The following is a 115,343-nucleotide window of genomic DNA, read 5'->3' as shown; positions in this document are numbered from 1 at the left end:
CGGCGCATCAATTTGGTCGTTTCTTTACTGGCCAAATTACCGCTGCCGGTAAAGTTCCGCCCGCGAAAGTGCTAGTGATTGGTGCCGGTGTTGCCGGTCTTGCCGCCATTGGTACTGCGGGTTCACTTGGCGCCATAGTGCGAGCCTTCGATACCCGCTTAGAAGTAGCAGAGCAAATTGAGTCTATGGGCGGCCAGTTCCTAAAACTGGACTTCACCAACGAAGATGGCAGCTCATCGGACGGTTACGCTAAAACCATGTCGGATGAATTTATCGCCGCCGAAATGGCACTATTTGCCGAGCAAGCCAAGGAAGTCGATATCATCATCACCACGGCGCTGATCCCAGGTCGTCCCGCACCTAAGCTCATCACCAAAGAAATGGTCGATAGCATGAAGAGCGGCTCTGTGATCGTCGACTTAGCCGCAGCAACGGGCGGTAACTGTGAATACACCCAATCGGGCGAGCTATTTGTTACTCCGAACGGCGTCAAAGTGATTGGTTATACTGACCTTCCCGGCCGCTTGCCCGCGCAATCGTCACAGCTTTATGGCACTAACTTAGTCAACCTGATGAAGTTAATGTGTAAAGAAAAGGACGGCACAGCTAGCATCAACTTCGATGATGTGGTCATGCGCAATATGACGGTGATCAAAGAAGGCGAAGTGACCTTCCCGCCACCACCGATTTCGGTTTCTGCGGCGCCAGCAAAACCAGCGGCGAAAATCGCGCCTAAAGACACAACCCCGAAGGCACCATCTAAGCTCAAATACGTGCTAGCCGCCTTAGGCGTCGCCGGATTTGCCGCCGTGGCATCGGTTGCACCGCCAGAGTTTCTGTCCCATTTCACCGTCTTCTTGTTGTCCTGCGTCGTCGGCTATTACGTGGTGTGGAACGTATCCCACTCACTGCATACGCCTTTGATGTCAGTCACTAACGCGATTTCGGGCATTATCGTGGTCGGCGCGCTACTGCAAATCGGTCAGGGTTCAACTTTGGTCACTGTACTGGCGTTTATCGCCGTGCTGATCGCCAGTATTAACATCTTCGGTGGCTTTACCGTCACTCAGCGCATGCTGAAGATGTTCCGTAAGGATTAAGGGGGTTTAACGTGTCTCAAGGACTGGTAACAGCAGCTTATATCGTTGCCGCCATTCTCTTCATCTTCAGTCTCGCGGGACTGTCGAAGCAAGAGACGGCAAAACACGGCAATATTTTCGGTATCACAGGTATGGCGATAGCCCTACTGGCAACCATTTTTAATCCGGACACTAGCGGTGTCGCCTGGATTTTAGTCGCCATGGTGATCGGGGGTGCCATAGGTGTCCGTTTAGCATTAAAAGTTGAAATGACTGAAATGCCCGAACTGGTCGCGGTGCTTCACAGTTTTGTGGGCTTGGCCGCAGTATTGGTGGGTTTCAACAGCTTTATCGACTTACATCCAGAGCAAGTGTCGCAAGTGGTGGTGGCCGTCGGTGGGGATATTAATTCGACCCTAGCCGCAGTGCAGGATGCCTTAAGTGAAGCGGCTAAGTCTGCAGACAAAGCCCATCTCACTGGCGCTATGCTTAATATTCACTTGGTCGAAGTCTTCCTCGGGATCTTCATCGGTGCGGTGACCTTTACGGGTTCTATCGTGGCCTTTGGTAAGTTACGCGGGCTGATCTCATCTAAGCCTTTGATGTTGCCACATCGCCATAAACTCAACCTAGTTGCGGTATTAGTGTCTTTTGCCCTGTTGGTGTACTTCGTACAAACGGGTGGTACTATGCCGGCGCTGCTGCTGATGACCTTAATTGCCTTCGCCTTTGGCTGGCATTTAGTGGCATCCATTGGCGGCGCGGATATGCCAGTGGTCGTGTCTATGCTGAACTCCTACTCGGGTTGGGCAGCGGCGGCAGCGGGCTTTATGCTGTCGAACGACCTGTTAATTGTGGTCGGCGCATTAGTGGGTTCATCGGGTGCGATTCTGTCTTACATTATGTGTAAAGCAATGAATCGCTCGTTTATTTCAGTTATCGCGGGCGGCTTTGGCACAGATGGTGTGGCCTCTAGCGGCGATGAAGAAATGGGCGAATACCGCGAGACCAACGCCGAAGATGTGGCGGATATGCTGAAAAACGCGACGTCTGTCATCATCACCCCAGGCTACGGTATGGCAGTGGCACAGGCGCAATATCCTGTGGCTGAAATCACCCAAAAACTGCGCGATCGCGGCGTAAAAGTGCGTTTTGGTATCCACCCTGTGGCGGGCCGTTTACCCGGCCATATGAACGTACTGCTGGCGGAAGCGAAAGTCCCCTACGATATCGTGCTGGAAATGGACGAAATCAACGAAGACTTTAATGACACAGATGTAGTGCTGGTCATTGGCGCCAACGACACGGTTAACCCTGCGGCGATGGAAGATCCGGGTAGCCCAATTGCAGGTATGCCAGTGCTGGAAGTGTGGAAAGCGCAAAACGTGATTGGCTTTAAACGTTCGATGAACACAGGTTATGCCGGCGTGCAAAACCCGCTGTTCTTCAAAGAAAATACCCAAATGCTGTTTGGGGATGCTAAGGCCAGCGTCGAAGCGATTTTAAAAGCGCTGTAATGCGTTTGTTAGCTTAATTGCTACATCAAATCACAAAGGGAGCCATTGGCTTCCTTTGTTTTTAGCGGCTTTATTGCGCTATGTTTTCACATATTTTTAAGCCGGTTCAGCTAGTCTCTGCGCAATTTATCGCTTCAGGTAAAACTGAATCAATCAAAAGGATACTTTGATGCTGCTTGGATTATTTATTCTGTCGGCAATATTAATCAAAACGTCGCTATTAGGGCTGGGGTTGGATATCAATTGGCATCGGTCTTGGCGGTTATCTTTTTTGCCGCTTTTACCACATTAATCTTGCGGATCTACTGATCAAAAAGTTTAAACAGCTTTTTATCACTGGTGCGATATTACATCTGCTGCTGTATCTCGGCCTTATCGTTAAACTATTCCTTATCGATAGCATAGAGGATATTCCTGCCTTTTTAATCAACCATTTGGTATACCATCACGCACTCAGTGCACTCATTGCTGCTGCTCTCACCTTTATGACTATCGGCGTATATCTAACCCAGCAAAAGCTAAAGCAAGCAGATATCACTTCCCCTTCGCTCCTTAATTAATACCCTAAAAAGCCAAAAGGAGCCCATAGGCTCCTTTTTTATATCAATCTGCTGTTAAGCTGCTTTAGCCACATCAAAATTTGATAATAACATCACCGCAGTGCGGCCTAATAAGTGATTGACCGTACGATCGCCCACTAGACCTAACTCAGCAATTGCTTGCTGACGTGCCGTACTCACCGCTCTGAAGAGCGTAATCTCATTATTTGCACCACCGCAAAGACTAAAAAACAGTCTCAATACTGCACGGTAATGTTCTTCTTGCATCGCCTGCATCCACGAGGTTTCTAATGCCTCTTGGCTCGAAAAATCGAGTGCTGCAACAAATAGATTGCCAATACGGCTATCTAAACGAACCAGAAAATCACTCTTGCGTGGAAAATGATGACTAATACCTGTACGGCTAATACCCGTTGCTTCAGACAGCGTGGTATAAGACATAGTCTCAAAGCCAATAGTCAAAATTTGTCTTAACGCTTCATCCATAATCTGATTTATGGTTTGCTCAGTTTGTACTCGCGAGCGCTTAGCCATAGTAAAGTCTCCCATTCTTCTTTTTCTGGGGAAAGAGCTTACCAAAGCATCTCAGGGATTACTGCTGTTGAAGCCTGCCAAACAAGTGTATTTCGCTTTTGTTCAGCTAGGGTTCAGTTTTAAACAGGGAACTTTGTCCGTTTTATTTACATGCCTATAACATTGCATTTTGAAGCAGCCAGTCACGGGCTTTTTCTCGTCCCATTAACAAATCAAAGGTGGGCTTTAAATAATATCCAAGTTCTGTTTTTCGCCAAAAGAGATATTCAGGAAGGGGTTGTAAGACACTCTGACCAAAGGTGCGCTGCATTAAACTCGAGTATTCACCTAAGGTGCGAGGATCTATTTGTGTTACTATTGGGTAAAAATTAGCCACAAAGTCACGATATTGGCTGTAATGCGCGACTTGCAACACTTGATAACCATTTAACACTTGTATCATCATGGGCGCACTCCAGTGAGACATGTATTGCGCATTTGTTAGCGCCGCAAGATTTCGCCTATGGTATTGCTGCCATGCAAGATGATAACTGCCCTTTTCCCTCGCTATACGCCAAATCAAGTAGATATCGGCTAACCATTCATGTTGGTAAGTGGTTAAGTTCTCAGGCAATAAACTGCCTTGCAGGGCAAGGTTCTCAAGATGCCCTAGCTCATGCCAGAGGGTCAGTTGGGACTGTTCTTGCAAATCTAATTGATAGGTCACCCGATCAATATTGGCGAATTGAACCTCTGGTGTTTCTCGCTCATTAATCAGTATTAAACCGGATAAATGACTATCTGCTACCGGCATAACCATAGCGCTGCGAAGGCCCAACTCATGTTTAAATTGTGCAGGCGTGCTAGGCAATTGGAGCCGTACTGATGCGGGGAGTGTTTCGAGGCATTCCTTTAATTCGGCTAAAGGACAGATTAAAGCCTGCTTATCGGCGATAGGCACCCAAGACAGGCTAGTCATCAAGGTCAGTGCAATAAGGCTCACTGATTCGCCATGATATTTTGAATAATCGCCGTGGTTGAAATACCGTCTTCAAAGCCCAGCACTTGCACTTGACCGCCTGCGGCCATCACTTCAGCGCCACCGGCAATATCCTCAAGCTTGTAATCGCCACCTTTTACCAAGAGATCCGGCAGCAATCTGGCAATGATCCGCTGTGGGGTATCTTCACTAAAAGGCACCACCCAATCGACCGAAGCTAAACCAGCCAATACTGCCATGCGTCTATCAACTTGATTCACAGGGCGCCCCTCGCCCTTAAGGCGTTTTACTGAGGCATCATCGTTTACCGCCACAATCAAACGATCCCCCAAAGCTTTCGCCTGTTTAAGGTAGCTCACGTGGCCCGCATGCAAAATATCGAAGCAACCATTGGTCATCACCACACGCTCACCACGCAGTTTGGCTTGCTCTAATGCATAGGCGAGCTGATCTTCACTCACCACACCAAAACCGGACTCTCCATGGTGCAATGCTAAGGCTTCAATCAGCTCAATGCGGCTCACTGTTGAAGTGCCGAGTTTACCAACGACTACACCAGCGGCGGTGTTCGCAATAGCACAAGCTTGCGGTAAATCGGCGCCCGCGGCTAATGAGGTTGCTAAGGCCGAAATCACAGTATCACCGGCGCCGGTTACGTCATAGACTTCACGGGCAACGGTGGGGATATGCAATTCAGGCGCATTGGCGGTCACTAAGGTCATGCCCTTTTCAGAACGGGTGACTAAGATGGCATCAAAATGATGTTGCTTGAGTAAGCCGCGGGCTTTTTCCAGCAGATCCGCTTCAGAGGTCACTGTGCCCACAACCGCCTCAAACTCGCTCATATTCGGGGTAATTAATGATGCGCCATGGTAACGACCAAAATCACTGCCCTTAGGATCGACTAGCACCATCACACCTTTTGCGCGGGCAAGCGCAATGAAATCTCGTGGTTGATCGATAGCGCCCTTAGCATAGTCAGATAACACCACCACATCGACGGAATCGAGTAAGGCCTCAGATTGGTTGAGCAAACGCACGCTGTCGGCCTTGTCGAAAGCTTCTTCAAAGTCGAGTCGAATAAGCTGCTGATTACGCGATAACACCCGCAACTTAGTGATGGTTGGTTTATCGGCAATGGTTAACCATTGGGGTTCAACCCCTAAGGCTTGCACGCCAAGCGTTAGGGCGTTGGCGGTATCGTCTTCACCGACCAACCCAGCAAGTTGGACTTGACCACCTAAGGTCGCGATATTGAGCGCCACGTTGGCCGCGCCGCCGGGTCTGTCTTCGACTTGATTAATCTTCACCACAGGCACTGGCGCTTCGGGGGAAATGCGTCCCGTCGGGCCAACCCAATAGCGGTCTAACATCACATCGCCGACGACTAACACTTTGGCTTTTTCAAATGCTGGCAGAGAAACCTTCATAGTGCTCTTATCTTTTGCAGAAATTAAACCGTGATTGTACCTAATTTTCAGCAAAAATTGAGTTAGAATAAGCAGTAATTTTCAAAAGTAGTGAGTATTTTCGTGGTCGAGAAAGCCGAGTTTTCATCTTCGTTATACCATCCTAAACATTGGCCCATGTGGTTTGGCGTATTATTAATGCGGTTAACCCAACTCTTGCCCCTGTCTTGGCAGATGAAATTAGGTAAGTGGATAGGCCGTTTAGTCATGACGGTTGCGGGGAGTCGCACCCATACCGCCCGCCGCAATTTAACGCTATGTTTTCCTGACATGCCAGAGAGTGAGCGAGAACAACTGCTTACTCGTAACTTTGAAGAAACGGGCAAAGCCATTTTTGATACCATCAATGCTTGGTGGTGGTCCGATGCAAAAGTGCATCAGCATATGCAGATCACAGGCAAAGAATACGTTCAAGATACTTTAAATGCTGGCCATGGGGTGATTCTGTTTGCCGTGCATTGTTTGCCGTTGGAAATGGGTGCCCGTATCTTCGGCCAATTCCAGCCCGGCGTTGGCGTTTACCGCCCACACAATAATCCCGTGATGGAATACCTACAGGTGCAGGGACGCTTACGTTCCAACAAAGGTTTAGTCTCTAAACGTGACTTGCGCCAAATGGTGCGCTGCCTGCGTAATCCCGATGTGATTTGGTACACCGCCGATCAAGACTTTGGCCGCTCTAGCGCGGTATTTATCCCCTTTTATGCTATGCCAGATGCGGCAACGATTACGGGCGCGACGACCTTAGCCAAACTCGGTAAAGCCAAAGTGCTGCCCTTTTTTGTGGAGCGTACTGAAGGTGATGAGGGATATCGAATTGAAATCATGCCACCACTGGAGAACTTCCCAGGGGAAGATGAATTAGCCGATGCCATTCGCGGTAACAAAATCATTGAGAGCATCATAGATAAAAACCGCGCCCAATATATGTGGTTACATCGCCGCTTTAAAACCCGTCCAGACCCTACGGACAAATCTTTATATCAATAAGCTCAATCAGATTTTGAAGACAAAAATGCCAGCAAATACGCTGGCATTTTTTATGATGACTTTCGATTGCCCAAGCAAGCTAACATCAAGCAATCAGAGCGAATTCTAGGTCGGTAAACGAATACCCACGTTAGTGACTTTACCTTCATACAACCCAGCCACGACCCAATGCAGCGACTGCCATTGGAACTGATCGCCCAGCACTGGATTAGCGCCAAGCTGTGACACTACAAGATCGGCGACCGTCATATCGTCGGCGAGATTATCTAAACTCAAGCCATAAATGGGCGCGAGATCCGCAAGCTTAACGTCGGTTTCAATAAAAAAGTCACCAAAGAAACGTGGTATATCTTTAGTTTCAGGCGCTTGACTAAAGAGGTTACTCAAGGCTTCTAAACTGCGCTCCTGACCTAGCACGCAGAGTATATCCCCCGCCTCCAATTTAGTGCTCCCAGAGGGATGCAATAACGTGTTATCCCTAAATACCGCCGCAATCCGTGTTCCATCGGGCATAGCTAAGCGTTTTAGCGGCTCACCAATACACCACTTATTCTCACTTAAACGATAAACAAATACTTCCCACTCACTGCTCGGGTAAATTTCAACTCCCGAACGCGAAATGGGCAACGGCTTTGGGGGCAGTTCCACCTTAGCTAAGCGGGCTGCGGTGGTCAAAGACGCACCTTGAACCAGTAACGAGACTAATACAACGAAAAAGGCCAAGTTGAAGTACAGCTGCGCCCCCGGCAGGCCCGCCATCATAGGGAATACTGCTAAGATGATAGGTACAGCACCGCGTAGCCCCACCCAAGAAATAAACCAACGGTCGCGACTGCTAAAGCTCTTAAAGGGCAGAAGACTCAGCCACACGGCCAGCGGTCTTGCAAAGAGGATCATCCCAAATGCTAAGGCAAAACCTGGGAGTAAAATATCAAACAAATCAGAGGGAGTGAGTAACAGCCCTAACACGAGGAACATGCCGATTTGACTGACCCAGGTCATGCCATCCAATACGTTCAAAATCGCATGACGGCCACGGGTCGGTTTATTACCCAGAAACAAACCAACGAGATAAATAGATAAAATGCCACTCCCGCCCAGTTTGTTAGAAGCCGCATAAATAATCAGTCCACCACTTAAGACTAAAATCGAATACAGCCCCTCGGCGAGCTTACTTAAATTGACCAGCTTCCACAGCATCCAGCCGCCACCGAGGCCCAAACAAATCCCCAAGCCAAACTGCTTAATAAAGCTGATAAGCATAAAGCTAACCGACAATTCGGCATCCACATTGGCGAGAATCGCAATCAGAGTGACAGTTAGGAACACCGCCATGGGATCGTTACTACCGGATTCGATTTCCAGTGTCGCACCAACCCGCTCGTTGAGACTGCGCCCCTTAAGTAAAGAGAATACCGCTGCGGCATCGGTTGAGCCGACAATGGCCCCCACCAGCAAACCTTGCAACCAGTGTAAATCGAACAGCCATGCGGCCATGATGCCAGTGATACTGGTGGTAATAGCAACACCAAAGGTCGCCAGGGATAATGCGGGCCACAGGGCCACCCTAAAGCTGGCAACCCGTGTACGCATACCACCGTCGAGTAAAATAATCGCTAACGCTAAGTTACTGACAAGATAGGCGGTCGAATAATCATCGAACAGGATCCCACCCGGGCCATCTTCACCGGCCAAAATACCTACCGCGAGGAAAATCAATAAAATAGGGATGCCGAGGCGGGAAGACATAGGGCTGAGCAAAACACTCACTGCAGTAAGTAAGGCACCGATCAGAAAAAAACTATTGATGGAATCTGCATCCACACATGCCTCCTTAAATACCGCTTATTTAGCTATACGATAGACAAATCACCGAGGTTAAAAATGACTCAACTGACAATTTTTGTGATTTTATATTAGCACAAACAATACAAAATATTGGAGCGTTAAATATTAAATTTCAATCATCTACGCTTAAACACTATCAATCACAACTTTGGATTAACTTTCGCATAAAAAACCATAAAAAACCATAAAAAACTTAAAAGTCATCAAGCCTATCAACTTGTGACATTATCAATGAAAACTATAAAATTATCATTTACTTATAAAAAATCACCCCACGTAAACCCAGCGCTTTTAACTGAAATGACAATAGTAACCATCTAAAAATGCGCTTTATGGCTTAAATGCTATCTTTAAGCCTGTTATACCCCGCAATATTTTGAAAGTGCTGGGTCAACTGGCTAGATTGATTGTTTTATCGACATTTATTTATTCAGCATTGTCATAAAAACAATCAATGTCATTTAAACAATGAATAACAGTATCAAAAAGACAATTAAATTCGACATCAAATAAAAATATTCCTTTATTTTCAACGACAAAAAACTTGGCACGTTTTGCGCAATAACCAACAAAAGGTATCAAAATGACGTTGCATTAAGGGGACTTATGAGCAAACAAAAACTCACCGCCATCGCACTATTATTAGTGTTGATAGCTTCATTTACTGTACTACTGAGCATAGGCAGTGAAATTTATCGGGAAAAACCACCCATACCCACAGCCTTTATCGATGTGAATGGCCAAGTTATTTTTAGCGAAAATGATATAGAACAGGGCCAATTAGTATGGCGCTCAATGGGTGGCCATCAACTCGGCTCAGTTTGGGGGCACGGCTCCTATGTTGCGCCCGATTGGACAGCAGACTGGTTACACAGGGAAGCCGAGGCTTGGCTCGATCTGCGCGCCGAGCAGCAATACCAGACGCCATTTGCCCAATTAAACTCCCAAGAAAAAGCAGGCCTTGAGCAAGCATTAAGGGATGATTTACGCCATAACAGCGTCGAACAACAGGCCGATGGCACTAGCCTGATTAAACTATCCTCCATACGGGTAGAAGCGATCAACAGGGTTACTCAACATTATTTATCCTTGTTTGGTGATGACCCGAAACTCAGTTCACTGCGCGAACAATACGCCATGAAAGAGGGCACAGTGCCCGATCTTGCCCGCCGTGAACAACTTAATGCTTTCCTCTTTTGGGGTGCTTGGGCTGCAATCACTGAACGCCCTGATGCCTCCTACACTTACACCAATAATTGGCCCTTCGATCCCCAACTGGGCAATACTCCCACCTCGGATAATATTGTCTGGTCGATCCTCAGTATCGTGACCCTGATAGCGGGTATTGGCGGATTGCTCTGGCACCATGCCAGCGGTAAGCATGAAAGTCTGCCGAAACCATCGGAACAAGATCCGCTGTTTTTTACTAAACCTACCGCCTCACAAAAGGCCGTCGGGAAATACTTCATCACAGCGATAGGTCTCTTTTTACTGCAAATTTTACTCGGGGGCATTACCGCTCACTATGCTGTGGAAGGCCAAGAGTTTTACGGTTTCCCCCTTGCTGAGATACTTCCCTACTCAGTGACTCGTACCTGGCACACCCAATTAGCAGTATTTTGGATTGCCACGGCTTGGTTAGGCACAGGTCTATATATTGCCCCCGCGTTATCGGGCTATGAACCTAAATACCAACGTCTAGGCGTTAACGTACTTTGGGTTGCCTTAGTGGTCGTAGTGCTAGGTTCAATGGCCGGCGAATGGATTGGGGTGCAGCAGTATTTTGACCTCGATATGAACTTCCTCTTTGGTCATCAAGGGTATGAATACATAGACCTAGGCCGAGTATGGCAAATCCTGCTCCTCGCTGGCCTACTGATCTGGCTCGCTTTAGTCACTGCAGCCATTAAACCCGCCCTCAAGGTGCAAGGCGAAATGCGCCCTGTTATTTGGGTACTCTATGCCTCCTGTGTTGCCATTGGTTTGTTCTATGGTGCTGGCCTCTTTATGGGCAAACACTCCAATTTAGCCATCGCCGAATACTGGCGTTGGTGGGTTGTACACTTATGGGTTGAAGGCTTCTTCGAAACCTTTGCAACCGCAGTCATTGCACTGATGTTAGTTCGCTTAGGCTTGATCCGCGGCCGCAGCGCCAACGGTGCGGTGTTGTTTACAACAGTGATCTTCTTAACGGGTGGCTTAATCGGCACCTTACACCACCTCTATTTTACCGGCACTCCAACCTCGGTTATCGCCTGGGGCGCAATTTTCTCGGCCTTAGAAGTCGTGCCTTTAGCCATCATAGGTTTTGAGGCAATGGAAACCTATCGCTTGCGTAAAGCCAGTCCATGGATGCAAAGATACCACTGGGCCATTATGTTCTTTGTGGCCACCGCATTTTGGAACTTAATCGGTGCTGGCGTACTAGGATTCCTTATTAATCCACCTATCGCCCTTTATTACATACAAGGCTTAAACACCACAGCAACCCACGCTCATGCAGCATTTATGGGAGTATATGGAATGCTAGGCATAGGCCTAATGCTCTTCTGCCTACGCGGCCTCACGGGCAATATGCAGTGGAACAATAAAATGCTTAAAGGAGCCTTCTGGAGTCTGAATATTGGACTGGCTGCCATGGTGTTTATGTCATTGTTCCCCGTTGGTATTACACAATTTTTTGCCGTCATCGACCATGGTTATTGGTATGCCCGTTCGCCTGAGGTCATTCATAGCCCACTGGTTGAACGACTGGTATGGATGCGTATGTTTGGGGATGTGATCTTCAGTGTTGGTGGTCTATTGATGGGAGCCTTCTTGGTCGATTTGATCAAAAAGGCCCTAAATAAATCACCCAAGCTTCAGGAAGAAGTATTGCAACCCAATAACTAAATACGTTCGACTAAAACCATTCTAGCCCTTCCAAGGTGTCGTCACTGGCACCTTGGATTTCTAATATAGGACTGGGAGTTATGAATAATCGGTCAGTGTTGCCCATACCTGTGTACATTTTTACTGTTAACAGTGTCTAAACTACATGTGTCAATATAACAATTAATGGTATAAATCAGGGTAGCTTAGCCGTTGTTGGAGTTTTTATGACCCTTAGTCAAACCGATCTTACCCGTATCGCCCTCGATATCACCTCTGGTTTAGCCCATAGGGATCGCTTTTCACGTTTACTCAATACTGTGAGGCAAAACCTACACTGTGATGCAGCAGCCCTACTCACCTTCCACGGTCAATATTTTACGCCGCTTGCCATCGATGGCTTAAATGATGATGTGCTCGGCAGACGTTTTATCCTCAACGAGCACCCAAGGCTTGAAGCCATTGCCAGAGCCGGGGATATAGTGCGTTTCCCCGCCGACAGCGAGCTTGCCGATCCCTACGATGGTTTGATCCCCAATCAAACTGGGGCGCTAAAAGTTCATGCCTGTATCGGGCTACCGTTATTTGCCGATGAACGTCTTATCGGCGCTGTGACTATCGATGCCCTTAATCCCCTGCAATTCGATCAATTCAGCAATGCCGAACTGCGTAGCTTAAGTGCCATCGCCGCCGCATCCTTAAGCAATGCCCTGCTCGTTGAAAAACTCGAGCGTATGGCGCTAAACAGCCACTCGACCAATGTGCAGGAAAATAGCCCTAACCTGAGCCACGATGCCGAAATTATCGGCCATTCACCCTTAATGCAAAGCTTAAATCGAGAGATTGAAGTCGTTGCCCATAGCGATCTTAACGTGCTGATCTTAGGCGAGACAGGCACAGGCAAAGAGTTAGTGGCGCAGGCTATACATCAAAAATCCGCGAGATCAAACAAAGCGTTAGTCTATCTAAATTGCGCAGCACTGCCAGAGTCGGTTGCCGAGAGTGAACTCTTTGGCCATATCAAAGGCGCTTTTACCGGGGCAATCAGCCATCGCAGTGGCAAGTTTGAAATGGCCGATAAGGGGACACTCTTTCTAGACGAGATTGGCGAATTGCCCCTCACGCTACAGGCCAAATTGCTGCGGGTATTACAATATGGGGACCTACAAAAAGTAGGCGATGACCGCAGCCTAAAAGTCGATGTACGCATCATTGCCGCAACCAATAAAGAGCTTAAAACAGAAGTGCTCGCCGGCCGCTTTAGGGCGGATCTCTACCATAGGTTAAGTGTGTTTCCCCTGCTGGTACCGCCACTGCGGGAGCGTGAACAGGATATCACCCTATTGAGCGGGTTCTTTGCCGAACGCTATCGGCAAAAACTCGGTATGAAACAACTTAACTTCAGCCCCAGCAGCTTAATGTTGCTCAATCAATATACTTGGCCAGGCAATGTGCGCGAGTTAGAGCACGCTATCCATAGGGCAACAGTCCTCGCCCGCGTATCCGCAGAGGACGGCTGTTGCACCATAGAGCCACAACATTTTGATTTGCCCCTTAAACTCAGTCCCTTAGAAATGGGCCAATCGGCCATTTATTCAGCGGGCGATGGCGCAGGCACCGAGCGGGAGTTTGTCAACCTAACCCTAGCCACTGATACATTTCAGAGTGACTACATCAAGCAGGTATTTAAGGCACAAAATAGCAATTGGGCCGCCACGGCCAGAGCCCTAGGGCTCGACCCTGGCAATCTTCATCGCCTAGCGAAACGCTTAAAGCTAAAATAAGGCATAAATACGCTTTATAAACCATATTTCAGTTGAAATAATGTTCAAAATAAGGAAGGATGCGAGCTTCGCGCGCCAGTGCATTTTGTCCGTCAAATTGCCGCTCTATTTTCGGTAGAGAAAGCTGCGCTAAACACGCTTTTTTATTAACAGGAATCGTAGTATCCGCTTATGAGTATGCTTCGCACCACAGCTTTATTACTGACTTTGGCTTTCCCAAGTCTTTCCGCTTTAGCAACGGAATATCCCCTGCCGTCTCCAAAGAGTCGGTTAGTTGGCGAAAACCAGTATTACACAGTACCAGAGGGCAAACACACCCTCGAAGATATCGCCGCCAAATTCCAACTCGGCCTGAGTAACTTGCTGGAAGCAAACCCTGGTGTCGATCCTTTTCTGCCTACACCAGGCAGTAAACTATTAATTCCTCAGCAGTTAATTCTGCCAAATGCGCCGCGTGAAGGTATAGTGATCAACGTCGCTGAGATGCGCTTATACTACTATCCCAAGGGCAAGAAAACCGTTGAAGTCTTACCTATTGGCATAGGCCAAATCGGTAAAGACACACCCGAAAATTGGGTGACCAGCGTACAACGTAAACGTGCCAACCCAACTTGGACACCCACACCACGTATCCGCAAAGAATACGCCGCTAAGGGCGAAATTCTGCCAGCGGTATGGCCAGCTGGTCCAGATAACCCAATGGGGCTCTATGCACTCTACATTGGTAACTTGTATGCCATCCATGGAACCAACGCTAGCTTCGGTATTGGTTTACGTGTTAGCCAAGGCTGCGTGCGTTTACGTCACGATGATATCGAGCATTTATTCAAGAATGTACCAGTAGGAACCCGCGTACAATTTGTGAACCAGCCGATTAAAATAACCGAAGAACCTGACGGCAAGCGTTACTTAGCCGTGCATCAACCACTTTCACGCACTGTGGCTGAGTTTGAATCTACTGAGCCAGTCTCAATATCCTTACCCAAGGATGTGGCTAAATTTATCGCTAAGGCGGATACCGACTCTTCAGTGATCAAAAAGCTGCTTGATGAGCGCACTGGCGTGCCAACGGTTATCAATCAGTAATACGACGCAGATAAAAAAATACCCGCGAATAGGCGGGTATTTTTTTATCTATAAACCGGCTTTTCAATCACATAATGGCGCACAAAGGGCCAAAAAGTGCGTCATCGCCGCACTATTAGCCAACACCCTTTGGTCGAAATTTTGCTGTGCTGGCGTTTCAGTACAGGCACCGACACGGGCGCCACTACGCACTAAACATGCCTCGAAGGATGTGTCGAAGTGATTGAAGATCAAGCCATCCTTCACCGGGCATCCGTCAATTTCACCATCTACGGCAATCGGGAAGTATCCGCCTAAGGTGTCCCGTAAATCTAGGCTAAAACGCCCGGGGACTTGGCTTGGCTCGAATGAATACACATAGGCCTCACGACTCAAGACATCTTCATGGCAGGTTAAAATGCCATCGCGGCTCGCGGCAATCAACAACTGGGCATGTTCTAACAACAACTTGCCCTCAACCGAGGTGGTTTCATTCGCCTTAGGTTTACCATTTTCAAACACAAACCCACGGTTAGGGTTTTCACCAAACTTATTGAATCTATGGCCACGGCTAAATCCCGTGGGATTGACTAGGGGCAATAAGCTTAAATTCACTCGCTCGAATAATTCGGGGGAAGCTTCGCTTAAAAAGTGCAGCAATCCCCAAGGACCAGCAGACTCTTCGCCATGGAAACCTGCGCTGATCAGTAATGACGGTAAGCCTGACTTAGCGGCGGGAGATTGATACAAACTGACGCTGTATTTACTCACTTCACCCAATTTCTTCTCAACCATGCCCAAACGGGACATTTCCTGTTCAAGCAACAGATAAAAATTGTCAATATCAGTGCTTTCACAGTTAAAAATATCACTTTTCCACTGAAAGGATTCGAACGGGGATCTGCTAACCATATCTTGTACTTATGCCAGAAAAAGAACTGTGCCATCATAGCAGTTCTTTTCAAAAACTGAATGCTATTCAACTGATTTAGATAAAATCCGATGAGCCACAAATGCTGTCGTCAAAAACACAGCCCCATAGGATAACGGTCGCTACACCATTGAGACGGGATATGAAATGAAAACCCAAGTCAGCTTCTATATTGCCTTTATGGCGAGTATTTTCAGCCCCGCACTTAAGGCCCAATGCCATATCCTTGGTGCACAACCCCTGTACCAACTAGAGTCACGCATCGAAACCTATACCTTAGCTAATGGGCTAAGAGTCCGTTTATTGCCATTAGAAGATAAACAAACCCTGACCATCGCCAGCCAATTCAATGTTGGCGCCAGAAACGAAGCCAAGGGCCAAAGCGGTTACGCCCACTTATTCGAACATATGCTATTCAAGGGCAGCGAAAACGCCCCCGGCGACACCTATGCCCAGCAATTTAGCGCCCTTGGTGCACGTTTTAATGCCAGCACCCATTTTGATTACACGAATTATTTTGTGACTCTGCCTAGCCAAGCGTTAGAACTGGGGTTGTATCTCGAAGCGGACCGCTTTTTTCGCCCAAGCTTGAATGCGACCACAGTGCAAAATCAGCAGGAAACCGTACTGCAGGAAATGGCCCAGACCATAGATAATCAGCCCTATGTCCGCAGTGCGATGGAATTTTTGCTCGCGCAGGTCGAAGGCACCGCCTATGGCCACGGCGTCATTGGTAGCCGCGAAGATATCACCCAATCCACGCCAGAGAGTTTAACCGCCTTTCACCGTGACTATTATCGCCCCGATGCCATGCAACTCTCCCTTGTGGGCAAACTAAACCCTGAGGTCAAAGCCCTTATTGCGCAAAACTTTGGCGCTTGGTCACAACCGATTGAACCCATAAAAGCATTTAGCGAGCTGAAGGTGGATCCTCAGCCCGTACATGCAGAACTAGTCGATGAACGTGGCCCTTGGCCTGGATTATTGCTCGCTTGGCATACCGTAGGCAAAGACCACCCAGATGCTGCGGCGATTCGTTTACTTGAGACCCATTTATTCCAAAATACCGCCAGTGCAATCGCTAAAATAAGCCAACATAATCCAGCGCAAATGCTCAGTTATTCCCTGCCCTTTGAATTAGAAAATCATGGGATTGCCAATATTGTCTTGGTTCCTCGCGCTCGCACTTCACTCGATACCTTAGTGGAAAAAGTGCTGGGGCTTATCGCACAAACACAGCAACAGGCTCTAGATGAAACTCGCCTGTGCACACTTAAACAAGTGTGGTTAAACAATCGATTACAACAACTCAGTGATACTCAAACTTTAGCCACACAGCTTTCGGCGACCTCAGGGCAAGATAAAGACCACCCCTTTACCGCGCAGTGGCAGCGGATCAATGCTGTCACGGCCGATGATATCCAAAGAGTTGCAAAACAGTATTTTAATCAAGACTATGTGCGGGTCGACCTGTTACCCCCTTGGTATATTCGCTGGGGAAAAACGCTGTTGGAATGGCTGCCTAGTGATATGAGCGACAGCCTAGAGGATGCCGTATTATGATGACTCTGACCTTGAGCTCTCACACACAGCTAACGCGGCTACTAGGCTTAATGTGCTGCGCTGCGGCGTTATTACTGAGCGCCTGCCAGCAAACGCACATCGTCTTTACCCCGAGCAAGCCGCCAAGTTTAGCGAGTTTTGATACGCCAGCTTCCCCTGCGTTACCTAAGACTGGGGTTATCATCCCCGCTAGGGAGCAGGCTTTTACAGATGAAGTCCCTGCATCATTGAATTTGCCTTATCAATTACATAGAGAAGTCGCAACTCAAGCCGATAGCAATCTGAACCACAGAGTCAGTTTGGCCGCAATAAGTCCGCATATTCCCTTTGATAATCCGGATATTTTGCAGATTGCCTTTCAGGAAAAAGCCCGTGCACTGGCCATTCACCTCGCAGATCCCTGCCTCGAAACCTTCAATATTCGCGTCACTTTGCACAGCATTAATTTAAGCCTCGCCTGCCCAGGCGAGGTCAACCATCTCTACGACTCGCTACTGCTATTTTGGCAGCCAGATACCTTCGATGGTGCGACAACCGCCGCCGTGGACATTGATAATATTCGCCGCCAACTCAAGCTTAATAAGCACTTAAATGCTTTTAGTGGCGCCGAGATAGACAAAGTGTGGCGCGATAAACTGCTCGGGCCCGAGCATCCCTACAATCGAGTGCTTAATAATGATGTCCTGTTCAATTCCCTCAGCCTAAAACAACTGCAACAGATCCAGCAACAGGCGGCAACGCAGGCGCAGTGGCATCTGTTTCTCCCCAGCGCACAGGCAAAAAATGCCGAATTTGACCTACAAGCCAGCATAAATCAATGGCCAACATTGGATAAATCGTTGCCACAGTCAGATAAACCCGAGATGGCAAAACCTAAACAAAGCAAGAGGATTTACCTTATCGATGCGCCTGGCAGCGTGCAAACCCAAGTCCGCATTGGCTATGCACTCAATGATGCCCTAAGCCCTAACTTAAATGAGATCCAGAACGATGCAGCTAAGTCGCCAAAACTCAGCCCACAGGACATTGCCTTAAGTTGCCGCAGTTTGGCCGCACTAATGGGTCGCAGCTTTTCGGGCCGGCTCTACTATGATTTACGGGAAAAACGCGGTCTCACCTACGGCATCTACGGCCAATGTGCTAACGCCCCGCTGTCCAGCAGCATCAAATTTTATGGCAGTACAGCCATAGAACATACGGGCGCCTTTGTGGTGGGCATACTCGATCACCTCGCGCTCGTTAAAACTCAAAGTGCCAGCCAAGGCGAAATCGATGCACTTAAAACCTATTTGATGGGTGAGGATTTACTCAGCCAAGACAACAGCATTCAACGTGAAAACCAATATATCCAACAAGTTGCCACAGGATTAACTCAAGTTGATGTGCAAAAGCTGAACACAGAGTTGCAGGCGCTAACGCCCGAAAAGCTGCAGCAATTAGCCAACGGGGCGTTTAGCGGTGAACCGTTAATTATTTTACGGGGGGATATCGACAGCATTATCCCCGACTTAACCGCTAAACTGCCGGAATGGCAGTTGGAAAAGATCAAGGTAAATTAGGTCAAGCTATATGGCTAACACTATGCTTTTTAATCAGTTAATCGATCAAAACACGCCCATATCGCCACTGGCTATTTATCAAGCCAAAGTGGGGATGGATTTGATGGAAGATCCCGCTCAGCAACAGGCCGTTTTAGCCCTAGAGGAACTGTTCCATCAACTGAGTTCTAGCCCTAAACAAACCAGCCTAAGACGGGCCACTCAGCTCAAAGGTCTGTACCTGTGGGGCGATGTCGGTCGGGGTAAAACCTTTCTGATGGATTTATTCTTCGATTGTTTGCCGAGTGAAGATAAGTTAAGGCTGCATTTTCATCGTTTTATGGCGCGTATCCACCAGGCATTGCGGCAACATTCTGGGCAACGAGATCCCTTAAAACTGATCGCCAACAATCTCGCCAAAGAATGTAAAGTGCTGTGTTTCGATGAGTTTTTTGTATCGGACATTGGTGATGCCATGATACTTGCTGGCCTATTTGAACAACTATTTGAGCAAGGCGTGATACTCGTCGCCACCTCTAATATTCCCATCGACCGCCTATACGAAAATGGGCTGGCTAGACACAAATTTTTGCCCTGTATCGCACTGCTACAAAAGCACACCCAAATGCTGCATCTCAATGGTAGTCAAGATCATAGAATGCACGCTTTAGCCGATGAGGTATCAGAGGAGGCATTGGCCTCAACGTCCCAAAACATAGCCCCCATAGGCGTGCTTGATTTCGATAGTATATTCAATAAATTAACCAAAAATGCTCCCTGCATAGACCAGACCCACATTCGTATCTGTCAGCGTCACATTCCCATTATCCGCGCAACCCTTAGCAGTGAGCAGCCATCGGTCGCTTGGTTTGATTTTAATGCCCTGTGTGATGGCCCCAGATCCCAATTGGACTATATTGAAATTGCCAGTAAATTTAATATCTTAATGCTAAGTAATGTACCCAGACTCGGCGGTGAAGTGAAAGGTTGGATCCGCGCCCGCGGCACCGAGGATGGCACAGGTGACAACCAAGCTGTAACCACAGGTGAGCGCAAACTCTCCTATGCCGCCAATGATGATCCTGCACGGCGTTTTATCAGCCTTATCGATGAGTTATACGATCAGAACGTAATCCTATATTTAAGTTGTGAGGTGCCACTTAAGGAACTCTATCAAGGCGGCGCCCTTAGCTTTGAATTTCGCCGTACCTATAGCCGTTTAATAGAAATGAGTCGCAGCTCTTAATATTTTTATCGTTAACGACCTGACAATAACGTGATCAAATTTAGCAAGCGGAATAGAAAACCTTAATTGCTTTGGGGCAAAGCCCCTTAACGACTATGCCCTAAATAATCTGGATTACCTGCTAGAAAGCTCAGATCATTAAATTCTGGCAATTCGCATTGAACCGTATTTTCAAGCTTAATGACATGCTGAAATTCAAGAGTTAAAAAGACGCGGATATAACAATGAAGCCCATTTGACTCGTGTCGATAATAGGCGGCAAAAGAATTTGGCTGTCCATGCAGATGATATAAATCAACTAGTTTTTTTTTGCAATTCTATTAGCTGATAATCCGTTAGTAACGCATCGCCAAGATTGATTGAAACCCAATTTTTCATTTTCATCATCCTTATCTATCAGGACCAAATTAAGGCACACCGAACAACGCGGCTGCGGCAATGGTAATAGGGAGCAATTTTAAAAAGAGAGTTTAAGGCTAATTTGAGTCCTGCGAGGACGCAGCATAAACACCTCCGTGCTTAATGCTTAACCAAAGCATAGTCAGTAACTGTTACACCATTTTAGCTTGGGTATCAAAGCTAGTTTTTATAATAAAATCAGTTACAAAAAAACAAATTACAGCAGTATTAAGGCCGAGTTTGGGACACATGATTAAAGTGCATTGCCAGTGCACTAATATCGGCGGCAACCCATTCTGGCTCAATGCACTCGGCCAAATGCGCCGCCATAAAGTCCACCAGCTGCATGGCAGCATAGGGCAAGCGACGATCTTTTCGGCCAACCAGATACCAGTTACTTTCGAGCGGAAAACCCGTTACCGGCAAAATAGCTGGTTTTTCACGGCCTTCTTGCAGCGTGTGCGCCGAAATCACCGATAATCCTAAGCCCGATGCGACGCTTAGGCGTATCGCCTCATTACTCTCAATTTGCATAGTGTCACCGAGCGTAATGCCTTGACCGCTGCACCAAGATTCGAACATCAAGCGGGTAGCCGATCCCGGTTCGCGCACGATAAAACGCTCATTTTTAAGTTCGTTAAAATTCACTTGCTCGCGGTCCACCGCCCAATGATCCTTAGGCGCAATCAGTTGCAGCGGGTTTTTAATGATCCGCGCAGATAGCACGTTATCGCCGCTAGGTGGATGACTAAACAGATATAAATCATCTTCTTGGCGCTCAAATCGGCCCAACACATGGGCACGGTTACCGATATTTAAGGTCACTTTAACCTGCGGAAACTGCCGATAAAAAGCCCCTAAAATCCGTGGTAACACGTACTTCGCGGTAGTGACGATACCGATATTAATGTGACCAACACTGCCACCTTTAGCCTGCTGTATAAAGGCATCGAAATCCTCAAAACGACTCAGAGTATCGCAGGCAGCTTGGTAGAGTTCATTGCCAATCAAGGTCGGCAATATACGACCATCACGACTCTCGAGTAGCGGCTCACCCAACACATCGGCCAGCTTTTTAAGCTGTAATGACACTGTAGGTTGGGTTAAATGCAACACCCTCGCCGCGGCGGAAATATTGCCCAACCGCACAACTTGAACATACACCTGCAGTAACCGAAAACTCAAATGCCGCAATTTAAGCTGAGTCGATGATGAGCGCTTATCCATAGATAATTATCTATACCTAAGTGGCAAACAATTTATTTTTCAATATAACCAATTAGGCCCAAAATCACCAGCCATCAGGATCATCCGACAATTAAGCCTGTTCTACACTGCTTAAAAATCAAACTTAATGAGATACTTATGCCCGATATTGTGATTGCCTTTTTCGCCTTAGGCTTGTTAGCTGGCCTTGTGAAGTCAGATCTTAAAGTTCCACCCGCGATCTATGAAACCCTATCCATACTGTTAATGCTCACTTTGGGCTTAAAGGGTGGTATGGCGCTCCATGGTCACACCCAAAACTTAGTAATCACTGAGCTGTTAGCGGTTGTTGCTTTAGGCTTTATTATCCCCTTGGCCTTGTACCCAATGTTAACCCGGCTGGTTCGCGTTGGTCACACAGATGCCATAAGTATTGCCGCCCATTACGGCTCCGTCAGCGCAGGAACCTTTGCGGTGGTGATGGCCATGGTGGAAAAATCGGGATTGATCCTAAGGCCAGAAACCACCCTGTACCTCGTGCTGCTAGAACTGCCGGCGATAGTCGTGATGCTCTGGCTACACAGATACTTAAGCGCTAAAAAAGCAATTGAAACATCATCCAAGAATCAAACTCAATCGAGCGTGTTGCACGAAGCCTTAACCAGCCGTGGCGTTGTATTACTCCTTGGTGGTGTGGTGATAGGTTGGCTTTACGGCCCAACGGGGCTTGCGCCGCTCACACCCGTGTTACTGGGTGGGTTCAAAACTTTACTGGCATTATTTTTACTGGAAATGGGCTTAGTGACGGCTAAAGTGTGTTTGCCGCTACCACTGAAGCAATGGCGCTTATTGATGTTCGCCGCCGTGATGCCCTTTGTATTGGCTTGGTGCGGTATTGCCGTTGGATTATGGCTAGACTTGCCCTCTGGCAGCATTTTAGTGCTGGCGGCATTAAGTGCCAGTGCGTCTTATATCGCAGCGCCAGCGGCCATTCGTGCCGCAATACCCGAGGCCAATATTGGGCTAGCTATGCTGGCCTCTCTCGGGATCACGTTTCCGGTTAACGTGTTAATTGGCTTACCTTTATATCAACACTGGGTCATACTCATTACGGCTTAATGGGCACGGCTTAGTGCTTCTTCGCCGAATAAAGTCCAATGACAAGGGAGACATTATTGTCTCCCTTGTCATCTAACTTAAACACACATTATTTAAGACGCATCGCCGTGGTGGGTCGCTTTATCCTGGTACATAGCTTTATCGGCGGAGTCGAACAGATCCTCTAAGCTCACTGCAGAATCCGGTGTCCAGTGGGCAACGCCAATACTGGTGGCAATTTTATGATCTAGCGGATGTTGTTGATTATATTGTTCAAGTAATGATTTAAAACGATTTATAGCGAGGTTAATCGTCTCCCTGTGTACAAAACTTAACAACACGACAAATTCATCACCACCAAGCCTTGCTATCACATCCGACTCCCTAAAGGCCGACATCAAAATATGGGCAAAATCATATAGCACTTGATCCCCCCTAAGGTGGCCAAAGTTGTCATTCACTTCCTTAAAAAAGTCTAGATCGAAGAATACCAAGGCCGCTTCGGCATGGGTGCGACGACAACTCGCTAGAGCTTGATGCGCCAACAATTCAAAACCACGACGATTAGAAATCGTCGTAAGTGGATCTAAGGTATTTTGGGCAATGGAGAGTAACTCAGCCTCCACCATTTGGCCTAAATCCGTTAAGGTTTCCATCTCTTCGCCACTAAACGTTCGTGGCTCAGTCCCAATCAAACATAGGGTTCCCACCCGAAATTGACCGTGAAGAGTTAAAGGATACCCAGCATAAAACCGCATATAGGGTAGCTGTACAACCAGCGGATTATCACTAAAGCGTGCGTCCTTTAGGGTGTCATTAATAATAAAAATTTCTTCATGGTTAATGGCATGGGCGCAGAAAGAAACATCCCTTGGGGTTTCAGTGATTTCCAATCCTTGGCGGGATTTAAACCATTGACGATGTGCATCGACAAGGGTAATGACACAATAGGGTAGGGAAAAAATTCGTCGAGTGAGCCGAGTAATACGGTCGAAGCGTTCTTCGGCATCGGTATCTAACACATTGAGTGAACGTAATGTGGCTAAACGTTGTAGCTCATTATCAGGGATTGGCGGTAATTGCATGGCGCTCTCTGCTGGCTGCTCTTATTAAACTTTAGACCAAGTTAATCGGAACGTCTTACAGAATAGCGCCAACCTTCAATGACTGCATTGGGTGGATAACATTCAACGGCAATGATATTGGCCCAAGCGGGTTAGGGAAACAGGGACGATACTAATCGAGCACAGTGCGATAAATGCTAAGTACCCGCTCGGCATGTTCAGCCACCTCTGTATAAGGCAGTTGCCCCGATTTTTGCTGCAATGTAAGCCGATGATTTTCATCCCTTAACCAACAATAGCTTTGGGTTAAGTGCTGGGCACTCATTATAGGTAAAAGCTCAAGCTCGGCCAATACACCAAAAATGCGTACATTGTCGGACCAAATCGACAGCTCGGGATACTCATGGGCATTGGCCAGCACCAGATACTGGGCAATAAATTCAATATCGGCGATGCCACCTGGGCTCTGTTTTAAATCGAATATCCCCTCACTGGCCTTAAGCAAGTGATCACGCATCTTTTGGCGCATCTCGCGCACCGCTTTTTTAAGCTCATCTTTATCCCGCGGTTTTTCCAGTACCGAGGCTCGGATACGGCTGAATTTCACCGCCAAGCTATTATCACCAAACACAAAACGTGAACGTACTAAGGCTTGATGCTCCCAAGTCCAAGCTTCATCGGCTTGGTATTCACCAAAACGGGTGATTTCACTCACCATCAAACCCGATGCCCCCGATGGACGCAAGCGCATGTCCACCTCATACAACTCGCCCGACGTAGTGCGAGTCGAAAACAAATGCAAAATCCGCTGCGCTAATTTCAGATAAAAATGCCCGACCTCAATGGGCCTGTCGCCATTCGTCAGGCTATTGGCCATGCTGGCATGTGCCTCATACAGGAATACCAGATCCAAATCCGATCCATAGCCCAGTTCAATTCCCCCTAACTTGCCGTAACCAATAACCGCAAAACCAGTATCATTTCCCTCAAGATAAGTCGGAACACCGTGACGCTGAGCGATCTGCTGCCATGCCTGCATCACCACTTGCTCGATAATGGCCTCGGCTAAAAAGGTTAAGTGATCGCTCACCTGCATTACAGGTAAAACCCCGGTCACATCGGCGGCGGCGATTTTAAGTTGTTGGGATAATTTAAATTGGCGCAGCGCTTCCATCTGCTGCTCCATATCATCCTCAGGCACCCGCAGCAGATACTGGCGCAGCTCGCTGGGGTAATCATCGAGCGAGGTCGTATCATATAAATGCGCGGGATCGATAAGTTCATCGAGCAACATCGGAAACTTAGCCAATTGGGCGGCAATCCAAGGGCTGGCGCAGCATAGACTGACCAACTGCTGGCGCGCACCGGGGTTTTCACACAGCAATTCAAGGTAAGTTGTGCGCGTTAAAATCTGCTCCAATACCTTAGACACGGGTTCAAAGGCCGCCGACGGACTCGGTTGATTGAGCAATTCTTCTAGCAATCTTGGCATTAACTTATCGAGGGTTTCTCGGCCACGGGGGCCGATGGAGCGTTTAGTCACAGTTTCACGCCAACGACTGAGTAAAGGCCATAACTGTGGATCTTCGATATTTTGCTCCGCTAACAGGGCAATGGCATGGTCATCCTGCTGCACATTCCACAGCTGCGCCGTCCAGTGCTCAGCTTTTTCTTCACCTTCTTCCCCGCCTACGGTAGCTTTAAAGTGGCGATGAATTTTCGCCATCGCGGCCTCAATATGGGTTCTAAGGTCGGTTTCATTAGCCATATCGAGCACATAACACAATCGCGCCCAATCGAGTGGGTTATTCGGCAGTGTTTGCGTCTGTTTATCATCGATGGCTTGCAGTAGGTTTTCGACCCGGCGCAGCAGCAAATAGCTGTGTTTCAGCTCATCAACCGCCATATATTCAAATTGCCCAAGACTGTAGAGGGTGTCCATAGCGCCAAATAAACTCTGCTGGCGCAGGGCGGGTTCGCGACCACCACGGATGAGTTGAAAACTCTGCACCACGAACTCGACCTCACGTATTCCCCCGGCACCGAGTTTTATATTGTCGGTCAGTTGGCGGCGACGCACTTCTTGGGCGATAAGTTGTTTCATTTTTCGCAGGGATTCGATCGCCGAAAAATCGATATAACGGCGATACACAAAGGGCCTGAGCATAGAATGCAATTCATCACTGAAGTGGGTCCAAGGCCCAAGGGCGCGGGCCTTGACCATGGCATAACGCTCCCAATCGCGTCCCTGTTCCTGGTAATAATCCTCAAGACCGCTAAAACTCACCACCAGCGGACCACTCTCACCGTAGGGGCGCAGACGCATATCCACCCGAAAGACAAAGCCATCGACACTAATTTGATCGAGCAGATTAACCAGCCTCTGCCCCATACGGATAAAAAACTGTTGATTATCAAGACTACGGCGGCCACCGACGGTTTCACCATGCTCTGGGAAGGTAAAAATCAAATCGATATCGGAGGAGAAATTAAGCTCGCGGCCGCCTAACTTGCCCATGCCTAAAATCAGCAATGGCTGTGGTGTGCCAGCCTTATCCATTGGCGTGCCGTACTGAGTGCACATCTCTTTATAGAGCCAGTCGCGGGCGCAGATCACTAAGGCTTCGGCGAGTGCAGACAGATCGAGTAAGGATTCTTCTAAACTGGCATAGTCTAAAAAATCACGCCAAGCCAAACGCACCATTTGATAATTGCGAAAGCGTCGCAGCACAGCTTTTGCCATATCTTCAGATGTGGCACTGGCAAGCTTGGCATGCAATTCAGTATCAAAGCTTTGGCGTTCAATCAGCTGCAAGTCACCGGCAAACAGTGACCTTATCCATTCGGGATGACGGCTCAACTGCGTCGCCACATAATCACTGAGCCCAAGCACAGTTTTCAACTCTTGCTGCTGGCTGGGCGTCAGTTGCAAGAGCCCTTCAGACCACACTTCCTCTAACCGCTGCCAATGGCGCTCGGCCGTTTGAGTGATCAGAATAGACAATGACTTATTACTGTCTTTTTGCATGGTCATAATAATCCCTAACAAATTTAACTATCGACATATTATGTCGCAAATGATATATACCCAAACAACCTGAAGATGCAGGATGACAAAAGACGAAAAGACTTCCTTTCTTCCGTGGCATTTAAGGGTACTATAACCTGCACGGCAGGCATATTGGGTAAGTGGATTATTATTGTCTGCAAGTATTTGAGTTTTATTTCAACACTTTTGGAGAAAACATGGCAGGAATGCTAATGCGTGTTCTCGCATCGATACTCTGTTTAGCCGTCATGCTATCGCTCACGGGATGTGGCGATGATAGGCCGGAAAAAATCGAAAAGTATCAACAACTCACAGAGCAACGCCTCACTACATTGAGTACCATGCTCGATGATGGCCAACTACGTAACGCTAATCTATTAAAACAGTACAGCACACTGTTAAAACAGCAAAAACCCGATTTTGCGCCCCTTCTCGATGAATTAGCTAAGGATTCAGGCACCCAAGGGCCTATGTATTCCTCCCTAAAACGTCGTTTAGAAGAGTCTAAAAATCCAGCAAACTTTGCCGATTTGGATCAACAGTTAGCCGAAGCCGAGAACCTCTATCAGGCAGCAGACCCCAGTTTATACAACGATATGTTGTCAGATCCCGTGAACGTGGTGGCCGATATGTCCGAGGGTAAGCTTGCCAGAGTTAATGCGATTAGCCGCGAAGCCGCCGCACTCGCCAATAGTGCCGAAGATTTTGGCCCCGGCAGTCAATTGGTCGGCAATCCGTCCTATGGTAGTTGGCAAACCGACTCGAGCGGCATGTCATTTTGGGCCTGGTATGGCATGTATTCGATGTTTTCGAATGCCTTCAATCGGCCAATTTATTACGACAGATGGTCAGGCAATCGTGGCTATAGCTATTACAATGACGTTGGCCGCTATCGCTATACGTCGCCTAAGCAAGCCAATGCTCAAGCTAAAACCTTCGAGCAAACTAAAAAACGTTTCGACGCCCAGGGTAAACGCTTCGATAGCCCCTATGCTAAGCCGCGCACCGGAGCTACGGCACTATCCCGTGAAAGCACCAGTGCCCCCAAAGCCAATACCACCAGTGCCAGTAAAAGTTCGAGCAGCAAGTTTCGTTCAAACTATTCTAAAGACAGCAGCTTTCGCAATTCCAGCAATCGCACGACCCGCAGTGTGCGCCGGGGCAAGTAACTAAGGATTTCCAATGACACTATTTCAGGATTTCGGTATCACACCAGAGCTAGTCACCATACTGGCAATCGACCTCACTATTGCGGTTATCTTGCTGACATTAATGCGTTATTTGCAAGGCTGGAGCGTAAGAGTTAACAGCAGTAGAGAATTAGCCGAGCGGGATAACTTTGCCTTTGGCATCAGTACCGCTGGCGCCGTTGCCGCACTGGGCATAGTGCTGACAGGGGCCATTACTGGCGCCGCCGCGCCCTCTTATTTAACCGAAGCCATTGGCATGAGCGCCTATGGTTTATTCGGTTTAGTGCTGATTAAATTAGGCCGTTTCTTCCACGATAAAATTGCCTTAAACGAGTTCAATAAGAACGAGCAAATCATTAAAGGGAATGTGTCCGTCGCCATTGTCGATGCCAGCGTTGCCATAGCGACTGCCATTATCATCCGCTCCGTGCTGTTATGGGCAGAAGATTTAACCCTAGATACTTTTATCGCTATCTTCAGCGCCTTTGCGATTTCGCAGTTGATGTTAGTTTTACTGACTCGCTGGCGTGAAAATCGCTTCGCCAGTCGTAATCAAGACTCCACAATGCAACAGGCTTTAGTGCAGGGGCACACGGCTGTGGCTATACGCCACGCGGGTTATATGATTGCGATGGCGCTCAGTTTCAATGCCGCCAGTCACTTTATCATTTATAACCCAACGGCCTATGTCACGAACGTGATCGGCTGGCTAGTGTTCTCAGTGATCATGTTGTTCGTGCTGACCTTGCTGCTGTTTATGGTGAAAAAACTGGTACTCGCCAGCATCAATTTAGCTGAAGAGGTCGAAAGACAACACAATATCGGTATCGCTGCGGTAGAAATGGCGATCAGTATCGCTATCGCGCTTATCCTCTCGGCACTGATGGCGTAATCGAATGCAAGACACCAGCTTAACCCCCTTAGCGGCTAAACCTAGCCGCCTAGGTTGGTTCGATGATGCCCTATTGCTGGGCATCATGGCCGTATTAGCAGGTTGCGGCCTGATTTACGAATATCTGTTATCCCACTATGCGGGGCGCATTTTAGGGGCGTTAGAAGCCGCCATCTACACTATGATCGGCTTGATGATAGTCTCCATGGGCTTAGGTGCCTTTGCCGCCCGAAAGATCCGCGATGCCTTTACCGGTTTTGTCGTTTTAGAACTCACGGTCGCACTCTGTGGCTCATTAGCCATTCTTATCACCGCCGCCGTGATTGGTTTTGGCCAGCAGCTGCCCATGCTGATCGCCAACACCTTAGGCTTACCACCGGATCAACTCCCCGAAGGCGGTGTGATTGGTCAACTACAAAAACTCAGCGAGTATTTACCCTATGTGTGGGGCGTATTACTGGGCCTGATGATTGGTATGGAAATTCCACTGATCGCTAGGGTCCGCCAGTCCCTTTCGGACGAACATTTACTGCATAACGCGGGGACCATTTACGGCGCCGATTATATTGGCGCAGGCATAGGTGCCGCCATTTGGGTGGGCTTTATGCTCGCCATCGATATTCAACTCGCCGCCGCTTTAACCGCCAGTTTCAATCTGCTCGCGGGTTTTGTGTTTATCTGGCGATTCTGGTCAAAAATCCGCCGACCGAAGCTACTGTTAACCGCACACTTTATGGTCACAGGCGTCTTGTTGATACTCGCAACCCTGGGGCCGCAATGGGAGCAACACTTCAATAATTTGCTCTATAAAGATAAAGTGATTTACAGTAAAGCGACTCGGTTTCAACAACTTACCTTTACTGAACGCCTGCGTGGGAACGGCTTGCCGCCCATTTATGCTTTATATATTAATGGCCGTCTGCAGTTTTCTAGTATTGATGAGCATATCTACCATGCATTTCTGGTACACCCGACACTCGCGGCCAGTGCTCGCCATAACAAGGTATTGATTATTGGCGGCGGTGATGGACTTGGCTTAAAGCAAGTGCTGCGCTGGCAGCCGGAGCAAGTTACCCTGCTCGATCTGGATGCTGCGCTGGTGCAACTGTTTAAATCCCCCGATACCGATATGCCCGACAGATTGAGTCGCGCCATGTTAGCGCTCAACGGCGACGCCTTTAACGATCCCCGCGTCACAGTGATCCATGATGATGCCTTTAATGGAGTCGATAAACTGATTGCAACGGGCGTGAAATACGATGCGATTATTGTGGACTTGCCCGATCCGAGTCATCCCGATCTGAATAAGCTCTATTCGGACTATTTTTACCGTAAATTACAGGAACTAATGAGCCATGATGGCGCTCTGACAGTACAGTCAACCTCGCCTTACCATGCTCAGATGGCATTTATATCGATAGCAAAAACCTTGGCATTAGCGGGATTTGACGTCAAACAGTACCATCATAATGTGCCTAGTTTCGGTGAATGGGGCTGGAGTATTGCAACATTAAGCGGCAAAGATGCCCAGCATAGGTTGGCCGAGCTTAAGGCTCTGCCTATCAAAGATGATTGGTTAACCTTAGGTTTAGTGAACGGAGCCTTTGAGTTTCCGGCCAACTTTTACCAAGGTGCCGCCAATATCAAACCTAATGAACTCGGCTCCTTGCAGTTGTACCACTACCATCTACAGGCTTGGTCCGAAACCCAAGGACTGGAACTTTTTTAACGGATAAAGATAGTGCTTGACATATTATGTCTTAGTGCTATCTTTGAACACAGACATAATATGTCAATAAGGACAAATATGAATATCCATACCCTTGCCAATCACCTCAACAGTCTTGGCAACAACAGCCAAACAGGCTTTCAATTCGATTGTTATCCTATTGATGGCGAAATCGAAGTATTGCAAGTGAATGTGGTTGGCCGTGAAGAAATCCCGGTATTCGTATCGGTGACGGATAACCAGATTCTCTGCATCAGTTACCTGTGGGGCGAGAACGAAGTAAACCAAGAACGTCGCAGTGAAATGTTTGAAACTATGCTAGAACTCAACATTCCAATGCCCCTGTCAGCCTTTGCGAAAATTGATGACAAATACGTGGTTTACGGCGCGCTATCACTACAATCTAGCATGCTCGAAATCGAGCAAGAATTAGCAGTTTTATCCGATAACTGCTTAGAAGTTATCGATGAAATGGTCGACTATCTGAAATAAGGAGCCACAAAATGGGCATTCTGAATAAAATTTTGACAGCGTTTCGCGGTGGTGCCACCGAAGTTGGCCAAAGCATCGTTGACGCAAACTCAACCCGTATTTTCGAACAGGAAATCCGTGACGCCGAAAAACATTTAACCAACGCTAAGCGCGAGCTGACCGATGTAATGGCAAAAGAAATGCAAGCTAGCCGTGAAATCGATCGTTTGAAACGCTCAATTGCCGAACACGAAGGTTATGCAACTCAAGCGCTCGATAAAGGTAATGAGGCCTTAGCCATTGAAGTGGCTGAAAAAATTGCCGAGCTTGATCAGCAATTAGCCGAGCAGCAAAGCGCCAACGACAGCTTCAGTGCCCATGCACTGCGTCTGAAGGATTTAGTGAAGAAAACCGAGCGTCAACTGTCTGATTATCAGCGTCAGTTGAGCATGGTGAAAACCACTGAAAGTGTGCAAAAAGCCACGGCAACCATTACCGATTCTTTCGCCTCAAGCAACTCTAAGCTGCTGAATGCTAAAGACTCATTGGAACGTATCAAGGCTCGTCAACAACAGTTTGATGACAGATTAAAAGCCGCAGAAACCTTAGCCGAAGAAAACAGTGATAAGTCACTGCAAGCTAAATTAGCCGAAGCGGGAATTGGCGAGCAAAAGTCTAATGCTAATGCCGTGCTTGACCGTATCAAAGCACGTAAAAGCTAAGTAATACATGAGCAAATGCCGGGTTTCAATGGGATCATCACCCCCTATTGAGCTCGGCATTTTTTTGCTTTATTCGCAATTGGATCTTAGCCCGTGATATTTTTTCAGCCTATGGCTAACTATGTCGTTATGACTAAATATGCCGTTATGGCGAACTAGGCCGTATTGAATTTTGTCGCACACGGGCGCCGTTCAGTAGGAGTGAATATGGGATTTTTCAACAGTATTTTTGGCAAAAAAGCGCCCCCACAGCGCGAGCTCAATCACCCATCAGCGCTCAATGTGGGCGATATGATCTCCATCGATAACAGCTTTGCTTTGCCCGCACAATTACGCGGCCAACAGCTTAAGGTCGAAGCCGTAAACACCTATGAGTTTGAACGCCGCCAGCAGGCAGAATGGGTGCTCAAGGGCCATGGCAGTGACACCATTTATTTAAGCATTGAAGAGGACGATGAAACCTACCTCGCCTTCTCCTTAAAGATTTCTCGCTCCCAGGTAGAACAGATTTTCGATTTGGAGCAATTTAGTACTCTGTTTGATGAGCCAGGCCATGCAACGCTACTGACCCAGGAATTACCCGAAGATCTCGCCAATCAACTTGAGCAATGGCTAGGAAAACAATACCACCAAGTGACTTTTGCCGCCTTTGGTTACTTTCACCGTGAAGATTATCGCAATCTTAAACCGCCCCAAGATGCCAATGGTGCCACGGGTGAGCCCTTTGAATATTATCTCTTACTCGATGATGACGAGAGCCGCGCGCTGGAAGTTGAAGTCTACGAAGGTGGCGATACCGATGTGGTATTAACCCTGTATAGACCAATCACAGACATTAGAGACTACTGGCCTGGTAAGTAATGGTTAGAATAAGATAAAGTGCTGGGCTCGCACTTTATCGCTAAGCGAAATACAATCGCCAAAGATCATCGCGCAATACAGTTCCTAAATACAATCTCAGTGTGTAGTCTCTCTATAGTCAGTGATATAAATGGTTGATAGCAATAGGTAATACGTAATGAGCAAAACGAAGAACCCACTTCCAGAGCAATGGTTGAAGAATCAACAGGCCGCCAAGGCGACGCAAGTGGCATTCGATCTCGATGAAAAATTTCAATATTCTATTCGTAAAGCAGCACTGGATGCGGGTGTGAGTCCTTCGGATCAAATCCGTACCATTTTAGGCCTCAGCGTATCAAAACGCCCGACTCGTCCACGCTTAACCGTATCCCTCAATGCCGAAGACTATGTACAACTCGCCGAAAAATATGGCCTTAGTGCCGATGCGCAATTGGAAATTAAGCGCCGTGTTCTCGATGATTTAGTGCACTTCGTCGATAAAAAGTGAGCCCTTAGCGTGCCTGGCTATGGTCGTTATGTAGCGCAGTTAATCCCTAAGTGATAACCCATCATTTATCACAAAGTTAATTTACTCATAGGGTAAACTCTTTTACCTTAGTGACTTACCGCACAACACAGGGATCATGTTAAGCATGACTGATAAAACCCCTTGGTCACTCCGTACGCTCGGCGGCCCTTCTCCCTTCGAGTTAGCGATGATGTTGTTATCATTGCTATCTGTGGTCATAGTGCTGGTCATGACCTTTGGTCGCCTCGAGGGTGAAACCTATCGGTTACTGTTTTTTATTGATACGACCATTTGCTTGATTTTCATGGCTAATTTTTTTATTGGCCTGTTTCGAGCCCGGGATAAAACCTATTACCTGCGCCATCATTGGATTGATTTTATTGCCAGTATTCCGGCAATTGAAGCCCTACGTATCGCCCGTGTGTTCCAGATCCTCAGAGTTATCCGGCTGATCCGCATGAGCCGTTCCCTACTCTTACCTCTAATAAAACAGCGTAAACAAACCACCTTAGCCAGCCTATTGGTCGCCATGGTGACTATCCTCACCTTTGCCTCAATCATTATTTTACTCGTCGAAAGCGGCACCGAAGGCGCGAATATTCAAACTGCCGAACAAGCCATTTGGTGGGCCTTAGTCACTATTTCGACTGTAGGTTATGGGGATTATTACCCTGTCAGCACCGCAGGCCATATCGTCGGCGGCATAGTTATCGTGAGTGGCGTCAGCTTCTTCGGAGTGATTTCAGGTTATATGGCATCGGTATTTGTCGCCCCCGATGAGACCGAGAGACAGGAACGCCAAGACGCCCATAAGGCCGAAATCAAGTCAGAGTTAGAAGTCGCGCTATCGAGGATGGAGGAGAGTCAAAGGCAAATGGAGCAAAATCAAGCGCAAATGCTGGCTAAAATTGCCGAACTAAAACAGGCATTAGAAGATAAAAAACACTAGAGCCCGCTCCTTGGGCCCTAATCGTCACTATTAAACTACCAATAGACTGTTTGCTGCAGCGCATTTTGTCTGGAGGATTCCATGGCGAAGAGTAAGCTTTGCTGTTTGTCCTCAAGCCATTCACTTAAATCCATTCCCAGTTGCTGCGCCGCCCCATTTAAAGTGCGATAACAGGCTAAGGTTTTGATCCCAAGTACTATGTCCTGCCAAGGGGCACGAAAAGCGTCACGGGATTTAGCTTCATATAGTGCACCATAGGCTTGCCCTACTTGAATGCTTTCATCCAATAGCCTCGCACATCCTAGGTAATCACCGCACCCCATAGGTTTATCTAAAGGCATAGCATCGAGAACAGCCTGCCATGAGGCTTGCTGAGCCCTATCGGCATGTTGCTGTAACCCCAGTTCATTATTTAAGGGAATATTGCCCGCACTGATATTGAGTAGAATGTCGACAATCGCCAATTGCAATTGACCATATTCCACTTGTCGCCAAAGGGAAGGTAGCTGTTCGCTGAGCTTAAGTTCATCCAACTGAGCACGCAGCTGCAGTGCTAATGTACGACTTTGAGTGAGTCTATTCACTAAAGCCTTTTGGCTGCCAAGCAAAGCCGTAAGCGATTGAACCTTTTCAATAAAATCTAACTGAGGTTCGATATCCATAAACCGCTGCGCCAAGGTGGTATCGAGCAAATCAAACTGTGTTAAGGTCATTCGCAGTAAACGGATACAAGCCCGCATCCGCCACCAAAGTGCGATGCTCGCTTCGTTATCAACTTCCTCCGTTATCATGCCCTCAAGCAGTTGCCAACGTTCAAGCGCGGTTTCGAGTAGCACCTGACAGGTGGCCGTCAGTTCTTGCTGATGGGGTTGGTGTAGGTTCATATCCACCGGCGTTGGCAGCGGTAGAAATTCGAGCGCGCTAAGCGCTAAGGGCTTTTGTTTACCTGCAAGTCGATAGCCGCGCTGCGCCTTACTGGCTTTACCTAAACGCACGGGAACGACTTTCGCCACTTGTCGCGCTAGGGTTAACAGTGCTTGAGTGTCACCACTGAGTAATTCAAATTCTAACTCGCATAGGGCTTGATGCTGACCGTTAGCGGTAATCTCCCCGGTATCTAACGCAACTTCAATCACACTGTTGTCAACTTCAACATGCCAAGTACGGCGATAAAAATCGGTGTGGAAGACACAACTCAACTGAGCTTGGACGGCAGCAATATCTGCAGCCTCTGGCCAAATTGTGGCTGGAAATAGGCTTAAATCTGGGCTATCCGCTTGAATGGTTACATTATATTCAGGCCGAGAGTGGATCCCACCGACCACTTGTCCTGCGGTTTTTATGGTCTGTTCTTTATGCTCATCGTAACCCCGTACCCGCAATCCCATGTCCCAGCGGCGTAACTGTAGGTCAGGAGTATCAAAATAACCATTTGCTAAACGACGCTTGCCTTGAGGTACGGAGCTGTCGAGGCTATCTAACTTATTTATCAGTGATTCTTGGTATTGTGGTAGAAAAAACAGCTTTAATTCAATCTCAGCATTCATTGCACGATCGCTCACTTTGTCATCAAACATTCACCCATGTGTCATCTTTAGTTCATAATGTCACAAATCTGTCATAAAAATCCCTTAGGATTTGGTTTTGAAGTTGGTATAGAACCCGTTAGAATATAGCTGTGATTTTTTCTCAAAAAACACAGTTTCAATACGCGGACGCATAGGTTAACATGCGCCCGCTTTTTCCAATCATGGAACAATCTAAATAGGTAAACGGCAATGCCAGTAAACTCTATTTTGGGCGTGTTTGCAAAATCGCCAATTAAGCCTCTTCAAGAGCACATGGACAAGGTCTACGATTGCGCATCGTTACTGGTCCCCTTTTTCGAAGCCACTATCACAGGTAACTGGGATAATGCAGTTCAACTACGTAAGCAAATCAGCTTAGCCGAAAAGCAAGGTGATTCACTCAAACGTGAAATTCGTCTCACTCTGCCAAGCGGTTTGTTTATGCCGGTAGAACGTACTGATTTATTGGAACTATTAACTCAACAAGATAAAATCGCTAATAAAGCAAAAGATATCTCTGGTCGTGTTATCGGCCGTCAATTGCTTATCCCTCAGGTCATGCAAGTGCCTTTTATTGCCTATCTACAACGCTGTATTGATGCGGTAGGTCTTGCACAACAAGTCATTAACGAGCTAGAAGATCTGTTAGAAACGGGTTTCCGCGGTCGTGAAGTCGACCTAGTGGCCAAAATGATCAACGAACTCGATATCATCGAAGAAGATACTGACGATCTACAAATTCAGTTACGCCGTCAGCTGTTCGCCCTGGAATCTGAATTGAATCCTGTCGATGTGATGTTCCTCTACAAAACGATTGAATGGGTCGGTGGTCTTGCGGATCTCGCCGAACGCGTCGGGTCACGTCTTGAGCTTATGCTGGCTCGCGTTTAATAAATAAGGTTATCAAGGTATCAATATGGTTGATGCAGGTATTGAGGTGGCTAACGTATTAGCCACCAACGGCCCGTGGCTTATTGCCATTGCAGCCGCATTTGGTTTTCTCATGGCGTGGGGTATTGGCGCTAACGACGTAGCCAACGCGATGGGAACCTCTGTCGGTTCAAACGCTGTTACAATTAAACAAGCGATTATTATCGCTATGATTTTTGAATTTTCTGGCGCATTTTTAGCCGGTGGCGAAGTGACTAACACCATTCGTAGCGGGATTATTGATCCTAGTTATTTCACTGCGACGCCTGAATTATTAGTTTACGGCATGATCGGCTCACTATTAGCCGCAGGGATTTGGTTAGTTGTAGCATCAGCCTTAGGCTGGCCAGTGTCTACCACTCACTCTATTGTGGGGGCGATTATCGGCTTCGCCGCTGTGGGTGTGGGTAGTGATGCCGTAGCTTGGGAAAAGGTTGGCGGCATCGTTGGCTCTTGGGTCATTACGCCTGCCATTTCAGGTTTTATGGCTTTTATTCTGTTCCAAAGTACTCAAAAGTTGATCTTCAACACTGATGATCCACTTGCTAACGCTAAACGCTATGTTCCGTTCTACATGGCATTTGCCGGATTCATTATGGCGTTGATGACCATACTTAAAGGTCTTTCCCATGTTGGTCTGCATTTCTCCGTTGCTGAGTCCTATTTACTTGCTGCTGTTATTGCTGCCGTTGTTGGCATAGTAGGTAAAATTGCAATTTCTCGTTTAAAAATGAGCGACAAGGCTAACCGCCAAACGATGTTCGCTAACGTTGAGAAAGTATTTGCAATTTTGATGGTATTGACTGCCTGTTGTATGGCTTTTGCCCATGGTTCAAACGATGTTGCTAACGCAATTGGTCCATTAGCAGCAGTGGTATCAGTGGTGAATAGTGGTGGCGAAATCGCCTCAAAATCACCGTTAGTTTGGTGGATCCTGCCTTTAGGTGCCGTCGGTATCGTTATGGGTCTAGCGATTTTTGGTCAGCGCGTGATGCAAACCATTGGTAAAAACATCACTCACTTAACCCCGAGTCGTGGCTTTGCGGCTGAATTAGCTGCTGCAACAACAGTTGTGATTGCATCAAGTACAGGTTTACCTATCTCTACCACTCAAACCTTAGTCGGTGCGGTATTAGGTGTGGGTATGGCCCGTGGTATCGCGGCGATTAACATCGGCGTAGTACGTAATATCGTTGTCTCTTGGGTGGTGACCTTACCTGCGGGTGCAGGTTTATCCATCATCTTCTTCTTTATGATTAAAGGCATCTTTAACTAAGAAGAATGAGAGCTTCTGTGGCACGTTCGCCATAGAAAAGCATAACAATACAGGAATAGCAGGCATGGATGCGGCAAAGTTGAGGGAAGTCTATGACTTCCCTCTTGCATTGCAGGCCTCAAATCCCTAGCATGTGGTCACTATTTCGTTGATGAGAATACAAAAGTGTTAAGACTCCTGACTCTGGTGGGAATGATGTTACTGTCTTCCAACCTGCTGGCCGAAGGCCAATCCCGCTACATCTCGGATAACGTGTTTCTTTATATTCTTAATGGCCCAGGTACTGATTACCGTATTTTGGGGTCAATTGAAGCGGGACAACCTATTAGCTTACTGGGCGAAACTCAGGGCGATTATTCCAAAATAATCGATCACAAAGGTCGCGAAGGTTGGGTGCCGACCAATCTAATCAGCTCAACCCCAAGTTTTCGTGAGCAAGTGGCAACATTGACAAATGAGCTAAACGAAGCAAAAGCGAAACTGGCAGAAGTGCTAAACTCGACGGGTAACCATACCGATGAAGTCGCTGAACTCAAAGCTAAGTTAAGCGAAGCGGAAGCCATGCTGAGCAAAACCACGCAGGAGCGTGATAGTCTCAAAGTGGCCGTTGACCGTAGCGCCCAAGATGCTCAATTTGCCCTCTGGCGTGAAGGGGGGCTGATCGCGGCAGCTGGGTTAATTCTTGGGGTTATTTTGGTTTATTTACCTAGACCACAGCGTCGAAACAAGAAACGCTGGATGTAATTATTTAACGCCTCAGCGCGATTTATCCCTCTAAAAAGCCAGTGTTTTCAAACACTGGCTTTTTTGTCAATCAAGCGTTACATCAACTCATTTACTCCTGAGTTAAACATTCTTCACATTCTTCTACGCTAGAGTGTTGTCCGTCACATTTTGGTTGTATAATCTGCGCGCGCAAACCTTCATATTGTATACAAAATATCAAATGCGTTTCGCGCCCCCCATTTTTGTTTCAACAATAGCGCCGAGATAATTGGCCAAGATGGAAGCGATTACTATGTTCAAAGCGAGTGAAGTGCTGGCAGGCCGATACGATTCTGCCAATCTCGACGAACTGTTCAGAGCCGTCACCGACAACTACATTGTCGATGAAGAACAATACTTGTCAGAGTTAATCAAACTAGTACCCTCCAGTGATGAAGCCATAGAGCGCGTCACTCGTCGTGCCCACGAGCTGGTCAATAAGGTTCGTCAATTCGAGAAAAAAGGCTTAATGGTCGGCATCGACGCCTTCCTCCAACAGTACAGCTTAGAAACACAGGAAGGCATTATCCTGATGTGTTTAGCCGAAGCCCTGTTACGTATTCCCGATGCCGCCACCGCCGATGCGCTGATTGAAGATAAATTATCAGGCGCTAAGTGGGATGAGCATATGAGCAAGAGTGATTCTGTGCTCGTTAACGCATCGACCTGGGGCCTAATGCTCACGGGTAAAATTGTCAGCTTAGATAAAAAAATCGATGGCACCCCAAGTAGCCTATTGGGCCGTTTAGTGAATCGCCTCGGTGAGCCCGTTATCCGCCAAGCCATGATGGCGGCGATGAAGATCATGGGTAAGCAGTTCGTGCTGGGCCGCACTATGAAAGAAGCGCTCAAGAACAGCGAAGACAAGCGTAAACTGGGTTATACCCATTCCTACGACATGCTGGGCGAAGCGGCGTTAACCCGTAAAGATGCCGAAAAATACTTTACCGATTACGCCAATGCAATCACAGAGTTAGGCGCTCAAAACTATAATGAAAACGAGTCACCGCGCCCAACAATCTCCATCAAATTATCGGCGCTGCACCCGCGTTACGAAGTCGCCAACGAAGACCGCGTGCTGACTGAGCTGTACGATACCGTTATCCGCCTAATTAAACTGGCGCGCGGCTTAAATATTGGTATCTCTATCGATGCTGAAGAAGTTGATCGCCTCGAGTTATCGCTAAAATTATTCCAAAAACTGTTTAATTCTGAAGCGACAAAAGGCTGGGGATTACTTGGCATAGTCGTGCAAGCCTACTCTAAGCGTGCTCTGCCTGTGCTAGTTTGGTTGACTCGTCTGGCGAAAGAGCAAGGGGATGAGATCCCAGTTCGCTTAGTGAAAGGCGCCTACTGGGATAGCGAACTTAAATGGGCACAACAAGCAGGTGAAGCCGCTTACCCACTCTACACTCGCAAAGCCGGTACTGACGTTTCTTACCTCGCCTGCGCCCGTTACTTGTTATCGGATGCGACTCGCGGTGCTATCTACCCACAATTTGCCAGCCATAACGCGCAAACTGTGGCGGCGATTTCCGATATGGCGGGCGATCGTAACCATGAATTCCAACGCCTACACGGCATGGGACAAGAGCTGTACGACACTATTCTGTCGGAAGCGGGTGCGAAAGCGGTGCGTATCTATGCGCCTATCGGTGCCCATAAGGATCTGCTGCCCTATTTAGTGCGCCGTCTGCTGGAAAACGGCGCGAACACGTCGTTCGTCCATAAACTAGTCGACCCAAAAACCCCAATCGAGTCTTTAGTGGTGCATCCGCTAAAAACGCTGACGGGCTATAAAACCCTGGCTAACAACAAAATCGTTTTACCTACCGATATTTTCGGTAGCGATCGCAAAAATTCCAAGGGACTCAATATGAACATCATTTCCGAATCTGAGCCATTTTTCGCGGCCTTAGACAAATTCAAAAATACCCAATGGCAAGCGGGTCCTCTGGTTAACGGTAAAACTTTAACTGGCGAACATAAAACGGTTGTTAGCCCATTCGATACTACTCAAACCGTGGGTCAAGTGGCCTTTGCCGATGACGCAGCGATTCAACAAGCACTGGCATCCGCCGAAGCAGCATTTGCCTCTTGGGCACGTACGCCCGTTGAAACCCGTGCATCAGCACTGCAAAAGCTAGCGGATTTATTAGAAGAAAACCGCGAAGAGCTGATTGCGCTTTGTACCCGTGAAGCGGGCAAGAGCATTCAAGACGGTATCGACGAAGTCCGTGAAGCCGTCGACTTCTGCCGTTACTACGCAGTGCAAGCCAAGAAGATGATGGCAAAACCTGAATTACTTCCTGGCCCAACGGGTGAGCTGAACGAACTCTTCCTCCAAGGCCGCGGCGTATTCGTGTGTATCAGCCCATGGAACTTCCCATTGGCGATCTTCTTAGGTCAAGTGTCAGCGGCATTAGCTGCGGGTAATACAGTTATCGCAAAACCTGCGGAGCAAACCTCGATTATTGGTTACCGCGCGGTGCAACTTGCTCACCAAGCAGGTATTCCAAGCGATGTGCTGCAATTCCTACCCGGTACTGGCGCCACTGTCGGCGCTGCAATTACGGCCGATGAACGTATCGGCGGCGTATGCTTTACCGGTTCAACCGGCACGGCAAAACTGATTAACCGCACACTAGCCAACCGCGAAGGCGCGATTATTCCTTTGATTGCCGAAACCGGCGGTCAAAATGCCATGGTGGTGGACTCAACCTCGCAACCTGAGCAAGTGGTTAACGATGTGGTTTCATCGTCTTTCACCAGTGCGGGTCAACGCTGCTCCGCATTGCGCGTGCTCTTCCTGCAAGAAGACATCGCCGATCGCGTGATCGAAGTGCTGCAAGGCGCGATGGATGAATTAGTCATTGGCAATCCAAGCTCAGTAAAAACCGATGTAGGCCCAGTGATTGACGCTACCGCAAAAGCGAATCTTGATGCCCATATCGACCATATCAAGCAAGTCGGTAAGCTTATCAAGCAGATGCCACTGCCTGCTGGTACTGAAAATGGCCACTTTGTGTCGCCAACCGCGGTTGAAATTGATTCAATTAAAGTGCTCGAGAAAGAACACTTTGGCCCAATCCTACATGTGATCCGTTATAAAGCCGCCGATCTTGGCAAAGTGATCGATGAAATCAACAGCACAGGTTTTGGTTTAACCTTAGGCATCCACAGCCGTAATGAAGGCCATGCCCTTGAAGTGGCAGATAAAGTGAATGTGGGTAACGTCTATATCAACCGTAACCAAATCGGCGCTGTGGTTGGCGTACAGCCTTTCGGCGGTCAAGGTCTATCAGGTACTGGCCCTAAAGCCGGTGGCCCACACTACTTAACTCGCTTTGTGACTGAAAAGACTCGCACCAACAACATCACCGCCATCGGTGGTAATGCGACTCTGCTGTCACTCGGTGATAGCGAAGAATAAGCTATCTCACCTGTGAGAGTTGAACAAAAGCCAGACTGAGTCTGGCTTTTTTATTTGGTAATGAATGCTTATACCTAAAATTCAATTCGAGAAATGAGCACAGGAATCAGTGGCTCCCCCATCATTTTTTAGGGATAGCTTTTTAGATACCTGAGCATTATGGGAGTCTTCGCTTTTTCATTTGAGTTTATCAATAAAAATCAAAGTCGTGGGGCTTCACCCCACACCCGACCAAGGAGGACTGCTCGTCCTATCCTCCTTGGATGCTCCAAGACGCCCCTAACGGAGTTGAAAACCCCTTGTGCTCATTGCCAAATTTGCTATCGCTTCCGAAGGATGCGTCCCTGCACCTGCGAAAGCTAGCTCGCCATCCATGGCGAGACTCACGCAATTTGTCTATTCACCCTGCGGCAACTCCGAGGGGAGACGTATTCTGTTACTTCAGAGTTAACAGTTAATCCCAAGAGAGTGGTGCCTATCTAATTTTACACGGCTAATCACTGAGTATCCTGTTAGCCTGAACATGCCGCAACTCTGCATTTTCGTTACAAAATTTAACAATAGAACTCTTAATAAATTATAGTTTTTTGGAGCTTTTGTCTGACTCATTTTTCGATTTATTGTTAATTATTTCTTTATGCCAAATCTCGATTTCGTTCTTTGACTTAAGTATTTCTTCATCTGATAACAAACTTTGAACGTGAGGCAGGTATTTATCGACAGCAGAATTTCCTAGTTCTTTCGATACAATTAGAAGGCTATAGGCTTGCAATATGTCTTTCTTGACGCCCAACCCCTTATAAAAATGATTCGCTAACCTTTGGGCAGCAATGGCATTGCCGTTTAATAATGCACGTTTGCAATACTCATAAGATTTTCCGTAATCGATTTCCGTACCCCAGCCATTTTGGTAATAATCACAGACTTTGCGTTGCTCTGTATCGTCTCCTTGCGCAGAAGCTGCCAAATGCCATTTAAGAGCTTTTTCATAATTTATTTCAACGCCTTCACCCGTTTCATACGCAGATGCTAAAAATATTTGTGAAGGGCGATCTCCTAAACCAGCTCCGGAGGAAAAAGCTTCAAATGCTTGTATGAAATCATTCTTCCCAGTTATTACGCCATCTTTATACATAATACCAAGATGAAAATATGCATTACCTACATCATGTTTTGCTGCAAAGGAAAAGAACTCAAATGCTGTTTGGTAGTTCTGTTCGACTCCTTTTCCATATAAGTAAAAGACCCCTAGAGCTGATGCACATTTCGGTTGGGTTTCTGCACAGATTTTTAAGTCGTCCATGTCAATTTTCTTTGAGAGCACTTCAACATTAGGAGGAGTAAAAGATATATTTTTAGTCGAAGTATCTGTTGAGCTTTTGGCTTCAACAAAACCTGTAACTGTGGTTAATGAGAGCATAAAAATAAAAGACTTAAGCATATTGGTTCCTTCCATTTCGCCTAGCTGATCTTGTTACAGTGGTTGTTATAATAAATCATTTGGCAGATACGACATTAGCATACATATCTTTGTCATTTAAGGTAAAGCGCCAGATACGGTTTGTGAGGATGTAAGAAAATTAATTAAGAAAAAATTTATTAAGACACCCATTGTTAAATTTTATTCTCCTTGCTGTTGTTTTCACAAGCAGCCAAGACGCCCTTAGCGAAGTTACATGCATTGATTACTAGCCTTGGTCTTATAGATAAATAGCTATCGCTTCCGAAGACAACGTCCCTGTACCTACGAAAGCTAGCCGGTCATCCATGACCGGACTCACGCAATTTATTCCAACGCCCTGCGGCAACTTCGCAGGGGAAAGTGAACTCCAGAGATTGCAGTGTTAGCTGTTAATCTAAAAAGAGTTCTGCCTGTCCTTTCTTTGTTTCTTTGGCTTTCTTTGGTGTCTTTTCTTTGTGTTCCTTGTGTCCTTTAGTATTTTAGTACTCAATAAATTTTTATTAACTGGTTACTATATCCAGTTTGGTTAGTAACTCATTAGCTCGCCGATCTTTAAAAAGATCGTAATCATCATTTTTGTAAATCTCTTTTTTAATAGGCAGTAGATTACTTATCAAAATATCATTAAAATCATTATCAGGCACTAAATTAAAGAAGTAGTCCGACGGTGATTTTTTGGAAATAGCCTTATTAGAATCGGATGAAAGAAAACAAAAATTTAACACGCAAAATATATTATCATGAGAAATACCTCTTTCCTTCAAAAATGAGTGAGGAAAAACATGGTGATATTCTTTTCGATTATATTGAGCTAGGGAATTACCGATATCAATTCTTTGATTCTTCACCAAATCCATAGGACACTGCTTAGCAACCAGAAGTAAAAAAGCTCTAGTTATTGGATTTGCCTTGGAAAATTTTGTATTTTTTAGGACACTTTCTGTCACCGTATATTGATAATCACTAAAAGCATCAATATCACCAGCGGCCAACTCTTTTAATCTTTCAATATCGGAATCCATCTTCGCATTTGTTTGACCAGTTGAATACCGATTAGAAAAAGATGTCTTCCAAAAATATTGCCTCAATACTTTAAGTTGCTCAGCAGAAGGTCTACTGAGAAGGTCAAAAAATTTAATTATTGGAATCAACTGTTGGGTGAATGGTAGAAAGTCTATATGTTGACATCCGATATCAGTAGCCAAAAAATCTATAGCTTTTTGTATCGTTTTTTCAATTCTCCACCAATTATCGCGAACCTGTTCTCCTTTTAAATTCAGTATGTTTTTACTTACAGTTGTATCCTGTATAACGGCGGATATTATTTGTAAAAGAGTTTTATGCTGTATATTCCCAAACCCCTTTCCTTCCAACGATTCCAGCAACAAATTGCAAGACTCAAGTAGGTGAAAATCATCTGTCCATGTCCATGCTGTCATCAAATCTAACGCACTTAATCTTGTGCCCGTATTATTTATTCGTTCAAAAATTATCCCCACGTCATCTCGACTTCTATTTTCAATAGTAACAACAGGGACTTCATAATTTAAAAATTGTGACGCCAATTCCTGTGCATTTTTATGATAATCTTTTTTCAATACAGATAGAGCATCAATCAATGTTGTCACATTCAATAATTTACGTAGATGAATAACATTTTCTTCCGATCCCGCCCCAGACTTATCCACAAATATCTTTTTTTCAAAGTCGTAGTAAATCTCAAATATATCAATACTAGGATTGTATCCTGTTATATCTTTTTCCTGCTCAATAAGGCTACTGAATACACCGTAAATACTGGCCAATCTTTGCTGGCCATCTAGTGCGTAGTTTACTGGGTATGATTCATTTCTTTCAGGTATTTTGTAACCAGCTAAATTTCGTGTTGAATTTAGTTTTTCATCTGTTTTCCATAGAAGAACACTCCCTATAGGGTATTCAGAAACGATACTTTCCAACAGGTCTAATACCTGCTCTTGCTTCCAAACATAACCCCTTTGAAAAGCTGGGATTTTTATGTCACCTTCATCGATTCTTTTGATTAACTTATCGATTTTCTGTGCGGTCGGTGTAATCTCTGCCGTTTTCATTAGATCCCTCTGGTTAGTTTATATTTATAACGTCTTAGTATTTTTGTTGGACTTAGCAGCTGCCACATCCACATAAATTGGTATGAATAATGCTATAGGAATTTGCTTTTTTAGGGTAGCTATTTTTTATACAATTTGGAGGATAATCACTTGATATCGTTCTAGCTTTATTATTCTTTCTCGCTCATTTTGGACAGATTAATGACCTTGATTGACAGCATTCAGGCTCCACATGCTGGCTTCCCCCACTAAAAGACAGAAAAGACAGGACAGGCACAGATCTTTGGGGGTTAACAGCTCACACAGTTGCGACAGAAGTTCACCTTCCCCTCGGAGTTGCCGCAGGGCATTTGCGTTCGTTGCGTGAGCGAGGCATGGTCATTCTCGTGCATCTGATCCATAGGGAAATGGAAAATGTCAGTATGATGTATGGAACATCATTGACCATGCACTTCACGACATTTAGGCATCCTGCCTATCAGATGCCGAGATAGCGTCAGTCGAATCAGGGTCAAGCGTCTGACGCGATAGCATAGGAATGCTTTATGCCCAAAGGGCTTTCAACACATACTACAACGGATATCCGGTGAAAAAATGCCGTTCACATTAAGTGAACGGCATTCAGCAGGTGCTAGATTTTTGAACTTAGGTCGTAATTAACAGATTACTTGATAAGGTACATTGCATCACTGGTAGCCAGCATAATTTGGGTTTTCCGCTCAGGATTTAGGCGTACTTTTAAACTATGTTCACTTGGTTGACCAATTAAACGTGGGCTACGCCAAATCCTATGACCAGAAGCATTAATCTTTTCTAATAGATAGATATTATCATCCCAATAGCTAGCAGTTCCTTGCTGGGTGGTTAGATAAAATGCTTGTTGATTGTTTGTTGAGGGGTCAACAGCAACATCAATAATTCTATTTTTATATTCATAATGTGCTTTTTCAACGAGTGTATTATCTATGATATCGTAAATATAGATATCACTTTTATCTGTTCTGTAAGGTTCACTTTTAACACACAGTAATTCTTTAGCGGCATCTGTATCATAGTTAATTAACTGAATACGGTTACAGCTTTGGCTGATAAATGACTTTTCTGATAGTTGACCATTACCCAATATCAGCACTGATAAGGCGTCATATCGGGCAACAATAATATTGTCTAGATTTATCTCAACATCATCAACATTTGAACCAAAGGTATATTTAGCAATAACTTTTTCATTCTCAATATCAACCAAGTTTAACTTATTACTATCACTATAGATGGCATCAATAAAACCATCGGCATTGATATCTTCAGCTTTGATAGTGTTGATATCTACATCATTATTGCCAGTTGTTTGCCACTGCATGCTATGATCAAACAATTGCATGACCCCAAAAGAACCTTCATAAAGATTTGTGGTAGGTAGAAATATGTCGCCAAAGCCATCTTGGTTGTAGTCTGTGGTGACGGCCATTGAACTGCGATCCCAGTTTGATGATATTTCATTACTGATATCATATTGCCCCTGTGTGTTCATGGTGACAATACGGCTACCGCCATAACCGCTACTGGATGTAGGCACGAAGAAAACCGCTTGTTCATTATCTTCTGTAATATGCGACCAACCCGCACTTGAAAATGTGTCTAGCTGAACTGATGAATCGTTTGGTTTAATCGTCACTGATGAAGCAGTTAAATCTGCAACAATAAACGAGTCTTTACCAGTTGAACTAGTACCAGTGCTCCAGTGTATCTCATCTTTGCCGTCGTTATCAGAGTCACCGATGACCACTGATTTTGAACCATGGTCTTGCATGTTGACCGACCACAGTTGCACTAAATCGGCACCCACTAAGTTGTAGGCATGAATATCACCCCACTGACAATCGCCAATAATGATTTCATCAGCAGCATCGTTATCAATATTACTTACATTGATTGAACAAGTATTAAAAACTTCAAGGCTAGCCAACTGTGACTTGTTTTGTGCCGAGAACACCGTAATGTTGCCCCAAGAATTAGCCCCAACAATTTCATTAATGCCATCGTTATTAACGTCACCTGCGGCAATATAGGCATCACCAAATTGGGTGCTACTTATCCATTTATTGGCGCCTGTTACGGCATCATAAACAAGGCCGTTGTTCATGATAATTTCAAGGCCTGCTTGGTTATCAACATCAGCAAAAATAACCTGTTTGGCTTGCTCTACATCAAACGATAATAAGCTGGTATTCGGTGCATTGTAGCTAATAACGCTGAGCGTTGCGTCGCTGTTGTAATCTGATTTAGCATGTAAATAGCCGATTTCTGCTATGCCATCATTGTTAGTATCCGTGATCGCTGCAGAGCTAATGTAGTGCTCTGTGTCAAATAGTGATGTAGGCAGTGAATTCATGCCATCAATCACACTGATACCATGCTGAGTCACCACTAGTATTTCATCTACATCATCATTATCAAGATCAAAGGTAAGTAGTTGAACAATATTGCCGCGAGTTGGCAGGTTAAATGGATATAGCCACTTTTGGCTATAGTTGCCGTTTGATTCTGCGAGTAAAAATAGTCTATGTAAGTTGTCTGTTGCCAGCACTTCATTGCGGCCATCATGATCAAAATCACCAATTAGCATAGATTGGTTGTTTGATGGCACTTCAATTCCCGAGCGAGTAACAGGGAAAGGTTTATCTGACGTGGCTTCAATGCTAACTACTTGCTGGTTGGTAATGTTGCCGTTGGTATCGGTTATCGCAAAGGTAAAATCAAATGTTTGCAGTGGGAATAAAAAGTCATTGCCAACATTCCAAGTGACTAAACCATCACTGTTTATGGTTGCGCCACTTGGTGCGGCAAGCAATTTACTGCTTGATTGGCTATTTGGGTTATCTGGGTCGATAAATGATGCAGTAAACTCAATAGTATCACCAGCGTGTATGTTGCTTGGTAAATATGTTAGTTCAATTTCGAGCGGTGCATCACCGAGAGTAAAAGTAAAAAAGCTACTTTCAACAAAATTGCTGCCATCAAATACCACCATGCTGACTTTTACGTCATCACCATAAACAGCAATATAAGCAGGTAAAATATTGCTATTTTGGCCCTCTACTAATACACCATTAATGTACCAGCGATAGCTAATTTGTAACTGTTCAATTGGGGTGTCAGGGTCACTATAACTTCCTGCAGTCACCATTAAAGGGGTGTAGGTATAAACATTATATGTGTTTCCCCACGGTGAAGACGCTACAGGAGGTAAAGATAGAGTGTCTAAACTAACCAGTAATTTTTTTGACACATCACCCGAGATTAAGTCATAAAGATCATAAAAGTACGTGCCTACATCATACGCGCCGTCATTATCGTTATCTTGGGTGTATTTGATTAACACGCTACCAACGTCATGATTAAACTCTAAGGCGGTTTGATTGCTGCCACTAAAGATAATTTTTCCACCGAAAAAGTTAGTACCAACCAATTCTGTTTTAATAGCAACTTTACCAATATCACTGACAAAGTAATCGCCTTGTAAGCTTTCTGAAGCTGTCTGTACACTATTTTGAGTCGTTCTAACCAGTTGATAAAGGTACTGTTGACCTACAACGTTATAAACCAACTCAATATCAAAGCTGTATTTATAGCCACCAACATAGTCATTCGATTCTTTTATACCATAAAAACCAGTTACTGATATTGGCGAACCTCCTTGGGTCCAAGTGACATTGTCAAAGTAAATATCCACTTTAAAATCATTCTCGAGCACGCTTTTTATCGCAATGGCAAAATTACCGGTGGTGAGGCTGTTATTTCTGCTTTTACAACGATCAAACTCAATCGACACATTTCCTAAACCATCGCCATTGAGCTTACCCTTATAGTTAATGCTCCCGCTTACATCACAGGCAACTTTGGCGTTAATGTCGCCTTTATCTGAGGTGTTGTCCAAAATTTTTTCAAGGTAAAGGTTAGGTAATGGCATTCCTTCCCCATTGAACACTTGCTTAAAAGTGGATTGAGATAAACTGATATCAAGCTGCGCTGGTTGTTTGCTACCAGTGTACTTTTTAGTCACTAATGACTTGGCTGCCGTTTTTAGCTGAGAAGGAGTGTAGTCAGAGGCATTGATAATTATTTTTGAATCTGGATCTATGTTGCCACTGGGGGGAATTGGATTATTGTTGCTGGAGTCTGAGTCAGACGACCCACCACCACAAGCTGTTAGTGACAGCGCTAGCACACAAGCTAACCCAAATTTGAAGTTTAATAACATTGTTCATCCCTAATAAAATGCTAATTCAAAAAGTTGTGTTTTTTATGATTATGGGTGTCGATATTTTGCTCCGCATAGTGTATTTACTCGACAACAAGTAAGCAACTAACACACAACAAAAAAATCAACTGGCTCACTTGTTCCTTTATCGCCAATTTTTACTGATGACTAGCCGCTCACGGATATGGTCATAGCCCCGATGTAGATAAAGCGGTTAACAAAGAAGCTATCACTCCAATATCCGCCATTAAAAACGTCCCAAAGTCGCGCTGTATTACCTAGGCTTGCAGTATTATGTCAAACTTGAAGCTGACAAATAGTTCTGGAGATATTCATCACATCACTACAGGTCATATTATATCGACCTAACACTGGCGACTTCCTGAAACCAGCTTTTTCAATAATTTATTGAAACACCCATTGTTAAATATTTAGATATTCAGTTATTAATTACTCACTTTCAGGTTTATGAAGGGTTTAGGGTAATTGAGTTTTGTCATAAAGTGACCATTCGTGGTATTTGTGAATTCTTTCACATCAGACGGGGCGGCCCTGCACACGGACTTGAACAACATCCATGTTTAACAGCCAGCTCGCCGTCCACAGCTCTAATTCATAAGCTCAGAAACCGTAGGTTTCTATTCACCGTGTCGGTGAACGAATGCCATGGCGAGCCGCTGTCGGTGAATATCAGCAAACGCTAAGCACCCAAGCATCCTTGCTGCTTGGCTGTAATCCCTCAGCACTCTTCCATCGATAAACCTCACCCTACGAGAGGCTTCAAAACCAATGTGAGCGGCTTCAAATTGTGAATAGGATGGATTTCAAAGTGATACTAGGGGATTGCGCCTAGAAGATAAAAGCCTTCATAATCACAGTGTAATTGGGTTTGATGATGTTTGACTTCGGCTTTTGACTTTACAATAAGGTGGCTATGACATTCTCGCTATTAGATATTTCTGCATTGGTGTGGTTTATCGTTTCTTGGGCTGGCTATACCGCCTTTGCCCGACGTAAGGCGAGAGATACCGACTGCATTGCCCGTGGTCTGCATAAGCATAGAATTTACTGGATGCTTGAGGTGATGACTCGCGGCGTGCGTGTAGGTGATGCGGCGCTACTGGCAAACCTTGAACGCAATATTGCCTTCTTCGCTTCGACCACGCTGTTTGTGCTCGCGGGGGTGTTAACCTTATTTGCCCAAGTCGAGCGCCTCGAAGCCGTGATAGCCACGATTCCCTATGCTACGCCACCCAATCATTCACTAGTGCAAGTGAAATTAGCCCTATTGGTGGTGATCTTTGTGATGGCCTTCTTCCAGTTTACTTGGTCGATGCGCCAATACGGCTTTGTCAATGTGATGATAGGCGCTGGCCCATTGGACGCGGATGGCTCAAATGACAATCTCAAAGCCTATGCCAGACAGATGGCCACAGTACAAGATCAAGCGGCTCACTCCTATAACTATGGTCTGCGGGCTTATTATTTCTCAATGGCGGTCCTCTGTTGGTTTGTCCATCCAATCCTCTTTATTTCGGCCAGCCTGTTTGTGGTGGTGACCCTTTATCGCCGTGAATTTAAATCCCGCGCTGTGCTGGCAATTACCGCCGCCAAGGCACACCTAGGTATTGAGTATCAAGCGCGCGAAACTCAGCGCCAATCCAAATAGTTGCAACCAAACCTGAGCCTGCGTCCGCCAAGGGCGCAGGCTTATTCTTGTTCTATACTCATTGGGCTAATCACCAATCAAAAATGAGGGTAAGCCATGAGTGATAATTTACTCACCTTAGATGAAGTTTGTAAGTTGCTCGATAAATCCCCCGCCACCATTAAACGCTATGCGCGGGAAAACCTGCTCAGCAGTGTGAAAGACGGAGAAGAATTACGATTCCCCGAAGAAGAGGTCAAACGCTACTTAGCCTTTTCGCAACGCTTAGGCAGATAAGCCGTCGCACCTTTTTATCGATTCATCCCCAAATGGACTTGGGATGCCTCGCTTATGCTTGTCTGGCCATCTGTAACTGTCTGTAGGATAAAAACTCTCGCTGTGATTCATCTAGCCCAAGTTCTGCGGCCAAGGCGAGGAGCTGCGACTCATAGATAGACAACTTGGCTTCATCATCGGTCATAATCGCCAGCTCCGCAAAATCACCTAGGCCTTCGAGCCAGTCTAAGGTTAAATGAAATTCCCCGAGAAAATACACGCTGCGCCGTTTGTTGATCTCGAGTACACACTCATAGCCTAAGGTACGTAACATACTATTAGCTTTAGCCGCATCGCTAATATTCACAGCTTCGCAGCGATCCTTTTCTGGGCCTTTAACTATCCACAGCATAATGCCAGAGGGCTGCATCTCACGAATACATAAGCTTTTATGCTCCGCCGCTAACGATGCGGTTGGAGAATCAAAATAACAATCATGCTCAAGGTTATCCTTGAGCATGACCTCGGGGGATTTAGCACTTAGGCTCGCGTAAAAGGCTTCACGATCCGCGAGTCGATATTTAAGCTCTACCTCAAACTTGCCGTTAAAATGGGTATTGATTTGTGGTGCAAGCTCTGCGGGCACTAAGTTATTCATCAAAGATTTTCACTCTTTCTAAAATCAAGTTCAGCCCAAGCGACGATAGAGTGCCTGATAGGCTGGACACTCTTGAAGTAGCTGCTGATGATTTCCCGATGCCATAATCCTGCCGCCATCCAGCAGATGGATTTGATCCATCTTAGCCATAGCCGTTAAACGGTGGCTAATCATAAGCATGGTTTTATCCTTAGCAAATTCAAATAGTAAACTTAAGATTTCCCGCTCGGTACGTTTATCTAGCCCTTCGGTTGGCTCATCCAGCAATAATAACGGTGCATCGCGCAGCAAAGCCCTTGCAACCCCAATACGGCGCTGCTCACCACCGGATAATTGCCGGCCACCCTCGCCAATCCACATATCCAGCGGTTTATCCGCCGTGAGTAAAGCGCCCAATCCCACGCGCTTAAGTACATCGATAAAGCGCGCATCATGAGCAGTGCGTTTTTGACCTTGAACCACTGGCAGTGCGAGGGCCAAATTTTCCCTCAGAGTGCCAGCAAACAAATAAATCCGTTGGCTCACCACAGTCATAGACTCACGCAACGCGCGCTCGCTGTATTCAGTGATTAGCTGTCCATCGAGGCGAATTTGCCCCTGCTGCGCCTGCCATTCACGGGTAATCAGTGCCAATAGACTCGACTTACCACATCCAGTAGGACCAAGCAGCGCAACCTTCTGCCCTGCCTTTATTTCGAGTGACAAGCCCTGCAGCACGGTCTGATGTGCACTATAGGCAAAATGAATGTCTTCGATTGCTAGGGCACCCGTTGTCGCCTTAAGGCTATGATCCGCCGAGAATAAGATGCTAGATGCTTGTTCTGTTATCCCATTAATCCGCGTTGCCGCAAGCACACAACCCGATAAATGCTGAAATGCCCCCGCAATCGGCATCATCATCTCCACGCAGGCCATAGTGGCAAACACCATAAGCGCAAACATAGGTCCGGGCGGTTTAGCATCACCCACCCCATTTGCCGCAAGATATAGCATAATGATCAGCGCCGAACCCGTGGCGATGATCAGCATGGCTTGGCTCAGCGCGGTGATCTTAGACATAGCACTTTGGCTGCGGTAGAGTGCGACTTCGGCGTCACTCAGTTTTTGCCTATAGCGGTCATTTGCCCCAAATAGGCTCAGTTCGGCTTGACCTTGCAAGATATCCAATAATAGCACCCGATACTGGCGCTTAGTTTCGAGCATAGTCCGGCTCGGCCCATGGCCAAGACGATAAAATAGCAAGGGCATCACTAGCCAAACGGCGACTAAAAATAAACACAGGCTCAAGGCAAGCTTGGCATCAAACCAAGCGAGAAACAGATACAAAAGCCCCGTCATCAGCAGCGACGCCGCCATGGGGGTCAGGAGTCGCAGGTACAAGTGATCGAGAGTGTCAATATCGGCCACTAACCGATTGAGCATATCGCCGCGGCGTAAACCCTGTAAATCCTTAGCACTTAAGGGAAAAAGCTTTCGCCACGCCCAGACCCGCAGCTCGGTCAGCAGTTTAAAGGTCGCCTCGTGGGTCGCTAAACGCTCGCCATAACGGCTGGCAGTGCGGGCGATAGATAAAAAGCGTACCCCGCCAGCTGGAGTGAAAAAGTTAAAGGACTGCGCCGTAACTATGGTCAAACCTGCAACGGCCGTAGCGGAAAGAAACCACCCAGAAAGTGACAGTAAACCTATGCCCGCCATCAGAGTGATCAGGGTTAACACTAACCCTAGGGACATCATTAGCCATTGGCGGGAGAACAAACGGATAAAGGGAATTAACACTCTCATTGCGCCTCTCCTTTGCCGCTATCTAAACCATAAACGCCGCTATCTGGGCGACTCTCTAGCTGAGTCACGGCTAAAGCCCCATCGCCCTGCAAACTATCATCCTCCGCGGGCAAGGGCGCTAGCAGTTCAATATCCGCCACCGATGCCACATTCTCCCTTAGCATGGTGTGGAATAAACCTGGGCTGCTGGATAAGGCCATAAAATCCCCCCGCTGCACTATTTCGCCCCTATCCAGCACTAGAATGCTATCCATTTGATCTAAAAGGTCTAATCTATGGGTGACCATCAGGCACATGCTGTCTTTCATGGCGGCATTGAGGGCCGAACTCACCAGCTGTTCACTCTGGCTATCTAGGCTGGCGGTAGGTTCATCGAGAACAAATAAACGCGCCTCCTGTCCCAAAGCCCGTGCAAGGGCGATCCGCTGGGCTTGGCCGACGGATAATCCTGAGGATTGTTCGCCAACGGCGGACGCTAAGCCTAGTGGTTGCGCCTTAAAAAAGTCCTTGATATTGGCCGCCGCTAGCCAGTGCCAAATTTGCTCATCGGTCATTGAAGGATTAGCCAAGGCCACGTTTTCCCGCACTGTGCCATGGAACAATTGCGGCTCTTGCCCAAGCCAAGCCAATTGCCGACGCCAATGGGCTAAATCGAGTGAAGCCAGTTCATGGCCGTTAATCTGTAGGCTGCCTTGGTAGGGTAAAAAACCTAAAATGGCATTGAGTAAACTGCTCTTACCCGCACCGCTTGGCCCCACTAAGGCCAAATGCTGACCCTGTTTGAGGCTAAAACTTAAGGGGCCTAATAGGCGAGTGCCATCGAGGCTAAACACCTCCAGATCCTGGGCATTCAAACTATCTAACTCTCCAAGCTGCACAGTCCCAACGGTTTCAGGCTCAGGGTGCTCGAGTAGTATCAATAGTGCTTCGGCGGCGCCAATGGCCTGCGCCTTAGCATGATAATGGGCGCCCATATCCCGCAGCGGTTGATAAAACTCCGGGGCTAAGATCAAAATAAATAAGCCAACAAACAGACTAAAAGGTAATCCCTCATTCGCATTAGGCCCAAGTTGAGCGTGTGCGCCATAGTAGCCAAAATCTAAATGACCTAAATAACTGAATCCAAAGTAAACGGCTAACACGGCAATCGATACGGCGGCAAAAAACTCCAGCACCGCCGAACTTAAAAATGCCATCCGCAGCACCGCCATGGTGCGACTGCGAAACTCCTCAGAGGCATCGGCGATCACCTTAAGCTCCGCATCACCACGGTGGAATAGTTTCAAAGTACTTAAGCCTTTTAATCTATCCATAAAATGGCCACTTAACCTAGCTAACGCGTTGAAGTTTTTACGATTAGCATCGGCTGCCCCCATACCCACTAAGATCATAAATAAAGGAATAAGGGGCGCCGTCAGCAGCAAGATCAATCCAGCCGCCCAGTTAATGGGGAATACCGCTGCAAGGATCAAAATCGGAATAAAACCCGCTAGGGTGATTTGGGGTAAATATCGAGCGTAAAAGTCTTGTAAATCTTCAATTTGCTCTAGCACTATACTGGCCCAACTGCCCGCGGGTTTGCCCTTAATAAAGGCTGGACCAAGCCGAGTCAATTTATCTAACACTTGGCTGCGAATATGTTCCCGTAGTCGTTTCCCGGCCTCAAAACTGGCCCTTTCACGGCCATAGGCAAGCAATGAACGCAGCAAAATTAAGCCAATCAAGGCCATAAAATGGGGAATATAACTGCTGGCATTAATGGCAACGGACGGCGCAGCATCCGCAAGGGGAAGAAGTTTATTACCGATAATCACACCATCGAGAATAGTGGCAATAATAAAGGCCTGCGCCACCATAGCGACGGCGCTTAGCATCCCCAAGCATACCGATAATTTAAGGAACCCGCCGCAGGCTTTTTTTTGCGCCTTAAGCCACACAAGAAGGGATTTTTCTAACGACTTATCCATGGTGCTCCAACAAAAAAATGGCTCAATTGATAGTCAAAATGCACGCGAGCAACACTCAACACAAGAAATTTGCAAGAGGCTCAAAGTTTCGATAGGGACGCAGTATCGCAGGCATCTAAGGCAGATGAAACCCCATCACAGGCTTTTGCTAACAGACTCACAAAAATGAGACAAAGATCAATAAATTCCAATGGTAATGGAACTTAAGGTGGGCAGTATTGGGATAGGATCTTCAGTAACCAATCTGTTTTATGGCTGAACGCCGTATTTCACTAACACATGCCAAAGTAATTTAAGCTCGTGGGCCACCTGGGCACGGTTACCACGGTCGCGCCAATGTTGTGGGGAATGATATAGATCCCTTGCCGCCACACCAAGGTGATAGGCATTCACCTGCTCGTCTATCGCAATCCGGCTCGCCAGAGATGGCATAGTCGGCCCGCGAAAATCGCTGGGGATCTGCGCCGTATGCAGACTAAACCCCTGATGGAATTGCAGTTCAATGCCATATCTACGGCACATTTTTGCGAGGGTTTCACCAATATCTGTGCCCTTAAAACTGGCGTCGGCGACCAGCATGGCAATATCTTCATCGAGGGCAACATCCCCGTGGATCTGCGCCTCAATATAATGATCAAGATTGCTCGATAGGGGCCGTTCAAAGCGAGAATGCACGGAAGCATCCAACTGATGCCCTAAATAATGGATAATATTCAGCGGTTTAAAATCCATTTTACCCAAGGCATAGTGACGCTCAAAACTCTCGGTCAGCAGCGCGGCGAGAATATCGTCGAAGCATGCCAGCGTGCCCTTTTCCTTGGGGTTGCGGTAAGAGTCGAGATAGGTAAAGGTCGAGCGCGCCATCACATGGGGATGGGTCAGTAGATAACAGCTACCAAAACGTGGCGCGGGGCCATCCTGCCACATGCCCAGATCTAGGGCGCCATACTTAGGCCGCGATTTAGTCCCCTTATAGACATTACCAAAGAGTTGATTTTCCCAGTGATCCCTTGGTCCACCTAACTCAGGTGATAGCTGACCATTGGAGATATGGGTTTCGAACTGGCTACGATACTGACCATCGCGCAGCAAACCTTCGGCCACTGTGAGCCCACGGCTATCGATTCTATCGGGGTGAAAATGCAGCGCGATACGGCCACAACTCAAGAGTTGCTTGAGGGCTAGTTGCATCTCATGCATGGGAATGTTGGACATCTGCTGCACGTTTTTAATAACGGCAACGGCCTGTTCACTGCGTCCGCGGGCAAGGCGTTCAATGTGCTGTATCGCTGTCATAATCCACCTATGATGAGGTGCATAATCATCTCTTGAAATTTTATCCTAAAAAAGAAATAGGACCTGAGGCAAGCGCAAATCACTTTCTATCCATACGTATCTTAGCTAATGCCTGTTTTTCAACTTAAGGATAAAACCATTACAACCTGTTGATTATTTTACTCCAAGAGCAATAACTTAAAAGCAAACAAATCAACATAAGCGTGATCTTTCGCTAACTCCTGAACAAGATACTGACAGGCAGATAAATTAGCTATCACTAAATACCGCTACACTAATGCGGCTACACTTAAAAGTGACAGAGTGACAGATTGACAGGATAGAGCTAGGCCGCCCTAGCCCTAATACCGCCGATAACGCCATCCGCTGGGGCAGATAAACTTTATTCGATGGCACTTAAGGGCCTGATCCTGTAAGCTGCACGCCCGCCAGCGTACCTGGCCATTGACCACAAATGCAGCACAGTGTTGCCACAAGAGACCTATCTATGAGTTTTACCTCCCTGGGCCTATCTGCCCCGATACTTAAAGCCGTCGCCGAACAGGGTTACGACACACCTTCGCCCATCCAAGCGCAAGCGATCCCAGCTGTGCTTCAAGGCCAAGATGTGATGGCGGCCGCCCAAACAGGAACAGGTAAAACGGCAGGTTTCACCTTGCCTCTGCTCGAATTGCTCAGCAAAGGTCAAAAGGCTCAGGCGGGTCAAGTGCGCACCTTAGTGCTGACGCCCACCCGCGAGTTAGCCGCGCAGGTTGCCGAAAGTGTTGAGACCTATGGTAAATATCTACCACTGCGCTCGGCCGTTGTATTTGGGGGGGTGCCTATCAATCCACAAATCGCTAAGCTACGCCACGGTGTCGATGTGTTAGTCGCCACCCCGGGTCGATTGATGGATTTGTACAATCAAAAAGCGGTGAAGTTCAACCAGCTTGAGATCTTAGTCTTAGACGAAGCCGATCGCATGCTCGATATGGGCTTTATTCGTGATATCCGCAAGATCCTCGCCATATTGCCTAAGCAGCGCCAGAACCTGATGTTCTCGGCCACTTTCTCCGACGAAATTCGTGAGCTGGCTAAGGGCTTAGTTAATAATCCGGTTGAAATATCCGTCACACCGCGTAACGCGGCGGCCACTACGGTAAAACAATGGGTTTGCCCCGTCGATAAAACCCAAAAATCGGCGCTGTTAATCCAACTGATTAAACAGCACGATTGGCAACAAGTGCTGGTATTTTCGCGCACTAAACACGGCGCCAACCGTTTAGCTAAAAATCTCGAAGAAGCCGGAATTAAAGCGGCGGCTATCCACGGGAACAAGAGTCAAACCGCGCGCACTAAAGCCTTAGCCGATTTTAAAACGGGCCAAGTTCGCGTATTAGTCGCGACCGATATTGCCGCCCGTGGGTTAGATATAGATCAGTTACCTCAAGTGGTTAACTTCGACTTACCCAATGTACCCGAGGATTATGTGCACCGTATCGGCCGTACTGGGCGCGCGGGCGCTTCCGGACAGGCCGTGTCATTAGTCAGCAGTGAAGAAATCAAACTGCTGAACGATATCGAGCGTTTAATTAACCGCGTACTCGATCGTGAAATGGTGGAAGGTTTCAGCCCGGTACATGCCTTGCCAGAATCACGCTTAAATGCGAGTGGCAAAAGTAACACGGTAAAAACCATCCCTAGCCGTCGCAATCACCGTAGTGCGGGTAAGCCAGCCCCAAGGGCGGGTTCTGGCCGTGATGCTCAAAAAGCCGAAGGCAATAAAGACAATAGCCAACGTCAACAAAAAGCCTCGACGCCCAAAAACCACGAACATAAAGATGGGCAACGCAGTGGCGATGTCGCCCGCGGCCATCAACCTAAGGATAAAAATCCAAGGCACGTTAAGCCATGGGGATGATTTAGCGGGTTATCTTTAACTCCAATAAGCATCAGTTCAAATAAGCATTAGCTCCAATAAACATCAAGGGCCAAAATCCATAGATTTGGCCCTTGATGTGCTTAACCATCGAGCATCTAGGCAAATTGCCGTTCATGGCTCAAATCGCTAATACTTGCATTCAGATTTAAGATAACAGAAGATCCCTTGGCCTTTTCATTGCCCTTAGCCTTATCCATGACTCAATCTGCCGCGCCAACACCTAACCCAGCAAATGCCCAAGCTACTGCCAATGCGGCTTTAGATCCTAAGGTAGCAGCGACATTACAGGCAGAAGCATTTAACACTCAGATCCGCTCGCAATTCCCCTTATTGAATCAAATGCTTGATGGCTATCCGCTCTGCTACCTCGATACTGCGGCCACCAGCCAAAAACCGCAAAGCGTATTGGATGCGATGGCGCAGTATTACACTAACGACAATGCCAATGTGCACAGGGCTGCACACCAGTTATCGGCGCGCTCGACGGTAAACTATGAAAAGGTGCGCGATCAATTACAGCATTTTTTACGGGCAAAACGCCGTGAATAAATCATTTTCACCCATGGCACGACCGAATCTATCAACTTAGTCGCCTTTGGGCTCACGGCGCAGCTCAATGCGGGCGATCTGATATTAATCGACACCGCCGCCCACCACGCCAATATTGTGCCCTGGCAGGAACTGGCCAAACGCACCGGGGCGGTGATTAAGCCCATTCCACTCCAGCAAGACTGCCGTTTGGATATCAACGCCTACCGAGCCTTGCTCGCTTTAAAACCAAAAGTCGTTGCCCTGTGCCATGTTTCCAATGCCCTAGGCACAGTCAACCCAGTGGCGCAATTAGTGCAATTAGCCAAGGCAGAGGGAGCCATCACCTTAGTCGATGGTGCGCAGGCCATTGCCCATATGCCTATCGATGTGGCTGAAATCGATTGTGATTTTTACGTCTTTTCGGGGCATAAAATGTATGGTCCAACCGGCGTTGGTGTGCTCTATGGCCGTTTCGAGATTTTAGAGAGTCTCACTCCCCTACTCACGGGCGGTGAGATGATCAAACGCGTGAGCTTTGAGGTGACAGAATTTGGCAGTCTGCCGAATCGTTTAGAAGCGGGCACGCCGCCGATCGCCGAAGTGATAGGGTTAGGCGCCGCGGTTAGCTTTCTTCAAACCGAACTCACGCCCCAAGTTCGAGCCCATGAGGCCGAACTCCTTCATTATTTACACAGCCAATTGCGCGCACTCGGTGAGGTGAATTTATACGCGGCCTTCGATGATAATATCGGTGTTGTCGCCTTTAACCTCGCCGATCAGCACCATCAAGATGTGGGAATTTTGCTCGACCAACAAGGAGTTGCCGTGCGCTGCGGCCACCACTGCGCCATGCCATTGATGCAAAGCTTACACCTTAAGGGCTGTTGCCGTGCCTCAATTGGCATCTACACTAACAAAGCGGATATCGACCGTTTTATTAGCGCCCTCACCTCGGTAAAAGCGCTATTGCTATGATAGGTAATAACTAAGTCGACTAGGCTCAATCTCTAAGTTCGTAAAATCAACAGGCGCGTAAAACCAGCAGGCTCATAAAATCAGGATTAACTATGACAACTCAACCAGAGCCACTCGAGGCCGATTTTCACTATCCAGTGCAGGATGCAGACACCCTTATTGCACGCTTCACGCAGGCGGCAAATTGGCAGGAAAGATACCGACAAATTATGCTGCTTGGCAAAGACTTACCTAGCTTAAGCAGTGAATTTCGCCTCGAGGCGGCAAAGGTACAGGGTTGTGAAAGCGATGCCTGGCTCTACCACTTAGCCCAAGCGGGTAAACACTACTATTTAGCCGATAGCGACGCCCGCATCGTCAAGGGGTTGATTGGCTTATTGCTCGGTGCCTATCAAGGTAAAACCGCGCAGGAGATCCAGGATTTTGACCCCAATGCCTATTTCAGGCAATTGGGATTAGAAGGCCAACTGAGCCCGTCCCGCACTAACGGCCTTAATGCACTTGCAAGGGCGATCAAAGACTGCGCCCAATAACCCAAAGTGATTTCAATTTACAGCCTAGATAACCAAAAAAGGGATTTAATCAAAGACTTCAACCGCCGTTATAGGGTATAAAGAAGTTATATTTGCGTTAATGGATAGGAACAGAGCATGCCCAACAAGGCAGTCAATCACCCACGTCGAACCCTGCTTAAAGGCCTTGGCGCAGCCACACTGTTAAGCCAAATGGCCAGTTTTCCAAGCTTAGCCGCAGCTCCCAGACGGCTCTATATCGATGGTTTATCGTTTCTTCCCGATGACTTAAGTGATGTAACTGCTTCTAAACTCGATGCCTATATTTGTGATATCTCCGCCATTGAAACCATAGAACAGGCCGACGGTACGCAAAACTACAAACGCACCTATAAGGCCTGTATGGAGAGCATCAAACAGGCCGCCAAGCGGGTAAGCGAACATCCAGATATTTTGCTGCAAGGCCTGACGGGGCGCGATATCCAGCTCGCGCGGGAGAGCCAACGAACGGCGGTATTTTTTCAAATTCAAGGCGCAGATTGTGTCGAAGAAGACAGCGATGCCAACCAATGGGCACGCCTCGATGAATTCCATCAGCAGGGGCTGCGGGCACTGCAACTCACTCACCACTATGGCAATACCTTCGCCGGCGGCGCCTTAGACAATGATGCTAGCGGTGGGCTTAATAACCCGCTCACCGCCCACGGTCGAGCACTGATTGCCAAGCTTAACCATGCCAATATCCTCGTCGATGTGAGCCACTCCAGCGCCCAAACCGCCTTAGATGTGGCAAAAATCACTCAGTCACCCATAGTGCAAAGCCACGGCGCGGCCCGCGGCATAGTCAATCATGCCCGCTGCTCACCCGATGAAGTGATCCGCGCCATTGCCAATACGGGTGGGGTGTTTGGGGTATTTATGATGAGCTTTTGGCTGACCAATAAACCCGTGCCCACACTTGATGACTATATTCGCCACCTAGAATATATCGCCCGTGTTGGTGGGGTGGATTGTGTCGCCATCGCTAATGATTTTCCGCTACGCGGCCAAGAAAATCTGTTAGCACTGAATAATGATAATGCCCAGGGCATTAAAGAGTATCAAGAATGGTGGTACAGCCTAAGGGCCAAAAAAGTATTAGGCTTCGATGTAGAACCAAGACACGTAGTGATCCCCGAGTTAAATCATATCGACCGTATGAGTCGCATCGATGACGCCCTCGCCAAAGCACGCTTTAAGTCCACCGACCGCGACCGCTTTATGGGCGGCAACTGGCAAAGGGTGCTCAATAACGTACTAGTGTAAATGCCATTGTTATATCGACCCGTTTGATTTACTGGCTTAGCTGCTCGTTTTAGTCTTGGATATTTTATGCTGACCACACTCGCCATTTCCAATTATCGCTCACTACGTGACATCGTCTTGCCCTTAGGACAGCTCAACTTGATTACTGGGGCGAATGGCAGTGGTAAATCTAATCTATACAAGGCACTACGTTTACTTGCGCAAACGGCGCAAGGCGGTGTTGTTAATGCCTTAGCCCAAGAGGGCGGACTGGACTCCAGTTTTTGGGCGGGACCTGAAAAACCCACTAAAGGCATGTTAGTGGGTGACACTGCGATTGAATCTACCGTGAGACAAGCACCAAAACGCTTAAAGCTTGGGTTTGCGGGCGAGAATTTTAGCTATCTTATTGAACTTGGTTTACCTAAACCCGATGTCACAACCTTGTTTGGCCTAGATCCACAAATCAAGCGCGAAGCCATTTGGAATGGACCTAAGTATCGTCCCTCGACTGTACTTGTTGAACGCCGAGGCCCTATGGTAAAGAGTCGCAGTGCGGATGGACAGGGCTGGATAACCTTAGGTGCTCACCTGCAAACTGGCGACAGTATTTTTACCGAGCTGGCCGATCCAGAGCGCAGCCCTGAAGTGTTAAAACTGCGCGATAGTATCCGTGCATGGCGTTTTTACGATCACTTCAGAACCGATGCCGAAGCGCCAGCCCGTCGACCACAACTGGGCACTACCACGCCAGTATTGCACCACGATGGTCGAGATTTAGCCTCAGCAATCCAAACCATCTTTGAAATAGGTGATAAAGTGGCCTTCGACCATGCGGTGAGCGATGCCTTTCCCGGGGCCAAGGTTTGCATCGAACCGCAAGCCGGCGGCATTTTAGTGCTAGCATTTCATCAAAATGGCTTATTAAGGCCACTCAATGCCAGTGAATTGTCCGATGGCACCTTACGTTATTTGCTATTAATCGCCGCCCTACTCACCCCAAGACCGCCAGAGCTTATGGTGTTAAACGAGCCAGAAACTAGCCTGCATCCAGATTTATTGCCCGCACTCGCCCGCTTAATTGCTAAGGTGTCACAGGAGTGCCAACTCTGGGTGGTATCCCATGCCAATCGACTTATCAATGCCTTAAGTCAATTTGAACACTGCAATACCTTGGCCCTAGACAAGACCTTAGGCCAAACGCAGCTCCAAGGCCAGGACTTACTCAATACGCCCAGCTGGCTATGGAAAAATCGGTAATCGGTAATCGGTAATCGGTAATCGGTAATGTTAACAAGCTAACTTACAGGACAAAGGGCTGTCCTTATCAATCGTAAAATACCGCGAGCCAGAGGGTTTCGCTATGAGTCGAGGTCGAAGCGACGCGGTGTTTTTGATGGGGCAGAATAGTTAAATAGTCCCCTGGGGTTAATACCACCTGCTCACCCTGCTCAAATACTAAGGTCGCCTCCCCCTTAAGCAAGACCACAAATTCATGTTGGGTTTGGTCGTACCATTGCCCGACCGGGGTTGATTGCCCATGGGAGATAATGCGCTCGATAGTCACATTGGAACTCCCCGCCAATTTTTCAAACACCTCCGCAGATAGATCGGCGGGGATATCACTAAAAAAATTGTGAACCATTTTTTATCCTTATCTTGTTCCAATTTATGGGCCATTCCATCCCATATATTCGGGTATTTTAACGAATACAACATTGAGAAATGAAACCATAAACCGCTATGATATGCGCACTGAAAACTCACCAGCCGTGAGTATCCCTCAGATAAGCTTATTGTTTTACATATGGATATGGAGATTTCGCCCGATGTCGTTGTTTCGCGCACTCAAAACTAAGTTGTTTAATTCCCGAGAAAATCACCACGTCCCCCAGGACATTAAGCCTTTAAATCCCCAACAAGATCAACAAGCTGCATCGCCCAGAAAGGCTGCGGATTTTCAGCGGCATTTTAGTTTAAGCATCAGTGCGACCGAGACGGATGCAACATCACGGGAAGCAAACGCCGCGAGCGACATGGTTATCTACCACTACCAGGCACAGCAAACCATCGAACTCCTCGGTTGGGAGCGCGAAAACGAGCCATGCGCCTTCCATGAAACCCAATTTGATCGCCTTGAGATCATTCATAAAACCAATACATTAGAAAAGCATTTTTGGTTAGGTAAAGAGAAAGTCTGCAGTATTACCCCTAAACACATCCAAGGCTCTTATCCACAAACCGCGGCGACATTGTGGCAGGTAGAATTGAATAATATCGATGCCTTACTGATAAGTCACTTCACGATAGACAGCCATCAAATAGTGCAAGGCGATATTCAAGACTACGCAAGCCTTACGGGAAAATTGCATCGCACTTTCCATCAAATTGATACAGATCAAGGCCTAAGGATCTTAAGAATTGTCACCCAAGCCCCGGATCTGACCCAAGCCGTAGACTCAAACTATTTCGGTGAGCGTGAGGGTGTAACCCGCCAGTTCGATGCCCTAGGCACTTTATTATTTGAGGGAAATTTCATCAATGATCAGCAACTTGGACTACAAACTTGGTATGACCATGATGGCAGGATCAATCAAAGGGAAGATCGCCATCCCAATGGCATGTTTATCAGCCACTACTATGAAGATGGTCAGCTGAAAGAAACCGCTGAGCTTGACAGCGATGGCCGCTATATCAACACCTTAACCCGTTACTATCCTTCAGGCCAAATCCAGCTTATCCGCCCTTTGCTGACCGATACCCTCCATGGGATCGAAAAACAATATTATCAAGATGGTTCGCTAGAAGCGGAAAGACACTACGACCAAGGCCGTGAATATCAAGCCACTTGGTACCATGCTAATGGTGTTATTAAGCAAAAAATGTCTGCCGATCATTCGGGTAAAGTCATTGAAGAGTTTTACGACACAGGCAAGCCCGCATGGCGTGAATCATTTAATGCGAACGGCAAGTTACAGGGCAAAAGTGTAAAATGGCACCCCAATGGCCAGCTCGAAGAACAGAACTATTTTGAGAACGGTAAAGAGCAAGGCACCGCCCTCTGGTACCATGAGAACGGCCAACTCGCCCTAGAAATTGACTTAAAAAATGGGTTAAGGGAAGGTAAATTTAGAAGCTACTTTCCAAGTGGAGTGCTTTCGGCCGAAGGCCAATATAAAGACAATCTTTCGATTGCCCCGTTTATCGAATACTACGAAAACCAGCAAATCCAGATGTATTTACCCCACACGGCGGGCAATCGCGACGGCACCGCCCGCTGGTTCTATGAAGACGGTACTATTCGTTCTGTTTCGGTATATGAAATCCGTGATGGTCAAGGGTATCTTAAGGAATCGAGCTTCTATAATGAGCAAGGCGTGCTAGTCTCGTATCAGCACCATTCCAACACCCGCTGTGGTTATATTCTTGATAATAATCAAAGGGAATATTATCAAGAGGGCATAGCTGACACCCGCATCGAATACTATGAAGACGGGGCGATTCGTTGGTTATTAACCCGAACTATGGGCGATAACTTTAGTGCTAAAACCCTGTCTCCGGAAGGTGCGATACTCGAAACGGGCACGATCAAGATCCTTGACGATAACTATACAGACATAGGCCATTGGCAAAAGTTTAATGCCCAAGGCCAAGTGAACCGCGAAGTCTGGCTAGATGACCAAGGTGTGCTTGTTGAAAGCCGTCACTACTTTGATGCTAATGAAAAGGGATCTAATCAGGCTGAGGCAGCCATTCTGTCCTATCTGCTCAAATACGATCCCGCGAGCAAACTCTATGGGATGAAACGCTATCACCCCAATGGCCGCCTCGCTGAAGAGGGTAATCTGAATATTCAAGGACAAGAAAAATTCTGGGTAGGTATTCATAATCAATACGATGAGCAAGGCAAGCTTAAGCTCTCAGAAACCTACACTATGGCAGGTGAGCCAATAGAACATACCACTAATTCTAGCTCGATTATGTTTAACTAATATTGAGTGTTTAGGGCGGGAAATTAAAGTAAGCCTCCGTAAAATAAGGCTTACTTTAGTTCACTGGAAAAGCGCAATAAACGGAAAACTAAAGTGCAAAAGTGGCGATCGTTTTTTGAATGCCGACCACATCCGTGCCGCGTTTAAGCTCTTTGACTAATGGCTCACTCTGGCCTGAGATCCAAATTTTAAGCTCGGCATCCATATCGAAATGGCCTGTGGTTTCCACTTCAAAATGGGTAATAGATTTATAGGGAACTGAATGATAAGTGACTTTTTTACCCGTCATCCCCTGCTTATCGATCAAGATCAGGCGTTTATTGGTAAAAATAAACAGATCGCGGATCACTTTATAGGCAAGTTTGAGTTCTTCTTGAATGCCCATAATCGGCCTTAACTCCTCGGCAAGTTCCTGTAAATTCACCTCGGAGGCATTGCCCAGTAAACCGTCTAATAATCCCATAGTTACATCCCCTATTATTAATTTTATTTCAATAAGATATCCGCTCATTACCCTCTGTGCAACACAAGTTAATGGGCGGACATAAACTGGGCTTAAAAGATCGATTTAACGGCTGATTTAACGTGAAATACTCACTCAGTATCAGCTCATCTTGAGTATAAATCCGCTATTTAGAGATGCTTCTGGCCCCGAACTTGGCGGTTCTCACCGACTACCATCATTTCACATTTTGGACAATCAAAGACCAGCTTAAGCACATCGTTACCGATTTCGAGCACCATAGGATCGGCTTTGATACCCGGCACTTCCTTAGGACAAAGATTGAAGTTAAATCTCAGGCAGTGCTTAGTGATCATCAAAGGCACATCTTCGGTGACACCGTTTTTCTCATAGGTATCTTGAATTTCAATCACACCGTGGCGTTGATAAAAATCCTTGGCCTTTTCATTGGCTACGTTACCTAAGTAACTCAAATGTTTAACCGGATAGACCGCATCTTGATTATATTTCCAAGGTTTAGGACGTTGATAGCCTGCTACACGGGCAAGCTCGAGTGCAGCGACGGCATCACGGCGCAAACCGTTCAACACAGAGGCAGGTAGGAACCATGGCTTAGCGGTTTCAATACTAATTTGGCGGGCAACAAAGTCTGTACTGCCCAGCTTTGCAAGTTGTGTACGGATAGTCTGCAAGGTTTTTTCGGCATCGGTTGCGGGCGTTTTTTCAACCTCAAGTTCAACCGTTGCGCTCAAGCCATACACATCCGTTAGCGTCAGCGCCACCCCAGCTGCGGTATCGATTAAGCGCATATCCACGCCAATAATCCGCTTAGCTGATTCCTTAGAGAGTATGGTTTCAAAGGCTTGATTGTGGTTACGGTATAAGGTCATACCGACTTTTAGATCCTTTGGCACCTGCAACACATGCAATTTATGGCCTTCGGCGCGGTTAACCCGCAGACCTTGGAGTTTGTCATCGGATTGTTTAGCCATCGCATAGTTTGGCGGAAAGTAGGCTAAACCATCGCCGTTATTAAACTCGTGGGTTGAACTGACTTGAATAAAGTCTTTGCCGATGGCGACCACCTTGCCCACATCTTGACCGATATATTTTGGCGAGCGGAAATCCTTGATCCCTTGGCTACGCTCATTCACAAAGTAATCTGTACTACCACGGTTAAAGGTTTTTTCAGGATCTGGGGTAAAAGTATGTTCGCAGCGACCGTGGGATGACGCCTTAAACTCGGGGCGACGGGCCATAATCGCATCTAATTTTTGACGATAATGGGCGGTGACGTTTTTAACGTAGCTTAAATCCTTGAGGCGGCCTTCAATCTTAAATGAACGAATACCCGCATCGATTAAGGCTTCGAGGTTATCGGTTTGGTTATTGTCCTTGAGGGACAATAAATGTTCATTCTGTGCTAACACATCCCCCGCGCGAGTTTTTAAATTCCCCGGCAAACGGCACATTTGCGAGCACTCACCGCGGTTAGCACTGCGATTACTGAAGGCATGGCTCAAGTTACATAAACCACTATAAGCCACACAAAGTGCACCGTGAATAAAGAATTCGAGCTGCATATTAGTGTGCGCCGCCACTTCACGAATTTGGCTAAGGCCAAGCTCACGGGCGAGCACCACCTGGGAGAAGCCAACCTGCTCTAAAAAGGCGACCTTTTCAGGATTACGGTTATCCATTTGGGTGCTGGCATGTAAGGCAATAGGCGGTAAATTGAGTTGCAACACGCCCATATCCTGCACAATCAGTGCATCGACGCCGGCTTCGTACAACGCCCAAATCAGTTTTTCGGCCGCGTCCAGCTCATCGTCCATCAGGATGGTATTGAGCGCCACAAACACTTGAGCATGGTATTGATGGGCATAGGTACATAGGCGAGCGATATCTTCAACACTGTTACCAGCCGTTGCCCGCGCCCCAAATGCAGGACCACCAATATAGACCGCATCCGCACCGTGGCGAATGGCTTCAATACCATAATCGGCATTCTTTGCTGGCGCCAATAACTCAAGGCGGTTATGGACGTGAGAAAGATTCTCTGGTGTGTAAATTTCTGTCTGGCTCATGGCTTCACAGGCTCAAAATAATCGGTAACGAAAAGGACGGGAGTATAGCAAGAACTGAAAAACACCTCTATCAGCAAATCATCAACTAACGCGCTTTAGTTCACCCTAGAACAGGCATCTTTCAAGGCACGCACTTGCACCCTCAAGCCTAGCAGGGTATCTTTGCCCCGCATTGACGAATAGGCACTATGATGACTGATTTTATTTACCAACCACCGACAACACCTTGGCTCGATATTCTTTATCAAGATAAAGACATTATCGTTATCAACAAACCCTCGGGATTATTGTCAGTGCCCGGTCGAGATCCCGCCCACTACGACAGTGTCTATGCCCGAGTAAAAGCCGAGCATCCCCACTGCCAAATCGTTCATCGCCTCGATATGGCGACCTCGGGCGTCATAGTCGTCGCCCTCATTCGCAGTGCCGAGCGTGAGCTAAAACGCCAATTCCACGACAGAGAAACCAGCAAAACCTATATCGCCCGGGTGGCTGGCCACATTAAACACCATACTGGCAGCGTCGATTATCCGCTTATCTGTGACTGGCCAAATCGCCCTAAACAGAAGGTCGACCATCTGATCGGTAAACCTTCATTGACGCACTATGAAGTTTTAAGTCGCGCCAAGCGCTCAACCTTAGTCAAACTCACTCCCATCACCGGCCGCTCACACCAATTAAGGGTCCATATGATGGCGATAGGGCACCCCATTCTCGGTGACGGTTTCTATGCCGATCCGCTCGCTAAATCCTTAGCACCTCGTCTTCTGCTGCATGCAGCAGAACTTACGATTAAACACCCCTACACAGGCGTCAGTATGACTTTTAGTGCCGCTGCGCCATTTTGTGATCCACAAGGCGAACAATGATCACTAAAATTAACTGAGAACCGCAAAAGCAGTAGCAATTCCCTATAAAAAAACGTAACTTTATGACAATTCATTATGTTATAGAGAGTTTGTTTATGGAAACCGCATTTCAACGTGATCAGCTTGATAATCATATACTCGAAGCCCTAATGCAGGATGCGCGTACCCCCTTTGCCGAACTCGCTAAACGTTTCGCAGTGAGTGCAGGGACTATCCATGTTCGGGTAGAAAAGATGAAACAAGCGGGCATTATCACAGGCGCGCAGATCACTGTTAATCCTAAGGCGCTGGGTTATGATGTATGTTGTTTTATCGGCATAAATCTAAAAAGCGCGGGTGATTACCCCGCCGCTATCGCCAAACTCAATGCCCTTGAAGAAGTGGTCGAAGCCTATTACACCACAGGCAACTACAGCATCTTTGTAAAGGTAATGTGCCAATCCATCGACGGATTACAGCACGTCCTCATCAATCGCATCCAATCCATCGACGAAATTCAGTCAACTGAAACACTCATCAGCCTGCAAAACCCGATTGTCAGGGCGGTAAAGCCTTAGATGGAAATCGACTAAGTTATTACAATCAGAACAAAATACCGTAAAAATGCGACCTAAGTCTTTTTTCAGCTAAAAGTGTTAACCACAAAACATTTTTGTGTTACAACTTCATTGCTAACGCCAAAAGAGCGCAGCAAAGCTATAACAATTCATAAACAAGTGCGATTTACAAAGTGCTTAGACATTTATTGACAAGGAAGAAGTTGTGAAGACAAAACTATCGATTGCTATATCTGCTGCCCTACTATCAAGTGCAGCCATTGCTGGTACAACAGCTCAATACAATACGACCAACCAAACCACAGATAAGTATGCTGGTCTCAGCGTTTCAAAAAATGGAAACAATGAGCAAAAGCAAGCTGTTGCTTGGATGATCAAACTTAAATCGCCTTCACTTGCCCAACAAAGCCAGCAGAAGGGTTTTAACCAACAATCAGTAATGAGCAACATTGAAAGCTCACAGGCCAATGTTAGAAGTGCAATTCAAAGTATGGATGCTGACATTAAAATTGTCGCAACCACCTCAAAATTAGTGAATTCCATTGTTGTTCAAGGCGATCGTAAAAAACTTGTCTCTTTACTTAAAAATCCTGAAGTTGCAGATATTTTACCTATCTATGACTACAAACTAGATGTCGCAGATAGCGCCGAATATATAAAAGCCAAAACAGTCATTGAAGCAGGTATTGCCTCGGGTAAAGGCCAAAAAGTTGCAGTTTTGGATACAGGTGTTGACTACACTCATAAAGCTCTCGGCGGTTCTGGTTTAGTTGCAGATTACCAAGCGGCCGTTGCAGCAAAGAGTGAACAACCAAACTGGCCACAAGGTAAAATCATTGGTGGTTGGGACTTCGTTAATAACGATCCAAATCCAATTGATGCTGGCACTAACCACGGCACCCATGTGAGCCATTCTGTGGTTGGTGTAGCTCCTGATGTAGAACTACTCGTTTATTCAGTTTGTAATTCTGGTTGTTCTGGTATTGCACAATTAAATGCCCTGGAAGCTTCAATGGATCCTAACGGTGACGGCGATATTGGCGACCGCGTGGATACAGTGAACATGTCATTAGGCGGTGACTTTGGTGATACTGACGGCGGTGCCGTTCAAGTGATGATTGATGAGATGGTTCAGCTGGGTGTGAACCTAGTTATTTCTGCGGGAAATGATGGCCCAACACCTTTTGTGGTCGGAGGCCCTAGTACAACGAACAGCGCACTATCTGTAGGTGCAATGACACACCCAACGACAAAAGTCGGTAAAGTAGAAGCACTGATTGCGGGTAATTCAGTCACGGCGGTTGCTGCAGGTTTTAACAAGTCCAATGTTTATAGCTTCACTAATATAACAGCTCCGATTGTCTATCCCGCAGCTAATAAGAATGGTTGCGCAGCCTATAGAGAAGATTTAACGGGCAAAACCGTATTAATTGATCGTGGTGTTTGCGGCTTCGTTGTCAAGGTATTAAATGCACAATTGAAAGGCGCGTCATTTGTTATCGTTGCCAATAACGCCGCTGGCGCAATTGTAATGGGTGGCACGGACGATAATATCACTATACCTTCGGTAATGGTTTCGAAAGAAGATGGTGATGCAATCAAAACGGCCCTCGCTGCGGGAGATGTACCATTTAGCATTTCATCAACTGAAGTCACTACAGCAGGTGCAATAGCAACCTTTACTTCACGTGGACCATCAATTGCAGGGACTTTAAAGCCAGAAATTACCGCTCCAGGCACAGATATTCTGACTGCACACCCTGGCTACGGGGATGAATTAACGCCAATTAGTGGTACTTCATTCTCCAGCCCTATCACTGCTGGTGCAGTCAGCATCATCCGTGAAGCTTTACCCCATCGCAATGCATTTGAAGTTAAAGCTACGATAATGAACGCAGCTAACTTAGATATAACGCTTGAGCCAAAAGAAATTAACCCAGACACTGAGTTAGCACCGATTAGTTATATTGGTTCAGGACTGGTCGATGTTGAGAAAGCGATAAATCTTCCTGTCGCAGCTTGGAACAAAGAAACAAACCAAGCAGCACTCGCTTTTGGTTTGCTTGCTCTTAATAAAACAACCACTATGACTAAAACAGTCACAGTTAAAAACTTCTCAACGGCTGAAAAAACTTACACATTAAAAGTCGATCAACGCTTCCAGAATGACTTAGATTCCGGTGCACTCAGCTTTGCGTTACCAACAAGCGTGACCATTCCTGCTGGGCAATCTGTTGATTTTGATGTTACAGCGACCATTGACCCTACCAAACTGCCTGAATGGTCACTAACTTCATCATATGAACTTGATGGCACTGCAGCAGATGCTTCTACTGCACTAACATTGTCTGAGTATGATGGTGCGATCCTATTTATGGATGGCGAAGAAAAAGCACTGCATTTGGTTTATCATATTCTGCCAAAAGCTGCGGCAGCAATTTCAGTCGCAACGGAAGCAACTGAAGCGGGCCTAGTTCGTACACTAACCAACATTGGTGCTACGTCCATCACAGATCCATTCACTGCACCGTTAATTGCAACAAGCCCAGTTGATGCATCAAAGCGTCACGATTTACTCAATGCATCAAGTGAACTTTTATTAAGTAGTTCATGTGAAGCAGGTATTGCCATTTATAACACGCTACAAATGCGCGATCCTATCGTTCATGCCTTAACTGCAAGTTACAATGTTGACTATGATCTCAATAATGATGGTGTTTGGGACTATACCGCAGCAACAGTAAACTTAAACTGGTTTAACGATGCGTACCCAAGATCGATTTACGGTTTAGTCTCTCCATACGGCACGTCAGACGGATTTTTAGAGCCCGTTTTCCATATTACTGGCAATGACTTTTTAACCAGTAAAGTATGTTTCGAAGATGTAGGTTTGACCGAAACCGACTTAGGAAAAACGATTAAAGTTCGCTACCGTGTCGAAGATAGCGACTGGGCTCCAACGCCATCAGGGGATGAGGACAGCACTGAAGCGACACTCGTTCTTGACGCTTCAGGTACATCTGCAATGTTAGTCGATTCTGATGGTAAAGAAGTGACTGAGTTGAAGCCTGGTGCAAGTGCTCTTTTAGAAGCTGAAGTTGGCGATGATGTGAAGGGCTTTATGTTCCTATCCGATTCGGGTTCTATGTCAGTTGTAGCCAATACAACCGATGAGGGCAACTCAGCTCCAACAGTAGCAGATACGACTCTGACTGTAGATAAAGGCACGGCTGCAGGCACAGTGTTAGGCCAAATAACGGCTACAGACCCTGATATGCTGACCAGCCCATTCTCAGAGTTTGTGACACTCAGTTCCAACAGCAGTATGGTATTAGTTGCTAAAGACGGTACAGTCAGATTGAGTGACGATGCTGTTATTAACCAACAAAGTGGCACTATTGAGGTTGAAGTTGCTGCCATAGATACTATGGGTAATACTTCTACGCCAGCTAAGATAACTGTCTTAATCAACAATACTAAGCCAACAGTTGCGCCTACAGGGATGACAAGTACAGAAGGCTTTGTTGTAACGGCCCAGGCAAATGGTAAAGATGCTGATAAAGATGTTTTAACTTATAACTGGGTGCAGACTGGCGGAACTAAAGTTGCGTTTACTAACGGTGGAAACGCAATAAGCTTCGCAGCTCCTAGTGGCGATCATGTGTTAACTTTCTCTGTGACAGCTTCGGATGGAAAACTAGAAAGTGATGCAGGCACGGCAACTATTACAGTGAATGCTAAAGAAGCAGAATCATCTGGTGGTGGTGCTCTTGGTTGGTTAACAGCCCTGTTATTACCATTAGCGGCAATGCGTCGTCGTATGAAGTAATAATCTACGGACATGAAGAAGGGAGCCTAATGGCTCCCTTCTTATTTGGCTATCAACCTATCAACTAAGTTCGTAATCCTATCCCTCGGGAGATAAGGTAATAAGCGAGGCCCCATAGCGCGGCACAGAAACCCACCATAATGGCGATGGATAAGGGAATGCTAATATCGGCAAACCCTAAAAATCCGTAGCGGAATACGTTGATCATATACACAACAGGGTTAAGGGATGAAACGCCCTGCCAGAAGGATGGCAAGAGTGACAGGGAGTAAAACACGCCGCCAAGGTAAGTTAATGGAGTGAGCACAAAAGTCGGTATGATGCTGATATCATCGAAACTTTTAGCAAATACCGCATTGATAAGACCACCCAATGAGAATAACACTGAGGTTAAAAAGACCGTCATCACCACTAAGCCAGCATGGTGTAGGCTAATATCGACAAAAAACATCGCGACGAGTGTCACTATCAACCCCACACATAAACCGCGGGCGACGCCACCGCCAACATAGCCCGCAATCATCACATAATGGGGTACAGGCGCGACCATAAGCTCTTCTAAGTTGCGCTGAAACTTAGCACTGTAAAAGGAACTGGCTACGTTAGAGTAGGAGTTAGTGATCACCGACATCATAATCAAACCAGGGGCAATAAATTCCATGTAGGACACCCCGCCCATTTCCCCTATTCGGCTGCCGACTAAATTACCAAAAATCAAAAAATACAAGGTCATAGTAATCGCAGGCGGCAATAAGGTTTGGATCCAAATGCGGGTAAACCGATTAATTTCTTTCGTTAAAATGCTTTTAAAGGCGATAAAGTAGAGCTGTTTCATGCCTTGGCCCCCGGCGTTTTCTTCACTAATTCAACAAAGAGTTCTTCTAAACGATTCGACTTATTGCGCATCGATAACACTTCCACATTGGCGGCGGTTAACTGGCTAAAAACATCATTCAGATTATGCTCTTTAGCTACATCTACCTCTAAGGTATGGGGATCGGTTAAACGGCAGACCATACCATTGAGCGAAGGCGCCGCGGGTATATCCCGGCGCAGGTCGAGGATAAAGGTCTCCATATTGAGCTTACTGAGCAACGCCTTCATACTCGTGCACTCAACAAGTATCCCCTTATCGATAATGCCAATGTTACGGCAGAGCATTTCCGCTTCTTCGAGGTAATGGGTGGTGAGGATAATCGTCACGCCCTGTTGATTGATTTGCTTGAGAAACGCCCACATAGAACGGCGTAGTTCTATATCCACTCCGGCGGTAGGCTCATCTAAAATCAGTAGCTTAGGTTCGTGCATCAGGGCACGGGCGATCATTAAACGCCGTTTCATACCGCCGGATAATTCCCGCGACTGGCTGTTGCGTTTTTCCCATAAATCCAATTGGCTTAAATATTTTTCGGCACGCTCGAGGGCAATAGGTTTAGGCACACCATAGTAGCCAGCCTGGTTCACCACTATTTGTAATACGGTTTCAAACTGGTTAAAATTGAACTCCTGCGGTACTAAACCTATACAAAGTTTGGCGTGTTCTAACTGTTTATCTATATCATAACCAAAGACTTTTACCGTCCCTTCAGTCTTTTGCACCAAGGAGCTGATAATCCCAATGGTGGTGGATTTTCCCGCCCCATTCGGGCCGAGTAAGGCAAAAAAGTCCCCCTGCTTAACCTCAAGACTGATGCCTTTTACTGCTTCGACACCGCCTTTATAGGTTTTTTTAAGTCCTTCGAGTACCAGAGTATGGGCTGTATTGGCCATAGTGATTCCTGATCTTTCAATAGCGAGAGTTATAAGATGGTGGCAAAAAAACCAAATGCAATACGTTAACAGGGTTAAAAGTCACAGCTAGGGCTAATCAGTTGAACTGTAAGCGCTTAAATTTATTAAATATGCTCAACTTAAACCTTGGTAGCGTCACGGCTCAAACCGCCGTATAGATAAAAGCAAAACTCCCACACAGGGCGGGAGTTTTGTTCAAGACCGAACGGGGCCTTAATTAGTAATTAGAGCGGTACCACTTTGGCAATATAAGGCAGATTGCGATACTGCTCGGCGTAATCGATACCGTAGCCAACGATAAACTCATCGGGAATGGTAAAACCGATAAAGTCTACTTTAACATCCACTTCGCGGCGTTCGGGTTTATCGAGCAACGTACACAGGGCTAAGCTCTTAGGTTCACGCAGCAACAGCATTTCGCGTACTTTGCTTAATGTATTACCCGAGTCAATCAGATCTTCCACAATCAATACGTCTCTGCCCGCGATATCCGATTGCACATCTTTCAGCACTTTCACATCCCGTGAACTGGTCATAGCATTGCCATAACTGGAAACCGCCATAAAGTCGATTTCAACATGGCCTTTGATACGGCGGCATAAATCAGCCATAAAAACCACAGAGCCCTTTAACAGCCCTACCATCAGCAGGCGTTCGCTGTTGGCATAGTGGGCATTAATAAGCTCGGCCATTTGATCCAATTTTTGGCTGATCTCTTCTGCAGAGATCATCACTTCGGTGGTGTGTTTCATATTAATCTCAATTGTCGATGTCGCGGTCAGTTATCTTGCTGTAACCCCAGCGACTCGTTAATGCATGGTCAACGCCCAAATGATCTAAGATCCGAGCGACCATGAAGTCTACCAGATCTTCCACCGATTTGGGATTATGATAAAAACCTGGCGCGGCAGGCATAATAGTGACGCCTAGGCGAGAAAGGTTAAGCATATGCTCTAAGTGAATGGAATTAAACGGAGTTTCCCTAGGGACAAGGATAAGCTGCCCACGTTCTTTGATGACGACATCCGCCGCCCTCTCGAGCAAATTATTGCTCATTCCCGTAGCAACCGCCGCTAATGTCCCGGTGGAACAAGGGCAAATCACCATTTGCTTAGGTGCAGCACTGCCCGAGGCTGGCGGTGAAAACCATTCATCCTTACCCAGCACCACCAGCTCACCCGCTATCGCCACATGTCTTTGGGCAAGCAGTTCCAGCAATTGTGTTTTGGCTTTATCGCTATTGGCGCTGAGCTGCAACCCGTGCTCGGTAGCCAGCACGACGCGCGCGGCACTGGAGATCATCAAAAACACTTGATAACCCGAGGCCAATAAGCATTCGAGTAGCTTCAACCCATAGGGAGCGCCCGAGGCACCGGTCCAAGCTAAGCTTATCGCCTTAGCGGACTTTACATAGGCCATGGGATTAAACCTGTTCCATCAATTGCGGGCTCACCTCTAGGGCAGCCAAGAGCTTTTTATGTAGGCCACCAAACCCGCCGTTGCTCATCACCACTATGGTATCTCCCGCTTTTGCCGTACTGGCCACTTTAGCGACCACATCATCAATCTGGTGCAGCACAGTGACAGGGATCACCGCGGCTTCCATAGCTTCTTTCATATTCCAATCGATGGTATCGGCTTGATATAAAAAGGCTTCATCGGCCTGCATCATAGAATAGGCCAAAGTGTCTTTATGCACTCCGCTCTTCATCGTATTCGAGCGCGGCTCCAACACCACAGTGATTTTGCTCTGGCCAACCTTAGCACGCATGCCCTTTAGGGTAGTTGCGATTGCCGTTGGGTGATGGGCAAAATCATCGTACACACTGACGCCATTGACAGTACCTAGCAACTCGAGACGGCGCTTAGGCGGAACAAACTTTGCCAACGCCGCAATCGCAGCACTCGGCTGTACACCCACATGGCGCGCCGCAGCAATGGCCATAATGGCATTTTCGATATTGTGTTGTCCGATAAGATCCCATTCGAGAACACCTTGGGACTGCCCATCGAAAAACACTTCAAATTGATGGCAATCATCACTGAGCGCTTTGCCATACCAACCTGTTGCTGATTCGCCGCTATGGAAGGTTTCCTGCTCGCTCCAACAACCCATATCGATTGTTTGTTTTACCGCTTGGGAATCGGCTGGCCAGAGAATTTTCCCTTCACCTGGAACTGTGCGGATCAAGTGATTAAACTGTTTTTGGATAGCAGCAAGATCGGCAAAAATATCGGCGTGGTCAAACTCAAGGTTATTAATAGCTAAGGTACGCGGATGATAGTGCACGAATTTGGAACGCTTATCGAAGAAGGCACTGTCGTATTCATCGGCCTCAACCACAAAGAAAGCGGATTGACCTAAACGGGCCGAAACCCCGAAATTTTGCGGAACGCCACCGATTAAAAATCCAGGCTGATAACCGCAATCTTCTAGAATCCATGCCAACATACTCGAAGTTGAGGTTTTACCGTGGGTACCGGCAACCGCTAAAACCCAACGTTCAGGTAAAATATGGTCGGCTAAAAACTGCGGGCCAGAGGTATAAGGAATGCCAAGATTCAGTACGGCTTCGACGCAGGGATTGCCACGACTCATGGCATTGCCAATAACGACTAGGTCAGGATAGTGCCCCGCATCACCCAATTGGCTTGGGTCAAAACCTTGAATAAGTTCAATGCCTTGCTCTTCAAGCTGTGTACTCATCGGGGGATAGACATTGGCGTCTGAGCCCGTCACTCTATGCCCTTTGGCCCTCGCTAATAATGCTAAGCCGCCCATGAAGGTTCCGCAAATTCCTAAAATATGTACGTGCATACTGCTCGCTCTGATGTTTTTGAATTCAAGGCCATTCTAATCCATCACAGGGCAGATTGGCAGGTTAGGATCTCGGAAAAGCGGCTCAATAAGAAAAGATCTGTAGGGGCGCGAGGATATTTTACAATTCAATGATTTTTCTCTAACAGCGTCGAATCACTTGGCTTGTACACTGGCGTAAAGTTTAGCATGTTGGCTACGGTGACGATTAAACAGGAACTGACGTAGCGCCTCACGCTCTTCGGCCTCAGCTTGAAATTTCACTATGGCTAAGCCCTTCTCACTGCGGATGGGCTCGATATCCACTCGTAGAGTCTCACCATCGGGAAGCTGCAATTGTAAATCTTTACTCCCGAGCAATTGGGCGAATTGTTGTTGTGACTTCGCCCGAATAGCCATCCCCGAACTCGATAGGGATGCCACGGACCATTGTTCGCCCTGATCATGGTCAAATATCCACACATCTTCGGCCTGAGTTAAACGCCAGCTACGTTCGACGCCCGATGCATCTAACACTTCGGGCACACCTAATGTCGGTTGCAATTGTCCAAAATCATCCATTTTCATGCACAGGGGGAACCAGAGTTTATAGGAGCCGACTTCAGCGAGTAAGGTCAATTTGGCCTTACCTAAAATAGAGGCAATCACCTGCGGAACCTCAGTCGATACAGTCAACACATGGTTGACCATCGGCTCTTGAGGGAAATTATCTTGGCTCAATCCACTATCAAGCCGTGTAGGGGTAAATAACTCCCTAAAACAAGCTAATTCCTCTAGGGATAAATGGGGTTCATCCACCATAACGACAATCACCTAAAACGAGAGACTTATCCAAAAAACTACCACCAAAGTCTGGCACTGTACATTTTTTGTGCTCCACACAAAAAAGAACCCTAGCCTAACGGTGCAAATGCCCTTGCACCATTAGCCATTTAGACTATTTATTGATAGTGCTTGATGGTTGAGCTTATACGGAACTTAGCTTGTGCGTAGACAAACTTTCTCGTAGCTAAAATTTGTCGTAGCAGAACTTTGAAACTGCAGGATTTAGTCGTTGTGTTTGACGCTCGCCGCCGGAGGAGCAAAGAGGATCCGCAATCTTTGCTTAAGGCTTAATCCCTTCGCCGTCACCTCAGTAAACATGTCGCGCCATTCGCTAAAAGTGACTTTTAGAGGATTAAAACTGTTTATCGGCTTAGTGATGCCGTAAATCACAGTGTCAACCTCAGGCTCAAAGGTCCCAAAGAGCTTGTCCCAAATGATCAAAATCCCCGCATAGTTTTTATCGATATATTGTGGGTTGCGACCATGGTGAACCCTATGGTGTGATGGTGTGTTGAAAATCCACTCCAAGGGGCCAAGGGATTTAACGGCTTGGGTATGCACAAAAAATTGCAAGCCAAGATTGAGTAACACCACAAAAACCACCCAATTAGGATCAAAACCGACGATCACCAGCGGTAACCAGAAGATCCACATACCGGCAAAGGGGTACATTAAACTCTGGCGAAACGCAGTGCTAAAATTCATATTCTCAGAGCTATGGTGGACGACGTGTGCCGCCCACATCCAACGCACTCTGTGGCTCGCCCGGTGAAACCAGTAATAACAAAAATCCTGAGCGACCATTAGGGCGATAAAACTGAGGGGCCCCATTTCAATATCGAAGAGTTTCCAACCAAAAACCGCGAGATATAGCTTAGCGATCAGCAAACCAGTAAGCAGATCGGCGCCTTGGTGCATGGCCGCAAGGCTAAAATTACAGAGTACTTCAGGGCCACGATAACCCGCACTCAGGGGTAGTTTTTGTTGCCTATCGCCCAAATACCATTCCAGCAAAATACACACGAAAAAAATCGGTGCTAACACTATTAACAACACTTCGGGATGCTGAATTAACGCGGCGATATCCATATGATTTTTCCTATTCTTATTATTATTTATTGTCTACGAGATTAATTACCAACGAGCATAATGATCTTCGGTTAAACCAAGTACATTATTCAACGAATGGCGTCGTCCCTGATTATCGATAATAGTGCCGCTAAAGTGGCCGATATATTGGCGAAAATTACTTTTTAGTAGCAGCAAATTGCGTTTTTCGCTACGACAGTTCCTGGCTGAAAACTGCAGTTCGACTTGCCCGTTATGGCTATAAATGCGCCACACTTCAGCCCCTTGGCTGGCATGACGGTCAAATTCAAACTGGACAGGCCCAAGTAAATGTCGCTCACCATTAATCCAAAAGACATTTTCATTAGCGCCAGTTTCATTGACTCCCGCGGCGAGGTTAAGCCCCATAATGCCATCCTCGATTTGGGCGTTAATCGAAGCCCAGCGCCAACTGGTATCACGGCGCATAAAACCCGCCGAAAAATCATACCCAGCTAAAGCTTGATTGAGTGGCTGTGGCTCATGTTCAACGGTCAAACTGCCTTTAACGGCGAGGCCATTGTGTTTCTGCGTATAGGTCCAGCCGTTGTAACCCGTTGGACTGCACATCGCCATAGGTAAACTGAGTGGCGCAGGCTGCAACTTAAGATCGGCTTGAATATGCTGAGTATCGAGGAGCAAGTGCCACCCACCATCGACTATCTCAAAACTAAACCCAGCCCCTTTGCGGCCAATGCCACTCTTGCCATTGGCGGGAGAGGCGGTCATCCGATAGCCAAACCTTAGGGGTTTTAGCCAGCTTTGTTGGGTTAAACGATTGTTTTTTATGTCGTATATATAGCAAAAAGCACTGCCAAGATAGGCAATATCGGCCAGCGCTACGCCAATCACGAATCTTGGGGTAACCAAGGAAACGAACTGGAATTGTTTGTAGTCAAAGCGTCTTGCCCAGGCCGAAGCGGGTCTATCCATAGTGTCAAAATAGGTAAAATTGGCCACACCTAAGGACTTAACTATGCCATCGAAATGACCGAAATGCGGGACACCTTTAGGATTGATTAAACTATCAGGGGCAATTTGAGTGGTGATGGGTAACATGACTTCGCCTTGCGCTTGCATAAGTAATTTGGAGCATAAATACGCTCTAATTCAACGTTGAATTTTTACTCTAACCTGTCCCCCACTGCATTAAAAGAGTGCAACATCAAATTGTTGTAACTTTGTTATAGAACGCCACACTATTTAATCTCGCACGTTTAAAATATATGTCCCGTCCTAAGATAGGTTGACAGTTTTTAGGCCAGCTCCAGTAGCTGGCCTTTTCTATTGTGCACCTGATTAGGGGTTGCCATATTCAAACTCAGATGCGGTCTCATATCGTTGTATATTGCTATCGATTCTCTAACAAGTATCTTCAGCTCCGCAAATGTCCTACATCGGTGCAGTAAAAACTCCTGCTTCAGTATGCCATTCACTCTTTCTGCTAATGCATTTTGGTAGCAATCATAACCATCCGTCATTGACGGCTGGATTTGGCTCGCCTGAAGCGCATTCTGATAAACTGCTGAGCAGTATTGTAAGCCTCTGTCTGAGTGATGCACCGCGTTGCCAATATAGCGTTTATCTTTTATGGCCATTTTTAACGCTTTCACCACACTCTCGGCTTTCATGTCTTTACTCACGTGATGACCGACTATCTTACGAGAACTCGCATCGGTGACCAGTGACAGGTAGTGCACACCTTGGTCTGACTCAAGATAGGTGATATCGCTGACCAGTACATGCCCTGCATCATGTAGTCCTTCCTCTTTCAGCAGATTAGAATGCTTCTTCATCCAGTGTTTGCTGAACGTGGTTTTTGTGTAGCTTTTCTTCGGTTTAACCAGCAAACCTTCACTTCTCAAATAGGTAAAGAACCCATCTCGCCCGAGTTTAATATCGTGTTCAACCAGCTTGGATTTTATCAACGAGTAGAGCTTACGGGCCCCTAACCTTGGCATATATTTACGCCAGTACTGGACCCAGTCTTTGATGACCGATAGCTCAGCTCTACGACGTTCCATTCGAGCAACTGCCTGATAAATACCTTGCCTCGACATACCCGCAGCACGACATGCGGCTGCGAGGTTTATTTCTCCGTTGCCTTTTGCTTGCCAGACGTACCGGATAAGTACTTTTTTTTGAGGCCAGCTCCATATTCATTGTCCATGATATCAACCATGCCATTGAGGATTTGGTTGCGCAGTTTCTCTTCTGCTAACTCACGTTCAAGGCGCTTGATCGTTTCGGCAGGGGTTTCTTTTGACTTAGGCATAAGGGGATGCTGAAAAGGTTTCGACCAATCGAGTCTACCATGTTTTCGAAGCCAAACGAGTACGGTTGAACGGCCTTGAATACCAAAACGGCCTTGGGCTTGTTTGTACGTCATTTCGCCTTTTTCAACACGCTCTACAACGCCTAATTTAAAGGCTAAGGTGTAATCTCGTTGTGTGCGCTTACGGCTTGAGTTAATTGATGTTGTCATAAAGAAGTCCTCTTTATGTCAACGTATTTCAGGACGGGACATTTTGCATAAAAAAAGCCCGCTAAAAAGCGGGCTTATTCGGGCAATAATTAAGCTTACAGGTTGATCTTAGGATCTAAGGCACCTGATTGATAAGCTTTGTACATTGCTTGTAAAGACAAAGGCTTAATCTTAGAGGCTTGACCCGCACAACCGAAAGCTTCGTAGCGGATAGTACAGATATCGGCCATCGCTTCCATAGAGGCTTTTAGGAACTTACGTGGGTCGAACTCGCTTGGGTGTTCGGCCAAGTATTTACGTACGGCACCGGTAGACGCTAAGCGCAGGTCGGTGTCGATGTTCACTTTACGCACGCCGTGTTTGATACCTTCAACGATTTCTTCTAATGGCACACCGTAAGTCTCAGGAATTTGACCACCGTATTGGTTGATGATCTTAAGCCATTCTTGCGGCACTGAAGATGAACCGTGCATCACTAAGTGAGTGTTAGGAATACGGGCATGGATTTCTTTGATGCGATCAATTCGCAGCACATCACCCGTAGGTTTACGGCTGAACTTGTAAGCACCGTGGCTAGTACCAATCGCAATCGCCAGCGCGTCAACATGGGTATCGGCAACGAAGCGCGCAGCTTCTTCAGGGCTAGTCAGCAGTTGGTCATGGCTTAATACGCCTTCTGCGCCTACACCGTCTTCTTCACCGGCAGTACCGGTTTCTAAGCTGCCTAAACAACCGATTTCACCTTCAACCGACACACCACAGGCGTGGGCGAAGGCAACGGTTCTGCGAGTCACATCGACGTTGTACTCGTAAGACGCTGGAGTTTTACCATCCGCCATTAACGAGCCGTCCATCATCACTGATGACATACCAAGTTGGATAGAACGCTGACAGATATCAGGGTCAGTACCATGGTCTTGGTGAATACAGACGGGAATATCGGGATACTGCTCAAGCGCTGCGGTCATCAGATATTTTAAGAACTGAGGACGGGCATATTTACGTGCACCGGCAGAGGCTTGCACGATAACAGGACTGTCGGTCGCTTCCGCCGCCTGCATGATCGCACGCATCTGTTCTAAGTTGTTTACGTTAAACGCTGGCACACCGTATCCATGTTCTGCCGCGTGGTCGAGTAGTTGTCGTAGGGAAATTAACGCCATTTTTTAACTCCAATAATAGGGTGACTTCACATTAATGCTGGGTCACCGAGGTCGCTATCGTTTGGATGGATTTTTATGCCCGCCCCGCTAATACCTTAGAGAGACGAGCGGTTTTTTATAATTTTTATAACAGCTTAACTAGCTTAATCGCGGCGTGGTTATGCGCCGCGTTATTCATATTTGCTTAGGCACCGCGCTTTTCGAGCATAGCCACAGCGGGTAATTCTTTACCTTCTAAAAACTCAAGGAAAGCGCCACCGCCTGTAGAGATATAAGACACTTTATCGGCGATACCATATTTATCAACCGCCGCTAGAGTGTCACCACCGCCAGCGATAGAGAAGGCTTTAGAATCAGCGATAGCTTGTGCAATACGCTTAGTGCCTTCACCGAATTGGTCGAATTCGAATACTCCCACAGGACCGTTCCACACGATAGTGCCAGCAGACTCAATGATTTTCGCTAAGGCTTCGGCGCTGTCTGGGCCGATATCGAAAATCATATCGCTATCGCCAACCTCACTCACCGCTTTTAAAGTCGCCGTTGCCGTTGGGCTAAACTCACCCGCCACAACCACATCGGTAGGCACAGGAATATCCCCACCGCGGCTTTGGGCGTTCGCCACTAAGCGCTTAGCTTCATCAATTAAATCCGCTTCGTATAAAGATTTACCTACATTGTGGCCCGCCGCAGCGATAAAGGTGTTGGCAATACCACCGCCAACCACTAGCTGGTCCACAATGCCGGATAAGCTTTCTAATACGGTCAGCTTAGTCGACACTTTAGAGCCGCCAACAATCGCCACTAATGGACGAGCTGGATTATCTAACGCTTTGCCTAAGGCATCTAACTCTTGGGCCAGTAATGGGCCAGCACAGGCGATAGGAGCGTATAAACCGACACCGTTGGTTGAGGCTTCTGCGCGGTGAGCGGTACCGAAGGCATCCATCACATAAACGTCGCACAGGGCGGCCATTTTCTTAGATAGCGCTTCGTCGTTTTTCTTCTCGCCTTTGTTAAAGCGAACATTTTCAAACACCACCACTTCGCCCACAGCAACTTCGACGCCGTCTAAATAGTCGGTCGCTAAACGGACGTTGCAAGATAATGCTTTGGCCAAGTAATCGACCACAGGTTGCATTGAGAATTCGCTGTTGTACTCACCTTCGGTTGGACGACCTAAGTGAGACATCACCATCACAGCCGCACCTTTGGCAAGGGCTAACTCGATAGTAGGGAGAGAAGCACGTAGACGCGCATCACTGGTGACGACGCCATTGCTGACAGGCACATTAAGATCTTCACGGATAAGCACTCGCTTACCTTGGAGATCTAAATCTGACATATTGATAATTGCCATGGTAACACTTCCTTTTATAATCAAAAAACAAACTGGTTTTTCATCAATCGGTTAGAGTGGATAGCGACTCGGCACTCGACATCCCGTCGAATTGGCGACCCACGCTTTAGCCCATTGGTATACATTCTTTTTCAGCTTTGTTTAGCCGCAATCATCGCCAAACTGGTATCTAACATGCGATTGGCAAAACCCCACTCGTTATCGCACCAAAGCAGCAATTTGACGAGCTGGCCCGCACTCACTCGAGTCTGGGTACCATCGACAATACTGGAACGGGGATCATGGTTAAAATCACATGATACCAGCGGCTCATCAGTATAGCCCAAGATGCCGTTAAATCGTCCATTGGCGGCCAATTCTAACACTTGATTGACGGTAGCAATATCCACTGTTTTCGCTAAAGTGACGGAAAGATCGATGGCAGTCACATTGATGGTGGGGACACGCACCGAAATTGCCTCAAACTTGTCTTTCATGTGCGGCAAAATCCGCTCGATACCGCGGGCAAGCTTAGTGTCGACTGGAATAATGGATTGGCCAGCGGCGCGGGTGCGACGCAGATCATCATGATAAGCATCAATCACTTGCTGATCGTTCATCGCAGAATGGATAGTAGTAATGGCGCCGCTTTTCACCCCAAAGTGTTTATCGAGCACATCGATAACCGGGACGATACAGTTGGTGGTGCAGGAGGCGTTAGAAACCACAGTGTGCTCGGCACGCAGTAAATCGTGGTTTACACCATAGACAATAGTGCCATCGACATCGGCCGACGAGGGATGACTGATCAGCACCCGTTTAGCACCAGCATGGATATGGGCCTCGCAGCTTTGGCGATCTAAAATTGCGCCCGTGGCTTCATAAACGATATCAATATCCATCTCGCGCCATGGCAATTTTGCGGGATCCGCTTCATGGAGGATTTTGATGGCATCATCGCCGATCAGCATATGATCATCGGCTAGCTTAACTTTATGCGCAAAGCGACCGTGGGTAGTATCGTACTGGGTCAAGTGAATGATGGCTTCAGGCTTGGCTAATTCGTTTATCGCGACAATCTGTATTTGCTGACGTTTTCCCGACTCATATAAAGCTCGAAGAATAGAGCGGCCAATACGACCATAACCATTGATTGCGACTCGGATCATTGAGGTCTCAATTTCCTCTTAATAATACTGCATAAACAAAAACGGCCTGCAAACGATTGCAGGCCGCATTATACAGATTAACAGTTCAAAAGTTTAACCTTTTGTATTTAATCTAATCCCTTAAGCTATTAGCCTAATGATTTTGCTGCATTCAGCACATTTTCAACGGTGAAACCGAAATGGTTCAGCAGTACGTTGCCTGGCGCAGACTCGCCGAAGGTGGTCATGCCAACGACAGTGCCTTCGAAACCAACATACTTGTACCAGAAATCGGTATGGGCCGCTTCGATAGCAATACGTTTAGTCACAGCACGTGGCAATACTGACTCTTTATAAGCCGCATCTTGCTTATCAAACTCAGTGTTTGATGGCATAGAAACCACACGCACTTGTTTGCCTTGCTCGGTCAGAGCCGCCGCAGCTTCCATCGCTAACTGTACTTCGCTACCGGTTGCGATCAGGATGTACTCAGGCGTACCCGCGCAATCCTTAAGCACATAAGCGCCTTTTGCCACATTGGCTAATTGCTCAGCGGTGCGAGCTTGAGCCTTGAGGTTTTGACGGCTGAAAATCAGTGATGTTGGAGCATGGCGACGTTCAATTGCTGCTTTCCACGCAACTGCGGTTTCAGCCGCGTCACAGGGGCGCCATACAGCCATGTTTGGCGTCATACGCAGGTTAGCTAATTGCTCAACGGGTTGATGCGTTGGACCATCTTCACCTTGACCGATAGAGTCATGGGTGTAAACGAAGATGTTTTGAATGCCCATCAGCGCCGACATACGTACAGCGTTACGGGCGTATTCCATGAACATCATGAAAGTTGCGCCGTAGTTGATAAAGCCACCGTGGAGTGACACGCCGTTCATAATGCCGCTCATACCGAACTCACGCACACCGTAGTACACGTAGTTACCTGCAGCATCGTCTTGAATACCTTTAGAACCTGACCATAAGGTCAAGTTAGAACCCGCTAAGTCGGCAGAGCCACCAAGCAGTTCAGGTAACATAGCACCAAAGGCTCCGATAGCATTTTGTGAGGCTTTACGGCTCGCAATACCTTCGGCTTTATCTTGGCAAGCCTGGATAAATGCCTGAGCTTTTTCTTCAAAATCAGCAGGTAATTCGCCTTTCAGTACACGGCGCTCATATTCTGCCGCCAGTTCTGGATAAGCTTTAGCGTAGGCAGCGAATTTTTCGTTCCAAGCGGCTTCACGGGCAGCGCCCGCTTCTTTAGCATCCCAACCTGCGTAAACATCGGCAGGGATTTCAAATGGTGCATGTGGCCAGCCTAAAAATTCACGGGCTGCGGCGATTTCTGCATCGCCTAATGGCGCGCCGTGACAATCGTGGCTGCCAGATTTGTTTGGCGAACCAAAACCGATAATGGTTTTGCAGCAGATCATAGTCGGTTTGTCGGTGACCGCTTTAGCCGCTGCGATAGCCGCGTGAATCGCATCGCTATCATGGCCATCGACGTTGGCAATCACATGCCAGCCGTAGGATTCGAAACGTTTTGGCGTGTCATCGGTAAACCAGCCTTCAACATGGCCGTCGATAGAGATGCCGTTGTCATCCCAAAATGCGATCAGTTTACCTAGGCCTAAAGTGCCCGCAAGAGAACAAGCCTCGTGGGAAATACCTTCCATCAAGCAGCCATCGCCTAAGAAGCAGTAAGTGTAGTGGTCGACGATGTCGTGACCATCACGGTTAAACTGCGCCGCGAGTGTTCTTTCGGCAATCGCCATACCCACTGCGTTGCTGATACCTGCGCCTAATGGACCCGTTGTGGTTTCAACACCTGGGGTATAACCGTATTCTGGGTGACCAGGGGTTTTTGAATGTAACTGACGGAATTGCTTCAGTTCATCGATTGGCAAGTCATAACCTGTTAGGTGTAATAAAGAGTAGATCAGCATAGAGCCGTGACCGTTAGAGAGGATAAAGCGATCTCTATCTACCCATTTTGGATTGTTCGGATTGTGCTTAAGGAAATCATTCCACAGCACTTGCGCAATGTCTGCCATGCCCATAGGGGCGCCGGGGTGGCCTGAGTTTGCTTTTTGAACTGCATCCATACTTAACGCACGGATTGCGTTGGCGAGTACTTTACGGGAAGACATGCTCTCTCCTGCTTAATTTGTGGGGTCTAGCGGGCAATTTGGACGCATATTTTCCCCTACATAGCGAAGCGACGCAAACGAAAATTGCAATCCAATGCCCAGTCTGGTGGATTACACCTTAGAAGCTTTAGGCTAATTCATCTTAAAACACATTAAACATATTTGTCATACAATAATTCAAATATAGGCATTAGTTTTCACATCGAATCACTGAGCGCTCAAGCCACAAGCTTAGTTTTACTTCTGCCTAGCGAGGATTAACGCAACTCATCGGGACGAAAACCCACATACTGCTATTAATTCATTAGGTTAGAGCAGAGACTCAAAAACCACAAACGCTCCCCGATTTGGGGCTTACCTCACTTTACACACAAATATTTAGTTTAGGGGGTGTCATCAAAGTGAATTTCCACTAAAATAGCCGTCTAGATGTAGATGCTTCTACACGTTTGAATGCTAACGACGAGATTTTCCTACTATGGCAAAGCACTTGTTTACTTCTGAGTCGGTCTCAGAAGGTCATCCCGATAAGATTGCAGATCAGATTTCTGATGCTGTGCTAGATGCAATTCTGGCCCAAGATCCAAAAGCACGCGTGGCGTGTGAAACTTATGTCAAAACCGGCATGGTATTAGTAGGTGGCGAAGTCACTACCTCTGCCTGGGTTGATATTGAAGAGCTGACCCGTAAAACGGTTCGTGAAATTGGCTATACCCATTCAGATATGGGCTTCGATGCCGATTCTTGCGCCGTATTAAACGCCATTGGTAAACAGTCTCCTGACATCAACCAAGGTGTTGATCGCGCCGATCCTAAAGAACAAGGCGCCGGCGACCAAGGTTTAATGTTTGGTTATGCCAGCAACGAAACCGAAATTCTGATGCCCGCCCCTATCACCTATGCCCACGCATTAGTGAAGCGTCAATCAGAAGTACGTAAAAATGGCACTCTGCCATGGCTGCGCCCCGATGCGAAAAGCCAAGTCACCTTTGCCTACGAAAACAACAAGATTGTCGGTATCGATGCGATCGTGCTTTCAACCCAGCACAGCCCTGATATCGCCCAAGCAGATTTGATCGAAGGCGTGATGGAAACCATCATCAAGCCAGTTCTGCCTGCCCAGTGGTTAAGCAAAGACACTAAATACTTTATCAACCCAACTGGCCGTTTCGTTATCGGCGGACCTATGGGTGACTGTGGTTTAACGGGTCGTAAGATCATCGTTGATACCTACGGCGGTATGGCACGTCACGGTGGTGGTGCTTTCTCTGGTAAAGATCCATCAAAAGTTGACCGTAGCGCCGCTTACGCTGCCCGTTATGTAGCGAAAAACATCGTTGCTGCGGGTCTGGCTGACCGTTGTGAATTGCAAGTGTCCTACGCTATCGGTGTGGCAGAGCCAACATCCATCAGCATCGAAACCTTCGGTACGGGTAAAGTGTCTGAAGAAGTGCTGATCAAGTTAGTGCGTCAACACTTCGATCTGCGTCCATATGGCCTGACTGAAATGTTAAATCTGGCTCGCCCAATTTATCAGGCAACTGCCGCTTACGGTCACTTTGGCCGCAACGAGTTCCCATGGGAAGCGACAGATAAAGCCGAAGCACTGCGCGCTGACGCTGGGCTGTAATTATTTCGATTACGACTCGCTAAGATTGCAATATAAAAAACCGCTACCCAGCGGTTTTTTTATGTCTGAAATTTGTGGGGCGAATGTCACCATCACATAGTCAATAATGTTCCCAATTTATAGTGACATTCCCATATCCCTGTGGATGAACAACTGCACCTAGCAATGATCGAAATGGGCATTTTGCATGCAGAGTAAACCCAACTGCTCCTGGGATAAAATGGCGCACGCCAGTGACTGCTTGGCATTTATACAACTCACTTGCTCATCGGTTAGTTGCGTTATCGCGGCCGAATAGGCATTGGTTCTGCCGCAATCGAGCCAAATATCTCCAATTTGAACCCAATAATAGCGCGATAGATTAGAGTCAGCGGCAAACTCGACTTCAAATCCCTTCGCCTCAAAGCCATGGTGAGAGCACTCGGATAGGACCAGCCTCAGATTATCCCAAGCCGATAGCGTAACCCCGGCGTAGGCTGCTAATAGGGACTCAACAAATTGTATAGTCACGTATTTATCTCCAAGGGAATCTAAACGATTACCGCTGTGTTTCTGCCACCATTAAATAATAATCTCTGGCAGAGACAGTGAAAAAGTCCAAAACTTGCATCTTGGCCTTACCTGAATGGGCGGCAAAGGAGCGCTCATTGTCTTCGGCAATAAAGGTCAGCATATAGTTAAAATGGGGAGCAACTTGACGGCGAACTTCACTGACTAACGCCTCGAAAACACCTTGCCCACGGTGGGCTTGTTGCACCCAAATAGGCCCGTATTGGCATGAATTTGCCTTAGTTATTTTAGGCCCATGCCAATCGAGTTGGGGTAAACGATTCAGTATGGTGCGGTAAATGGGCCAATGTTCGAAAAATCCCCAACGGCCAGCAATCACATAACCGACTATCTGCTGCTCTAACTGTGCTACCACAATCCAATGGTGCTGCACTAATTCAGTCAGTTCACTGTGGGAAAACGCTTGTCCTTGCAGCCCCATATTGGCCGACGCTAGCTCATCATTAAGATGTTTTCTTTCAAATTTTACTAATAAATCAATATCTTGTAGTGTAGCCAATCGTATCTTCACCGCAATTTTCTTCCTTTTGCCGAAACAGGGGATGCGCCAGTATACAGGAGCCAAACACTAACCCCGATATTAGGTGCAGGTTATTATGGCTTTTTTACCGTACAGATTTGCTAATTATCCTTTTGTTTCCCAAACTTAATGCATATTTAGCCACTGCTAGGCGACTTTATGCTGCCCGATACTATCAATCCTAATGTGAGTCTGCTCGACAGCGATCATCAACAAGTCAATTTTGGGCGTTGGATGCACCAATGCGAATTGATCAAAAGCTTCTATAGCGCGACCAGCGTGTTTGTGATCCAATCGATTCACTCAGGTTTTGAGATTATTGTCAGCTCCATGAATGAAACCCCACTCTTCACTTCTGGCACCTTGTATCCATTAGACTTTTCCCTCTTTAAACAGTGTATTTATAGCAAGCCAGAGGGAGACTATCAAAACCTTGCGCGGTTTATGCTCGATGAATTACCGCGGGATTTTGATGGCATACAGTATATTCTCTCCCGCCCTATCGCTTGGCCCGATGGCAGTCAGTTTGGGGCGCTGTGCGTACTTAACCCGCACATGACAGATCCCCTAAGCAATGCCGCTATGTTGGAGCCATTTCAGATCCTATTGCAGCAGGATCTCTCTCTGTTGTGTCAGTACCACCGTATCGAATCACTTTCCATGCGCGATCAAGAAACTGGCATGCTCAACCATTATGGTTTTGTGATGATGGCGCCAAGACAACTCAACTTAGGCCGCCGCTTTGGTGCCCATGCGGGGATCATTTTCTTTGAATTACAATCCCCTAAAGACACAGAAAAACCCCTTGAAGAAAAACACCATAGATTACTCGGTAACTTAATCCAAGATACGATACGCACCGCCGATATTGCCGCCCATTACACAGCGACTCAGTTTGTCGTCTTGGTATTTGTGGATAGTGAGCGGGATGTAGTACACATAATGAAGCGAGTCGAAAAGCAATTAGAGCAGCAAAACCATGCGCTTAAACTCGATAGTAGTTATAGTTTTTTCACTCCGGAATCGAGCGCCAAACTAGCCCCAATGATGGAAGGGGCCCGCAGTCAACTCTTGTCAATGCGCCCTGCCGTGCCAGATACAACAACCCCCAGCGCAAGCGCGACTAACCCAGGCGCTATTTCAAGTTCTATCGACTCGAGCCTATACGATAATCCTGCGGCCGATTCAGCGGAGCTTTGAGTATTATTTGAGACGCTCATCTTGACGCTTAGCCCATTGAATAAACAAGACCACTGGATAGGGCGACATCAGTACCAGTCCTAAACCAATCAGCGTTGCGATCAATAACATGCCGCTGATGTCTAGACTCCATTGGGTCAACAGATAGATCCCAAGCCCGCAAACTAACATTAATACCCCTAACCAATGTAAAAACTTCAACAAATTCATAATAGTTTTAATTTGATCTGCCATATAAACCTCTTTAGATCTCGGGCTAAACTTGTCACACTATGGGCATGAATATGGAAAAAGGAACAGAGACAATGTTAAAACAAACATTTCTATTAAGCGCATTACTTTTTGGCTTAACCGCTTGTCAGAGCACTGACGTTACCAATCAGGACACAGTGCCATTACAGGGCAGTTGGCACATTGAGGTAGTTCAGGGTCAACCCACTATCGATTACAGCCCAGCACAAATTACCTTCGACGCCGAGGGTAAACTCCATGGCAACAACAGTTGTAATAACTTTTTCGGCCAATACACTCAGCAGGGGCAGGAACTTAAGCTTATGCCCGCAGGAAGCACGATGAAAGCCTGTGTCGATGCCCTAATGCAGCAAGAGCATAAAGTCATGCAGGCCATGCCACTCGTCGCTAAAGCAAAACTGCAGCAGGGTCGCCTCACCCTATTGAGTAGCGACGACAAACCTGTGCTAGTGTTAAGCCAAGTGAAGTAAACATAAGTCAAATAAGCCTAAGTGGTATAAATCTTAAGTCCCATAAATCTAAAAAAACCGCCAATGGCGGTTTTTTTAGATCCAATATCATCACTTAGGCTTTGGCATTCTTCGCCGCCGCATGTTCGCTTGCCGCATTTTGCTCGGCGAACACAGCGCTTTGTGCCATATCGGCATTGTAATGCTCAACATCGAGTTCATTTTCAGACTTAGCAATCACAGTCGTCGCCACGAGATCGCCCGATACGTTAACGACTGTCCGAGCCATGTCCAGAATACGGTCAATACCCGCAATTAACGCCACCCCTTCTAAGGGTAAACCTACGGTTGAAAGCACTAAGGTCAACATGACTAAGCCTGCCCCTGGTACACCCGCCGTGCCGATGGACGCCAAAGTCGCGGTTAAAATAATAGTGAGATAATCTACCCAAGTTAAATCAATACCAAAGGCCTGCGCCACAAACAGCGCAGTTACCCCTTGGTATAAAGCCGTCCCATCCATATTGATGGTGGTGCCAAGGGGCAATACAAAGCTCGAAATCTTTTTATTAACCCCGAGATACTCGCTGGCACATTTCATACTGGCGGGCAGAGTACCCGCCGAGCTTGAGGTTGTGAAAGCCACCGCCATCGCATTACTAATGCCTTTAAAAAATTGCAAAGGGTCCAGCTTAGCAAATACGCGTAACACTATGCTGTAAAAGCCTAAAACATGAATAATACAGCCAATATATACCGCAATAATCACCTTAATCAGCGGCCATAACATCTCAATGCCATATTCCCCCGCGACCCATGCCATTAGGCCAAAAACACCGTAAGGGGCGAGTTTCATCACCATATCGGTGAGTTTGTACATGGCCTCGGCTAAGCTCTCAAACACTTTGACTGCAGGTTTGCCATGGTCGCCAATCAGTACCAAAGCTATGCCCAACGCCACAGCAAATACAATGACCTGTAAAATTTGCCCACTGGCCAACGCGGCAACGGGGTTGGTTGGCACTATATCAATCAGGGTTTGCATCACCGAAGGGGCTTCCTTCACTGTCTGCACCGCATCATGCTCTAATAACGGAACGCCGGCGCCGGGCTGAATAATATAGCCCACCACTAAACCAAGGCTTATCGCAATTGCGGTGGTGGAGAGATAAAATGCAAAGGATTTGAAGCCGATCCGCCCCATCTTGGCGGTGTCTTCCATCGAAGTTACGCCGACAATTAACGAGCAAAACACCAAAGGCACAATCAGCATCTTAATGGTATTCACAAAGAGCGTGCCTATTGGTTTTAAGTAGGTCGCCTGCTCACCGAGCACCACGCCAACGGTAATACCTAACACCATACCGACAAAAATTTGTAGCCATAGCGGCACTGACATCCAATAAGACCAAGCCCGGCCTAACGCTGATGACCTCTGTTTTGACATGTTTTTAACCTTGAGTTTTAAATGATGATATGGCGAGCCCTATCCTTGGCGACACTAATTTAAGCCTCTAAATTAGCTAACCGCCGAGTCTAGCATAAGGGATAAAAATCTAAGGATGATCTGTATCACGTTGATGCCAACCGTTGCAAAATACATCAAAGACGTGCAAACAAACCACCTAAGCCTCAAAATGTCCCGTATCCACTGTCGAGGCAATTTGTTGGCGGTAAAGCGCCGCCGGAGGTTGCTCACGCTCGATTAAATAGCTCCAATAGTCATCATCAAAACCGCTAAAGAGTGACTCAGATCCCCCCTGTGATTTGAGTATCAGCCACCACCAAACTAGGCCCCATAATCCAAACGTCAGTAAGGTTAAGATAAAATGCAATCCATGATGAATTTGCTGATCTTTTTTAGCATCATAGACCTGCAAACATCTAAGTTTAAAGCGGCGGCTAGACTTAACGAATCCCATAGTAGACTCACTAATCTTAAGGTAGAAAAACCTAATACAAGCCTAGCAGATTAGACTTTAGTCGTACAAAGTTTCACCATTAAAAACTGCAACTCCAGGCAAAACCTTACCCCACTCGTTATCCCTGTTCGTTCCATGCTAAAGTGAGCCGCCCAAATGTCCTACCCAACAAGAGCGGTATTGTCGAATAACCGCCAAGGAGTTGTTATATGTTGATCCGTAAAGCTACAGCGCAGGATCTCACCGCCTTAGTACAATTTAATCAGGCGATGGCCCAAGAAACCGAAGGCTTAGTGTTAGATGAAACCACACTCACTAAAGGTGTCAGTACGCTACTCAATGCACCTGAAAAAGGCTTTTATCTTGTGGCACAAATCGCCGAGGAGATTGTGGGTTCGCTAATGGTAACATTCGAATGGAGTGACTGGCGCGCCAAGGATTATTACTGGATCCAAAGCGTGTATATTCGCCCGCAAAATCGTCGTCAGGGCATTTATGGCAAACTCTATAACGAAGTTAAGCACTTAGCCGAGCTCAATGGCGGCGCCGCCAGTTTCCGTCTGTATGTCGAGCAGGAAAATATTAACGCGCAGCAAACTTACCAAGCACTGGGGATGAAGCAAAGCTACTACCTGATGTACGAAGAAAAATAAGTTATTCAACATATTATCTATAAAAAAACAGGATCGAGCCTATGGCCAGATCCTGTTTTTTTAAGACTAAAAACAAAAACTAACGGAAGAAACCAAACAGAATTGCCGTCATGGCCAACAGACCCGCAATCACCACGAAGATATTACTGAACCGGCCACGGTGCGCTTTTAATGCTGGCACTTTATACACAGCGTACATAGGCATTAAGTACAGAATAGCCGCGATAATTGGACCACCTAAAGCTTCAATCATATTCAAAATACTTGGGTTTTTGATTGCCACGGCCCAAATCGTCACAAACATAAACACCAGAATAAATTTGTTGATTTTTTGCTCTGAGATGCCTTTTTTATTCGCGTCTAACTGCTTAACAATAATCCCCTTCATCCCTTCTGTCGCGCCCATGTAATGGCCAAAGAAAGAAGAAACTATCGCGATAAAGGCGATTAATGGGCCAAAGTAGCTCACAAAACCACTGTTATGTACGTTTGCGAGATAAGACAGAATCGGCAGGTTTTGCGCTTTCGCATCGGCGAGTTGCTCAGGTGATAGGGACAACACGCAGGAGAACACGAATAACATCACAAAGCCGACTAACATCATGGAGGTATTGCGCAGAATCACATCCGCCTTACGGGCCGCATTTGCCCCATGGTCACGTTTTAGGGAAACCGAAAACTGTGAAATCGCGGGAGAATGGTTAAAGGCAAACACTAAAACTGGAATCGTTAACCACACAGTGCCTAAAAAAGCCCCTGCTTCTGGCACAACCTGCAGCGCATCCATTTTCCATTCTGGGATTAAATAAATCGACATAAATGCCAAGATACCCACCAGCGGATATACCAGTAGCTGGGTCACTTTGAGCATAAACTTCTCACCTGCGACCATCACCGCCATCATCCCGAAGATCAGTACGCCAGAGAGCAGAAAACGCGGTGGAGAGGCCATGCCCAATTGGTTCACAATAAAGCTATCAACCGTATTGGTAATACCCACACCATAAATTAGCACTATGGGATAAATGGCAAAGAAGTACAGCAAGGTAATGGCTTTACCCGCACCAATGCCAAAATGTTCTTCCACAACTTGGGTAATATCACTACCCGGAATGCTCGATGAACACACAAAGCGTGAAAGGCCGCGGTGGGCTAAATAGGTCATAGGACCTATGATCACCGCCATTAATACGAGGGGCCAAAAACCGCCCATGCCCGCATTAATAGGTAAAAACAAAATACCAGCACCGACGGCGGTACCAAATAAACTCAGCATCCAAGTGGTGTCTTGGCGTGTCCAAGATAAACCTTTTTTTGTGTCCTGTTCCTGCGTGCTTTGGGGTGTTCCAAGAACACTGGTCGCATCTTTTTGCATATAAAAGTTACCTTACGGTGTGACTGGCATAAAAAATTCGCGGTAAGGATAACCAAAAAGCGATCTCAAAAGTTGATCTGACACCATTTTAAGTAAGAGAATTTCAAGTTAAGCCAGTATTGGGATCTAGATCTATGATTATGTGTAATAAATTTTCAAAACAGCATCAAAAAGATCACATAAAAACATCAGAAAACACAATAAATTCACCACAGAACCTAGATTGCGACATCCAGCATCCGCAGATAAAAACGCCGGAACGGATTAAGGTCGCAAAAAACTCAAAAACCAAGCATTCATCCACAAGTGCCAACAAAACATTGAACTAGATCACTCGGTCAATTGTTAAATTTTCACAACTTGCTACATTGCAGGGCGCCAAAATTCCCATAAAAAAGGCCCAATTTAATGGGCCTTTTGTCTGGCTATGTTGAGCCGTCAGTTAAGGTTTTTGCAGACTTAACTCGGTCGTCGACACTACCGCAGGCGCTATATCGGCCTCCTTAAATAACAGGGGGCGGAAGCTCTTCGCATCTGAGTATAAGAGGCTTTGATCGGTAAACTCTGGCGTCAGAATATTGCTCGACTCGGAGTAAGTTAAAATCCCCCGCGCCACTGGACCATCGTCGGTAAAACTCACCGCCATCATCCAACTCGAACCGTAGCGGATCTGATATCCCTTAGCCGTCAAGCCAGAGCTCATCGCCTTACCTGTTACCACATCCATCACTGGGGCATATTTATGCTGCGGGATCAGAGTGTCATCACCGGATAAACTGGTGGAAAACACATTGAACCCACCTTCGGCATTGTGGCTCCCCGGCCAAGGTAAACGCGCACCGCTTGGCGTACCATTAGGCAGGGATTTTTCCACAAATTGCACCTCACCTAGGGGCGCATCTAAGGCAAAGCCTGCAGCCTCCAAGTTCAGTGCGCCGTGGGCAAGCGCGACTAACGCACTGCCATCTGTCGTTAACGTTTTAGGTGTAGTAGCAGCATTGGCGACATCGAACCCTTGGGTCAGCATAGTCGCTTGGCTAAATTGATGGGCAAACTCACGCAGTAAGGCACCGCCTTTGCTATCGTTATCTTGCTTACCATTCCATGCCTTTAATGCCGCGCAAGCTGAAGTAATATCCTTAGATAAACCCGCCGACACCACCACAGGCGTGCTGCCCTGTGCATCACATTGGGCGAGTAACTCTGGCAACACCAATTCGGCTAAATAGCTGCGGTTGGATAATACCGAGGCTTCGAGTTCTTCTAGGCTAAACTTGCCATCAGCCCCAGCGCCGTCCTGCATTAGGGTGAGTCCCATACGAGTGCGCAGTGATAACTGCCCCGCTTCTTCACCATACATGGGCGAGAAGTAAGTCAGCGGTTCATCCAAGTTAGTTGACCAGAAGGAATCATTGGAGTTTTGCACAAAGTCGCTGCGCTCAAGCTTAGGCGCACGCTCATAGGGGGTTGGGCCGCTAAAGCTAAACAAAGAGGTATTACCCGGTAAAATAGTAAAGCCCGCTTTCTCTTTTGCCGCCTTAATATCCGGTGAAGTCTTTAGCACTACAACTGCCGATTCGGAGAGCCCAGGCACGGTTGAGTCATCGATGTAAAAGGCATTACCTTCTTTATCGGCGTACATAGTATTATTGAAGATGACACCATCATAGTCCTTAAACGCCTGTTGGAACTCGGTTTTATTCGTTGCCATATTCATGGCTAACCAATGATCCACAGGGTCCATCGTCCCCATATTGGCATCTTGGATCATAAAGGCACTGCCATCATCCCAACCAAAAGGCGCAAGCGTAGGCGGCGCTTCCACCATAGGGCCTTTAGCCGTGGTGTAAATATCCTTCTCTGCCACTAGGATCCCCGCAGGACCCGCGTTAACCAGAATAGATACGGTTTCTTTAGTGATCGGCATTGGCTGACCATCGAACAAATACTGCATGCGATCGCCCGAGACTAACTCTAGGTTATACATGACAAAATGTTCGGCGGTTGAGAAGGTATGCGTCCAAGCTAAGTCTTTGTTAAAGCCGATATTAATCGGTCCTGGCATACCCACAAGTGAGCCGCCCATCATATCTAAATGCCCAGGGATAGTGATATGGGACTGCCAGAAGCGCAGGTTCCCCGTGTGTGGGAAATGGGGATTGCCCAGCACCATACCTTTACCGTTTTCGGTTTTATCTTTACCTAAACCCCAACCGTTTGAACCAAGATCACGGGGATTGGTCTCTGGCGTCGTAATACGAGCCGTGCGGGCCAGTAACTTAGACTGCATATTCGCGACAAAGGCGGTTTGCGCTTGGCTTGGCGCTGGCCCGACGATGCGCGGCATATATTCCTGCGCATCTCCAGGGTTGGCGTAGAAAATCAAATCGAGGAAGTTAGCTGCGCCAGGTAATAAAGCAATAGAAAACAGATAGGTAACAACATCCTCTGGCACTATGGGTTTCACCCAAGGCTGGCCGTTACAGAAAGGTTCCGCCGTCTGTTTACCCGCTTCAACATCACTCAGGTATTGGTTATAGCCAGCGGTAAAACCTTGGATCAACGCCCGAGAGTTTTCACTAAACTGCGGCCACTTAGCTTCGGCTTGCTCCCTGATCTTCAAGGCCTTATAGCCAAAGTCAGAGATCAGGTTACCGTTATCTTCCGCCGTGGGTTGCCCAGTGGTGAAATCAATCGACGCGTGGGGGCCAAAGTACATAGAACGTTGTGAATTAGCCTTAATAAAACCATCGGCCAGTACACACAGGTTATCCTGCGCCTGTGCATAGCCACTACCAAATCCTAAACTTTCTAAGTTATCGGCTTGAATGTGTGGCACGCCATAGGTGGTTCGGCGAATGCTGGCTTTAAGCAGGCCATTGGGAGCAAAGGTTTGCAGTTTATTTTCAGGTTCAGTCGGTGTAGAGCTATCTTCGCTATCATTACAACCTGAGAGCATTACCCCGCAGGCGATCCCCATAGCGATCACGAGTTTGTTGAATTTCATTATTATTATCTCTTGGTTTGGTTCCTTCAATTGCGTGACATATAACCTTACTGCCTACCCCGCCCAACTTACTGAAGGAGCAATAATCACATGTCGCTTCCTAGTATCTAAGGCTGGCTATTTCCTCCCTAGCATGGGCATTTTTACTGAGCTTCGCCGCCAACTGTGGCAAAATAGAAAACCCAAACGCTTAGACACCTCTGACCATTTAAGCAATGATTCAAACGAGCGTCTACATTAAAACCAGAAATAAATAACTTATATGCAACAAAACATTATCAAGATTGTTGTGGGCTCTAAAAACCCAGTCAAAATCAATGCCGCAGCCAATGCGATGGCACAGCTATTCCCAGAATATGAGATCCAAACTCGGGGTATGGACGCACCTTCTGGCGTCCCCGCGCAGCCCATGACAGATAGCGATACCCGTCAAGGCGCCATCAATCGGGTTAACTATTGCCAGCAGCAGGTAGAAGCCGACTACTATTTTGCGATGGAAGGTGGCGTCGATTACTTCGATTTTGGCCCCGCCACTTTCGCCTATATTGCCATCGGCCATAAAGACCAACTTGCCATTGGCCGCAGCGCAATTTTACCTTTGCCAATGCAGGTTTATCGGGCATTAAAAACGGGTGAAGAGCTTGGGCATGTGATGGATAGGCTATTTAATACCGTCAATATTAAGCAAAAAGGCGGCGCCATAGGTTTACTGACCCACGGCCATGCGACCCGTGAGAGCAATTACACCCAGGCGATTATTCTTGCCATGGCTCCACTATTAAATCCCGACATTTACAGATAATTTTTGTTAATCAGATGTTGCAAGCACAATTAAAGCCCGCTAACTTAGTTGTGACTTACAACTAAGTCCATTCAAACCAAACGCACACTATGCGACTCCCACTGTACACACTGGTTTTACTATGGCGCAAATGACAACAGATTTACCGGAAACGATGACGCACACAACCTGCTCTTCCAGCCAACTTAGGCAGTTATCCCGTTCAATGGTAAGACATTTAGGCATGCTAAATGCCGCCTGCGGGGATTTACCCCTTTCACCTGTGCAAGCCCATGCATTGTTTGAAATTGGCCGTCAACCACAGACGATTAAAGAACTCGCCTATAGACTCAGCATAGATAAATCCAATGCCAGTCGAGCGATTAGCCATCTGGTCGAAAAAAAGCTCGCCCAGAGTCAAATTCATCCTAGGGATAACCGTTGTTTAGTTGTGCAGATCACGACTGCTGGCAAAAAATTATTAGCTAAGTTAGATACCCAGCAAAATCGGCTATTTCAAGATATCTTAGCCCAACTCACTCCGGCACAAACCCAGCAAATAGAGCAAGCACTGATGTTGTATAACCAAGCGATTCATAATGCTAAGCAGCAAAATGGCTGTCTTATCCGCCAAGCCAAAGCCGAAGATGATGCCGCGATCGCTCAGGTGATCCGCGCCGTATCCGCCGAATACGGTTTAACCGCAGATAAAGGCTATAGCGTGGCCGATCCCACCTTAGATTGTCTCAGCCAGATTTATTCGCAAACGGGCGCCAATTATTGGGTGATAGAAGTTGAGGGGCGCGTCCTCGGCGGCGCCGGCATTGCTCCACTGGCAAATAACGATGGCGTGTGTGAACTGCAAAAGATGTACTTTATGCCAGAAATCCGCGGCAAGGGACTCGCTAAACGTGTGGCATTGATGGCACTGGATTTTGCCCGTGAAGCGGGTTACCAAAGTTGTTATTTAGAAACCACAGCCGTGCTAAATGAAGCCATAAAACTCTATGAAAAATTAGGTTTTATCCACCTTTCGGCGCCGCTGGGTAACACAGGACACGATGCCTGCGAAATCCCCATGTTGTTGAACCTTAAGCCAGCATAAAGCTAAACCTATCACTCACAGTACCAAACCCATATCGCCATTTATGGGTTTCTTGCTGCTTTTTATAAATAGAATGTGACCTTAATTATCAGTCTTAAAGCATAGTTTTTCTGTCACTAAATGCATTAAAATATAGGCAATTTCACTTTATCAACATTAATTAATTGAAAAGCGATTGATACTATTTTGTTAATAGCATTAGATAGGGAACATTATGCTAAATTGGATTTTTAGTGATAGTAAACTCACACTGCGCGATATTTGTTTAGACTCGGCAATTTCGACCCCCAAGAAAATACAAAAAATTGAGAAATACCTCGCTAACGGTGGGGATCTCAATTTTATTGACCCTAATATTTCCCCCTGTAATGTCTTAGTCCCGCTTTCCCGCAGCCCGGAGTCGGATTTAACGCTTATCCAGTATCTACTCGAGAAAGGCGCACAGATTGAATGCAATGGTTTCAGTGCCTTACATTCTGCTATCGAATATAATAATCCTGAGTTAGTTAAGCTTTACCTTGCATCCGGTGCCAATCTTTACTACCAAAATCAATACAATAATTGCTGGTTGAACTATTTATTTCACCCTAATCCGCAGTATATCTATCAGGATCATCAACGTCGAGATATGATCGATCTTCTACTTGCTGCTAAGTTAGACATCAATAAACCGGTGAGTTTTTGGACCAATGGTGAGCTAAATCATCCGTTAGAAATATTAGTCGATGAGCGAAATAAAGATCTGTTTCTGCATATCATTAATAAAGACATTCCACTGGATATTGGTGAATTAAGCCTGATTGAAAATGTTATTACTTCGAGCGATTTTTGGGGGATTGAAGCCTTTTCACCTTTAGTGAAACGCTTTCCTCACTTTAAAAAGTCACGCTATATTATGGCGAATGACAGTAGCTTTTGGGATGATGCGAATCTATTAGAACTGTGCGTTTACGCCAAAGCGCAGGAATACACTGAATACCTGTTAGACCATTATCCACAACTCAAAGCCGACTCCCACGCTAAAAGCTTGGTCTATGCGGCATCGACCTCGGAATTTGACCTCAGAATTATCGAAAAATTGATTAAGGCGACCGTCGATATCAATCGCATCTATAGGATGACACCGCCTGACGCCGACCATTCACCCGTGCTCAACCAATTTATTAATAACGCCCCATTTACCGATGTGAATAAACGGCCTTATATCTATCAAGCCGCTGAACTGCTGCTCAAATATGGGGCTAATCCAAATGCCGAATTTATGAACACGGGTAAACCCTATGAAATGTTGGCCTGGTCGAACTTACGACTATTGGTTTATCCGATGGTCGAGAAGAAAACCTTTTTACCCGAGTTTCTCGACCTCTTCATAAAATATGGTATGGATATCAATAAAAAATTTGGTGCTGTGGATGAACCAAGCTTACTGACTATCTGCCAGCGCGGTTCGGGGAAAGAAGATCAAGCCACGCTTATCCAAGTGATGGAATATCTGCTCACTAAGGGACTGGATTTAAGCCTCACCAATATCTACAACACTAACTATGTTTCTGCGGCGGCTATCTCCTGTCGAACCCAAGTACTTGAATGGCTTATTAACCAAGGCGGGGATATTTTTACCCATTGCGGCCACGATAATTCGCCTATTCTGCACAAGGCGATTTCGACCTACTGGTGGGATCAAATCACTGGCCCCATGCGACGTAATACTGTGGAACTCTTACTGCGCCACGGAGCTAAAATTGAAGAATTCTCAGTCGATGAGCAATTTACGCCACTCATGTGCGCCTGTTACTACGGCGCGCAGTCCTGTGTAGAAGCCCTACTCGAACATGGCGCAAACCCTAATGCCATCAATGCTGAAGATACCACCCCTGCCCTTTGCGCCCTAATAGGTGGCAGTTCCATCGAGTTTCCTCGCTTTGAATCAACAGCGGTACGGATTTTAAAGCTATTGCAGCAATATGGCGCCGACTTAACGGCTGAAAACTGCCGCGGCAATAGCCCACTGGTCGCGGCAATTGAGCTGGAATATAAGGAGATTTTCGAAGCACTGCTGCAAATCGTGCCCTATAGCGAAACTCAGCTTGAGCGAGCACTCGAAGTGGCAGAGCCAGAAAGCTATTTCAGCCGTCGACTGCTGCAAACACTGGGGCGCGAGATACCGCCAGCATCAGCAAGCCTATCCCATTCAAATCTATCCCATTCAAATCTATCCCATTCAAATCTATCCCATACTAATCTATCCCATAATAGTGAAGTACCGACAACAGCTTCGAGCAATGCCGATCCGATAACGGCTAATCCACAAGCGTCTGGGGTGAATGTCACACCTGTGCCCGCCAAACAAACCCGATTAGAGGTGAGCAATGCGGCGGCAAATCGAGGGCAAATTCCAACGCTGCTGGATCTCAAAACCAAAGTACAGAGCTTTTTTAAACTGATCGCCACCGATCCCACGATCACAGTTGAGCAATTCGATTCGGTGAGAGCCCTTATCGATCAATTGATTGAAAAGCTCGACCACTTTAGCTTTTTCCGCAATCAAGCGACAAAGGCCGAATTTGAGGAAGGTGTTCAAGAATATATCGATGAAACCGTCGAAGAAATTAACGGAATTATCGAGGATGATTATCCTGCACTTACCGAAGCCTTAGTCGATTCCGTCTGGATAATTTTGCAGTACTTTAAAGTTGAGATTGATATCGAGACCGCGCTAAGAAAGCGTTTTTGGTAACGGTTTAGCACCTTGGCTGCCATGAGCACACGAATAAAGCCCCAACGTTGGGGCTTTATGCTTTCAAGGGTAAGCCTGACAAAAAGTGCCACTTAGGAGCCTGACACCGGCAGACTTAGCAGCCTATTAACCAACATAATGGCGAAAGCTAAGGTTTAAACATTAGAGACTTAAGCATTAGAGGCTTTAGCAAGCAGTAACTGGCTACGGATGATTTGACGTATCTGATTATGCAGTTCAAATACTCGAGCGCGATCATTAAGATTTAGCGATAGATTTTCCAGCATCACCAGATCCAAATTAAATTCGGGATAATGCAGTGTCATCGACATATAGCCAGATAAATAGCCCGTATGACTGTATTCGACGAGGCCATCGTCCTTATTGATCCTCACCCCATAGCCATAATGCATATTCGGCCATAAAAATGAGATCTCGGTATACGCCGTTGTCATACGTTGATAACTCTTTGCGCTCATCAACTTGCCAGAATGTAATAAATGCTGAAAGGCGACATAGGTGGGGGCTGAGGCAATTAATCCCCCCACGGGCAACAAAGCTTCATCAAGCACTAAACCAGAGGGGGCAATCACCTCACTTTCCTGTAAACCAACGGCGAGTGAAGGCACTTTGGCGTGAATCGCCGCAATACTGCCAAGCTCAGCACTCAGACCATTAAGCTGATATCGCGTAGCAAACTGCGCCACTTGCTCGGCAAAGGATTGTTGATTGACCTTCTCAAGCACTTGCCCTAAAAGCGAATAACCAAAGTTGGAGTATTCAAATTGGCTACCCGGCTCAAAGCGATTGGCCTTACCCAGTTTATCGACACCCGATGTATGGGTCAGCAATTGGTGCAACGTAATCCGCTCGTCATAACGACTGGGATTAAGTGCATCCGCACTTGAATTTGTGCCCGCCACAGTGCCTTTTAATGCCGTGTTATCTCCCTTCGCATCACCAAAAAGGTAATGATTAAGCGATAGATTTAAGTCGATTTTCCCCGCATCGACCGCCTGCAATACCAAGGTTGCGGTAATCAGTTTAGAGAGCGATGCCATCACAAAGCGTGAATCTTTGCTGATTCCTTCGCCCTTTTGTAATTCAAGCTGCGGCTTACCCTGCTCGAGCAGGATAACACTGCCACTAAATGGCTGCGGCGAATCCTCTATCGCGGCTTGGATTAAGGTCTTAATCTCTGCCGCCTTTGAGACAAAGGACGCGGTTTGGCTTTCAAAGGCAATCGACTTATCACCTTGCACGCTCTGCGCTTTTTCAGCCCCAGTATCAAGTAATGCGGCAATACTATTGGCACTTGGGAATAATAACAAACCAGTCAACAGAGTACTGATTACACTTAAACGCATAGGTTATCCTTAACTTAATTAGTAGATACTACCTTATTAGAAAGCGGCCAGCTTATCACAGTGGGATGTTAAGTGATGCTGCTTTGAGATTGGGAATGAAAGTCAGAATTTAGTCTTTAAAGTGAGTGGATTAGATGCCGAGACTCACGCACTCTTTACCAAATCAACAACGCTATTTGCCCAGCGGCAACTCCGAGGGGGATTGTGTGCCCTTGAGCTCTGGTGATATGGGTAAATAATTAGGGCATAACAGTTATGCCTGTTGGCTCTTTCTAAAAGCAACTTAAGACGATTTAGGCATTAAGCAATGATAAATAGTTGACTAAAACAGTCAACAACCATAACATGCGCAATATAAGCATGTTTGATAATTACTAGTCCTTAATAGATTAAATAGAGGTAGTTCTGATGAGTTCATTATTTACTAAGTTCACTAAAACTGACGATAAAACCAAAAATGTAGCCCAATTTGTGCCGAGCACGGATGATAGCACTGCGGCGGATATCACAAACACAGAGCAACCTGAACAGACGAATACGGTAGAAAAACCTAAATCCCCTGGTTTTTGTTGTGGTTCATGTTCATAAACCACTTACCCTGGAATTTTAATATCGACTCACATGCATAGCATAGATATAGCTAGCGCATTGATAAAAAAATGCTCATTGGTGGCGTTTTTTTATTTGGACAATGGAAATAAGCTGACAATGCTTATCTCACTTCTATCCCATCTAGGCTATTTTATTGTTCTTTATGGTTGATATCGACATGTAAGAGTCAAGTTTTGCTCAGTCGATATCACTCTTCAAATACTTATGATTGGTTTACTAACACATAGGGCTATAAAACACTCGATTTAATATGCCATGAATATTTGAAATCACGCCTAAACTATATCATTACCAGCTAAGTTTTACAGTGCATTCAAACTTTCAAAATCAAAGTCTTAAAACAGACACTAGGAAAACATAGAGGAAAATATGCGTTCACTATTTATTCGCATGAGGTTTATCCACTGGTTAGGTGCTATTGTACTCTTTATGAATGCAACTTTCTTCACTGATCTATTATTTTCACAGATAATTCAGTACATTATCACAATGTTTTTGATTATTCATGATATTGATGAAAAAGTCTGGGGAGTTGATTCCTTAAAGAAAGTTACCGAATATATGAAAAACTTTGAAAGAAAAGATCTGTCAATTCCATGCACCATCAATAGCCTATATAACAGTGAAATGGAAAAAGTGCTTAGTGTTATCAACACGTTTAGAGAGAATGTAAAAATTGCACTCATCGATATTCAACAACAGGCCGTAGCTTCTGATGAAATATCAGATCTTCTAAAAGTAAAAGCAAAAAATATTTCGTCACGTATCAAAGAGCAAGATAATCGGGTCAGTATTCTCACCTCACAAATAGAAGCCTTAGACCAAACCTCTCTAGCACTACAAGCTAAAGCGGAAAAAACACGCGAGCAAGTAGAAAACACGCAAATAGGGCTTGTTCGATCAAATGAATCTATGGGGGCTATGGTTAAAGATTTAAGCTCATTTATTTCAAGTAATGATGAGCTTCAGGCAAAATTTTATCAACTTTCTCAACAAACAAAAGCCATTGAGGGAGTGGTATCGGTTATCAACAACTTAGCCGATCAAACCAATCTATTAGCTTTAAATGCTGCCATTGAAGCCGCTAGAGCAGGAGAGCATGGACGAGGCTTTGCCGTTGTTGCCGATGAAGTTAGAAACCTAGCCAAATCAACCCAAAGCAGTTTAGATGAAATTAATCAAATCATATCAGGAATATCTAAAGCGGTTCTTGATGCTGGTAATCAAATGAAATCACAAACATCTGCGATTGTTCTATTATCGGATTACACAACAACGAGCCAATCGGAATTAGATATTGCATGTAAAAACATCAGTGAAATTTTAACTTTGATTGGGCAAGATAGAACAAATAATAATTTAGATATACTCTATGTTAATAGGTTAGTTGGTGATGTCAGTAAGGAAATTGAGGTATTAAAACACCTCTCAAGCTCCAACTCAAATGATTGCATCGAATTAGAGCAGCAGGGCCATAGCTTAACTCAAGTTACTGAAAAAATTGTTCACCAATTAGGGATGTTTAAAACTAAATAGCAACATAACGCACTTTTTTGCCTCCACCCTGCTCTGGCTAAATCGGTGTAATCTTTAGCATAAAAGTTACGCCGATTCGATTTTTTCGTGTTTATCAAAGCAAAGTCAAAGTCGTGGGGCTTCACCCCACACCCGACCAAGGAGGACTGCTCGTCCTATCTGCTTTCACATCTGCCAAGACGCCCCTAGCGAAGTTACATGCATTAGAGACTAGCCTTGGTCTTATGGATAAAGGCTATCGCTTCCGATGGTACATCCCCTTGACGTTAAAGAGAGAGTCCGAAAGCTAGCCAGTCATCTGATAGGCAGGATGCCTGAATGTCGTGAAGTACATGGATGCACGAGAACGACCATGACCGGACTCACGCAATTTATTCCAACGCCCTGCGACAACTTCGCAGGGGAAGGTGAATTCCTGTCGATTTTGTGTTACTTGCGAGTAATTCAAAGCAAACTGAGTAACGCTTACTATCACTTTTTGAAAATTTAACAATAAGTGGCTCGTTAAATTCCGTAAATACCAAAACCTAACCAAAAATACCAAGCATGGTGAATCACTCTTAAATTGTTTTTATTACCCGTTTGACGCATAAGGATAATATCCCCCAGCCTCCCCTAACTTAATTCTATTCAGCCAATCATGGTAGACGCTTGGATATAAATGTTGCCTAGTGACACCAAGTTCTTTAAGAGCTTTTTCCAAACCAACTACTATGCGTAGTTTGTCGTCTAAATGCTGCTCTGAGTCAAAATCAAGACGATTATATGCTTTCACTAAATCTCCATTCGATAAGAAGAAGTCTGGTAGTTCAAGAGCATTAAAATCATCAAAATACCAATCCTTGTTTTTGAACTGTATAGCAAGACTATTTGCTAAATACGCACCTTTTTCCTCTAATAGTTTCAACAAGCATTCAAAATCAAAATTATATTGGAATCGTAACATAGCTCTAACATCATCTATAGATTGACCTTGTTTTTGATATACTTTTAAAAGTACATCTTCCATCTCCCTTAGACTAGTTGAATCATCGATTTTTCTAGTTGTTTCTGAGTGCATAGCTAAACACAGCAGTAAAACCAGACAAAGCGAACTGCGGTGCATTCCTCTAGACATTTCCATTTTTAAAGCACTGACTAATTCTAGCTTCGCCCCATGAAACACATGCCTCAGAATATACTCTGGAAATGCACAAATAAAAAACATTGGAGCATTTAGAGAAAACCTAGAAATTAGAACCATAATTAAAAGCTGCTGACGTAATTTTAATTCTGGAAATAACTGATTGATTAAAGCTAAGAAGCATGAATATTCACTACCGCTGAGTGAACTAATATCTTTACTAACTTTTGAAGCTAATAAAGAAGATGACACTATATCGGCTTCTTTGTCATGTAGTTCACATGATAGTAATTGTTCTTGCACATATGCATGCCCCTCCAAAAGAGATAACATGGTGATTGGTGTTGATTGAATAATATCACCATACTCGTCTAAATAATGCATATGCAAAAATACACCACAACTTTCGTCATATTCGAGGGAATACTTCAATTTTAGGAAGCGACGCAATTTAGAAGGCGCTTTCAGCAAATATGAGTGCATCTGAATCTCAGCATCATTTAATGAGATAACTTTTAAGTACTCTACTGATTGGTTATTAAACCAGTTATACATTCTACAAGTGTACTCCATACCCCAAAGAGTTGAGGTACTGTCTAACAAATGAGTTGTCTCATGCTTATAGGTTTTATATATTTCAAGCTCTGCATCGCTCAAATTCCCAAGGTCTACTACCTTGATTATTTCCTCAATATCTGCAGCCGTTTTTCCTGTGTAATCATTGTTAATCTGAATTTGTTGGAAACCAAAATCATACTGCCCTAAGGCTTGATCGTTAAAAATATATCTACTCAAAGGCTCTCCTCACTTTTAGAGCTATAACACACTCCTTGGGGCTGGCAACGCATAGCACTAGACTCAAACACAACAACCTTAACAACCTTAACAACCTTAACAACCGCTGCTCATTAGAACTGAAAACGACACGCGTTGACAGTCCCTTTGAGGCGTTTGTTAGGTGAATTTACTCACGAATTTATTAAGACACCTATTACTACACTTTTAATTGCATATAATAAAACCTGATGCTTATGAAAAACTTAGAGTAACAAGGTGTTGCCATAAAAGTGGTTGTTCGCGGCAATTCTATCGTCTATTGAACCTAAATATTATACAGATGCTCAACAGGTGAGCCATGGTGGTGGGCGAGACGACCGTCCGCCCCATGGACGGGGCGGTCGAGCATCCAAGGATGGACTTGCTGCGTGTCGGAGAGTCAATGCCATGGCGAACCGTTCAAGGTAGATAACAATATAAAATCGCTATCACAAGCCACTATACTGACTAATATTTTTAATATTAGCGTTTTCAAATAAATAGGTTAAATATCCCTATGAGCACTGAACTTATCGATGCGGTTAAAGCCAAAGATACACTTGCAGTAAAGCGTATTATTGCCAATGGCGCTGATCTTGAAGGCGTGGATGAGAGTGGCATGACGGCAATCTTACATGCCTGTGAGATGCAATCCTTTGAACTGCTCAAACTATTGGTGGATGCGGGGGCCGATGTGAATCATCCAAATGCGCTGGGGTATCATCCGCTCGATATAGCCTACTGGCAGGGCGAGTTTCGCATGGGGAGCTATACCGCCGAGAGTCAGCGTATGGTGAGCTATTTAAGCCGCCATGGCGGTAAATCATCATTTAGCTAGATATCAAAACCAAAAACTAAAAGCCCTAAAAACAAAAATCGCGTTGGACTCAGCTGTACTAGCTAGGCCTAACGCGATTTTTTTGTTCACTTACACTCTAATCACCAAAATCATCGAGCAGGATATTTTCAGGCTCAACCCCTAGGCTTTCGAGCATCTTAATCACTGAGGAGTTCATGATTGGAGGACCACACATATAGAACTCGCAATCCTCGGGTGCCTTATGATTTTTAAGATAATTCTCATAGAGCACATTATGGATAAAGCCAGTGTAACCCGTCCAGTTATCCTCAGGTAATGGCTCCGACAACGCCACATGCCAGACAAAGTTGTCATTCTCGGCGGCTAGAGTATCGAAATCTTGCTGGTAAAACACTTCACGGGTCGAGCGGGCGCCGTACCAGAAGCTCATCTTACGTTTGGTCTTTTTGCTCTTAAGCTGATCGAAAATATGCGAGCGCATCGGTGCCATACCCGCACCACCGCCGATAAAGACCATTTCCGCATCGGTATCCTTCACAAAGAACTCACCGAATGGGCCAGAAATCGTCACCTTATCCCCTGCTTTTAGGTTAAAGATATAGGATGACATCTTACCCGGTGGCACACTGGCCGAAGGTGGCGTAGCAATCCGCACGTTAAGCATAATGCGACCCTTTTCATCGGGATAGTTTGCCATTGAATAGGCGCGCAGCACATCTTCATTCACGGTTGAGACTAAATCGAATAAACCGTATTTTTCCCAATCGCCGCGATACTTAGCCGGAATATCGAAGTCAGCATATTTCACCACATGGGCTGGCGCTTCAATTTGGATATAACCGCCCGCCTTAAAGTGCACATCTTCACCTTCGGGCAGTTTTAATAATAACTCTTTGATAAAGGTGGCTTTGTTATCATTTGAGATCACCTCACATTGCCACTTCTTCACCCCAAAGATTTCTTCGTCTAGCTCAAGTTCCATATCGGTTTTCACCGCGACTTGGCAGGCGAGACGACAGCCTTCTTTGGCTTCTTTCTTAGTGATATGCCCAAGTTCGGTTGGCAGAATATCACCGCCGCCCGATTTGACTTTTACACGGCACTGGCCACAGGTCCCACCGCCACCACAGGCCGAGGGGATAAAAATACTTTGGCTCGCCAACGCGCCGAGCAATTTGTCGCCCGCGGCAACCTTGATGCTTTTTTCAGCATCATCGTTAATCCCGATAGTGATCTCACCGGTAGTCACTAATTTCTTTTTGGCGATAAGGATTACTATCACCAGTAGGCACACCACTAAGGTGAACATGCCTATGCCTATTGCCATTTCCATCCGATAACCCTTCTTCTAAACAGAATGCGGTTGCACTTTTTCAAGCACTCGTTACAGCGAGATGCCCGAGAAAGACATAAAGCCTAGCGCCATCAAGCCTGTGGTAATAAAGGTGATACCTATACCTTGTAAGCCTTCGGGAATGGCGTTGAATTTCATTCTTTCGCGCAGTCCCGCTAGCAGCACAATAGCCACCGCCCAGCCAAGACCCGAGCCCATAGCAAACACCGCCGATTCGGCAAAGTTATAATCACGGTTCGCCATGAAGATCACCCCCGCAAAAATTGCGCAGTTTACGGTGAGCAGTGGCAGGAAGATCCCCAGCGAGTCATACAGGCTTGGAATGTACTTATCCAAAAACATCTCAAGGATTTGCACTAAGGCCGCAATCACACCGATAAAAGTAATCAGCTGCAGATAACTTAAATCAATAGTCGCTAATCCTGCCCAAGATAAAGCACCCGGTGCCAGAACCTTCACATAGATCAGCTGGTTTAACGGCACGGCTAAGGTCATCACTACTACCACAGCCACACCTAAACCAAAGGCGGTGGACACCTTTTTAGACACGGCTAAAAAGGTACACATGCCGAGGAAGAACGACAGCGCCATGTTGTCGATAAAAGTGGCCTGCAAAAATAGATTTATATAGTGTTCCATATCTGCTCCTTAACCCCGTTTACGCTGGATCACATTGATGGTCCAGATCAGCACGCCAATCAGGAAGAAGGCGCTCGGTGGTAACTTGAACATCTCGTTCGGTAGGTACCAGCCGCCATTTTCAATAGTGGTAAACACGCTATGGCCAAATAAATTGCCCGTTCCTAACAGCTCACGTACAAAGGCCACACTGATCAAAATCAAGCCATATCCGGTCGCGTTACCCACGGCATCAACAACCGCTAAGTGCGGTGGATACTTCATGGCAAAGGCTTCGGCGCGGCCCATAATGATGCAGTTAGTGATAATTAAGCCAACAAATACAGAAAGTTGCTTAGATAACTCATAGGCTACATCCTGCAATACCATATCGACGATAATCACTAAGGAGGCAATCACTGTCATCTGGGCGATAATCCGCACACTGTTTGGGATTAAGTTGCGGATCATGGAGATAATCAGGTTAGAGAACACCAACACAAAGGTCACTGCTAGTGTCATCACCACCGCGGTTTGCATTGAGTTACTGACCGCCAGCGCCGAACAGACCCCCAGCACTTGCATCGCGACCGGGTTATTGGCAAACACTGGCCCAGTTAGCATGTCACGCATGGATAAAGTGTTGCTCATTTTGCACCTCCCAACTCACCTTGCACTGCTGGCGCCTTTAACTGGTTGAAGAAGGTTTGAAAGCCTTCAACGCCAAACCAAAACTCCATTGCCCGCTGTACGCCGCGGCCTGTCATGGTCGCGCCACTCACAGCATCAACCCCGTGAATATCACCCTCTTTGGCACCGCCTTTAACGAGGCGCATAGCAAACTTACCGTTTTCATCAAAGAGTTGCTTACCCTTCCACAGGGATAACCATTGTGGATCAGTCACAAAGTCGCCAATACCAGGGGTTTCACCATGTTCGTACACCACTAACCCTTTGATGGTGTTAAAGTCAGGTTCAACGGCAACATAGCCATAGATCATCGACCATAGCCCTTTACCATAGAAGGGCACGACCACGCTAACTAACTTACCGTCGGCATCTAAAATTTTAAATACACGGGCATCGTTGGCACGGGTTTTAATCTTAGCGATATCCTTTTTCGGAGTACTTGAGGTTTCAGGGTTAATCGCCGCCATACGCTCATCAAAGTCGAGTACATTGGCATCTGAATCCACTTTACCTGTGTCGAGATTGATCAATAATGGCTTAACGGATTTAGCAAAAATCTCTCTAAACTCATTGCCTTGACCAAGTTCTACATCGGCCGCCATCAACACATAGCGCTGCAATTCATCCCGCTTTTTCGCAAGTTTGCGCTCTTTTAATACGCCCGCGGTGCCGGTGATCATAAAGGAGCACAAAAGGCAGAGCGTAATGGTGAAGACCATAGTCCCCACCACAGTATCTTTCTTAAAGACCATGACGTTTTAATCTCCGTTTGATGTTGGCACGGGCCACCAGATAATCGAACAGCGGTGCCCACAGGTTGGCAAACAGAATCGCTAACATTA

The 115,343-nt window shown here is 46.4% G+C and carries 87 protein-coding genes and 2 pseudogenes (2 of these 89 cut by a window edge); 43 read left to right on the top strand and 46 right to left on the bottom strand.

Annotated features, from left to right (window positions below; all coding sequences use genetic code 11):
* Together MJO46_RS16350 and pntB are read left to right on the top strand one after the other, a co-directional pair.
* Positions 1-1,100 carry the 3' portion of a Re/Si-specific NAD(P)(+) transhydrogenase subunit alpha gene (locus tag MJO46_RS16350; RefSeq protein WP_253990239.1) on the top strand. Its footprint begins 427 nt before the window's first position, so 1,100 of the gene's 1,527 nt are visible here — the last part of the coding sequence; its start codon lies beyond the left edge, outside the window; its stop codon occupies positions 1,098-1,100.
* Between the two features lie 11 nt (positions 1,101-1,111).
* Entirely contained in the window at positions 1,112-2,596 is a 1,485-nt protein-coding gene (gene pntB / locus MJO46_RS16345; RefSeq protein ID WP_253990238.1) for a Re/Si-specific NAD(P)(+) transhydrogenase subunit beta, read from the top strand.
* Positions 2,597-3,210: 614 nt separating this feature from the next.
* Here pntB and MJO46_RS16340 read toward each other — a convergent pair.
* From MJO46_RS16340 to hldE, 3 genes are all read right to left on the bottom strand, one after another.
* On the bottom strand, positions 3,211-3,690 hold the full coding sequence (locus MJO46_RS16340; protein ID WP_253990237.1) for a TetR family transcriptional regulator: 480 nt from the start codon (positions 3,688-3,690) through the stop codon (positions 3,211-3,213).
* A 154-nt stretch (positions 3,691-3,844) separates the two neighbouring features.
* The gene (locus MJO46_RS16335) at positions 3,845-4,672 is read right to left on the bottom strand and encodes a hypothetical protein (protein WP_253990236.1); all 828 of its coding nucleotides are present in this window, start codon (positions 4,670-4,672) and stop codon (positions 3,845-3,847) included.
* Complete coding sequence (hldE, locus tag MJO46_RS16330) at positions 4,669-6,099, bottom strand: bifunctional D-glycero-beta-D-manno-heptose-7-phosphate kinase/D-glycero-beta-D-manno-heptose 1-phosphate adenylyltransferase HldE (protein WP_253990235.1); 1,431 nt, start codon at positions 6,097-6,099, stop codon at positions 4,669-4,671. The genes MJO46_RS16335 and hldE overlap by 4 nt, the downstream gene beginning before the upstream one ends.
* A 102-nt stretch (positions 6,100-6,201) precedes the next feature.
* On the opposite strand from hldE, the gene MJO46_RS16325 reads away from it, so the two are divergent.
* Positions 6,202-7,128 (top strand): LpxL/LpxP family Kdo(2)-lipid IV(A) lauroyl/palmitoleoyl acyltransferase, encoded by a 927-nt coding sequence (locus MJO46_RS16325; protein ID WP_253990234.1) that lies wholly within the window; start codon positions 6,202-6,204, stop codon positions 7,126-7,128.
* A 105-nt stretch (positions 7,129-7,233) separates the two neighbouring features.
* On the opposite strand, the gene MJO46_RS16320 is transcribed toward MJO46_RS16325, so the two are convergent.
* Positions 7,234-8,952: a potassium/proton antiporter gene (locus MJO46_RS16320; protein WP_253990233.1), complete on the bottom strand. Its 1,719-nt coding sequence runs from the start codon at positions 8,950-8,952 to the stop codon at positions 7,234-7,236.
* Positions 8,953-9,582: 630 nt separating this feature from the next.
* On the opposite strand from MJO46_RS16320, the gene MJO46_RS16315 reads away from it, so the two are divergent.
* The 3 genes from MJO46_RS16315 to MJO46_RS16305 all read left to right on the top strand — a co-directional run bounded on the left by MJO46_RS16315 (position 9,583) and on the right by MJO46_RS16305 (position 14,717).
* Positions 9,583-11,868, top strand: coding sequence for a nitric-oxide reductase large subunit (locus tag MJO46_RS16315; RefSeq protein WP_253990232.1), 2,286 nt, complete (start codon positions 9,583-9,585; stop codon positions 11,866-11,868).
* Positions 11,869-12,074: 206 nt separating this feature from the next.
* On the top strand, positions 12,075-13,631 hold the full coding sequence (norR, locus tag MJO46_RS16310) for a nitric oxide reductase transcriptional regulator NorR (protein ID WP_253990231.1): 1,557 nt from the start codon (positions 12,075-12,077) through the stop codon (positions 13,629-13,631).
* Between the two features lie 171 nt (positions 13,632-13,802).
* A complete protein-coding gene (locus MJO46_RS16305; RefSeq protein ID WP_253990230.1) occupies positions 13,803-14,717 on the top strand; it encodes a L,D-transpeptidase family protein in 915 nt (304 codons plus the stop codon).
* A 63-nt stretch (positions 14,718-14,780) separates the two neighbouring features.
* Here the strand turns inward: MJO46_RS16305 and MJO46_RS16300 are convergent, their stop codons facing one another.
* On the bottom strand, positions 14,781-15,608 hold the full coding sequence (locus MJO46_RS16300) for a M14 family metallocarboxypeptidase (protein ID WP_253990229.1): 828 nt from the start codon (positions 15,606-15,608) through the stop codon (positions 14,781-14,783).
* A gap of 166 nt (positions 15,609-15,774) precedes the next feature.
* On the opposite strand from MJO46_RS16300, the gene MJO46_RS16295 reads away from it, so the two are divergent.
* From MJO46_RS16295 to zapE, 3 genes are read left to right on the top strand one after another with little or no spacing between them, the layout of a single operon-like run.
* Positions 15,775-17,190 (top strand): pitrilysin family protein, encoded by a 1,416-nt coding sequence (locus tag MJO46_RS16295; RefSeq protein WP_253990228.1) that lies wholly within the window; start codon positions 15,775-15,777, stop codon positions 17,188-17,190.
* Positions 17,187-18,749 (top strand): pitrilysin family protein, encoded by a 1,563-nt coding sequence (locus MJO46_RS16290; protein WP_253990227.1) that lies wholly within the window; start codon positions 17,187-17,189, stop codon positions 18,747-18,749. The genes MJO46_RS16295 and MJO46_RS16290 overlap by 4 nt, the downstream gene beginning before the upstream one ends.
* Positions 18,750-18,759: 10 nt before the next feature.
* The gene (zapE, locus tag MJO46_RS16285; RefSeq protein ID WP_253990226.1) at positions 18,760-19,974 is read left to right on the top strand and encodes a cell division protein ZapE; all 1,215 of its coding nucleotides are present in this window, start codon (positions 18,760-18,762) and stop codon (positions 19,972-19,974) included.
* 627 nt (positions 19,975-20,601) lie between these two features.
* On the opposite strand, the gene MJO46_RS16280 is transcribed toward zapE, so the two are convergent.
* Positions 20,602-21,600 carry a LysR family transcriptional regulator gene (locus tag MJO46_RS16280; protein WP_253990225.1) on the bottom strand — a complete coding sequence of 333 codons (999 nt, stop codon included), beginning with the start codon at positions 21,598-21,600 and terminating at the stop codon, positions 20,602-20,604.
* A gap of 138 nt (positions 21,601-21,738) precedes the next feature.
* Here MJO46_RS16280 and MJO46_RS16275 point away from each other — a divergent pair, with 138 nt between their 5' ends.
* Positions 21,739-22,698: a sodium-dependent bicarbonate transport family permease gene (locus MJO46_RS16275; RefSeq protein ID WP_253990224.1), complete on the top strand. Its 960-nt coding sequence runs from the start codon at positions 21,739-21,741 to the stop codon at positions 22,696-22,698.
* 92 nt (positions 22,699-22,790) lie between these two features.
* On the opposite strand, the gene MJO46_RS16270 is transcribed toward MJO46_RS16275, so the two are convergent.
* Positions 22,791-23,762 carry a diguanylate cyclase gene (locus tag MJO46_RS16270; protein WP_253990223.1) on the bottom strand — a complete coding sequence of 324 codons (972 nt, stop codon included), beginning with the start codon at positions 23,760-23,762 and terminating at the stop codon, positions 22,791-22,793.
* 151 nt (positions 23,763-23,913) lie between these two features.
* Complete coding sequence (gene glnE, locus MJO46_RS16265; RefSeq protein WP_253990222.1) at positions 23,914-26,775, bottom strand: bifunctional [glutamate--ammonia ligase]-adenylyl-L-tyrosine phosphorylase/[glutamate--ammonia-ligase] adenylyltransferase; 2,862 nt, start codon at positions 26,773-26,775, stop codon at positions 23,914-23,916.
* 212 nt (positions 26,776-26,987) lie between these two features.
* Between glnE and MJO46_RS16260 the strand changes: the two genes are divergently transcribed.
* The 8 genes from MJO46_RS16260 to MJO46_RS16225 all read left to right on the top strand — a co-directional run bounded on the left by MJO46_RS16260 (position 26,988) and on the right by MJO46_RS16225 (position 34,112).
* Complete coding sequence (locus MJO46_RS16260; protein WP_253990221.1) at positions 26,988-27,959, top strand: hypothetical protein; 972 nt, start codon at positions 26,988-26,990, stop codon at positions 27,957-27,959.
* A 13-nt stretch (positions 27,960-27,972) separates the two neighbouring features.
* On the top strand, positions 27,973-28,872 hold the full coding sequence (locus tag MJO46_RS16255) for a DUF350 domain-containing protein (protein WP_253990220.1): 900 nt from the start codon (positions 27,973-27,975) through the stop codon (positions 28,870-28,872).
* Positions 28,873-28,876: 4 nt separating this feature from the next.
* The gene (locus MJO46_RS16250; protein WP_253990219.1) at positions 28,877-30,601 is read left to right on the top strand and encodes a polyamine aminopropyltransferase; all 1,725 of its coding nucleotides are present in this window, start codon (positions 28,877-28,879) and stop codon (positions 30,599-30,601) included.
* 78 nt (positions 30,602-30,679) lie between these two features.
* Positions 30,680-31,093 (top strand): YjfI family protein, encoded by a 414-nt coding sequence (locus MJO46_RS16245; RefSeq protein ID WP_253990218.1) that lies wholly within the window; start codon positions 30,680-30,682, stop codon positions 31,091-31,093.
* 11 nt (positions 31,094-31,104) lie between these two features.
* Positions 31,105-31,794 (top strand): PspA/IM30 family protein, encoded by a 690-nt coding sequence (locus MJO46_RS16240; RefSeq protein ID WP_198780929.1) that lies wholly within the window; start codon positions 31,105-31,107, stop codon positions 31,792-31,794.
* A gap of 207 nt (positions 31,795-32,001) precedes the next feature.
* Entirely contained in the window at positions 32,002-32,655 is a 654-nt protein-coding gene (locus MJO46_RS16235; RefSeq protein ID WP_253990217.1) for a DUF4178 domain-containing protein, read from the top strand.
* Between the two features lie 157 nt (positions 32,656-32,812).
* Complete coding sequence (locus tag MJO46_RS16230) at positions 32,813-33,142, top strand: hypothetical protein (RefSeq protein WP_007645538.1); 330 nt, start codon at positions 32,813-32,815, stop codon at positions 33,140-33,142.
* Between the two features lie 145 nt (positions 33,143-33,287).
* Entirely contained in the window at positions 33,288-34,112 is an 825-nt protein-coding gene (locus tag MJO46_RS16225; RefSeq protein ID WP_253990216.1) for an ion transporter, read from the top strand.
* A 35-nt stretch (positions 34,113-34,147) separates the two neighbouring features.
* Here the strand turns inward: MJO46_RS16225 and MJO46_RS16220 are convergent, their stop codons facing one another.
* Positions 34,148-35,659 carry an inorganic triphosphatase gene (locus tag MJO46_RS16220; RefSeq protein ID WP_253990305.1) on the bottom strand — a complete coding sequence of 504 codons (1,512 nt, stop codon included), beginning with the start codon at positions 35,657-35,659 and terminating at the stop codon, positions 34,148-34,150.
* Positions 35,660-35,890: 231 nt separating this feature from the next.
* Between MJO46_RS16220 and MJO46_RS16215 the strand changes: the two genes are divergently transcribed.
* The 4 genes from MJO46_RS16215 to putA all read left to right on the top strand — a co-directional run bounded on the left by MJO46_RS16215 (position 35,891) and on the right by putA (position 42,084).
* A complete protein-coding gene (locus MJO46_RS16215) occupies positions 35,891-36,571 on the top strand; it encodes a TIGR00153 family protein (RefSeq protein ID WP_007645532.1) in 681 nt (226 codons plus the stop codon).
* 25 nt (positions 36,572-36,596) lie between these two features.
* Positions 36,597-37,886 carry an inorganic phosphate transporter gene (locus tag MJO46_RS16210; RefSeq protein ID WP_253990215.1) on the top strand — a complete coding sequence of 430 codons (1,290 nt, stop codon included), beginning with the start codon at positions 36,597-36,599 and terminating at the stop codon, positions 37,884-37,886.
* Between the two features lie 195 nt (positions 37,887-38,081).
* Positions 38,082-38,630, top strand: coding sequence for a TIGR04211 family SH3 domain-containing protein (locus MJO46_RS16205; protein WP_253990304.1), 549 nt, complete (start codon positions 38,082-38,084; stop codon positions 38,628-38,630).
* A 259-nt stretch (positions 38,631-38,889) separates the two neighbouring features.
* On the top strand, positions 38,890-42,084 hold the full coding sequence (putA, locus tag MJO46_RS16200) for a bifunctional proline dehydrogenase/L-glutamate gamma-semialdehyde dehydrogenase PutA (protein ID WP_253990214.1): 3,195 nt from the start codon (positions 38,890-38,892) through the stop codon (positions 42,082-42,084).
* Positions 42,085-42,661: 577 nt separating this feature from the next.
* Here putA and MJO46_RS16195 read toward each other — a convergent pair.
* The 3 genes from MJO46_RS16195 to MJO46_RS16185 all read right to left on the bottom strand — a co-directional run bounded on the left by MJO46_RS16195 (position 42,662) and on the right by MJO46_RS16185 (position 49,897).
* Positions 42,662-43,525, bottom strand: coding sequence for a tetratricopeptide repeat protein (locus tag MJO46_RS16195; protein ID WP_253990213.1), 864 nt, complete (start codon positions 43,523-43,525; stop codon positions 42,662-42,664).
* 521 nt (positions 43,526-44,046) lie between these two features.
* Complete coding sequence (locus MJO46_RS16190; RefSeq protein ID WP_253990212.1) at positions 44,047-45,636, bottom strand: DUF262 domain-containing protein; 1,590 nt, start codon at positions 45,634-45,636, stop codon at positions 44,047-44,049.
* A 664-nt stretch (positions 45,637-46,300) separates the two neighbouring features.
* Entirely contained in the window at positions 46,301-49,897 is a 3,597-nt protein-coding gene (locus MJO46_RS16185; RefSeq protein WP_253990211.1) for a VCBS repeat-containing protein, read from the bottom strand.
* A gap of 934 nt (positions 49,898-50,831) precedes the next feature.
* On the opposite strand from MJO46_RS16185, the gene MJO46_RS16180 reads away from it, so the two are divergent.
* Positions 50,832-51,566: a DUF599 domain-containing protein gene (locus MJO46_RS16180; protein WP_253990210.1), complete on the top strand. Its 735-nt coding sequence runs from the start codon at positions 50,832-50,834 to the stop codon at positions 51,564-51,566.
* 96 nt (positions 51,567-51,662) lie between these two features.
* Positions 51,663-51,842: a helix-turn-helix domain-containing protein gene (locus tag MJO46_RS16175; RefSeq protein ID WP_253990209.1), complete on the top strand. Its 180-nt coding sequence runs from the start codon at positions 51,663-51,665 to the stop codon at positions 51,840-51,842.
* A 52-nt stretch (positions 51,843-51,894) separates the two neighbouring features.
* On the opposite strand, the gene cyaB is transcribed toward MJO46_RS16175, so the two are convergent.
* From cyaB to MJO46_RS16155, 4 genes are all read right to left on the bottom strand, one after another.
* Entirely contained in the window at positions 51,895-52,479 is a 585-nt protein-coding gene (cyaB, locus tag MJO46_RS16170; protein WP_253990208.1) for a class IV adenylate cyclase, read from the bottom strand.
* A 30-nt stretch (positions 52,480-52,509) separates the two neighbouring features.
* Positions 52,510-54,261 (bottom strand): cysteine/glutathione ABC transporter ATP-binding protein/permease CydC, encoded by a 1,752-nt coding sequence (gene cydC / locus MJO46_RS16165; protein ID WP_253990207.1) that lies wholly within the window; start codon positions 54,259-54,261, stop codon positions 52,510-52,512.
* Positions 54,258-56,228 (bottom strand): cysteine/glutathione ABC transporter permease/ATP-binding protein CydD, encoded by a 1,971-nt coding sequence (gene cydD / locus MJO46_RS16160; RefSeq protein ID WP_253990206.1) that lies wholly within the window; start codon positions 56,226-56,228, stop codon positions 54,258-54,260. The genes cydC and cydD overlap by 4 nt, the downstream gene beginning before the upstream one ends.
* Before the next feature lie 249 nt (positions 56,229-56,477).
* Positions 56,478-57,524: a DUF3626 domain-containing protein gene (locus tag MJO46_RS16155; RefSeq protein WP_253990205.1), complete on the bottom strand. Its 1,047-nt coding sequence runs from the start codon at positions 57,522-57,524 to the stop codon at positions 56,478-56,480.
* A gap of 487 nt (positions 57,525-58,011) precedes the next feature.
* Between MJO46_RS16155 and MJO46_RS16150 the strand changes: the two are divergent.
* The 5 genes and pseudogenes from MJO46_RS16150 to MJO46_RS16130 all read left to right on the top strand — a co-directional run.
* Positions 58,012-59,406, top strand: a pseudogene (locus MJO46_RS16150) (DEAD/DEAH box helicase); the annotation flags it as partial.
* Positions 59,407-59,784: 378 nt separating this feature from the next.
* Positions 59,785-60,951: pseudogene (locus MJO46_RS16145) on the top strand (cysteine desulfurase).
* Positions 60,952-61,043: 92 nt separating this feature from the next.
* Entirely contained in the window at positions 61,044-61,484 is a 441-nt protein-coding gene (locus MJO46_RS16140; RefSeq protein ID WP_253990203.1) for a SufE family protein, read from the top strand.
* Between the two features lie 117 nt (positions 61,485-61,601).
* The gene (locus tag MJO46_RS16135) at positions 61,602-62,768 is read left to right on the top strand and encodes a membrane dipeptidase (RefSeq protein WP_253990202.1); all 1,167 of its coding nucleotides are present in this window, start codon (positions 61,602-61,604) and stop codon (positions 62,766-62,768) included.
* 66 nt (positions 62,769-62,834) lie between these two features.
* Positions 62,835-64,007 (top strand): AAA family ATPase, encoded by a 1,173-nt coding sequence (locus tag MJO46_RS16130; protein ID WP_253990201.1) that lies wholly within the window; start codon positions 62,835-62,837, stop codon positions 64,005-64,007.
* 67 nt (positions 64,008-64,074) lie between these two features.
* Here the strand turns inward: MJO46_RS16130 and MJO46_RS16125 are convergent, their stop codons facing one another.
* Positions 64,075-64,392 carry a cupin domain-containing protein gene (locus tag MJO46_RS16125; protein ID WP_253990200.1) on the bottom strand — a complete coding sequence of 106 codons (318 nt, stop codon included), beginning with the start codon at positions 64,390-64,392 and terminating at the stop codon, positions 64,075-64,077.
* 184 nt (positions 64,393-64,576) lie between these two features.
* On the opposite strand from MJO46_RS16125, the gene MJO46_RS16120 reads away from it, so the two are divergent.
* Positions 64,577-66,739 (top strand): toxin-antitoxin system YwqK family antitoxin, encoded by a 2,163-nt coding sequence (locus tag MJO46_RS16120; protein WP_253990199.1) that lies wholly within the window; start codon positions 64,577-64,579, stop codon positions 66,737-66,739.
* 88 nt (positions 66,740-66,827) lie between these two features.
* On the opposite strand, the gene MJO46_RS16115 is transcribed toward MJO46_RS16120, so the two are convergent.
* Both MJO46_RS16115 and MJO46_RS16110 read right to left on the bottom strand, forming a co-directional pair.
* Complete coding sequence (locus tag MJO46_RS16115) at positions 66,828-67,202, bottom strand: PH domain-containing protein (RefSeq protein ID WP_253990198.1); 375 nt, start codon at positions 67,200-67,202, stop codon at positions 66,828-66,830.
* 170 nt (positions 67,203-67,372) lie between these two features.
* A complete protein-coding gene (locus tag MJO46_RS16110; protein WP_253990197.1) occupies positions 67,373-69,289 on the bottom strand; it encodes a U32 family peptidase in 1,917 nt (638 codons plus the stop codon).
* A 191-nt stretch (positions 69,290-69,480) separates the two neighbouring features.
* Between MJO46_RS16110 and rluA the strand changes: the two genes are divergently transcribed.
* The 3 genes from rluA to MJO46_RS16095 all read left to right on the top strand — a co-directional run bounded on the left by rluA (position 69,481) and on the right by MJO46_RS16095 (position 74,544).
* Positions 69,481-70,158 carry a bifunctional tRNA pseudouridine(32) synthase/23S rRNA pseudouridine(746) synthase RluA gene (gene rluA / locus MJO46_RS16105; RefSeq protein WP_253990196.1) on the top strand — a complete coding sequence of 226 codons (678 nt, stop codon included), beginning with the start codon at positions 69,481-69,483 and terminating at the stop codon, positions 70,156-70,158.
* 95 nt (positions 70,159-70,253) lie between these two features.
* Entirely contained in the window at positions 70,254-70,715 is a 462-nt protein-coding gene (gene asnC, locus MJO46_RS16100) for a transcriptional regulator AsnC (protein ID WP_007645479.1), read from the top strand.
* 205 nt (positions 70,716-70,920) lie between these two features.
* Positions 70,921-74,544: a S8 family serine peptidase gene (locus tag MJO46_RS16095; RefSeq protein WP_253990195.1), complete on the top strand. Its 3,624-nt coding sequence runs from the start codon at positions 70,921-70,923 to the stop codon at positions 74,542-74,544.
* A 64-nt stretch (positions 74,545-74,608) separates the two neighbouring features.
* On the opposite strand, the gene MJO46_RS16090 is transcribed toward MJO46_RS16095, so the two are convergent.
* The 13 genes from MJO46_RS16090 to tkt form a co-directional block, all read right to left on the bottom strand.
* Positions 74,609-75,379 (bottom strand): ABC transporter permease, encoded by a 771-nt coding sequence (locus MJO46_RS16090; protein WP_253990194.1) that lies wholly within the window; start codon positions 75,377-75,379, stop codon positions 74,609-74,611.
* Positions 75,376-76,314: an ABC transporter ATP-binding protein gene (locus tag MJO46_RS16085; protein WP_253990193.1), complete on the bottom strand. Its 939-nt coding sequence runs from the start codon at positions 76,312-76,314 to the stop codon at positions 75,376-75,378. The genes MJO46_RS16090 and MJO46_RS16085 overlap by 4 nt, the downstream gene beginning before the upstream one ends.
* 245 nt (positions 76,315-76,559) lie before the next feature.
* Positions 76,560-77,087 carry a hypoxanthine phosphoribosyltransferase gene (gene hpt / locus MJO46_RS16080; protein ID WP_198780950.1) on the bottom strand — a complete coding sequence of 176 codons (528 nt, stop codon included), beginning with the start codon at positions 77,085-77,087 and terminating at the stop codon, positions 76,560-76,562.
* 7 nt (positions 77,088-77,094) lie between these two features.
* Positions 77,095-77,754: a flavin prenyltransferase UbiX gene (locus tag MJO46_RS16075; RefSeq protein WP_253990192.1), complete on the bottom strand. Its 660-nt coding sequence runs from the start codon at positions 77,752-77,754 to the stop codon at positions 77,095-77,097.
* A 4-nt stretch (positions 77,755-77,758) separates the two neighbouring features.
* The gene (gene mpl / locus MJO46_RS16070; protein WP_253990191.1) at positions 77,759-79,153 is read right to left on the bottom strand and encodes a UDP-N-acetylmuramate:L-alanyl-gamma-D-glutamyl-meso-diaminopimelate ligase; all 1,395 of its coding nucleotides are present in this window, start codon (positions 79,151-79,153) and stop codon (positions 77,759-77,761) included.
* Positions 79,154-79,309: 156 nt separating this feature from the next.
* Positions 79,310-79,954, bottom strand: a complete 645-nt coding sequence (locus MJO46_RS16065; protein WP_253990190.1) for a hypothetical protein — start codon at positions 79,952-79,954, stop codon at positions 79,310-79,312.
* Between the two features lie 246 nt (positions 79,955-80,200).
* The gene (locus MJO46_RS16060) at positions 80,201-81,067 is read right to left on the bottom strand and encodes a sterol desaturase family protein (RefSeq protein WP_253990189.1); all 867 of its coding nucleotides are present in this window, start codon (positions 81,065-81,067) and stop codon (positions 80,201-80,203) included.
* 45 nt (positions 81,068-81,112) lie between these two features.
* Positions 81,113-82,144: a DUF2804 domain-containing protein gene (locus MJO46_RS16055; RefSeq protein ID WP_253990188.1), complete on the bottom strand. Its 1,032-nt coding sequence runs from the start codon at positions 82,142-82,144 to the stop codon at positions 81,113-81,115.
* A gap of 197 nt (positions 82,145-82,341) precedes the next feature.
* Positions 82,342-83,570 (bottom strand): IS3 family transposase gene (locus MJO46_RS16050; protein WP_253987867.1). Its coding sequence is split into 2 segments (ribosomal slippage): positions 82,342-83,228 and positions 83,228-83,570, totalling 1,230 coding nucleotides; the frame shifts between segments, so codons are not numbered across the junction.
* 95 nt (positions 83,571-83,665) lie between these two features.
* Entirely contained in the window at positions 83,666-84,733 is a 1,068-nt protein-coding gene (gene fba / locus MJO46_RS16045) for a class II fructose-bisphosphate aldolase (RefSeq protein ID WP_253990187.1), read from the bottom strand.
* Between the two features lie 184 nt (positions 84,734-84,917).
* Positions 84,918-86,093 (bottom strand): phosphoglycerate kinase, encoded by a 1,176-nt coding sequence (locus MJO46_RS16040; RefSeq protein ID WP_253990186.1) that lies wholly within the window; start codon positions 86,091-86,093, stop codon positions 84,918-84,920.
* Positions 86,094-86,224: 131 nt separating this feature from the next.
* The gene (gene epd, locus MJO46_RS16035; protein WP_198782406.1) at positions 86,225-87,241 is read right to left on the bottom strand and encodes an erythrose-4-phosphate dehydrogenase; all 1,017 of its coding nucleotides are present in this window, start codon (positions 87,239-87,241) and stop codon (positions 86,225-86,227) included.
* Positions 87,242-87,369: 128 nt separating this feature from the next.
* Positions 87,370-89,364: a transketolase gene (gene tkt / locus MJO46_RS16030; protein WP_253990185.1), complete on the bottom strand. Its 1,995-nt coding sequence runs from the start codon at positions 89,362-89,364 to the stop codon at positions 87,370-87,372.
* A gap of 478 nt (positions 89,365-89,842) precedes the next feature.
* Here tkt and metK point away from each other — a divergent pair, with 478 nt between their 5' ends.
* Positions 89,843-90,994 (top strand): methionine adenosyltransferase, encoded by a 1,152-nt coding sequence (metK, locus tag MJO46_RS16025; RefSeq protein ID WP_011918748.1) that lies wholly within the window; start codon positions 89,843-89,845, stop codon positions 90,992-90,994.
* Positions 90,995-91,153: 159 nt separating this feature from the next.
* Here the strand turns inward: metK and MJO46_RS16020 are convergent, their stop codons facing one another.
* A complete protein-coding gene (locus MJO46_RS16020; protein ID WP_253990184.1) occupies positions 91,154-91,504 on the bottom strand; it encodes a hypothetical protein in 351 nt (116 codons plus the stop codon).
* 28 nt (positions 91,505-91,532) lie between these two features.
* Positions 91,533-92,075: a GNAT family N-acetyltransferase gene (locus tag MJO46_RS16015; protein WP_253990183.1), complete on the bottom strand. Its 543-nt coding sequence runs from the start codon at positions 92,073-92,075 to the stop codon at positions 91,533-91,535.
* Between the two features lie 168 nt (positions 92,076-92,243).
* Here MJO46_RS16015 and MJO46_RS16010 point away from each other — a divergent pair, with 168 nt between their 5' ends.
* The gene (locus tag MJO46_RS16010; RefSeq protein WP_253990182.1) at positions 92,244-93,284 is read left to right on the top strand and encodes a GGDEF domain-containing protein; all 1,041 of its coding nucleotides are present in this window, start codon (positions 92,244-92,246) and stop codon (positions 93,282-93,284) included.
* Between the two features lie 3 nt (positions 93,285-93,287).
* Here the strand turns inward: MJO46_RS16010 and MJO46_RS16005 are convergent, their stop codons facing one another.
* Positions 93,288-93,518: a hypothetical protein gene (locus MJO46_RS16005; protein WP_253990181.1), complete on the bottom strand. Its 231-nt coding sequence runs from the start codon at positions 93,516-93,518 to the stop codon at positions 93,288-93,290.
* 71 nt (positions 93,519-93,589) lie between these two features.
* Here MJO46_RS16005 and MJO46_RS16000 point away from each other — a divergent pair, with 71 nt between their 5' ends.
* Positions 93,590-94,006 carry an META domain-containing protein gene (locus MJO46_RS16000; RefSeq protein WP_253990180.1) on the top strand — a complete coding sequence of 139 codons (417 nt, stop codon included), beginning with the start codon at positions 93,590-93,592 and terminating at the stop codon, positions 94,004-94,006.
* Between the two features lie 94 nt (positions 94,007-94,100).
* Here MJO46_RS16000 and MJO46_RS15995 read toward each other — a convergent pair whose 3' ends face one another.
* Both MJO46_RS15995 and MJO46_RS15990 read right to left on the bottom strand, forming a co-directional pair.
* Positions 94,101-95,432: a dicarboxylate/amino acid:cation symporter gene (locus MJO46_RS15995; RefSeq protein WP_253990179.1), complete on the bottom strand. Its 1,332-nt coding sequence runs from the start codon at positions 95,430-95,432 to the stop codon at positions 94,101-94,103.
* Between the two features lie 178 nt (positions 95,433-95,610).
* Positions 95,611-95,907 carry a hypothetical protein gene (locus MJO46_RS15990; protein ID WP_253990178.1) on the bottom strand — a complete coding sequence of 99 codons (297 nt, stop codon included), beginning with the start codon at positions 95,905-95,907 and terminating at the stop codon, positions 95,611-95,613.
* Positions 95,908-96,116: 209 nt separating this feature from the next.
* On the opposite strand from MJO46_RS15990, the gene MJO46_RS15985 reads away from it, so the two are divergent.
* Positions 96,117-96,560 (top strand): GNAT family N-acetyltransferase, encoded by a 444-nt coding sequence (locus MJO46_RS15985; RefSeq protein ID WP_253990177.1) that lies wholly within the window; start codon positions 96,117-96,119, stop codon positions 96,558-96,560.
* Between the two features lie 79 nt (positions 96,561-96,639).
* On the opposite strand, the gene MJO46_RS15980 is transcribed toward MJO46_RS15985, so the two are convergent.
* A complete protein-coding gene (locus tag MJO46_RS15980; RefSeq protein ID WP_253990176.1) occupies positions 96,640-97,935 on the bottom strand; it encodes an HAAAP family serine/threonine permease in 1,296 nt (431 codons plus the stop codon).
* Between the two features lie 442 nt (positions 97,936-98,377).
* Entirely contained in the window at positions 98,378-100,942 is a 2,565-nt protein-coding gene (locus MJO46_RS15975) for an acylase (protein ID WP_253990175.1), read from the bottom strand.
* Between the two features lie 262 nt (positions 100,943-101,204).
* On the opposite strand from MJO46_RS15975, the gene yjjX reads away from it, so the two are divergent.
* The 3 genes from yjjX to MJO46_RS15960 all read left to right on the top strand — a co-directional run bounded on the left by yjjX (position 101,205) and on the right by MJO46_RS15960 (position 105,565).
* The gene (yjjX, locus tag MJO46_RS15970) at positions 101,205-101,744 is read left to right on the top strand and encodes an inosine/xanthosine triphosphatase (protein ID WP_253990174.1); all 540 of its coding nucleotides are present in this window, start codon (positions 101,205-101,207) and stop codon (positions 101,742-101,744) included.
* A gap of 121 nt (positions 101,745-101,865) precedes the next feature.
* Entirely contained in the window at positions 101,866-102,828 is a 963-nt protein-coding gene (locus MJO46_RS15965; RefSeq protein WP_253990173.1) for a bifunctional helix-turn-helix transcriptional regulator/GNAT family N-acetyltransferase, read from the top strand.
* Positions 102,829-103,042: 214 nt separating this feature from the next.
* The gene (locus MJO46_RS15960) at positions 103,043-105,565 is read left to right on the top strand and encodes an ankyrin repeat domain-containing protein (RefSeq protein WP_253990172.1); all 2,523 of its coding nucleotides are present in this window, start codon (positions 103,043-103,045) and stop codon (positions 105,563-105,565) included.
* Positions 105,566-105,735: 170 nt separating this feature from the next.
* Here the strand turns inward: MJO46_RS15960 and MJO46_RS15955 are convergent, their stop codons facing one another.
* Positions 105,736-106,932 (bottom strand): serine hydrolase, encoded by a 1,197-nt coding sequence (locus MJO46_RS15955; protein ID WP_253990171.1) that lies wholly within the window; start codon positions 106,930-106,932, stop codon positions 105,736-105,738.
* 408 nt (positions 106,933-107,340) lie between these two features.
* Between MJO46_RS15955 and MJO46_RS15950 the strand changes: the two genes are divergently transcribed.
* Both MJO46_RS15950 and MJO46_RS19940 read left to right on the top strand, forming a co-directional pair.
* Positions 107,341-107,520, top strand: a complete 180-nt coding sequence (locus MJO46_RS15950; protein WP_253990170.1) for a CCGSCS motif protein — start codon at positions 107,341-107,343, stop codon at positions 107,518-107,520.
* 393 nt (positions 107,521-107,913) lie between these two features.
* Positions 107,914-109,080 carry a methyl-accepting chemotaxis protein gene (locus tag MJO46_RS19940; RefSeq protein ID WP_301542010.1) on the top strand — a complete coding sequence of 389 codons (1,167 nt, stop codon included), beginning with the start codon at positions 107,914-107,916 and terminating at the stop codon, positions 109,078-109,080.
* 574 nt (positions 109,081-109,654) lie between these two features.
* Here MJO46_RS19940 and MJO46_RS15940 read toward each other — a convergent pair.
* On the bottom strand, positions 109,655-110,998 hold the full coding sequence (locus MJO46_RS15940) for a hypothetical protein (protein WP_253990169.1): 1,344 nt from the start codon (positions 110,996-110,998) through the stop codon (positions 109,655-109,657).
* Between the two features lie 538 nt (positions 110,999-111,536).
* Between MJO46_RS15940 and MJO46_RS15935 the strand changes: the two genes are divergently transcribed.
* A complete protein-coding gene (locus MJO46_RS15935) occupies positions 111,537-111,857 on the top strand; it encodes an ankyrin repeat domain-containing protein (protein ID WP_253990168.1) in 321 nt (106 codons plus the stop codon).
* A gap of 97 nt (positions 111,858-111,954) precedes the next feature.
* Here the strand turns inward: MJO46_RS15935 and nqrF are convergent, their stop codons facing one another.
* The 5 genes in view from nqrF to MJO46_RS15910 are tightly spaced (at most 51 nt apart) and all read right to left on the bottom strand, a layout consistent with a single transcriptional unit that may run on beyond the window.
* The gene (gene nqrF / locus MJO46_RS15930; RefSeq protein ID WP_253990167.1) at positions 111,955-113,172 is read right to left on the bottom strand and encodes an NADH:ubiquinone reductase (Na(+)-transporting) subunit F; all 1,218 of its coding nucleotides are present in this window, start codon (positions 113,170-113,172) and stop codon (positions 111,955-111,957) included.
* A 51-nt stretch (positions 113,173-113,223) separates the two neighbouring features.
* Positions 113,224-113,832 carry an NADH:ubiquinone reductase (Na(+)-transporting) subunit E gene (gene nqrE / locus MJO46_RS15925; protein WP_198782386.1) on the bottom strand — a complete coding sequence of 203 codons (609 nt, stop codon included), beginning with the start codon at positions 113,830-113,832 and terminating at the stop codon, positions 113,224-113,226.
* A gap of 9 nt (positions 113,833-113,841) precedes the next feature.
* Complete coding sequence (locus MJO46_RS15920; RefSeq protein WP_253990166.1) at positions 113,842-114,462, bottom strand: NADH:ubiquinone reductase (Na(+)-transporting) subunit D; 621 nt, start codon at positions 114,460-114,462, stop codon at positions 113,842-113,844.
* Positions 114,459-115,253: a Na(+)-translocating NADH-quinone reductase subunit C gene (locus MJO46_RS15915; RefSeq protein ID WP_253990165.1), complete on the bottom strand. Its 795-nt coding sequence runs from the start codon at positions 115,251-115,253 to the stop codon at positions 114,459-114,461. The genes MJO46_RS15920 and MJO46_RS15915 overlap by 4 nt, the downstream gene beginning before the upstream one ends.
* Positions 115,243-115,343: the 3' portion of an NADH:ubiquinone reductase (Na(+)-transporting) subunit B gene (locus tag MJO46_RS15910; RefSeq protein WP_253990164.1), read on the bottom strand. 1,132 nt of this gene lie beyond the right edge of the window; only the last 101 of its 1,233 coding nucleotides appear in the window; the start codon falls outside the window, past its right edge; it ends in the stop codon at positions 115,243-115,245. The genes MJO46_RS15915 and MJO46_RS15910 overlap by 11 nt, the downstream gene beginning before the upstream one ends.

This window comes from Shewanella sp. KJ2020 (genome assembly GCF_024197625.1).
GTDB lineage: Bacteria > Pseudomonadota > Gammaproteobacteria > Enterobacterales > Shewanellaceae > Shewanella.
Note: the sequence above shows the minus strand (reverse complement) of the source record. Positions and strands in the feature narration are given on the sequence as shown.

Excerpts from the sequence above, each read along its gene's own strand:
- glnE (WP_253990222.1), bottom strand. The coding sequence starts at position 26,775 with ATGACCATGCAAAAAGACAGTAATAAGTCATTGTCTATTCTGATCACT.
- cydC (WP_253990207.1), bottom strand. The coding sequence starts at position 54,261 with ATGAGAGTGTTAATTCCCTTTATCCGTTTGTTCTCCCGCCAATGGCTA.
- zapE (WP_253990226.1), top strand. The coding sequence starts at position 18,760 with ATGGCTAACACTATGCTTTTTAATCAGTTAATCGATCAAAACACGCCC.
- MJO46_RS16090 (WP_253990194.1), bottom strand. The coding sequence starts at position 75,379 with ATGAAACAGCTCTACTTTATCGCCTTTAAAAGCATTTTAACGAAAGAA.
- MJO46_RS16245 (WP_253990218.1), top strand. The coding sequence starts at position 30,680 with ATGAATATCCATACCCTTGCCAATCACCTCAACAGTCTTGGCAACAAC.
- nqrF (WP_253990167.1), bottom strand. The coding sequence starts at position 113,172 with ATGGAAATGGCAATAGGCATAGGCATGTTCACCTTAGTGGTGTGCCTA.
- MJO46_RS16195 (WP_253990213.1), bottom strand. The coding sequence starts at position 43,525 with ATGCTTAAGTCTTTTATTTTTATGCTCTCATTAACCACAGTTACAGGT.
- MJO46_RS15980 (WP_253990176.1), bottom strand. The coding sequence starts at position 97,935 with ATGCAAAAAGATGCGACCAGTGTTCTTGGAACACCCCAAAGCACGCAG.
- MJO46_RS16250 (WP_253990219.1), top strand. The coding sequence starts at position 28,877 with ATGCAAGACACCAGCTTAACCCCCTTAGCGGCTAAACCTAGCCGCCTA.
- MJO46_RS16240 (WP_198780929.1), top strand. The coding sequence starts at position 31,105 with ATGGGCATTCTGAATAAAATTTTGACAGCGTTTCGCGGTGGTGCCACC.
- MJO46_RS16190 (WP_253990212.1), bottom strand. The coding sequence starts at position 45,636 with ATGAAAACGGCAGAGATTACACCGACCGCACAGAAAATCGATAAGTTA.
- MJO46_RS16210 (WP_253990215.1), top strand. The coding sequence starts at position 36,597 with ATGGTTGATGCAGGTATTGAGGTGGCTAACGTATTAGCCACCAACGGC.
- MJO46_RS16075 (WP_253990192.1), bottom strand. The coding sequence starts at position 77,754 with ATGGCCTATGTAAAGTCCGCTAAGGCGATAAGCTTAGCTTGGACCGGT.
- MJO46_RS16230 (WP_007645538.1), top strand. The coding sequence starts at position 32,813 with ATGAGCAAAACGAAGAACCCACTTCCAGAGCAATGGTTGAAGAATCAA.
- asnC (WP_007645479.1), top strand. The coding sequence starts at position 70,254 with ATGGAAACCGCATTTCAACGTGATCAGCTTGATAATCATATACTCGAA.
- MJO46_RS16110 (WP_253990197.1), bottom strand. The coding sequence starts at position 69,289 with ATGAGCCAGACAGAAATTTACACACCAGAGAATCTTTCTCACGTCCAT.
- MJO46_RS15935 (WP_253990168.1), top strand. The coding sequence starts at position 111,537 with ATGAGCACTGAACTTATCGATGCGGTTAAAGCCAAAGATACACTTGCA.
- MJO46_RS16040 (WP_253990186.1), bottom strand. The coding sequence starts at position 86,093 with ATGGCAATTATCAATATGTCAGATTTAGATCTCCAAGGTAAGCGAGTG.
- MJO46_RS19940 (WP_301542010.1), top strand. The coding sequence starts at position 107,914 with ATGCGTTCACTATTTATTCGCATGAGGTTTATCCACTGGTTAGGTGCT.
- nqrE (WP_198782386.1), bottom strand. The coding sequence starts at position 113,832 with ATGGAACACTATATAAATCTATTTTTGCAGGCCACTTTTATCGACAAC.
- MJO46_RS16305 (WP_253990230.1), top strand. The coding sequence starts at position 13,803 with ATGAGTATGCTTCGCACCACAGCTTTATTACTGACTTTGGCTTTCCCA.
- MJO46_RS16260 (WP_253990221.1), top strand. The coding sequence starts at position 26,988 with ATGGCAGGAATGCTAATGCGTGTTCTCGCATCGATACTCTGTTTAGCC.
- MJO46_RS15950 (WP_253990170.1), top strand. The coding sequence starts at position 107,341 with ATGAGTTCATTATTTACTAAGTTCACTAAAACTGACGATAAAACCAAA.
- hldE (WP_253990235.1), bottom strand. The coding sequence starts at position 6,099 with ATGAAGGTTTCTCTGCCAGCATTTGAAAAAGCCAAAGTGTTAGTCGTC.
- fba (WP_253990187.1), bottom strand. The coding sequence starts at position 84,733 with ATGGCGTTAATTTCCCTACGACAACTACTCGACCACGCGGCAGAACAT.
- MJO46_RS16185 (WP_253990211.1), bottom strand. The coding sequence starts at position 49,897 with ATGTTATTAAACTTCAAATTTGGGTTAGCTTGTGTGCTAGCGCTGTCA.
- rluA (WP_253990196.1), top strand. The coding sequence starts at position 69,481 with ATGACTGATTTTATTTACCAACCACCGACAACACCTTGGCTCGATATT.
- MJO46_RS16115 (WP_253990198.1), bottom strand. The coding sequence starts at position 67,202 with ATGGGATTATTAGACGGTTTACTGGGCAATGCCTCCGAGGTGAATTTA.
- metK (WP_011918748.1), top strand. The coding sequence starts at position 89,843 with ATGGCAAAGCACTTGTTTACTTCTGAGTCGGTCTCAGAAGGTCATCCC.
- MJO46_RS16235 (WP_253990217.1), top strand. The coding sequence starts at position 32,002 with ATGGGATTTTTCAACAGTATTTTTGGCAAAAAAGCGCCCCCACAGCGC.
- yjjX (WP_253990174.1), top strand. The coding sequence starts at position 101,205 with ATGCAACAAAACATTATCAAGATTGTTGTGGGCTCTAAAAACCCAGTC.
- MJO46_RS16085 (WP_253990193.1), bottom strand. The coding sequence starts at position 76,314 with ATGGCCAATACAGCCCATACTCTGGTACTCGAAGGACTTAAAAAAACC.
- MJO46_RS15920 (WP_253990166.1), bottom strand. The coding sequence starts at position 114,462 with ATGAGCAACACTTTATCCATGCGTGACATGCTAACTGGGCCAGTGTTT.
- MJO46_RS16290 (WP_253990227.1), top strand. The coding sequence starts at position 17,187 with ATGATGACTCTGACCTTGAGCTCTCACACACAGCTAACGCGGCTACTA.
- MJO46_RS15975 (WP_253990175.1), bottom strand. The coding sequence starts at position 100,942 with ATGAAATTCAACAAACTCGTGATCGCTATGGGGATCGCCTGCGGGGTA.
- MJO46_RS15995 (WP_253990179.1), bottom strand. The coding sequence starts at position 95,432 with ATGTCAAAACAGAGGTCATCAGCGTTAGGCCGGGCTTGGTCTTATTGG.
- MJO46_RS16120 (WP_253990199.1), top strand. The coding sequence starts at position 64,577 with ATGTCGTTGTTTCGCGCACTCAAAACTAAGTTGTTTAATTCCCGAGAA.
- MJO46_RS15965 (WP_253990173.1), top strand. The coding sequence starts at position 101,866 with ATGGCGCAAATGACAACAGATTTACCGGAAACGATGACGCACACAACC.
- hpt (WP_198780950.1), bottom strand. The coding sequence starts at position 77,087 with ATGAAACACACCACCGAAGTGATGATCTCTGCAGAAGAGATCAGCCAA.
- cydD (WP_253990206.1), bottom strand. The coding sequence starts at position 56,228 with ATGGATAAGTCGTTAGAAAAATCCCTTCTTGTGTGGCTTAAGGCGCAA.
- MJO46_RS15955 (WP_253990171.1), bottom strand. The coding sequence starts at position 106,932 with ATGCGTTTAAGTGTAATCAGTACTCTGTTGACTGGTTTGTTATTATTC.
- MJO46_RS16175 (WP_253990209.1), top strand. The coding sequence starts at position 51,663 with ATGAGTGATAATTTACTCACCTTAGATGAAGTTTGTAAGTTGCTCGAT.
- MJO46_RS16270 (WP_253990223.1), bottom strand. The coding sequence starts at position 23,762 with ATGCAATTACCGCCAATCCCTGATAATGAGCTACAACGTTTAGCCACA.
- MJO46_RS16280 (WP_253990225.1), bottom strand. The coding sequence starts at position 21,600 with ATGGATAAGCGCTCATCATCGACTCAGCTTAAATTGCGGCATTTGAGT.
- MJO46_RS16010 (WP_253990182.1), top strand. The coding sequence starts at position 92,244 with ATGCTGCCCGATACTATCAATCCTAATGTGAGTCTGCTCGACAGCGAT.
- MJO46_RS16275 (WP_253990224.1), top strand. The coding sequence starts at position 21,739 with ATGCCCGATATTGTGATTGCCTTTTTCGCCTTAGGCTTGTTAGCTGGC.
- MJO46_RS15990 (WP_253990178.1), bottom strand. The coding sequence starts at position 95,907 with ATGGGATTCGTTAAGTCTAGCCGCCGCTTTAAACTTAGATGTTTGCAG.
- norR (WP_253990231.1), top strand. The coding sequence starts at position 12,075 with ATGACCCTTAGTCAAACCGATCTTACCCGTATCGCCCTCGATATCACC.
- MJO46_RS16205 (WP_253990304.1), top strand. The coding sequence starts at position 38,082 with ATGTTACTGTCTTCCAACCTGCTGGCCGAAGGCCAATCCCGCTACATC.
- MJO46_RS16220 (WP_253990305.1), bottom strand. The coding sequence starts at position 35,659 with ATGAATGCTGAGATTGAATTAAAGCTGTTTTTTCTACCACAATACCAA.
- MJO46_RS16340 (WP_253990237.1), bottom strand. The coding sequence starts at position 3,690 with ATGGCTAAGCGCTCGCGAGTACAAACTGAGCAAACCATAAATCAGATT.
- MJO46_RS15915 (WP_253990165.1), bottom strand. The coding sequence starts at position 115,253 with ATGGTCTTTAAGAAAGATACTGTGGTGGGGACTATGGTCTTCACCATT.
- MJO46_RS16140 (WP_253990203.1), top strand. The coding sequence starts at position 61,044 with ATGACAACTCAACCAGAGCCACTCGAGGCCGATTTTCACTATCCAGTG.
- MJO46_RS15985 (WP_253990177.1), top strand. The coding sequence starts at position 96,117 with ATGTTGATCCGTAAAGCTACAGCGCAGGATCTCACCGCCTTAGTACAA.
- MJO46_RS16315 (WP_253990232.1), top strand. The coding sequence starts at position 9,583 with ATGAGCAAACAAAAACTCACCGCCATCGCACTATTATTAGTGTTGATA.
- epd (WP_198782406.1), bottom strand. The coding sequence starts at position 87,241 with ATGATCCGAGTCGCAATCAATGGTTATGGTCGTATTGGCCGCTCTATT.
- MJO46_RS16135 (WP_253990202.1), top strand. The coding sequence starts at position 61,602 with ATGCCCAACAAGGCAGTCAATCACCCACGTCGAACCCTGCTTAAAGGC.
- MJO46_RS16130 (WP_253990201.1), top strand. The coding sequence starts at position 62,835 with ATGCTGACCACACTCGCCATTTCCAATTATCGCTCACTACGTGACATC.
- cyaB (WP_253990208.1), bottom strand. The coding sequence starts at position 52,479 with ATGAATAACTTAGTGCCCGCAGAGCTTGCACCACAAATCAATACCCAT.
- MJO46_RS16000 (WP_253990180.1), top strand. The coding sequence starts at position 93,590 with ATGTTAAAACAAACATTTCTATTAAGCGCATTACTTTTTGGCTTAACC.
- mpl (WP_253990191.1), bottom strand. The coding sequence starts at position 79,153 with ATGCACGTACATATTTTAGGAATTTGCGGAACCTTCATGGGCGGCTTA.
- MJO46_RS16295 (WP_253990228.1), top strand. The coding sequence starts at position 15,775 with ATGAAAACCCAAGTCAGCTTCTATATTGCCTTTATGGCGAGTATTTTC.
- MJO46_RS16005 (WP_253990181.1), bottom strand. The coding sequence starts at position 93,518 with ATGGCAGATCAAATTAAAACTATTATGAATTTGTTGAAGTTTTTACAT.
- MJO46_RS16180 (WP_253990210.1), top strand. The coding sequence starts at position 50,832 with ATGACATTCTCGCTATTAGATATTTCTGCATTGGTGTGGTTTATCGTT.
- tkt (WP_253990185.1), bottom strand. The coding sequence starts at position 89,364 with ATGTCTTCCCGTAAAGTACTCGCCAACGCAATCCGTGCGTTAAGTATG.
- MJO46_RS16225 (WP_253990216.1), top strand. The coding sequence starts at position 33,288 with ATGACTGATAAAACCCCTTGGTCACTCCGTACGCTCGGCGGCCCTTCT.
- MJO46_RS15960 (WP_253990172.1), top strand. The coding sequence starts at position 103,043 with ATGCTAAATTGGATTTTTAGTGATAGTAAACTCACACTGCGCGATATT.
- putA (WP_253990214.1), top strand. The coding sequence starts at position 38,890 with ATGGAAGCGATTACTATGTTCAAAGCGAGTGAAGTGCTGGCAGGCCGA.
- MJO46_RS16125 (WP_253990200.1), bottom strand. The coding sequence starts at position 64,392 with ATGGTTCACAATTTTTTTAGTGATATCCCCGCCGATCTATCTGCGGAG.
- MJO46_RS16255 (WP_253990220.1), top strand. The coding sequence starts at position 27,973 with ATGACACTATTTCAGGATTTCGGTATCACACCAGAGCTAGTCACCATA.
- MJO46_RS16060 (WP_253990189.1), bottom strand. The coding sequence starts at position 81,067 with ATGGATATCGCCGCGTTAATTCAGCATCCCGAAGTGTTGTTAATAGTG.
- MJO46_RS16055 (WP_253990188.1), bottom strand. The coding sequence starts at position 82,144 with ATGTTACCCATCACCACTCAAATTGCCCCTGATAGTTTAATCAATCCT.
- MJO46_RS16155 (WP_253990205.1), bottom strand. The coding sequence starts at position 57,524 with ATGACAGCGATACAGCACATTGAACGCCTTGCCCGCGGACGCAGTGAA.
- MJO46_RS16215 (WP_007645532.1), top strand. The coding sequence starts at position 35,891 with ATGCCAGTAAACTCTATTTTGGGCGTGTTTGCAAAATCGCCAATTAAG.
- MJO46_RS16300 (WP_253990229.1), bottom strand. The coding sequence starts at position 15,608 with ATGGTTAGCAGATCCCCGTTCGAATCCTTTCAGTGGAAAAGTGATATT.
- MJO46_RS16065 (WP_253990190.1), bottom strand. The coding sequence starts at position 79,954 with ATGGTGGATGAACCCCATTTATCCCTAGAGGAATTAGCTTGTTTTAGG.